Here is a 113,478-nt window from a genome sequence, read left to right as displayed (position 1 = left end):
TCAAGAATTTCGCCGCCAGCGCCTCGGGTGGGCAGTACGGCATCTTCGCGCAGGCGGGCACCAGCGGCGACATCACCGTGTCCGGCTTCTCCGGCACGGCGACGGGCGGCACCGGTGCGGGCGTGTTCGCCCGCACGCTGGGCGGCAGCGTGACGGCGGACAATTTCAGCGGCAAGGCCTCGGGCGGGCAGTACGGCGCCTTCTTCAATGCCACCGGGGGCGATCTCTCCATCCAGAACTTCTCCGGCACGGCGAAATCCACTGCGGCGGGCGGGTTCGGCCTCTATGGCGAGGCCACCGGCACCATCACCCTCACCACGTCAGGCAGCGCTTCCATCGAGGGCACGGCGGACGGCGTGTTCCTGAAGCAGATGGGCGGCAAGGTCTCCGTGAACCTCGGCGGCACCACCGAGGTGAAGGGCTCCAGCGTCGGCCTGCGCGTGTCGTCGGATGCGGCGAGCACCGGCGATATCGTGGTTGAAACCAAAACCGGCACCTCCGTGTCGGGCGCGGTGGGCGGCATCCGCATCGACAAGACCGGCACATCAGGCAATGTGGAGGTGACGACCGCCGGCACCGTCACCAGCAGCGGCGGCGCGGCCATCGCCGCCGTCTCCTCGGTGGAGGGGACGACGCAGACCAAGATCGGCGTCACCGGCGCCGTGACGGGCAATGTCGGCGGCATCGTCGCCGACGCCACCAGCACCAAGGGCAACGCCACCACGATCATCACCACCGACGCCACCGTGAAGGGCGGCACCGGCACGGCGGTGAAGGGGTTCGCGACCTCGGAGAAGGGCGACGCCCTGAGCAGCTTCACCCTGCGCGGCGCCATCACCGACAGCGCCAGCGGCGCCGACGCTTCGGCCACCGCGGCCGGCACGGCGACCACCGAGGTGAAGGTGGAGAATGCCATCACCGTCTCCGGCTTCGGCGTGCGCGCCGTCTCCACCGGCGCCAGCGGTTCCGCGACCGTGACGACGAGCGCGAACGGCGCCATCACCTCCGGCGCGCAGGGCATCGACGCCAGCGCCACCGGCACCGGCATGAGCGTCACCGTCACCACGGACGGCATCGTGAAGGCGGGCGGCGCCGGCATCCTCGCCGCGCTCACCGGCGACAATGGAACGGTCAACGTCACCACCAACGCCAAGGTCACGGCGGGCGCCACCGGCATCGATGCCGGCCTCTCGGGCGCCGGGGGCACGGTGACGGTCAAGAACACGGCGGAGATCGAGGCGACGGGCTCCGGCATCCTCGCCCTCAACACCGGCGGCGCCACCACGGTCACGGTGGCCGGGAAGATCACCGCGGGTGGCAGCTACGGCGTCGGCGCGACCTCCGGCGGGACGGGCGCGGCCCGGGTCGACGTGGGCGCGGACATCAGCAGCGCCGGCACCGGCGTCGTCGCGCAGACCGCCGGCACCGGCGCCGTGACGGTGACCCTGGCGGACGGCATCCGCGTGCTCTCCGGCGGCACGGGCGTCCAGACGCTGGCGGGCGGCGGCGGTGCTGCTACCGTCACCCTCGGCACCGGCGCGCGCATCTATGGCGACACGGGGCAGGTCGGCACCGGCAACGGCATCCGTGCCGACGGGACGGGCACGGTCGCGGTGGGTATCGGCGCCTTCAGCGTGGTGTCCGGCTCGGGCGCCTCCGCGGACGAGGCGGTGATCCGCGTGTCGAGCGGCACCGGTACCACCATCGACATCGGCAACGGGTCGCTCGTCAGCTCCTGGGCTTACGCGGCCAATGACGACCTCGCCACCGCCGCGGGCCGCATGGCGATCCGTGCGGATGCAGGCTCCACCACCGTCACCAACAAGGGCACCGTGATCGGCCGGGTGAGCTTCTCCGACGGCAACGACACCTTCAACAACCTCAGCTCCAACACCTGGGTCACGGTGGGCGTCAACAGCTTCGGCGGCGGCACCGACCAGGTGAACAACACCGGCCTCACCGTCACCGCCCTCAACGGCGCGCAGGGCGAGACCACCACGTTCACGGGCCTCGAAACCTTCGTCAACGGCAGCACCGTCTCGACCGACGCCGGCCTCCTCACCATGATCGACGAGAAGCCGGGCCAGACCGCCTATAACGGCACCCGCGACGTGACCTATGTGAGCGGCGTGTTCGTGGGGCAGGGCAACAGCCGCCTCGGCATAGATGCCTATCTCGGAGGCCCCGGCTCCACCGCCGACAAGCTGGTGGTGGGCGGCCTCGACGCCAACGGCAACCTTCTCCCCGCCGGCACGGTGGCGACGCAGGGCCAGACCGCCATCGTCATCAACGACGTGAGCGGCAGCGCCGGCGGCTACAATCCCAAGGGCATGATGGTGGTGGAGGTGGTGAACCCCAATGCCGTCTCCTACGGCAAGTACGGCACCCAGGAGGCGAGCTTCGTCATCTCCTCCGAGTCGGCCGGCTACGATCCGCGCTTCGGCGGCGTCATCGACAAGGGCGTGTTCTTCTACGACCTCGTGACCCGCGGCAACGACACCTATCTCGTCGGCGTGCCCGACCGGGAGGCCTATGAGCTGCCGCGCCTCGTCACCGGCGCGCAGAGCATCTGGTACGAGACCAGCGGCGGCTGGCTGGACCGGCAGGCCGACCTGCGCACCTATCTCGACGGCGGCACCGGCGCCACCGTCGGCCGGACCCCCAACGCCGGCCAGCAGAGCGTCACGCCCGGTGTCTGGGCGAAGGCGGTCGGCAGCTGGGGCCTGCGCAATTCCACCACCACCGCCACGGTGCCGGGCGCCGCCTACACCTACGACATGGGCTACTCGCAGGACACCTACGGCTTCATCGCCGGCGCCGACTTCGGCAAGACGAACCTGTCCGCGTCCGGCAGGGATGCGGTGATGTTCGGCGTGATGGGCGGCTACGTCACCTCCCAGCTCGGCTTCGATGCCTCGCCGACCTCCGCCAGCTATTCCGGCGGCACGGTGGGCGCCTATGCCACCTACCTCAACCGCAACTGGTTCGTGGACGGCCTGTTCAAGGCCGACATCCTCTCCATGGACTACACCGCGCCGACCCTCGGCGGGGCCGCGGCCTACGGCCAGAGCGCGCGGGCGACCAGCCTCGGCTTCACCCTCGACACCGGATACCGGGCGAAGCTCGGCGCCACCGGCTTCTTCGAGCCCATCGCCACGCTGAGCTACGTCTCCACCCGCATCAACAACGTGTTCCTGGTGCAGGGCACGTCGGCCGACTTCGGCAGCAACGACAGCCTGAGGGTGGGCATCGGCGCCCGCGTGGGCGGGCCGGTCTACGACAATTCCTCCCTGCGGATCGAGGCCAACCTGAATGCCCGGCTCTGGTACGAATTCCTCGGGGACAATGCGGTGACCATCTACAATCCCGGCCTGCCGCTCACCGTCGCCGACGACTTCAACGGTGCCTTCGGCGAGATCGGCGGTGGCTTCAACGTGTTCGCCAAGAGCAGCGGCTGGAACGGCTTCACCACCGCCAGCCTCAAGTTCGGCGACGGCTATGCGGCGGCCAACGCCCGCGGCGGCGTGCGCTACCAGTGGTAGCGTGCCGCCCCGCCCGGAGGGCCGGCTGAATGAACCGATGGCGCAGCCTGGGCTCCCGCGCCTGATCTGAAGGGATACGTCATGCGCGCTGCCGGAGCCGTCCTGGTGCTGGGGTGTCTGCTTGTGCCGGTCGCGTCGGCGCAGGCCGATGACTGCCAGAGCGTGGCGGACGCCTATGATCGCCTCAGCAAGGCCCCGGCCTACCGGCAGGCGACCTCGCTGGGCGGCACGCTGCTCATGGAATCCGTGATCGTCGGCGACGACATGTACGTCAAGCACGGCGCCAAATGGACGAAGCTGCCGCTTGGACCCGGCGGGCGCGTGCAGATGCAGAAGAGCGTTATCCCCGGCGCATCCAGCCTGAAGGACTGCCGGCGCGTGGGCGCGGAGACGTTCCAGGGCAGGAACGCGGTGGTCTATGACTACACGCCCCCGCCCATGCCCGGGGCCGGCGCGCTGGATCCTCAGCGGGTCTGGATCGCGGTAGACAGCGGCCTGCCGATCCGCATGACCTCCCAGCAGCAGAAGACGGAAGTCGTCATCAGCTTCGACAACGTGGTCGCGCCCACCCCCTGAGCCCATCCGTCCGGTCGCTTCCGCGCGCCCTCACCTGTGGGGCGGAGGGGTGGCGTACCTCCTTGAGTTCACAGATTTTTCAGGGTCGAGCGAAAACCGGCGCTTCGCCCGGCGGGCCGCCGGCTGTAGAGTGGGGCCAGACGCAGGCTGGCATTGAAAGACGATCGACGATGACACGCAGGATGTACATCGCGACCGTCACGATCGCCTACGCGATCGGTGCCACCCTGTGGATCTACCTGTCCGACCGCTTCATCGAGAGCGTCGGGGGCTCCATCGGCTTCGGCGTCTTCTCCACCCTCAAGGGTCTGGTGTTCGTCGCGGTGACGACCGCCCTGCTTTATCTGGCGCTGCACACTGCGGCCCAGGGGACGGGCGGGGCGCGGCCGATCCTCACCCTCCGGGGCTGGGTGCTGTTCCTGATCCTCGCCTTCGTCACGCTCCCGGCGGGGCTCATCAGCTACGCGGTCTTCCGGTCGGCCTCTGACAGGCTGCTGCAAGAGCGGACGGGGCAGCTCGAATTCATGACCGAGGTCGTCGCGCGCTCCATCGACGCGGAAGTGGCGCGGCGCATGCTGGCGGTGCCGCCGCAGGCGCCGCAGGCCTCGACCGCAGACATCGTCGCCCACGGCGGCGGAGGCTTCAGGCGTCTCGCGGCGTTCCTTGGCGTGATGGGCGATAGCGGCCGGGTGCTCATCGTCACGAGGACCGCGACCGGAAACGCCGGTCCGGGCGAATGGCGCATCGTTGGAGAGGGGGCGTCCCTGCCGGGGTCCCTTGCGGAACTCGCCCAGAACGGAATGGCGGGCCGCGTCGCGAGGATTCTGGAGCCGCAAGGCGATTCCTCCTTGCTGGCTGCCGCGGCGGTGATCCCGGCCGCGGATGCTGTACTCATCGCCAGCGTCGCCACGGCCGACGTGGTGGACGACGTGCGCGGCGTCGCCTTCCTCTCCGCCATCACGGCCGCGGCCTGTCTGCTGGTGGCCGGCATTCTCGCCATCCTGATGGTGCAGCGCCAGCAATTGCGCGCCGCCATCGCGGAGGCGGACCAGAAGGCCGCGCTGCATGCGGCGGAGGAACGTTTCCGGGCGACCTTCGAGCAGGCCGCCGAGGGCATTGCCCATCTCGACCTCGATGGGCGCTTCCTGCGGGTCAATGAAACCCTCTGCGCCCTCCTGGGCTATGGCCGGGAGGATCTGCTCGGGCGCAGCTATGCCGACGTGCGGCCGAACCTCCGCGCCGGAGCGAGCGGCAATACCGGCCGCGCGGACGTCGCATCGCTGCCCTCGGGAACGGTGGTCGAGCCGCGCGGCGACCAGCCCCACCTCACCCAAGCGGGCGAGGAGATCTGGCTGTCCTGCGTCCAGTCCATCGCCCGCGACAGCCCGGAGGGCGCCGGATACATCATCCTCATGGCCTCCGACGCAACGGCCCGCCGCGCGACCGAGCATCGCCTGACGTTGGCCCAGGCGGTGTTCACCAACACCCAGGAAGGGCTGGTGGTGACGGACCTTTCCGGACGCATCACCGCGGTCAATCCGGCCTTCGTCGCCATCACCGGCCACGAGGAGGCCGAGGTGCTCGGCCAGAACATGCGGTTCCTGAATTCCGGGCGGCACGATCGGCTGTTCTACCAGCTCCTGTGGACCGCCCTGAAGGACAGCGGCGTCTGGCGCGGCGAGATCTGGAACCGCCACAAGGACGGCACGCTCTATCTGCAGCAGACGGTCATCAGCACGGTCTACGGCCGCACCGGCGCGCCGGAAAGCTATGTGGGCGCCTTCAACGACATCACCCAGGCGCGCCGTTCCGAGATCGAGGTGGATCGCCTGACGCGCTACGATCCGCTCACGGGCCTGCCCAACCGCACCCTGACCTACTCGCTCATCGAGCACGAGCTGACCCGCGAGGGCACACGCTGCGCCGTGCTCTACGTCGATATCGAACATCTCAAGACCATCAACGACAGCCTCGGCTTTGCCGCCGGGGACAGGGTGCTGCGCACGGCCGCCCAGCGCATCCGCAGGACGGTGCCGGAAGACGCCACCATCGGCCGCTACGGCGCCGACGAATTCGTCGTGGTGATCGACGGGAGCGAGGGGCCGAAGGAGGCGGTGAGCCTCGCCGTGCGCCTCATCGAGGCGCTGGCCGAGCCGTTCGCAGCGGAGGGCGTCGCCGATCTCTTCGTCAATGCCAGCATCGGCATCAGCCTCTTCCCCGAGGACGCGGGCGACGCCACCACCCTGCTCCAGCATGCCCATGCCGCCCTCTACCAGGCCAAGAGCCGGGGCGGGCGGACCTACGCCTTCTATACCGACGCCCTGACCCGCGACGCGCGGGCGCGCGTGCAACTGGTGGCCAATCTCCGCCGGGCGCTGGCGGAGCACGAATTCACCGTCCACTACCAGCCCATCGTCCGGCTCGAGGACCAGGTCATCGTCGGCGCCGAGGCGCTGGTGCGGTGGATCACCCCCGAGGGGGAGATGATCGGCCCCGACCGCTTCATCCCCGTCGCCGAGGAGACCGGCCTCATCGTCCCCCTGGGCGACTTCGTGCTGGCGACCGCCTGCACCCAGATGGCGGCCTGGCGCAAGGCCGGGCTGCCATGCGGATTCGTCGCGGTGAATATCTCCGCCGGGCAGCTCGCCGCGACCGACATCTGCGCCCGGACCGAGGCGGCGCTGGCCGCCGCCGGGGTGCCGGCTGACAGCATCGAATTCGAAATCACCGAAAGCATGCTTTTCGGTGCCGATACCGGTGCTGAATCGAAGCTGAACCGCATCGCGGAACTGGGTGTCAGGATCGCCATCGACGATTTCGGCACCGGCTATTCCTCCCTCGCCTACCTCAAGCGCTTCCCCATCTCCCGCCTGAAGATCGACCAGAGTTTCGTGCGCGATCTCCCCGCGTCCGTGGTGGATGGCGAGCTGGTGCGTGCCATGATCGCCATGGCCCGGGCGCTGGATATCGAGATCCTCGCGGAGGGGGTGGAGGAGGCGGGGCAGATGGCCTTCCTCGCCTCCCACGGCTGCACCTTCGGGCAGGGCTATTTCTGGAGCCGCCCGCTGCCGCCGGAGCGGTTCGAGGCCTTGTTTTCCAACACTTTCGGGGCCGCGGGCGCTCGGTCCGCATCGCGCTGACCGAGCGCCTTCGGGGCGCTCCCCGCCTTCGTGCGCGAGGGTCACGGCTGTCCGTTTGTCTGTCTCGAATATTGTCGTACAATCAGTTTACATTCTGCGTGGCGGGTGCCACACTCCCCCGGTACGAAGAACCAAGGCGGCCCGCCAGACGGCCGCGCAGGGAGCCCCGGGAATGGCCGTTCGCGTCGAGGAACAAGGCAATGGCGTCGTCGTCCTGACACTGGTGGGACAGGGCGAGCCGAACCATCTGGATACAGAGGCCCTTCTGGGCCTCGCCGAAACGGCCAAAAGCCTTGCGAATCAATCGAGTATGCGGGCCTTGGTGGTGCGGGGGCAGGGCACCAACTTCTGCGGCGGCCGGGTCGGCAAGAAGGGCCTGACCCGGGCATCCGAGGTTGCGGACGACCTCAACGCCATCCTCAAGGTGAACGCCGCCTTCGCCGCCCTGCCGGTGCCGACAATCCTTGCGGTGGAAGGCCTTGCGCTCGGCTGGGGCTTCGGCATGTCGGCCCAGGCGGACTATGTGGTCGCGGCCGAAAATGCCCGCTTTGCCCTGCCGGAAATGTCCCACGGCATGCCGCCGCTGATCGTGCTGTCCTACCTGTTCCGCTTCGTCTCCTACAAGAGGGGCTTCGAGCTGTCCCTCTCCAGCCGGGAAATTTCCGCTGCCGACGCAGAGGCTTACGGCATCGTCACGTCCGTGGTGCCACCCGGCTCCGCGTTCGCCGAAGCGCTGCGGGTCGCCGATTTCATCGCCGCCCAGGACCCCAAGTCCATCACACTGCTGCGCAAGTTCGGCCGTGAGGCCGCCGGGCTCTCCGATCCGCAGCGCAGCGAATACGCAGTCTCGCTCATGAGCGTCCTGCTCGCCGAGCGGGCGCAGAAAGCCCATGGCTGAGGCCGGAGCGGGAGGCGTCCCATGCGCGTGCTGGTGACGGGAGGGGCGGGCTTCCTCGGAAGCCACGTGGCGGCGGCGCTTTCTGCCGCCGGCCATGGCGTCGTAAGCTACGACATGGCGGCGCCGGGGCCGGAAGCCCTTGCGACGTTTGCCGCGGCGGAGGTGGGCGACGTCGTCCATGCGCTCGGTCAGACCACCGACCTCGCGCGTCTCATGGACGTGTGCCGCACCGAGCGGATCGAGGCCATCGTCCACAGCGCCGGCATCGTGGGGCTGGAGACCTCCCTCGCCCAGCCGGCGGCGACCTACCACACCAACATCACCGGCATGGTGAATGCCTGCGAAGCGGCACGGCAGCTCGGCATGGCGCGGCTCATCTATCTGTCGAGCAATGCCGCCTACCATGGCGGGGACGGCACGCCGCTGAAGGAGACTGATCCGGTCTTCTCGGTGGTGCGGGGCAATCCCGCCGGCCACTACGGCACCACCAAGATGGCCTGCGAGGCCATCGGCCTCGCCTACGCCTCCTTCCACGCACTCGACGTGCTGGCGCTGCGCGTGACAGCCATCTATGGCCTCGGCATGCGCACGCCCATGTTCATCAAGCCCATGGTGGAGGGTGCGGTGCTGGGCCGGCCCGTGCGGTTCGCGACCGGCGGGCCGATGAAACGCGATTACACCTATGTGCCGGACTGCGCGAAGGCAGTCGTGCGCGCCCTTGCGGTAGCGACGCAGCCCGAAGGTGCGCAGCGCGTCTTCAACGTGGCGGCGGGGCAGGCGACCGCGGCGGCGGAGGTGGCGCGGATCGTCCGGCAGGTGGTGCCGGGCGCCGATATCGAGATCGGCGACGCGCTGTCGCCACTGGAGGAGGTGAATGCGCGCATGCGCGCCTCCCTCGACATTTCCGCGGCGCGCGCGGTGCTCGGCTGGGCGCCGGACTTCACGCTGGAACAGGGCATCCGCGACTATGCGGAGCGCTACCGCGCCTTCATCGGCGCGGGTGGGGCTCACCCGAAGGGGCAGGCGGCATGAGCGCACAGACGGTTCCCACCTACGAGGTCTTCGCCATCCGCTACGCCACGCGGGATGCGAAGCGGGCGGACAATTTCATCGGCGGCGATCCTCACGACGCCCCCATGCCGCTCGACTATTACGTCTGGGCCATCGTCGGCGAGGCGCGCAGCTTCGTGGTGGATACGGGCTTCAATGCCGAGGTCGCGGCGCGCCGCAAGCGCGATTTCCTGCGTTGCCCGGCAGATGCGCTGAAGCTGGTGGGGCTTGATGCGGCGACGGTGCAGGATGTGATCCTCACCCACTTGCACTACGACCATGTGGGCAATTTCGATCTCTTCCCCGCCGCGACCTTCCACCTCCAGGAGGCGGAAATGCACTACGCGGTGGGACGCTACATGCGCTACCGGCGCCTGCGCCATTCCTTCGAGGTGGAGGATGTGGTGGGCATGGTCCGCGCCAACTATGCCGGTCGGGTCAGCTTTTATGACGGCGGTGCGGAACTCGCGCCGGGGGTGACGCTGCACCCCGCGCCCGGGCATTCCGCGGGGCTCCAGTTCGTGCGGGTCAACACCCGCCGCGGGCCGGTGGTGCTGGCGTCGGACGTGACCCATTTCTACGAGAACATGGACACCGAGCGCCCCTTCGTCACCGCCTTCCACGTGGGGTGCATGCTGGAAGGCTTCGACCGCCTGAAGGCCGCCGCGCCCTCGCCGGACCACATCGTCCCCGGGCACGATCCTCTGGTGATGAAGCGCTACCGGCCGCCGAAGCCGGAACTCGAAGGCATCGTCGTGCGGCTCGACGAACCGCCCGTCATCTGATTTCGTCGCCGCAGACGGCGCAGTGAATCCACCGGGACCGCCAGCCAAGGACGCCAGCCAAGGAAACCCGAAATGACCACGCCAGCCAGCCTTGCAGCCATGCACCAGGCGGCATCGCTCAAGAAGCAGGTGATCGAGGCCCTGCGCACCGCCATCCTCGAAGGGCGCTTCCAGCCGGGCGATCGCTTGGTGGAGCGCGAGATCTGCGAGATGTTCCAGGTGAGCCGGACCCTGCTGCGGGAGGCCCTGAGCCAGCTCGCGGCGGAGGGCATCCTGCAGATCATCCCCCATCGCGGGCCTATCGTCGCCATCTACACCGCCGAGGATGCGCGCTCGATCTATGAGCTGCGCGCGACGCTGGAGGAGATGGCGGGCCGCTGCTTCGCCGAGCGGGCCACGGAGGCCGAGCACAAGGCGCTGGAAAGCGCCTTCGCCGCCTTCAGGAAAGCCAGCCGCGGCAAGCCGGGCAGTGATCTCCTGCTGGTGAAGACTGCCTTCTATGCGGCGCTCACGGCCGGCGCGCACAATCCGATGCTGGAGGACATGCTGCGCATGATCCACTGGCGGGTCACCATGCTGCGCGCCCACACGCTGTCCCAGCCCGGCCGGCTTGCGAAGAGCCTCGCCGAGATCGGCGACATCATGGAGGCCATCGCCCGGCGCGATCCCGAGGCGGCCGGACAGGCCTGCCGCCGCCATGTGATGAACGCCGCCGCCATCGCCGATGCGGTGCTCACCGCCAAGGAGGCCGAGCGCGATCGGCCGGTTCGCAAGCGGGGCGCGAAGGAAACGTCCAGGGACAAGGGGGCCGCTGCTCCGCCCGCAGTCGAGCCGCGCCTCGCCCGCATGTAGTCCGCCTTCAGGCGCGGGGGCCGCGCCTCTTCTTCGAGAATACCCGCGCTCCCGCTTTGGCGGGGGATTGATGGCGCACGCCCAGCGTGGACCGCCGAGGAGCTTGCGTGATGTCCGATGCTACTGCCTTCAGCCCGCTCCCAGCAGAGACGGCCCCCGTCCTCCATCAGGTGCGCGCCGGTCGCCGTGGGGCTCCGCTGGTGGTGCTCATCCACGCCGTCGCGCTCGACCTGACCTATTGGGACCGGCAGTTCGGTGTGATCGCCGAACGCTTTGACGTGATCGCCTACGATCTCGCGGGCCACGGCTCGTCGCGGGCGCCCGGCGAGTCATTCGGGTTTAACGATACGGCCGCCGATCTCGCCCGGGTCATCGAGCGGGCCGAGGCGGGGCCGGCCTGCGTGGTGGGGCTGTCCGTGGGCGGCATGATCGCCCAGACGCTGGCGCTCGCCCGGCCGGATCTCGTGCGCGCGCTGTGCCTCATGGATACGGTCAGCACCTTTGCCGAGGCAGGACGCCAGGCCGTACGCGGGCGTGCCGCGCAGGTGCGGGCGGGCGGCATGGAAGCGATCGTCGCGCCGACGCTGGAGCGCTGGTTCACCGCCGGCTTCGCCGCGCGGCGGCCCGATGTGCTCGACCGGGTCGCGAAGACCTTGCGCGCGGCCGATCCCGACGTTCACGCCGCCATGTGGGACATGATCTCGACTCTCGACGTGGCGCCGCGTCTCGGCGAGATCGCGAAGCCGACGCTGGTGATGGTGGGGGAGAAGGACCCGACGACGCCCGTCGCGGCATCCGAGGTCATCGCGCGCGGCATCCCCGGCGCGCGGCTGGAGATCATCCCCGACGCCTCGCACATGGCGCCGCTGGAAGCTCCGGATGAGGTGAACCGGCACCTTCTCGCCTTCCTCGACGCTCTCTGACATCCGCGGCAGGAGGAGACGCTCGTGCCCATTGGTTTCATCGGCCTCGGCGCCATGGGGGCTCCGCTGGCGACGCGCCTCCTCGAAGCGGGCCGGGAACTGGTCATCCATACGCGCCGGCGCGAGGCTGCGGCACACTTCGAGGCGCTGGGCGCGCTCTGGGTGCCGACGCCCCGCGATGTCGCCGCGAGAACCCGCGAGATCTTCACCATGCTCCCCGGCCCGGCCGAGGTCGAGGCGGTGGTGTTCGACGCCGACGGCCTTGCTGAGGGGCTTTCGGCCGGCGCGACGATCATCGACATGACCACCAGCGCGCCGGCAGCGGTGCGCACGCTCGGCGACCGCCTCGCGGCCCTCGGCGTCGACCTGCTGGATGCCCCGGTGAGCGGCGGACCCAAGGGCGCGCGTACGCGTCGGCTGGCCATCTGGGTGAGTGGCAGCGCTGGCGCGTTCGAGGCCAGCCGGCCGCTTCTCGATCTGCTCGGTGACCGGGTGATGTTCCTCGGCCCCCTCGGGGCTGCGACCACGGCGAAGCTGGTCCACAACAGCGCAAACTACGGCATCCAGATGGTTCTGGCAGAGGTCTTTACCATTGGCGTCAAGGCCGGTGTGGACCCCGCCACCCTTTTCGCTGCGATCCGGGAGGGATCGCTCGGGCGGCAGAATGCAGTGGACCGCCTCGCCGACCAGTTCCTGCCGGCGGCGTTTGATGACGTGTCCTTCGCCCTCGATCTTGCGTTCAAGGACGTGTCGCTGGCCGCGGCGCTGGCACAGGAGGTCGGCGTTCCCGCGCGGTTCACCGAGATGACGCTGGCCGAGATGACGGAGGCCCGCAACCGCGGCTGGGGGCAAAGGGATTCCCGCGTCGCCATGCTGGTGCAGGAAGAGCGCGCCGGCGTCGCGATCAAGGTCGATCGCGCCACGCTGGACGGGATTCTCAACAGGGGAAAATAGAGGCGATTTCCAGCCGGATGGCCGGGTGACGGAAAGTCAGCCGGAGGTGGTTGACATCCCGCGTGTTGGCCATATTGTCATACAATAAGTCAGAACAAGAGGGGGCGCAGAGCGTCCCTCACGCGACGCCGCCAAGCACATGTCGCATCGCCGGGAGGAAACAATGTCCATCGTCAGAAGCATCATCGCCGCCGGATGGATGGGCCTCGCCCTTCTGCCGGTCGCTGCCGGGGCCGCGGGCCTTGAGAAGCCGAAGATCTCGATCGCGGTCGGCGGCTCCATCAGCCAGATGAATAAGATCGCGTATTTCGTCGCGCTGAATAAGAAATACTTCGAGGACGAAGGCCTGACGGTGGATTCCACGGCTTTCAGCTCTGGCACCGCGGCCCTGCAGGCCGTGGTCGCCGGCGGAGCCGACATCGGCGAAGGGGCTTACGAACACATGCTTCGGCTGCAGGCGAAGGGCCAGGACCTCACCTGCCTCACCGTCTTCGGGCGCTATCCGGGCAACGTGCTCGCCGTCCGTGCCTCGAACGCTGGCAGCATCAAGGGCGTCAAGGATCTCAAGGGCAAGAAGATCGGCATCTCGGCGCCGGGCGCCTCCACCCAGAATTTCGTCGCCCAGCTGCTGGAGCGGGCTGGCGTCAACTGGAAGGATGCGAGCTTCATCTCGATCGGCACCGGCCCGAGCGCGGTCGCCGCCATCCGCTCCGGCACCGAGCTTGATGCCATCGTCAATCTGGATCCCGCCATTACTTCGCTCACGGACGCGAAGGAAGTGGTGGTGCTCGTGGACAGCCGGAACGCGGAAGGATCGCAGATCGCCTTCGGCGGCCCCTACCTCGCCGACTGTCTCTACGCGCGCACGGACTTCATCAAGGCCAATCCGAATACGTCGCAGGCCGTGTCCAATGCCCTGGTGCGCGCCATGCAGTGGCTGAAGACCGCAAGCATCGACGACATCATCGCCTCTGTGCCCGCCGAGTATTACAAGGCCGATGAGGCGCTCTACCGCAAATCGCTGGAGCAGAACCTTTCCGCCTTCCAGTGGGACGGCATCGTGACGCCCGAGGCGGCCAAGAACGTGCTTGCCACCATCTCGGTGATGGAGCCGGCGCTGAAATCGGCCAGCCTCGACATCCCGCGCACCTATGACAACAGCCTCGTGGAACGTGCGCTGAAGAAATACGGCCCGGCCGCGAAGCACTGACGTGTCGCCGAGTGGCCGATGCCGGCCCCTCGGTCCCGCGCCCCCCAGTTCCCGCGCCCTCAGGGAGACGTTTCATGACCCTCGGCCTTCAACCGGAAGCCGGCCCCCTCCGCATGCCCGCGCCCTTCGGTGACCTCTCCGCTCACGCCGGGCCGCCGCCGGCCCTTCTGTTCGACCACGTCTCGGTCCGCTTCGGCGCCTATACGGCGGTGAACGACGCGAGCCTCCACGTCGGGGATGGCGAGTTCGTCTCCATCGTCGGCCCCACCGGCTGCGGCAAGTCCACCCTGCTGAATGTGGCAGCCGGTTTGCTCGAGCCCTCCGAGGGCGACATCTGCGTCTATGGCCGATCGCTGGAGGGCATTAATGCGGATGCCGGCTATCTCTTCCAGGCGGACGCGCTGATGCCGTGGCGCACCGCGCTGTCCAACGTCATCACCGGCCTCGAATATGCGGGGACGGAGCGCAAGGCGGCTGAGAAGCTGGGCAATGAATGGCTTGCCCGCGTCGGGCTTTCCGGACATGGCGAGCGCTTTCCGCACGAAATGTCCGGCGGCATGCGCAAGCGTGTCGCGCTGGCGCAGACGCTCATTCGCGATCCCAAGATCGTGCTGATGGATGAACCGTTCAGCGCCCTGGACGTGCAGACCCGCGTGCTGATGGAGAACGAGCTGCTCCAGCTCTGGACCACCTATCGCAAGTCGGTGCTGTTCATCACCCATGACCTGGAAGAGGCGATCTCCCTGTCGGATCGGGTCATCATTCTCTCCGCCGGCCCCTCCACGCACCCCATCGCCGAGTTCCGCATCGACCTGCCGCGGCCGCGCGACGTCGCGGAGATCCGCATGACGCCGCGCTTCGTCGAGCTTTACCACCAGATCTGGGACGCCATGAAGGAAGAGGTCCTGAAAGCCTATGAGCGAAATCAGCGCAAACTTGCGGACTGACGCCGTGATCGCCGATCCCAGCGCCTCTGGCCGCACTGCCCCCGGCCGCCCCGCAGCCCGCCCGCAACGGCGGCCCCGCCGCCGACCGATGCCGGGCCCCATCGTCCTCACCGCGCTCCAGGCGGCGCTGTTCGCTGCCCTCATCATCGCCTGGTATGTGCTGGTGCGGGCCAAGGCCCTGCCGGTCTTCTTCTTCGGCGATCCGGTTCTGGTGTTCCAGCAGATCGTCAGCTGGTTCGTGACGGGCGAGATCTTCGTCCATCTCGCCACCACGCTGATCGAAACGCTGCTCGCCTTCCTGCTCGGCGTGGCGTCGGGCATCGGCATCGGCCTATGGCTCGGCCTCTCGCCGCTCACAGCAGCCCTGTTCGATCCCTACATCAAGGCGCTCAACGCCATGCCGCGGGTCATCCTCGGCCCGATCTTCATCGTCTGGTTCGGCCTCGGCATTGGCTCAAAGGTCGCGCTGGGCGTGACGCTGGTGTTCTTCGTGGTCTTCTTCAACGTCTTCCAGGGCGTGCGGGAAGTGAACCCGGTCATTCTCGCCAATTCACGGATGCTGGGCGCGAACCGGCGCCAGCTCCTCACCACGGTCTATATCCCCTCGGCCCTGAGCTGGGTGTTCTCCAGCCTGCACATGTCCGTGGGCATGGCCTTCGTCGGCGCGGTGGTGGGTGAATATCTCGGCTCGGCCCGGGGTGTCGGCTACCTGATCCTCCAGGCGGAGGCGACCTTCGACGTGAATGCCGTGTTCGCCGGCATCATCGTGCTCACCGTCTTCGCGCTGGTGCTCGACCTTGCCGTGACCCTCGTCGAGAAGCGCCTCATCGTCGGCAAGCCGAAATCCTGATCCTCGCCCGCCCTTCACGTCACGCAAATTCATTCAGGAACAGTCAGATGACCGAAACGACCGAAACCGCCAGCCTGCTGCACAAGGGCATGGAGATCCGCAAGGCCGTGCTGGGCGCCGCCCATGTGGAGCGCTCCATGGCCAATGTGGACGAGTTTGCCCGCCCTCTGCAGGAACTGGTCACCGAATATTGCTGGGGCGCGATCTGGGGCCGGCCGGGGCTGGAACGCAGGACGCGCAGCATGCTCAATATCGTCATGCTGTCGGCCCTGAACCGTCCGCACGAACTCAAGCTCCATGTGCGCGGCGCCCTGACCAACGGCGTCACCCGCGATGAAATCCGCGAGGTGGTGCTGCAGATCGCCATCTATTGCGGCGTCCCGGTGGCGCTGGAGACCTCGCGTATCGCGCAGGAGGTGTTCCGCGAGGTGGATGCCGCCGCGGCTGGCTGAGGATCGCGGCCGCAATCGCTAGTCCGGCGGGGAGGAGCCGACAGGCGCCGCCTTCCCGCCGGGGCGGTGGAGAAGGGTCAGCGACAGGAAGGCGCCGACCCAAGAGCCTATCGCCGCGAAGACCACATAGACCCAGTTCTCCGTGTAGCTGATGACGGCGAACGAGGAGAGCATGTACCAGACACTCGACCAGTTGGCCGCCGAGAGGCGCCGGCGCGCCACTACGGCCGAAGTGAAGGCCACGTAGCAGGCATCAGTGGCGGCCGTGGCGATGAACACCCCCAGCGCGATCAGCGGGTCGAGGGCAGAGAAGGCGCCGAGGATATGCTGCATGGGCGGCCCGTGATGACAGGGGTGTCGGGGCCGCCATCATGGCGCAGCTTGAAGGCCGGCGACAGCGGCGCCAGCCTCGCTCACGCCGACCAGATGCCACTGCTTGAGGCCTGCCGCACATAGTTGACGAGGTAGTCCGTGAACACGCGGATCTTCGCCGGCAGGCGCTCCCTATTCTGATAGGCGATGTTCATGGTCAGCATGGGCAATTGCCAATCCTGCATCACCGCCACGAGCCGCCCCGAGGCGAGATCCTCCTGCACGATGTAAAGCGGCTGGATGAGGATGCCGAGCCCCGATAGCGCCGCCTGCCGGATCACCTGCCCGTCATTACAGTCCAGCGCGCCGGTGATGCGCACGGTGCGCTCCGCGTCGCCCTTGGTGAGGCGGAGCGAGAAGGGGTCCTGCGCGAGATTGTAGACTAGCATGTCGTGCCGCGTGAGGTCGGCCGGCTCGCGCGGGCGGCCGTGCTCCTCCAGATAGGCCGGCGATGCGGCAAGCACCCGCCGCATGCGCCCGAGCCGGCGCACGATGATGTTGGTGTCCGGCTCGTGCAGGCGGGTGCGGATGGCGACGTCGATGCCCGCCTCGATGAAGTCGAGATAGCGGTTGGCCACCGCGATATGCACGTTGAGCTTGGGATAGAGCTTGCGGAACTCCGGCAGCATGGGCGCAAGATAGATGGTGGCGAAGGAGAGCGAGCTCGTCACCCTGAGCAGCCCCTGCGGCGCGAGGGTGTGCTCGTTCACCGCCTCTTCGGCCTCCGCCAGCTCCGTGAGCAGCGTGCCGCTGCGTTGGTAGAATTCCTGTCCCGCCTCGGTCAGCCAGAGGCGGCGGGTGTTGCGCTCCACGAGACGGGCTGAAAGACGCTCCTCCAGCGCGGCGAGATGCCGGCTCGCCGCGGCATTGGACATGCCCAGCGCCTCCGCCGCGCGCGAGAGGCTGCGCAGCTCGGCGGTCTTCACGAACACCTCGATCTGGGTCAGGCGATCCATATTTCCATTTCGCGCAAAAGACCGTTCCGGAAAATCCCGTTTATTTCCGCTGCGCGCAAGTCAAAACTCACATCCAACGAAAGACCAATAGGTCGAGGAAAACGCCAATGATGGGACCCATCCGCCACATCGTGATGTGGCGCGTGAGCGGAGAGACGCGCGAGGAGCGCGCCGCCGCCCGGCAGAAGGTCAAGGACGCATTCGAGGGCCTGCGCGGCCGCGTCGCCGGCATGACCCGCGTCGAGATCGGCCTCGACATCTCCGATGTGGATTATGCCTGCGACGTGGTGCTGGTGTCCGAATTCGCCACTGCCGCCGATCTCGCCGCCTACGCCTCCCATCCGGAGCATCTGCGCGTGCGCCAGGAACTGGCGGACCTGCGCATCGCCCGCTTCCAGGTGGACTATGTGGCCGAGGATGCCGCCTTCGGCGCCATCGAGGCCCGTGCGCCCGCCGCCGCTTCCGTGGCGCGTCCGCGCGGCGCGCTTCTCGCCGGCGAGTGAGCCCCAAGGCGCGCCTGTGCGCGTCCCAGACGGATCTGAACCATGATCGAGACCTTCACCTACGAGGCCCTGCCCATCCGCGTCCGTTTCGGCCGCGGCACCATCGCCGAGGTCGGCGCCGAGGTGGCGCGGCTCGGCGCGCGGCGGGCGCTGGTGCTCACCACACCGCAGCAGGCGGGCGAGGGCGCGCGCATCGGCAAGCTCATCGGTGAAGCCTGCGCGGGTGTCTTTCCCGGCGCCACCATGCACACGCCGGTAGAGGTGACGGACAAGGCCCTCGCCGCGCTGAAGGCCGCCGATGCGGATTGCGTCGTGGCACTGGGCGGCGGCTCCACCACCGGCCTCGGCAAGGCGCTGGCCCTGCGCACGGGCGTGCCGCAGCTGGTCATCCCCACCACCTATGCCGGCTCGGAGATGACGCCCATCCTCGGCGAGACGCAGGAGGGCCGCAAGACCACCATCCGCTCGCTGGACGTGCTGCCGGAAGCCGTCATCTACGACGTGGATCTCACGCTCACCCTGCCGCCCGGCCTCTCCGCCACCTCCGGCGTCAACGCCATCGCCCATGCGGTGGAGGCGCTCTATGCGCGGGACCGCAACCCGGTGATCTCGCTGATGGCGGAGGACGGCATCCGCACGCTCTCCTCGGCGCTGCCCATCCTCATCCACGAGCCGGCGAACATCGAGGCCCGCACCATGGCGCTCTACGGCGCGTGGCTCTGCGGCTGCTGCCTCGGCGCGGTGGGCATGGCGCTGCACCACAAGCTCTGCCACACGCTCGGCGGCACCTTCAACCTGCCGCATGCGGAGACGCACACCATCGTTCTTCCCCACGCGGTGGCCTACAACGCCCCCGCAGCGCCAGAGGCCATGGCCGCCATCACCCGCGCGCTGGGCGCGCCGGATGCGGCGCAGGGGCTGTTCGATCTGGTGCGGGCGCTGGGCGTGCCGCGCGCGTTGTCGGACATCGGCATGCCGGCGGACGGCATCGAGACCGCCGCCGATCTTGCCGTGGAAAACCCCTACTGGAACCCGCGTCCGGTGACCCGCGACGGCATCCGCGACCTCATCGCCCGCGCCTATTCCGGCGAGCGGCCAGTGGCGGCGGCGCCGGCGGAGGAGGCGGCCTGATGGGCGCGCGCACCCTCATCTCCGGCGCCACCATCCTCTCGATGGAGCCCGCTGTCGGCGACCTGCCGAAGGGCGACATCCTGATCGAGGACGGCCGCATCGCCACCATCGCCCCCGCCGTCGAGGCGGCAGATGCGGAGCGGGTGGATGGGGCAGGGCGCATCTGCGTGCCCGGCTTCGTGAACGCCCATATGCACACCTGGCAGACGGGGCTCCGAAGCCTCGCCGCTGACTGGACGCTGCTGGAATATTTCCGCTGGGTGCATGCGGGCCTTGCCACCCGCTTCCGCCCCGACGACATCGGCATCGCGACGCTGGTGGGCGCGCTCGGGCAGATCGATGCCGGCACCACCACGCTGGTGGACTGGTGCCACAACAACCCGACGCCGGACCACACCGACGCGGCGGTGGAGGCGCTTCAGGACAGCGGCATCCGCGCCGCCTTCTTCCATGGCTCCCCCAAGCCGGACCCGAAGCCCGGCGAGCCGCATTTCTCCGAGGTGCCGCATCCGCGCGCCGAGATCGAGCGGCTCATGCGCGGCCCGTTCGCCCGCACGGACGGCCTGCTGACGCTGGGCCTCGCCATCCTTGGCCCGCATTATTCCACCATGGAGGTCGCCCGCGCCGACTTCCGCCTCGCCCGCGAGTTCGGCCTCGTCGCCTCCATGCACCAGGGCGGCGGCGCGGCGAAGACGCCGGGCGGCTGGGAGACGCTGATTGCCGAGGGGTTGGTCGGCCCCGGCATCAACGTCGTCCACGGAAACGATCTCTCCGACGAACTGTTCTCCCGCCTCGTGGACCTCGGCGCCTCCTTCTCGGTGACGCCGGAAAACGAGATGACGCAGGGCCACGGCTTCCCCGTCACCGGCCGCCTGCTGAAGCGCGGCGCGGCGCCGTCCCTTGGCGTGGACCTTGAAAGCGTGCTGGCCGGCGACATGATGGGCGTCGCGCGCATTGCCCTCGGCATGCAGCGGGTGCTGGACAATACGGACAGCCGCCGCGACACGGGCAGCATCCCGCCCACCTCCACCGTTCGCGTGCGGCAGGCGCTGGAATGGATCACCATCGAGGGCGCGCGCATGCTGGGGCTCAATGCCCGCATCGGCTCCCTCGCGCCCGGCAAGCAGGCCGATCTCGTGCTCATCGACGCCCGCGCGCTGCATCTCCAGCCTGTGCATGATCCCGTCGCCACCGTGGTGATGCAGGCGGGGCGCGGCGACGTGGAGGCGGTGATGATCGCCGGCCGTTTCATGAAGAAGAACAGGACGCTGCTCGCCACCGGTCTCGATGAGAAGCTCGCCCGGCTCACCGCCTCGGGCGCGCGCGTCGTCGATGAGCTGGGCCTCGGCAAGAAGGCGGCGTGAGGAGAGGATGATGGCTGATACTTTGACCCTCGGATGGATCGGGCTCGGCAAGATGGGCCTGCCCATCTCCACCCGCCTCGCCGGCGCGGGCCGCGACATCGCCGGCTTCGACCGCGATCAGGAGCGCATCGCCGAGGCCGCCGCCGGGGGTGTCACACCCGCCGCGACGCTGGAAGATGCGGCCGGTCGCGACATCGTCTTCACCTCGCTGCCGGACGACAAGGCGCTGCGTGCCGTGGCGCTCGACGGGCCGCTGCTCTCCGCCATGCGCAAGGGGGCGATCCTGGTGGAGACCTCCACCGTCAGCCCCGGCATCTCCGCAGAGCTGGGCGCCGCCGCCGAGCGTGCGGGCATCCACTATCTACGCGCGCCGGTCTCCGGCAACGCCGCCATCGCGCACACCGGCAACCTCACCTGCTTCGTCTCCGGCCCGCGCGCGGCGTTCGACACGTTCGAGCCGGTGGCCAAGGATTTCACCCGCGCCCAGAAGTATCTCGGCACGCAGGAAGAGGCGCGCTACGCCAAGCTCTCTGTGAACCTCATGATCGCCGTCTCGGCGGCCATGATGGGCGAGAGCATCGTGCTGGCGCGCAAGGGGAACCTCGCTTGGCAGGATATCCTGGACGTGCTCACCAACAGCGCGGTCGGTTCGCCCATGGTGCACTACAAGGCCAAGAGCCTTGAGACGCGCGACTTCAATTCCACGTTCTCCTGCCGGCAGATGGCCAAGGACCTCGACCTCATCGTCGGGGCCGGCCACGCCGCCGAGATGGCCATGCCCCTCGCCACGCTCACGCGGGAGATCTACGGCGCGCTCATCGGGCGCGGCGACGGGGAGGCGGACTTCATTGCACCGGTCCGCCTCGCCGAATGGCTCGCCGGACTGGGCGAGCCGGATCTCGACAAGAATGACGGGAGGCTCGCATGAGAAACTTCGACCAGTTTTCCATCACCGAGGCGGTGCTGGAGCGCGTCGCCAACGCGCCTGATGCCCGCATCCGCGAGATCAGCGCGGCGCTCGTTCGCCACCTGCACAATTTCGTCCGCGAGGTGCGCCCCACCCAGGCGGAATGGGAGAAGGGCATCGCCTTCCTCACCGACACCGGCCACATGTGCACCGGCACGCGGCAGGAATTCATCCTGCTGTCCGACACGCTCGGCGTCTCCATGCTGGTGGATGCCATCAACCATGACCACCAGACGGCGGTCACCGAGAGCACCGTGCTCGGCCCCTTCTATGTGGAGGGCCCGCCGGAAGTGGCGAACGGCACCGACATTTCCGGGCATCTCGAAGGAGAGCCCATGTTCGTCTCCGGCTCGGTCGCGACCCTCGATGGTGCGCCGCTGGTGAACGCCATCGTCGATGTCTGGCATTCGGACGTGGACGGCTATTACGACGTGCAGCACGAGGAGAACGGCCTCGTCGCCCGCGCCCGCCTGCGCACCGACGATCAGGGCCGCTTCGCGTTCTGGTCCATCAAGCCCGCCGCCTATCCCATCCCGCACGACGGTCCGGTGGGCAAGATGCTGGAGGCGCAGGGGCGCCATCCCTGGCGTCCGGCCCATGTGCACTTCATGATCGAGGCGCCCGGCCACGAGAAGCTCGTGACCCATGTGTTCGTCGCCGGCGACAGCTATCTCGACAGCGACTCGGTGTTCGGCGTGAAGGACTCGCTTATCCGCGACTTCATCCCCCATGCTCCGGGCACCGCGCCGGACGGCCGGGTGATGGACGCGCCGTGGTGTGCGCTGACCTACGATTTCAAGCTCAACCCCGTATCCGCCGCGGCTTCGCAGGCGGCGTAACGGGACGGACGCGCAGCAAGCCCGGCCAACGGGACGCGCGAAGGGAGGAACGCATGTCTGCCCATATGCCCATCGCGGCGCATCCCATGGATGGCCTGCTGGCGCGCCTCGCCGGGATCGTCGGTGATCGGGCCACCCGCGCGCCCGGCGTGCTCGCCGACCATGGCCGCAGCGAGGCCTATCACGCGGCGACCCCGCCGGACGTGGTGGTTTATCCGGAGAGCACGGCCGAGGTGCAGGCCATCGTGCGCCTGTGCCGCGAGGCGAAGGTGCCGGTCGTCGCCTTCGGCGCGGGCACCTCGCTGGAGGGCAATGCGGCGGCGCTCCACGGCGGCGTGTGCCTCGACATGGGGCGGATGAACCAGGTGCTGAAGGTGAATGCGGAGGACATGGACGTCACCGTCCAGCCCGGCATCACCCGCAAGCAGCTCAACGCCCAGCTGCGCGACACCGGCCTGTTCTTCCCCATCGATCCCGGCGCCGACGCCTCCATCGGCGGCATGACCTCGACCCGCGCCTCGGGCACAATGGCGGTGCGCTACGGCACCATGAAGGACAATGTGCTGGCGCTGGAGGTGGTGCTGGCGGACGGCCGCGTGATCCGCACCGCGCAACGGGCCCGCAAGTCCGCCGCCGGCTATGATCTCACCCGCCTGTTCGTGGGCGCCGAGGGCACTCTTGGCGTCATCACTGAGGTGACGCTGAAGCTGCATCCCCAGCCGGAGGCCATCTCCTCCGCCGTCTGCGCCTTCCCGGATCTGAAGTCCGCCGTGGACACGGCCATCGCCGTCATCCAGTCCGGCGTGCCGGTGGCGCGGGTGGAACTGCTCGACGTGGTGATGATGCGCGGCATGAATTTGCACGCGAAGCTCGGCCTGCCCGAGGTGCCGCATCTGTTCTTCGAGTTCCATGGCTCCAAGGCCTACGTGGCCGAGCAGGCGGAGACCACCGAGGGGCTGGCGGCGGAATTCGGCGGCCAGGGGTTCCAGTGGGCGACGACCCCGGAAGAGCGCAGCCGGCTCTGGCACGCCCGTGACAACACGCTTTACGCCGGCCTCGCGCTGCGCCCCGGCGCGAAGGCGATGATCACCGACGTGTGCGTGCCCATCTCCCGCCTCGCCGAATGCCTGGTGGAGACGGCGGCGGATCTGGAACAGACCGGCCTCACGGCCCCCGTGGTCGGTCATGTTGGCGACGGCAATTTCCACCTGCTGGTGTTGATCGATCCCGCCAGCGGCGAGGAGCTGGCCCGCGCCAAAGCCTTCTGCGACCGCCTCGCCCGCCGCGCCATCGCGCTGGAAGGCACCTGCACCGGCGAGCACGGCATCGGCGTCGGCAAGATGGACTTCCTGTCCCTGGAGCTCGGCGACGCGGTGGACGTGATGCGCCTCGTGAAGGGTGCCCTCGACCCTGACGGCATCCTCAATCCCGGCAAGATCTTCCGGCCCCGCGACACACAGCAAGGAGACGCACCATGAGGGCGGTCATGGCAACGACGCCTCGCCTGGAACTGGCCGCGCCCCCGGCCGCGCCTGCGACCCCCATTCTGGAGCTGAAGGGCATTTCCAAGACCTTTCCGGGCGTGAAGGCGCTGGACGACGTGTCCTTCGCCGTCTGGCCGGGCGAGGTCCACATGCTGCTCGGCGAGAACGGCGCCGGCAAGTCCTCGCTCATGAAGGTGCTGTGCGGCGCCTATCAGGCGGATGCGGGCGAATACTTCCACAATGGCGAGAAGGTGGAGATCCGCTCGCCGGCCGACGCGCGGCGCTTCGGCATCGCGGTCATCTTCCAGGAATTCTCCCTCGTCCCCTATCTGGACGTGGCGCAGAACATCTTCCTCGGCCGCGAATTCCCCTCGCGCATTCCCGGCCTTATGGACCGGCGCCGCCTCTATCGCGAGGCGCAGAAGGTGCTGGACCTGATTGGCCTCGATGTGGACCCGCGCACCAAGGTCCACCAGCTCGGCGTCGCCCAGCAGCAGATGGTCGAGATCGGCAAGGCGCTGTCGCAGGATGCCCGCATCCTCGTCATGGACGAGCCGACCGCCGCGCTCTCCGACCGGGAGACCGAGCGTCTGTTCGAGGTGATGCGCCAGCTGCAGGCGAAGGGCGTGGCCCTTGTCTACATCTCCCACCGCATGGCCGAGGTGTTCGCCCTCGGCGACCGCATCACCGTGCTGCGCGACGGCAAGCTGGTGGGCCGCGCGCTGCCCGGCGAGACCTCGCCGGACGAACTGGTGCGGATGATGGTCGGCCGCAACGTGGACATGTCCTATCCCCGCCGCTTCGCCACCGAGCCCGGCGAGGTGGTGCTGGAGACCAAGGGCCTGTCCTCCACCAACGGCATCCGCGACATCGACCTGAAGGTGCGGGCGGGCGAGATCGTCGGCCTGTGCGGCCTCGTCGGCTCCGGCCGCACGGAGGTGGCGCGCGCCATCTTCGGCGCCGATCCGGTGACGGCGGGCGAGGTGCGCATCTTCGGCAAGCCGCGCACCGGCGGTCCGGATGCCGCGGCCTTCGCCGGAGTCGGCCTCATTCCGGAGAGCCGCAAGGCGGAGGGCCTCGCCCTCATCCGCACGGTCAGCGACAATCTCGCCGTGGCGGGCCTGCCGAAGCTGTTCCCCAGCAACATGTTCTCGCCCGGCAAGGCGCGGCGCTCGGCGCAGGAGCTGATCCAGCGCCTGCGCATCGCCACCCCCTCGCCGAACCAGAGCGTTGCCGTCCTCTCCGGCGGCAACCAGCAGAAGGTGGTGATCGGCAAGTGGCTCGCCGCCGGCACGCGCCTGTTCATCTTCGACGAGCCCACGCGCGGCATCGACGTGGGCGCCAAATCCGAGATCTTCGCCCTCATCGACCAATTGGTCGCCGAAGGGGCGGCGGTGCTCATGATCTCCTCCGAGCAGGCGGAGATCGTCCATGTCTGCGACCGCGCCTACGTCATGCGCGGCAAGCGCATCGTCGGCGAGCTTGGCCGCGCCGACCTCTCCGAAGAGAACATCGTCCGAATGGGGATGCACGATGAGTGATCACGCCCTTTCCTCTTCCACCCCCGCGCGGGCGCGCATCCCGGCCGTACCCGGCGTCGCCGTGGCGCTCGTCGGCCTCGGCGTGCTGTTCGCGGTGGCGAGCCCCGGCTTCCTCACCGCCGGCAACATCTCCAACATCCTGGTGCAGTCGGTGATCCTGCTGCTCCTCGCGCTGCCCATGACGCTCATCATCATGACGGAGGGGCTGGACCTCTCCATGGGTGCGGTGCTCACCCTCGCCTCGCTGGTGCTAGCGCTGATCGTGGTGGCGACGCAATCGCTGCTGCTCGGGCTCGCCGGAGCGCTTGGTGTGGGCCTTGCCTTCGGCCTCGCCAATGGCTGGCTGGTGTCGGTGCTGGGCATCCCGCCCTTCGTCGCGACGCTGGGCACGCTCGGCGCGGCGCAGGGGCTCGCGCTGATCGTGTCCGACGGGCAGAGCGTGGTGGGCATCCCGCGCTTCGTGCGGCAGGTCTATTCCGGCGATGTGGCGGGCATCCCGAACCCCATCCTCATCGGCGCGGGCTTCTACGCCCTGTTCCATGTGCTGCTCTATCACACCCGCTTCGGCACCTACATCTGCGCGCTCGGCGGCAATCGCGAGGCGCTGACGCTGGCGGGCGTGAAGTGGCGGCGGCTGCTCATCTCCGTCTACATGCTCGGCGGGGCCATGGCCGGCGTCGCGGCGCTGCTGATGACGGCGCGTATGAATGCGGGCCATCCCACCGCCGCCATCGGCATGGAGTTCGACGCCATCGCCGCCGTGGCGCTCGGCGGCACCTCCTTCGAGCGCGGCAACGGCTGGATCTTCGGCACCCTCATGGGCGTGCTCACGGTGGGCGTTCTGCGCAACGGGCTGAACCTCATGGCCGTGCCCTCCTCGGTGCAGGTGGCCTGCATCGGCGTCCTCGTCATCTTCGCCCTCTTCCTCGACGGCATGCGGAGCAAGAAGTCATGAGCCTCGCCGGCGACATCTCCGCGGGCACGCCCCGCATCCATCTGTCCAAGGACATGCAGCAGCTCATCTACCGGCTGCTGGCGGCGGGCCTCCTGTGCGTGGCGCTGAGCGTCGCGACGGATGCCTTCTTCACCACCAACAACATCCTCAACGTGCTGCGGCAGGCGAGCCTGCTGTTCTTCCTGGCCTCGGGGCTGACGCTGGTGATCCTCACCGGGGGCCTGGATCTCTCGGTTGGCGCGAACATCGGGCTGTCCGCCTGCCTCGCCGCCACCGTCATCAAGGCCACCGGCTCGCCGGTGCTGGGGACGCTCACGGGCCTCGCCAGCGGCTGCGTCATCGGCATCTGCAACGGGCTGATGGTGGCAAAGCTGCGCATCCCCTCCTTCATCGCCACCTACGGCATGCTGTGGGTGCTGCACGGCCTGACCTATTACTACATGGCCGGCGAGACCATCCATGGCTTCCCGCCCGGCTTCCGGCAGATCGGCTCGGGCTATTTCCTCGGCATCCCGATCCCGGTCTATCTGATGATCGGCTTCCTCGTCGCCGGCGCCGTCTTCGCCCAGCGCACCGTGTGGGGGCAGCAGATCTACGCCATCGGCGCGAACCCGGTGGCGGCGCGGCTGTCCGGCATCCCCGTCGATCGCCGCCTGATCCTCGTCTACGCCTTCTCCGGCGCCATGGCGGGCGTCGCCTCCATCGTCTTCCTCGCCCGGCTGAACTCGGCCGAGGGCGACATCGGCGAGGCGATGACGCTGCCGGCCATCGCGGCGGTGCTCATCGGCGGTGCCTCGCTCTTCGGCGGGGTGGGCAGCGTGTTCGGCACCTTCGTCGGTGCGCTCATCCTGACGCTGGTGCTGAACGGCATGAACCTGCTCGCGGTCAACGCAAGCTGGCAGCCTCTGGTGACGGGCGTGATCGTTGTCTTCGCGGTGTGGCTCGACATGATCGGCCGCAAGCGGTCCTGAAGCGTAATTGAAGTAACAAACCCAAATATCAAGAATCGGAGGAAGACCCCATGAAGAAGCTCAAGTTCATCGCCGCTGCGCTGCCGGTGGCGCTCCTGTCCACCGGCGCGCTCGCCGCGGACGAGACCATCGCCGTCTTCACCAAGAACCAGACCAACCCCTACTTCCAGACGGTGCGTGTCGGCGCCGAGGCGGCGGCGAAGTCCATGGGCGCCAAGGTGGTGCACTACATTCCCACCAAGCCGGACTCGATCCCCGAGCAGCTCAGCCAGATTGAGGACGTGATCGTCAAGAAGCCCAGCGCCATCGTCTTCGTGCCGGTGGACTACAAGGCCATGGTGCCGGGCGTGGAGCAGATCAACGACGCGAAGATTCCGGTGGTGAACGTCACCGACCGCTCGGCCGGCGGCAAGTTCCTCGCCTTCGTCGGCGCCGACGACTACAGCCTCGGCCTGGAAACCGGCCGCTATCTGCTGAAGGAGATGGGCGGCAAGGGCAATGTGGTGATCCTGGAAGGTGTGAAGGGCTCGCTCACCAACATCGACCGGGTGCGCGGCTTCAATGACGCCATCAAGGAAAACAAGGACGTGAAGCTGCTGGCGAGCCAGCCCGCCAATTACCAGCGCCTGCAGGGCCTGCAGGTGATGGAGAACCTCATGCAGTCGCATCCGCAGATCGACGGCGTGTTGGCCGCCAACGACGCCATGGCTATCGGCGCCATTGAGGCGCTGGACGGCGCCAACCGCAAGGCCAAGGTCATCGGCATCAACGGCACCAAGGAGGCAATCGACGCCATCAAGGCCGGCAAGCTGCTCGCCTCGGGCGATTACAACGGCTTCGTGCAGGGCTGCATCGGCACCATGGTGGCCATCCGCGCGCTGCGCAATGAGGCCATCGTGAACGAGGTGGTGCTGAAGCCCACCGTGGTGAATGCCTCCAACTACCAGCCCTACGACGTGCCGCTGGAAGCCCGGGCCTGCCCGAGCTGGTCGGACGCCGCCGCCATGGCCACCAAGGCGCCCACCAAGACGAACTGATTTCGATCCACTGACGCCGGTCTGCACAGCCGGCGTGCTATCAACCCGACGGGGCGACACCGGCTTATGCCGCGTGCCGCCCCGGTCGCGAAGGAGCCCCTCTGATGCTGTTCGCCATCCATGGCGTCGATCGCCCCGGCGCGCTCGACACCCGCCTCGCCCATTACGAGGCGCACAAGGCCTTCCTGTCCGACACCTCCGCGTTCGGGGTGCACATCGTCATGTCCGGCCCGCTGGTGGCGGATGATGGAACCACGATGATCGGCAGCCTCTTCCTCATCGAGGCGCCGGATCGCGCCGCCGCCGAGGCTTTCAACGCCGCCGACCCTTTCAAGAAGGCAGACATCTGGGAGCGCGTGACCATCACCGGCTTCCTCCGCCGCCAGGGTTGACGGTTCAACGGTTGAATACCGATCCGATTTGAAGGAGACGACACATGTCCAGCGATGCCCGCCCGATCCGGGTGGTGGGAATTTCCGGCAGCCTGCGCAAGGGCTCCTACAACACCATGGCCCTCAAGGCGGCCATGGAGCTTGCCCCCGAGGGCATGACCATCGAGGCGGCCGAAATCGGCGACCTGCCGCACTACAATGACGACGTGCGCCTCGTCGGCTATCCGCCGGAGGTGGAGCGCTTCCGTGCCCAGCTCGCCGCCGCCGATGCCATCCTGTTCGTGACGCCGGAGTACAATTACTCCATCCCCGGCGTGCTGAAGAACGCCATCGACTGGGCCTCGCGCCCGCCGAGCCAGCCGTTCGACAACAAGCCCGTCGCCATCATGGGCGCCAGCATGGGGGTGCTTGGCACCGCGCGGGCGCAGTATCAGCTGCGGCAGATGCTGGTGTTCCTGAACGCCTTCCCGCTCAACAAGCCGGAAGTGATGATCGGCGCTGCGCAGGCCAAGTTCGACGCCTCGGGCGCCCTGACCGACGAGGCGACCGCGGACTTCATCCGCCAGCTCCTCACCGCGCTCGCCACCTGGACCGAGCGCCTGCGTTGAGCGGCTGCTGATCTGCTCCTCAAACGGCAGCGGCGAGAGGCATGGCCCCTCGCCGCTGCTTTTTTTGTGGCTACCGACAAGGGGCGATCACACCCGCTCCAGCGCCACCGCGATGCCCTGGCCGACGCCGATGCACATGGTGCTCAGCGAACGCCTGCCGCCGGTGAGCGACAGCTCCAGCGCCGCCGTGCCGGTGATGCGCGCGCCGGACATGCCGAGGGGATGGCCGAGGGCGATGGCGCCGCCGTTGGGGTTCACCCGCGCGTCGTCGTCCGCGATGCCGAGGTCGCGCAGGGTGGCGAGGCCCTGGGAAGCGAAGGCCTCGTTCAGCTCGATGACGTCGAAATCGGCCGCGGTGAGGCCGAGCCGCGCCATCAGCTTCTTGGAGGCCGGCGCCGGGCCGATGCCCATGATGCGCGGCGGCACGCCGGCCGCCGCCCCGCCCAGCACGCGGGCAATGGGGGTGAGGCCATACTTCGCCGCCGTCTCAGCATCGGCGAGGATCAGCGCTGCGGCGCCGTCATTGACGCCCGAGGCGTTGCCGGCGGTCACCGTGCCGCCCTTTCGGAACGGGGTGGGGAGCTTCGCCAGCGCCTCGATGGTGGTGGCGCGGGGATGCTCGTCGCGCTCCACGATCACCGGCTCGCCCTTGCGCTGGGGGATGGAGACGGGAACGATCTCCCGTGCCAGCCGCCCGTTCGCCTGCGCTGCCGCCGCCTTGGCCTGCGAGCGCAGCGCGAAGGCGTCCTGATCGGCGCGGTTGATGGCGAAGTCCTCGGCCACGTTCTCGCCGGTCTCGGGCATGGAATCCACGCCGTACTGCGCCTTCATCAGCGGGTTCACGAAGCGCCAGCCGATGGTGGTGTCGTGGATCTCTGCATGACGGGAGAAGGCGGTGTCCGCCTTGGGCATCACGAACGGGGCGCGGGACATGGATTCCACGCCACCGGCGATCATCAGCGAGGCCTCGCCCGCCTTGATGGCGCGAGCGGCGGCGATGATGGCATCCATGCCCGAGCCGCACAGCCGGTTGATGGTGGTGCCCGGAACGCCCACCGGCAGGCCGGCCAGCAGCAGCGACATGCGCGCGACGTTGCGATTGTCCTCGCCCGCCTGATTGGCGCAGCCGAAGATCACGTCGTCCACGGCGGCGAAATCGACGCCGGGATTACGTGCCATCAGCGCCTTCAGGGGCACGGCGCCGAGATCGTCCGCCCGCACAGAGGCGAGCGTGCCGCCGAAGCGGCCGATGGGCGTGCGGACATAATCGCAGATGAAGACGTCCTTCATTGCGGGCTCCTACAGCTCTGGAACGACGAGATCGGCCACCGGGCCGGCGATGACCAGCTCCGCGCCGGTGAGCGACTGGAGCTTCTCCAGCGTGATGGTGGGCAGCTTCTCGCGCAGCACGAAGCGGCCGCCCTCGATGTCCACCACGGCGAGGCTGGTATAGACCCGCGTGACGCAGCCGACCCCGGTGAGGGGCAGCGTGCAGCGGTCCAGCAGCTTGGGCTCGCCGGACTTGGTGACGTGCTCAGTGATGACCGCGACGCGCTTGGCGCCATGTACGAGGTCCATGGCCCCGCCCACCGCCGGCACGCCCTTGGCGCCGACACTCCAATTGGCGAGGTCGCCGTTCTGCGCCACCTGGTAGGCGCCAAGGATGGCCACGTCGAGATGCCCGCCGCGCACCATGGCGAAGCTGTCCGCATGGTGGAAGAAGGCCGAGCCGGGCTTGAGCGTCACCGCCTTCTTGCCGGCATTGATGAGGTCCCAGTCCTCCTCGCCCGTGGGCGGCTCCTGGCCGAAGTCCAGGATGCCGTTCTCCGTGTGGTAGATCACCTCGCGGCCGGCGGGCTGATAGCGCGCGACCATCTCGGGAAAGCCGATGCCGAGGTTCACATAGGCGCCGTCGGCGATGTCCTGCGCCGCGCGCCAGGCGATCTGGGCGTTGGAGAGCTTGGTGTCGTCGCTGGCGGTCATGGATAGGTTGCTCCGGCGCGGTTCAGCAGCTCTTCCTGGGCGGGGTTGGTCACTTCCACCACGCGCGAGACGAAGATGCCGGGGGTGACGACGTGCTCGGGATCGATGGTGCCGGGCGGCACCAGCTGCGAAACCTGCACGATGGCGTGCCGCGCGGCCGAGCACATCAGCGGGCCGAAATTGCGGGCCGCCTTGTTGTAGGTGAGGTTCCCGAGGCGATCGCCGAGATGCGCCTTCACCAGCGCGAAATCGGCCTTCAGCCAGCGCTCCTGCACGTAGGAGCGGCCATCGAACTCGGCAGTGGGTTTTCCGTTGGCGAGTTCGGTGCCGTAGGAAGTGGGCGTGTAGAAGGCCGGGATGCCGGCACCGCCCGCGCGGATGCGCTCGGCGAGCGTGCCCTGCGGCACCAGCTCCAGCGCGATCTCCCCGGCGAGATACTTCTGCGTGAAGACGCGCGGATCGGCCGAGCGGGGGAAGGAGCAGATGAGCTTGCCCACCATCTCCACCTCGATCATGGCGGCGAGGCCGACATGGCCGTTTCCAGCATTGTTGTTGACCACCGTGAGGTTGCGCGGTGAACCGGTCTTCACGAAGCGGTCGATGAGGGCGTGGATCAGCTCGATGGGCGCGCCGGAGCCGCCGAAGCCTCCGATCATCACCGTGGCGTTGTCGCCGATATCGGCCACCGCCTCCGCGGGTGTGGCGATCGTCTTGTCCATGGACATCCCTGTTGCGCCTGGGGCGGCGCGCCTTTCGATATCCGACGAATAAAAAACGGCAGCCTCGACTTCAATCCGGTTTGTGCGATATAGGATATTTGTTGACATATCGCACAAGTCGAGAGGCGCCGTGACCGGCATTTCCCAGCGCGACACCATGGGCGGCCTCGCCAAGGGTCTTGCGGTGATCGAGACCTTCACCGCCGAACGACCGCGCCAGTCCATCGCCGAAGTGTCCGTCGCGAGCGGGCTCGACCGGGCGACGGCGCGGCGCTGCCTGCTCACGCTCGCCCACCTCGGCTACGCGGACTATGACGGGAAGTTCTTCACCCTGACGCCCCGCGTGCTCAGGCTCGGCACCGCGTGCCTTGCGGCCATGCCGCTCCCCCAGATGGTGCAGCCCTGGCTCGACCGGCTTTCGGAAGAGTTGGGGGAAAGCTCCTCCGTCTCCATCCTTGATGAGGACGAGATCGTCTATGTGGCGCGTGCGGCGCAGCGCAAGGTGATGTCCATCGCCCTCAACCCCGGCTCGCGCCTGCCGGCTTATTGCACCTCCATGGGCCGCGTGCTTCTCGCCGCCTTGCCGGAGGCGGAGGCCATGCGCCGCCTGCGCCTGCGGCCGTTGGCGTCGCGCACGCCGTTGACTCTGACCGATCCCGAGACGGTAATGGGGGCCGTGCGCGACGCGCGGGAGCGCGGATATGCGGTGATCGATCAGGAGGTGGAACTCGGCCTGTGCTCCATCGCGGTGCCGCTCCTCACAGCGCGGGGCACTACCGTGGCGGCACTCAACCTCGGCCTGTCCGCGCTCGCCGGCGATGCCGACACGCTGGCGGCCCGCTATCTGGCGGCGCTCGTTCGCGTGCAGGGCGAAATCCGCAAGATCCTGCGCTAGCGAGAGCGGACACCCTGGGATGAATCAAGGCGCAGCGCAGCAGCCCGCACGATGCTAGGATGCTGCGAGCACGCGGGACGCCATGAAAAGAGACACCTTTCACGCGCAGGATGGCGCAAGCCTCGCCTTCTCTGACGTCGGCACGGGCCGACCGCTGCTGGCGCTCGCCGGCTTCACCCGCAACAGCCGCGATTTCGACTATCTCGGCCGGCATCTGCACGATGTGCGGCTGATCCGGCTCGACAGCCGGGGGCGCGGGGACTCGGCTTGGACAGGGGCGGATACCTACACGGCGCTCCAGGAGAGCGACGACGCACTGGCGCTGCTGGATCATCTTCATATCGATCGCGCCGCCATCATTGGCTCCTCGCGGGGCGGCATCCTCGCCATGCTGATGGCCATGAAGGCGCCGGCGCGCGTGGCCGGCGTGTGCCTGAACGACGTCGGCCCGGTGATGGAGCGGGCGGGCCTGGAGCGCATCGGCGCCTATATCGGCGTCGAGCCCGCCGTGACCACGCTGGAGGAAATCGCCGACCGCATGCCGCAGGCTATGCCCGGCTTCCACCACGTGCCCGAATTACGCTGGGAGGAGGAGACGATCCGGCGCTACGTCCAGACGGCGGACGGCGTGGGCCTGCCCTATGATCCCGATCTGCGCCTGTCGTTCCAGAAAGCCCTGGCGGCACCGGCGACGGATGCCTGGCCGCTCTTCGACGCCTGTGCGGGCGTGCCGCTGGCCCTGATCCGTGGCGCCAATTCGGATGTGCTGAGCGCGGGTGCCGCGGCGGCGATGGCGGCCCGGCGGCCGGACATGATCTATGCGGAAGTAGCCGATCGCGGCCACACGCCGTTCCTCGACGAGCCGGAGGCACTGGCGGCGATCCATGAATGGCTCGACCGCTGCGCCTTCACCGTTGAAGAGGCGTCGCCCAAGGATGGGGACGTGGGCGAAGCGAAGCGGAAGCAGGCCGGACGAGGGTGACGGCCCCGGCAAGAGCCGTCCTCTGTCGCATCCTCAAATATGTTCCATCGGCGCTGGCCGCTTTACCCAGTCTACGCGAAGCGATGCGCGCAGTCTCCAGTAGGGATTCATAAGCGAGCCGGCTCAATTATTTTGATCGGGGACAGACACCGTATTGAAGCAATGCTCATCTAAGAAGTGGGTTGCAGTCATTAGTGTTCGGAACGCGTGATGCGGCCGGAATAGACTGTCGTTCCACGGGAGAGCGCGGTGAATATTGCGGACAGCAAGGCGGGTGATCGCAATCCGTTCTTCGCGGCTGTAACCGACGGCAACGCATGGACAGCCCGGCAGCGCGCCCTCGCACTCACCGCTCAGCTCTCGGAGTGGTCGACCCTGGGCGAATTGACGTCGAAGGCGGCCGGCCGCCATTTCAACAGTATTTCGGCCACCCACGGCGAGCGCCTGCGCAGCACCTTCAATGCCCTGACCGGGCTCGTCGCCGAGGTGACGAAGCCTCGCACCTCGCCCCTGGCGCTGCTCGGCGAATTCCGCGAATACGCCACCGACCGTGCCCAGCGCACGATCCTGATGGCGGATTGCCTGCGCGAGCGGGGCGATACCTTTTTCGCGCATGAGGCGGCAGGTTGCCCGCCGGTGCTGATCTACGACTACGAGATCGCCTTGGACGGCCGCCAGCTTCCGCGCCCCTGCAACTACATGCTGCTGAAGATCACTCCACCGCCGGGGGTCGAAGTATTCGACGCCAAGCGCCCGTACGTCATCATCGATCCGCGCGCCGGCCATGGCGCCGGCATCGGCGGCTTCAAGGCGGACAGCCAAGTGGGCGTGGCGCTGAAGGCGGGGCATCCCGTCTACTTCACCGCCTTCTGGCGCAATCCCGAGCCGGGCCAGACGCTGGCCCACGTGGCGCGTGCCGAGGCGTCGTTCGTCCGCTATGTCCAGGAGAAGCACCCGGACGCGCCCAAGCCGGTCGTGATCGGCAATTGCCAGGGCGGCTGGGCGACGCTGGTGCTCGGCGCCTCCAACCCCGACATCACAGGTCCGCTGGTGCTCAATGGTGCCCCGGTGGAAACCTGGTCCGGCGACGTCGGTTCCAACCCCATGCGCTACAATGCCGGCCTGCTCGGCGGGCAGGTCCAGCCCATGTTCTGGTCCGACTATGGCGACGGTGTTTTCGACGGCGCCTGGCTGGTGCTGAACTTCGAAATGCTGAACCCGGGCCGCACCTGGTTCCGTAAATACTACGACGTGTTCGAGAAGGTCGACACCGAGCGCGGCCGGTTCCTCGAATTCGAGAAGTGGTGGAGCGGTTTCTTCCTGCTCAACGAGCCGGAGATCGTGTGGATCGTGCGGGAGCTGTTCGTCGGCAACAAGCTCGCCCGCAACGAGGCCCGCCTCGAGCATGGTCGCGTTCTGGACGTCAAGCAGATCCGCTCACCCATTATCGTGTTCGCGAGCCATGGCGACAACATCACGCCGGTCAAGCAGGCCGTGAACTGGATCATGGACGCTTACGCCGATGAGACCGAGATCAAGATCCGCGGCCAGCGCATCGTCTACATGATCCATGATTCCATCGGGCATCTCGGAATCTTCGTCTCCTCCTCCATCGCCAAGCGCGAGCATCAGGAGGTGGCCTCCACCCTGAAGACCATCGAGGCGCTGGCCCCCGGCCTCTATGAGATGCACATCGAGGACGAGACCCAGGACGGCACCGGAAAGCACTTCACCGTGTCCTTCTCGGAGCGTCGCCTCTCCGACCTGCCCGGCTATGGCGATGGCCGCCAGGACGAAGTGCCCTTCGGGGCCGTCGAGCGCCTGTCCGAGCTTCAGGGCGAGCTTTACGACATCCTCGTGCGCCCGTGGGTGCAGGCCTGCGTAACGAAGGCGAGCGCGGAACTGGGGCGGCAGCTTCATCCGCTGCGGGTGCAGCGGGCCCTGCTCTCGTCCCGCAATCCCTTCCTTGCCGGGCTGCCGGGCGCGGCCCTGGCGACGGCGCAGAGCCGCCAGCCGGCGGCGGAGGACAATCCGTTCGTCCTCGCGGAGAGGCTCGTCGCCGATGCCATCGAGCAGAGCTTCGACATCATCCGCGATGTGCGCGACGCCTGGTATGAAACGCTTTTCTTCAGCATCTATGCCACGCCGCAGATGCGCTGGTTCGGCCGCAACTTCAATTTCGAGCGGACCCACAAGTCCAAGGAAGAGCTGATCGGCCTTCCGGAAGTGCAGTCGGCGCTGTTGCACGTCTCTTCGGGCGGCTTCGTGGAGGCGGTCATCCGCATGCTGATCCTCCTGGCGGATGCGCGCGGCGCCGTGCGGCGCGACCGGCTGGAGCGGTCGGCCCGCGTGCTCACCAAGGACGAGCCGTTCCGCTCGCTGAAGACCGCGCAGCGTGCGCAGATCATCCACGAGCAGAGCCTGATCGTGGAGTATGCCGGCTCCGCGGCCATCGAGACCCTGCCGGACCTGCTGCGCACGCCGGAGGAGCGGCGCCGGGCCGCCGACGTGGTGCAGTTCGTGCCTGGCCTGCTTTCGGACATGGAGCCGCGCACCCTTGCGATGCTCCAGCGCTTCCGCGAGGTGCTCGGCCTGCCGCCGGCGACGATGGATGTGCTCAGCGACCCGCTCGGCACCCTGACGGAGGCGGCGCAGTAGCGCCGCCAAGGGCGGGATAGGTGGGAACGCGGCCTGGGCGGGACGTCAGCCGATCCGCATCTCGGGCACGTCGTCCTCGATGATGAGGCGCGCCGACGTCTGGGCGATAATGTCCTCAACGCGCACGTCGGGGCCGCGCTCGCGCAGCAACAGGCCCTCGTGCGTCGGTTGGATCACCGCCAGCTCGGTGACGATGAGGCTGACGCGGCGCATGGCGGTGAGGGGCAAGGTGCATAATTGGCCCGAAGGGTGGCGAGCCAAGCCTCTGCTTCCGTATGGGCTTTGATGAAGCGACCTTCAGCGAGACGGACCGACTTGGTCCGAAGGGAGACGAGAATCTCCTGCTTCCCGGCTGCCTTCTTCAACGAGGGTTGGACGACCCTCCGATACCGAAAAACACCGTGGCGAGTCCGCTGCAGATAGGGGAGTCGCTGAATCCATTTCCCCATAAACGTACCCCCGAGTGTGTATCACCGTGGGTAAGTCATTGACGGATATTGGAAATTGGCGCTCCCAAGGGGACTCGAACCCCTGTTTTCGCCGTGAGAGGGAGAAATCATGGGCATTGGCGGACTAAGGTGGATCATGCTGGATCGTTGAATCGCAGTATGTTAATCCGTATCCGTTCGCGGGAATCCGCTGACGTTCGTCTCCACTTGCTCCCCAAAATCTTCCCATTCTTCCCATGGCCCGCACCGTCCGAGATACAGCCCTCGAAACCCGCACCGCCCGAGCACGCCTTGCCGTCCGGGGGGAGCCCTATTGGAAGCAGCTCGATGGCGGACTCGCCCTCGGCTATCGGCGGAAGAAGAGTGGCGGCAGCTGGCTGGCCCGGCGATGGGACGGCGAGCGCAAGCGCTACACGGAGCATGCGCTCGGCTCAACGGACGACGTGCAGGATGCGGATGGCGCCGCACACCTGTCCTTCAGCCAAGCGCAGGCGTCGGCTCGCGGCTGGTTCCAGGAAGAGGAGCGCCGTGCGCTGGGGCTCTCCGCCAGCGCGGGCCCCTACACCGTGGGCGACGCCTGCGACGACTACATGGCCCATTATGTGGGGAAAGGCGGCCGGTCGGAATATGCCACCCGCCGGGTCATCGAGATCCACATCCGTCCATCGCTCGGCGGTGTGGAACTGGCGAAGCTCACCACGCGCCGCATCCGGGATTGGCATCGGGGCATCGCCACCGCACCCAAGATGGTCCGCACCAAGAGCACCGCCAAGGAACGGGCCACACGGGCGGTGGATCACGACGATACGGATGCCGTCCGTTCGCGACGCGCCACCGCCAATCGCATCCTCACGGTGTTGAAGGCGGCCCTGAACCACGCTTGGCACGAACGGCACATCAGCAGTGACGAAGCGTGGCGCGCAGTGAAGCCCTTCGCTGCGGTGGATGCGCCGGTGATCCGCTATTTGAAGCCCGCCGAATGCACGCGGCTGGTGAACGCCTGTGCGGAGCCACTTCGTTCGTTGGTGCGCGGCGCACTGCTGACCGGTGCGCGGTACAGCGAACTGGCTCGCCTGAAGGTGGTAGACATTGATCTTGATGCTCGCACGGTCGCGGTGCGGGAGGCGAAAGGGGGCAAGCCCCGTCACATCGTCCTGACCGACGAAGCCACGGCGCTGTTCCGCAGCCTGACCCATGGCAAGGACGGCAGCGCGCTGGTTTTCGCGCGCGATGACGGCGGCCCCTGGAAGCCGGCGCAGCAGACCCGGCCGCTGGCGGAGGCCTGCGCTGCGGCGAAGATCGTGCCGGCCATCGGATTCCATGTGCTCCGCCACACCCACGCCAGCACTTTGGCCATGGCCGGGGTGCCCATGGGCGTGATCGCCGCGCAACTCGGGCATGCGGACACGCGCATCACCGAGAAGCACTACGCCCACCTCGCGCCGTCCTATGTGGCCGACACTATCCGAGCCGCCTTTCCGAAGCTGGGCATCGTGCCGGAGAGCAATGTGAAGGAGTTGGCAGCGAAGAAGGGGTGACGCTTGGTGGCCGGAACCAAGGACCAACTCTCTTCGTCACTCGCCCGGCTCTGCGCGAACTTGCTCCAGAATGCCGATCGCATCGAATCCAATGGCATCGGCGAGCGCCAGGTACTCGATGACGTCGATGCGCCGTTCGTTGCGTTCGATGTCTGCGATGTACGACTGCGGCCGACCGAGCTTTGCCGCGACCGTCGCCTGTGACAGCCCGGCCGCCTTGCGCGCCTCGATCATGAGTTCGCGCAGTCGGGCGTAACGGGGCTGACGAAGGTCGCGCGGCAATTCCGGCATCCGCATGGGGGAGCGGACGCCGAAATAATCGGCTTTTCAGATAATCTAGATTTCAGATAAAATCTCGCATTGCCGGGCTCATGCTTCGCCAATAGGTTGCATTATTGGGTGGTGCCCTGCTCCTGTGGCGGTCACCGGATAATTGCGGGCTTACGTCATGCGTTTCGACAAGGTGCGGGCGTCGCTTGAACTCGCATTGGATCTGGCCGCTTCATCCACCGGCCTCAGTCTGGAAGAGATCAGCGCTCGGCACGCCGTATCCCGAAGCACGGCGGAGCGCATGCGCAATCTCGTCGCCGATATTTTCGGGCCGCTGGAGCGCATGCACGACGGCAAGATCGTCCGCTTCCGGCTTCCCAATCTCCCCAAGGGGGTTAAGTTCATCGCCACGCCCACGGCCGAGGAACTGGCGGAGTTGCGGAATCTCGCCCAGGCCATGCAGGCGCGGGATCCCGCGCGGGCGAGCCTGTTGGACAGCCTCTCCCGGAAGATCAGCGCCGGCCTGCGCGCGGCGGACCGCCGTCGCCTTGAGGCGGACGTCGAACTGCATCTGGAAACCGAGGTCTGGGCTCATACACCGGGGCCGGCGCAGCTCTGCAAGCCCGAGGTCCTCAAGGCCATCCGACATGCCATCCTGGCCGCCCGGTTGCTCGAAGTCCGGTATCGGAAGGTCGGGGACGAAACATCGCGGAGCTATAGGGCCATCCCCTATGGGCTGATCTTCGGGCGGTCCCATTATCTGGTGGTGGGCTTTCCCGATAACGACCAGCCCCACCAGCTCCGGCTGGACCGCATCGACGCGGTCGCTGAATTGGAGGAACGGGCGAGCCGCCCCGAGGGCTTCAGCCTGCGCGCCTATGCGGAACGCTCATTCGGCTTCTTTCAGGAAGAGCCGGAGCCCATCGAACTGGTGTTTGACCCGTCGATTGCGCCGGAGTTCAGGGACCAGTCCCTGCATCCCGATCAGCGGATGGAAATGCTGGCGGACGGTAGCCTGCGCGTCACCTTCGAGGCAGGAGGTTTCACCGAGCTCGCACAATTCCTGACCCCTTACGTGAATATGGTGAAGGTGATGAAGCCGGAGCGGCTGAGGGGGCTGATGGGCGCGGCGACAATCGAGCCGGGCCAACCCTGACCCGGTCCGGTTTCTGATCCAGCTGAGTTCACGATCAAGGGGAGCGCGTCATGCGCCGTATGGTCATTCTGATGGGGCTACTGGCCTCGGTAGTGCTCGCGAGCGCCGCGTTCATTTTGTGGCCGAGCACGGGCTATGCCCTGAACCGGCAGCTGGAGCCGATCCAGCCGGGGCTCTATTCATCGGGGCAGGACGGTGGCTGCGATGATGCGGACAGCAAGGACAGGATGCTCATCACCAAGTCCGAGATTCATCTCTACGAGACCCACTGTCGCATCCGCCGCATCTCGGCGCAGGGCTATTTCTACGAGATCGACACCGATTGCGAAGCCGAGGGAGAGCGGGGGAGCATCAAGTTCGAGATTGCCCCGCTTTATCTCGGCACTGTCGCCGTCCAACTGAGAAAGGGCGGCCTGATGTCGGCGACCGGCGAGCCCGTCCTCTACCGCCTGTGCGCCGTGCCGCAGCACAGCCCGAAGGCCGACAACTACCGCTGAAGCAAGGAGGCCAGACCATGACGGCACATGTGACCGAGCCCGCCCAAGCCCCGGATGAGGTGCGGGAGAACGGGGCTGAGCCTTCAGCGGCGTGCGTGGGCATCTTCTGGTTCGTCATGCGTGGCGGCCGGCCGGAACTCGCCTCCTGCAAAACGCCGTGGCAGGAGGCGGAGGACTACGGAGACTTCAAGACCGAGCCGATGGCCCACTACGAGTTCTGGCCGACGCTTCAGCGCAAGCTCAAGGTGATCGGAGAATACGAGGACTGGCCGCGCGGGCGCGTCGTCTACAATGTGAAGGACGACCGTTTTACGGTCTATATCGACCGACAGCTTGCCGGAGTCCCCTTCAAGGCCCATCTGCTGGCCCACTTCGCCCTGCCTGCGGACAAGACCACGTTCGCCTTCGACGCCCATTACAGCGGCGCGAAGTTCACGGTGAAGGGGCAGCCCTGAAGCCCGCCCGCACCGGCTCATCTCACAGTTCCGGCCGGTTGAACGCTCTCCATCACTTTGGAAAGAGAGCGCTTTCACCGGCCGGTTCTGTCAACAGACGGCCTTGCGTGAGGGCCATGGGGTATAGCTCGAAGCGCGGAGTGGCGCCATGGAGCGATGAAGAGCAGTTCGGGAGGGTATTTCTGTAAACGCAGGGAATTTACGGGGTTAGCTTCGCAGTCTTAAGCGCATACCCTTCGCGCTGCCTCGGGCGATGCACCGATTTTGTCCTAGAATTTTGCTAAAGCGCTCCAATAATGGAGATAAATTTTCTCTTTTTTGTGATTCAGTATAGCCGAATATCACCAAACGCACCTCGGGGTTAATATGAACTATCGGTCCATCTCCTTTCGCCACTCGCTGAACGAGAGGTGGGGTGCGGCGAATTCCATTGCTCATTTCTGAAATATCTACAATGTTTTTGGCAATTAAAGAGTAAGACTTGACCAGATGCTCATTGTTGTCTCGGATAAATTTCTCATACGCGCGGATTTGGGCAATCACGCCACTGTCTTCATCGTCAGATAATTCTGGATTGCCAAAATACTTAGCCTCCCAGAATGCAAGATTGACCCCGTCTTTGCCTTCTTCGAAGGTCGCAAAGTCTATACGAGGCACCCGTACTGAGTCCGCGCCTTGTCGAAATGCGATCTCCACGTCGACAAGATTGGGGTTGGCTTCGGCGATCTCCTGTACTCCGCGCTTCTCGCGACCGGAATAGCGCTTGGCCGCTCGCTTCAATTTTTCAAGCGTTTCACCGGGAACATACTGGCGGATAAGCAATACATCGGGATCAAATTGAAATTTTCCGGAGGCGGCATCCAGTGAAATCTGATTCTTTGCATCCGGGTTGACTATATACTTCGGATGAGTAGATGCTGATACTTTTCCACTTTTGGTTATATTTATCATTAAAATTGACTGCCCACGCCAGTATGCATTCAAATAGTTGTCTCTGATACCGATGACGACACTTTTGTCATTGAGTACGTCTCGCCACCAGCCGGGTCCTGCGGCCAGATCCTTAAGGGCTCGCATCCTATCCATGTCGATGCCACGCTTGAACCCAGCCATTCAGACCTCCCACCATTCGCCGTCGTGCCGCACGAAGACGTTCTCGAACAGGGACGGGAACCGGTCCGCCTCAAAGGTGTGGATCGGCACCAAGACCCGCGGCGCGATGGCGCCCGCGAGCCGCTTCAGATCGGGGATGGAGGCGTGGCCCGAGGTATGGATGACCTCGAAGCCGACGCCGTGCGCCTTCAGCTTTGCGAGGAGCGCGGCGGTCTTCTCATCCTTCAGATAGCCGGCCCATTGCGACCAGATGGCATGGGCACCCGAGAGGCAGTCGGCTTTGAGCAGATCGTCGAGCAGGCTGCTGCGGAACAGCAGCACGTAACGCTCAGGATGCGCAGCAAGGTCTTCCGGATAAAGGCGACCGCTCTTGTGCCGCTCGATCAGGTCGAAGCGCTCGGCTTTCTTCACCTTCACCCGCTGGTGCCACGGGGTGAACAAGGCCACCTCCGGCCAGGATGTCTGGGGAATGCTCTCTCTGCCCGTCGCGTGCAGCATTTCGGCTGAATAGAGATCGACCACCAGCGTGCGCCCGCAGCGCTTCGCCGCGCGGAAGATGGAGACCACCCGGTCGATGTTCTGGGCCGAGGCGGCCGCCAGCACCATGCCGGGCGTGCGACGGATGACGTCCGTCAGCGCGGCCTCGATCTCGGTCTCGGTGGGAAAGCGCGCATCTTCATCCAGCCGTCCGAGGCTCGATCCCTCCATCAGCATCACGTCGATGCCCAGGGGTGGCCGGCTCAGCAGCCGCTCGAACAGGGCGCCCTTGCGGCCGTGGCTGCGGATGTCGCCCGAATAGAAGAGGCGCCGCCCGCCCGCCTCGACTGTCAGCGCATAGGCGTCGAACGCTGAGTGGTCGACCAGATGCGGCGTGATTGTGAACGGGCCAATACACAGCGGCTGACCATCCGCGAGGTGTCCGGCCGCCGCGATGGCCGGCAGGTCGCGAATGAAGAAAGCAGAAGCATTCAGAATACGTTCGGTGGCCGAGCCCAGGAAGATAGGCAACCCTGCATGAGCCCGCCCGAGCAATCCCCAATGGTCGCGATGACCATGGGAGATCACGACGCCGAGCAGCGACGGGTCCGGCTCCGAGAAACCGGGTAGAGGTGGAAGCACGGCTTCATCATTGGCATCGCCATCCAGAGGCAGGCCGCAGTCGAGCAGCAGACGTTGCCCCTGGGCTTCCAGCTCGATCACGGAGCCGCCGATCTGCTTCGTCCCGCGATGGATACGCGCCCGCATGCTTCCCCCCCATCCACCGGACACGAACCTCGGCGAATTGCCGCCGTCCGCTCCAGACAGATCGCGGTCGAGCGCTACCACGCCGCTACGTCAAATCCGGATGCAGGAGGCGACGGGCGCCAAGCGGAGCCGTGGACAGCGATCTTGTCGATGTTCGTCCGGCCCTTGCCGAGCGGGCGTGGGATGGCGAATGCGAGCACCCCGCACTCAGCCCTGGCGGACGCGCTGTGTTCGCAGCGCCTATCCAGGACCCTACGAGCTGATTGTCTGGATGCCGTTATCGGGTGACGGCCAATGCTGCCGCAGCTCCAGCCCGCCCCGACGGCCTGCTTTAGCCCGAAGGTGAAGGCTCCGCGTAGATGTTCCGCCCCGTTGCTTCGAAGCCCTGCAAAAAAATGGCGACCGCGATGAGTCATTCGCGAGGCCGCCTCTATATCGCCGGAGCCAACATCAAATGGAGGCTGAATATGGCAGAAGAAAACGGGCATGGTGCCCTCTCAATTCTGCAGTTTTGTAAGTGGGCCGGGATCGGCCGGTCACTCGCCTACAAGGAAATTGAATCTGGACAGCTGAAGATCAAGAAGGTCGGCCGCCGCTCTCTGGTCACCATGGACGCAGCCCGGGACTGGCTTCACGCACTGCCTGGCGGAGCTGGGTGATGGAGGAGCGTAACCGAGCCGCGGCCTGCTCCGGACAACCGCCGCACGAGGAGCAGCCAGACATGCCAACGGAGACTTCGCCATACGAGGTGGAAACCTACCAGCAGTTTTTCCGTGAAATCTTCGATACGGAAGAGTTTTCGGAGATGTTATTCATCTTCAACATTCCTTTCCGCATGGATGAGGATCAGACCTACTTCAAGGTGCGCGACCTGACTTTCTATCCCGGAAAGGGCTTGATTGTCCGTGACGATCAAGTGCTTGAACAGAAAGGGATTGACGGCATGCTCGAGCTGCTCGGCCACAGCCGCGATGAAATCCCACCGGGTGCGGATCTTTCTGGGCTGCAGCCCTTCGGGCAGGGGGCCAAGAAGGATTGATGTTCTAAAAGTGCCGGCCGGACAGGGCCCCGTCTCCCGAAGCCAAGGGAGACGGGGCCTTTTTTATTCAATATCGGCGCAGCCCTTGGGTCTCGCAATTAGAACGAATGCCGCATTGGTATCCCTTGGGCCCTAAAGACTATTCCCGCTCTCAACGCGCCCGAGCTTGTCTGGGCCACACCCGAAACGCGACGCAGGTCGTCGGTGTTCAGACTGCACCTCGCGCACAATATCGCGATACCCCCCCCTTCGATCACCGATCGATCCACCCACCATCCACCCACCACCCACCCACCAACATCTCCATGACCACCAGCACTCCCTCTAGCCCCCAGCACCAATGCCCCCCTGGGCCCAATGCTGAGCAGGAGCGGGCTAAAGGAGAAAACCATGCCCAAGACCACCATCCAAACTGATGCCCCACTCCCCGATGACCCACCCAAAATGGTGCAGGCCATCGACCGCCTCAACAGCCTCGGGATCATGTTCGAGCGCAAGACCCTGTACCAGCTCAAGATTGACCAGTGGAATTTCTACCCCGGCCGGGGGACCATCGTTCGTGATGGCGGCTTGCCCGAGCAGGACAGGGGCCTGGAGGCCCTCCTGAGCCGTCTGTTTCCTTCCCATTCGGTAGGGGTCGGCTCAAAAAATCGCGCACAGCCAAAATGCGCCATTTAACTCATTGTTTTCAAACAATTCTTTGGCGCGCGCCTCTGTTGCTCGGGAAATGGAGCACTCCATTATCCAACGCCGGAAAATGGAGTGCTCCCAGACGTGTGCTCACCCCTCAGTCGTCGCTCAGTTGGACGATAACTTCCCCCCTATCCACTCGGCCCCTCTCAAACTCCCAGTCGCTATAGCGGTTTGGCTCGCCAACGTTGGTAATAGAATGCTTTGGCGTGTAGCTCTCGTCCCTGCGGGCCTTATGTCCGAGTGATCGCGCGATCCGGACACGTTGAAGCTCAACGTATCCGGTTTCCCGTCGCCAAACGCCAGCGAGCGAATTGGCGTCTGGCTTTCCGAGTTGCTTATCGTGCTTCGTCAGCGATGGATCTAACCCCTTCACGCAATACTTGAACCATTGCCACTGGCTCTTGGCGCTGCTTTGCTTGTGGAGCCTGATGTGAAACAGTCGACCTGTATTCGTGCCCCGCACGATTTCTAGCTCGATGTTCTTAATCCAGCGCCGGAAGGCAGCTTGGAGGCTGTCCGGAACATGAAGCCCGATATGATTGTGATAGTCAATCTTACGGTCGTTCTCAAAAACAGCATAATAGTAAGCTGGATGACGTCTCTGGACCATGAATTTACGAAATCGGTCCATAAGCACGTTGTAAGCCAGATTCACGTCTGCAGGCGATGAAATGCCGGCCAACTTCCAGGAAATAGTCAGCTCTATATTAAGAATTACACCCTTATAGTTTGCGAAGCAGATCGCATCATACAGGTCAAATACCTGATGGCGCCGAATGTAGCGGCTACCTTCGCGCGATCGGGCAGGGGGCTCGTTGGCTTCGGCGAACTGGGCCACAGGCATCAACGGAATGGCCGGCTGTTCACACAACCATTGCCAGTCGAAGCCAGGCGGCAGAGTTATCGTCCTGACGGACAGAAGGGAGCGGGGAAGATAGGTCGTCATCAAGCGCCTCAGAGGTAACTAGAGAAGGCGCCGGAAAAAGCCGGCCTCTAATATAGCGTTTTGGGTCCCCAAACACGTTGAATTGGAGGTGTGTTAAATCGCCGCACTCTCGCGGGAATTTATGTCACCGGAAGTGAAGATGGTGACAAAATGGGCGATGTATCAGATAGTTATGGGCAAGTTAACGCGACCTTGCCCGTGGTTCCTAGGGATATTTTACGTCGGTTTCATGTGGACGAGCCTGGCGACACACGATTTGCATGCTGCGCGCGCTTGCTCCAGTCGACTTGGCGTGAAATGTGCGGAATGAAGCCGGGGCTGCATCGATCCCGGAGTGGCAGTCAACGTGTTCTCGGAAGTCGTCTCAGAGAAGTGGATGCCAAGCAGGGCCGTAATTTCCTGACGCCGGAGATCGCCCGGATTGCGCGCCGTGCCGTAGCCTATCGAGAATATGGCGCCCTCATCGATGAGCAGCGTCTGTGGGAAAATCTCCTGTCGAGCCAGCCGCTCGCCTTCAACCTGTTCGCACTGTGCCAGGTGGACGAGGAACGCCGCCATCGGCTCTTCGAGCGCCTCTTCCCCGGCTTCTTCGCGAAGGTGGAGAAGCTGGCCTTCGAGCACTCGCCGGGGCGTGGTGACCCGCGCTATCTCGGTGACTACACCGCCTTCGACCTCTTCGTGAACGGTACCGGCCCGGACGGTCGGCCCGCCTTCATCGCCATCGAGGTCAAGTATTCCGAGGATATGCGACAGCCGGGACGGAGCGGGTCTGCCCGGTATCGGGAACTTACCCGTGCCTGCGCCCTTCATCTCGATCCCGAGGCGCCGAGCCTTTTGACCGGTCACCTCGCCCAGCTCACCGCCGAGCATCTTCTGGCTGCTCTGATCCGGGAGCAGTGGGGGCAGGGTGCCTATGGCCTGTTCGTCACGATCGCCCCTGCCGCCAACCGGGAGGCCTGGTATGCCGTGGAGCTTTACCGCTCCATGCTCGACCGTCGGCCTGACGGGGTACCCTTCATGGCGCTGGCCCTGGAGGATGTGATCGCGGCCGTTGGCGAAGCGGGTGACCCCGACCTCTCCGCTCGCCTGCATGCGCGGTACACGGACTTCTCGCCGGTTCATCGACTGATCGACGACTGGGAGCCCTTCACCGAGGCCTGATTGGGCTGACGCAGGTCAGCTCTGCTGAGCGCGGAAGCGGACCTGCCTTGACGTCCCGCGTTCGTTCATACATTTGTACATACGGAAGGAGCCATCGCCATGGTCGCACTCAAGCTTGGAAGGATCGGCAATTCGGTCGGCGCCGTGCTGCCCAAGGAGGTGCTGGCCCGTCTCAAGGTGGAGCAGGGCGACACGCTCTATCTGACCGAGACGCCGGATGGCTATCACCTCACGCCCTACGAACCGGAGTTCGAGGCGCAGATGGAGGAAGCCCGCAAGATCATGAAGAAGCGGCGTAACGTGCTGCGTGAGCTGGCAAAGTGAGCGAGCCCGACGGCCGACAGGAACCGCGCTGGGTGACAAAGGCCGTGGTGCTCGCCGTTCATGACGCCCAGCTCGCGGAGCACGGCGGCGGCAGGGGTGTGCGCGACGAGGGGTTGCTGGAAGCGGCCCTCGATCGTCCGAAGAACCGCTACCACTACATGCGGCAGGACGAAGCTGGCCAAGAGCGGCTTTCCGCTTCCGACGTGTCGGCCTTGGCTGCTGCCTACGCCTACGGCATCGCCAAGAACCATCCCTTCGTGGACGGCAACAAGCGGACCTCCTTTGTGGTGTGCGAGCTGTTTCTCGCCCTCAACGGCTACGAACTGACCATGGACGACGCCACAGCAGTGAAGACATGGTTGGCGCTGGCGGCGAGTGAGTTGACCGAAGACGAACTCGCAAGAAAAATAGAGGCCGCGCTGAGCGTGGTATGAAGTCCTGTTCATGTGAAAATGAGGCTTCTGCGCTGAACAGGTGCCCTGTGTTTTGAGGCAGACGATATTTCTATATGAGTTGAGCCGACGCGCTTCTGCCCGGCAGTGTCTCATGCTTGGCCTGGGCCCCTCTGCCTCAAGACCAATAACAGTCCTCTCTCTTCCTTTCTATCCTCGTCCAGCGAATATCATCGTTGGGTCTTCTCTCGACCTGCTCCATAACACCACCCAGGCCGGGGTGAGGCGCTCTTCTCACGCGAGAGCGCCTCATGTTCCCGCACGTTTCCTCAGCCCACCCGCGTCCGCTGTTTGCCCGGCACCGCCGTCTTATCCATGCCCCGTCCGAAGCAATCATCGGAGCGTGGTGCGATCCGGCTCTCTTCGCCTCGCTCCACACGACCGAGCCCCTCATGGGCGTCACGTTCAGCATCGATGCCGCGGCCACGCACCACGCCAGCATCACGCTCGGTACCCCCCACGACGATACCCAAGAGCGCCTGCCCCTCTGCATCAGCTATCAACCTGCGGGCTCGGGCCGCGAACAGTATGTCGCCGCTCCTATCGACGACCCGCATGCAATGCGTCTCTTCCTGACGCTGCCACCGACCCTTCATCTCTTGGCAAGGGCCGATAACGGGGCCACCATTCCGACGACCCGTTGCAGCCTGTCGGCCGGCGCCATGGAGATCCTCGACGGCAACGAGAAGCAGGGCGTGACGCTGGTGAAGGCATAGCAGTTCATTTCGGATAGATAGCAGGCGCGACGGGTCTATTTCGCCAGACCTTGGTCTCTCAAGCGCCCGAGAGCATCGAGGGCATGGCGGGCTTGCAGGTCAGATGGAATTCGACGCGGCATGGATGCGCAGACTTCGAGGATCTGCATGTCCTTAGGCGTGAGACGTTTCCGTTCGCGCCCCCAAGCCAAGACCTCTTTCCAGAACTCGGTGCCCAAAGTCACCACCTCTGATTGGGCATTGATGCCCTCGGTTATTGCCTTCTTTGCCTTCTCGTCGCGCTTTGCCGCCTTGGCGGTATCCACGAGGGTCAGGCAGGTCTCGAAGTCATCGTCATAGTTCAGCGTTCGACCTTTCGTCCCGTTCCAGCAGGCCTGCTGCTTCGCCCATTCCGACATGTTGCGGACACCGGCTGGAGGGTGGGTGATGACGTCGTGTGCCTCCGCGGCTGCTAGAAGTAGCGCTCGCTGGAGGGCATCGGGAACAGACTGCCGCCGCCAGATCGCGTCAAGATCGAGGACCTGCTTCTCGCCATTGGCATCGTGGAACACCTTGGCCATAGCGTAGGTGACGATATTGGCGCGATAGCCACCCTCGTACCACGGCTGCTTTGGAACCTCGGTCTCGAGCCAGCGAAACACAATCGCCTTTGAGATTAGCCGCTTATACCAGAGCTCGTCATACCGGACGTCGCTCCTTGACCATGCTTCGCCGATGTCCTTAGCGAACGCCGCGAAGTTCTTCTGCGCGCCACGCGAAACGATGTGCGGTTGGCCAACTGCCGAAAACTCGAACTTGGAGAGATCGGTCTTGCTGAAGATCTGCGCTTTCGGGAATTCAAGATCGAACTTCTTTAGCTGGGCTGGTGTCAGCCTGGCGCGGGCATTGATGAACTGCCCGCGCGAACGCTCGTAGAACCATTTCGTGTCGTGGCGTTCGCCAGCACGCGCCGGGAAGAGGACGTTGCGCGAGAACTGCTCCACACGGATGTGGAAAGGGTGGTTCGAGAAAAAATCGGCAGCGTTCACCTTGTTCTGAGTGTTTGCGTACTCCGATATCTTTGGCACGATGTCCTCGGACCTGTCAGGAGGAACGACGGTCAATTTCATCTGTACGAAGACTTTCGAGAGCTGTTCCTTTGCGGACTTTAGACCGGCGTGGATTGACCCGGTTGTCTGGGCGCCGTTAACGATCTGCAGGTTGCTGATCGCGGAAATGGCAAGACCTTCATCCGTCCGCATGCATAACACGGCATCAGCGGTGGCGGACAACCCGTTGTTGTAAGGAAAGAAAAGCTCAGGTTCCTCCTTGACGGTCTTCTGGATGCCCTTGTTGGTCTTGGCCCTCGCCTGAAGGAAAGACCGGACATTGGCTTCGAGAAGCCGGGCGCCCCATTTGTCATAGATCGCAGCCAATTGCCCCCCAGGAACTATCAGCAGGTAGCTTTCGAGGGCAGCACCAGATTGCGACGCCTTGAGTGCCGGAAGGGGCGCCCCGAAATCCTTGGCAAAGTCGATGACCATGTCCTCGCGGGCATGTCCCGAGCGGTCGAACCTCTCGAAACGTGTCAGATCCCAGACCGACCACGTAATCGGCACCTCGCCGATGTCCGCCAATTTCACCGTATCGTCGCGGCCGATGTACTGCCGGTTGGAAATGAGGATCAATTTGACCTTCGTGACCTGCGACCAGGTCGTGATGATCAAGTCCGAGACCTGAAAGGCGGGGTTGGCCTCGTTCAGCGATTCCCGAAACTCCTCGGTCTTCGCCTTCTTCAGAAAACGGATCAGTGGGTTAAGGATCGGGGGCACATCTCCCTTGCCAAAGGTCTGGACGGTGCCGTTGTCTGCAAAGTCGCAGATGATCAGCCCCAGCACACCGTCGCTATCGCGCGGGTCACCCGCATAGCCGTCAATTCGCACTCTCTGAGCACCTTCACCGCTTTGGTAATATGCGCGATCAGCGACCTCCAGCTCCCCGGCCTCGGTCAACCGCTCGGTCATCCGGTCGAAGAATGCCTCCACTGGGAAGACGCCGCTGGCGTCTGCTTCGCGCCGGATATCGGCCATCAGGTTCTGGTGATACTCGTTGAGTTCACTCATGGGTGTTCTGCTTCGTTCAACTTTTCCCGCACCGCGCCCCAATCCGTCCGGAATGGGGCGCAGGCAGAAAGTGCGAGGGCATAGGAAACCGAGGACAGTCCGAGTGGCACGGGTGCGGCAATCCGCGGGAAGTCCTTGGTCACCGCATAGAAGTCAGGGGACGACACGATCCAGCGCCAGGTCGAATAGTCGTGAAGGATGTCAAATCCGGCGTCGGCCAGGTGCAGATCCCAGTCCATGATTGCCGAAGGTTCGGTCTGTTCCAGAAGCTCGGTGACTTCCGACACATACTCGGGCAGAGTGCGCCCGTGCGGCGGCTGCACCTTGTCGACGGCCAGCACCGCCAGCCAAAGGCGCCGATCCGGCACATCAGCCAGCTGGAATTCGTTCGTGATCTTCGCGAAGGGCTGCGAGGCCCCGCGCCTTGCCTTGACCTCGATGCAGTCGGCCTTCAGTTCGAAATCTTTCGGTGCGCCGGAAGGACCCGTCCAGGCAGTCAACGTCGTTTTGGCACCAAGCGTCGGTATCAAGAGCTTCAGTACCTCGATCTCACCGATCAGACCCTTCTGGGTTTCTTCCGACAAGACCTCGAGCTTTCCCCCACGCAGCAGATAGTGCCAGCGGAAAGTGCGGCCGATGGCGCGTTCGAGAGCCTCGGCCTCCGTCTCGGCAAGCTCGCCAGCCGCCATCACATCGCGGCAGAGGGTCTCAAACAGTTCGAGTTGCGCGCTGTCCTTGAGCCGGATGTACAGGATCGGTCCACCGGGCAAAGTCTGGAACCGTATTTCGAGGTTACGGAGCTTTGGCAGGTCCGGGGTCGGTTTCGGCAGGTCGGCCAGTTGAAGCACGAACGCGACATCGACGCGCGGCATGACCGCCCAGAACCAGTTCCAACGTGCCGACGCCAAAACCCGACGCGTGTCCACCTTCCCGGCCTCGAGGCCGGACCACGGCGTGTCAGTCGGTATCACCGAGCGCCTCCTCCTCGATCTCTTCCTCGCCGAACATCTCGCGCATACGGATGGTGTTGACGATGTATTCCACGGTGCCGCCCTGAACCTCGGATGGAGGGAAGCAGATGCTCCATGCTACGACCAGATCTGGCGATTTCGCCTTCAGCTCTTCGGGAACCACAGGTTCGACGAACCGGAGGATGATCAACGGGCGGCGCCCCTTGACCTCGCAGAAAATGCGGGGCGGAAGGGTTTCCGGAACGGGCTTTCCGTCCCGAACCCGCTCTTCGCGAAAGGCATTGATGGCCGCGTCGATCTGTTCCTTGGTCAGCCCGACACGCTCGTCGCCGGGCGACCCGACACGTCTGCTGGTGCCACTGATTGCGAGTACACCCTGGCGCAGATCCGGCTCACCGACCGATCGGCCGAAAGCCCGCATGTCGATCCGGGACAGGTCGGCGGATGTCGCGTCTGCCTTTTGTGCGCTGGCGAAGAGGACGTCCCATTCCCTGAGCTCGGTGTCAGCGCGCGCGTCAATGTAATCCGACATCAGCCTCGGATCGGTGAGCGGATCAGAGGCATCTGCATGGAAGGCACGCAGGAAATCGCGGATCAGATCGACCGAGACGCCACTAAAGAGGGTTCCGCGGGAAGGGTGTTGCGGCGGCAGACCACTGGCCTTGACTGCTGCCGCCAACACCTCCCCGGCCTGTCGGTTGCGGTCCAGCTGTTCGCGGTCTGTGCGGATGCGTGTTGTTTCGACCAGCTTGCCTGCGAGGCCGACCTTCATCGGGAACTCGCGCCCGGTGCCCATCTTGTTCCGCGCCGTCACGATCAGCGATTCCGGATGGCTGCGGACGGCCAGACCGAACTGCTCGGGCGTGGCCTTGGCCAGTTCCATGCGCTTCAGCTGGGTCTGCAGGTCGTCCATTGCCTCATGAATATGGGCATACCAGCCAACACCATCGGCGAGTATCCAGATCCGGCACAGATCCTCGTAGCCGGGCCGGTAGCCGAACCACCGGCCCATCTGCATCAGGGTGTCATACATCATGGAGTTCCGCAGGAAGTAGCTGATGGTCAGCCCTTCCAGCGTCAGCCCGCGCGAGAGGGAGAATCCGCCGACGGCAATCACCGTCACGCCATGTTCACCGGCCTGGTCATAGTCGAGTGGCTGCGACCGCTTTGATGCGTTGACCTCGACAACACGCGCGGCGACCAGAACCTCATGCAGGCGAGCCTGGATGGTGGGCCAGTCCGCGCCCTCTGCCTCGGCAAATTCGGACTCCCATACCGCATGCAGGGCCGCAACCTCGGGGTTGTGCAGCGCCGCCTTGCCCTTGGCCCCATCGACCGCGACCGCGGCCCGCATCCTGTCGACTACATCGGCCACGCGGGAACGCAACCGCCCTTGTACATCTGTAAAGCGCGACGCGTTGATCAGCATCGAGGCATGCGCTGACTGCTGGCCCCGGGCATTCCGGATCGCCCGCGCGACGATGAATGCGCGCACGGCACGGATGAGGCTTTCCGGCAGCACATCGACCGGACAGTCGATCTTATGCCTCATCGGAAGGATGTCCTCGTTGTCGTCGATCAGCCGGACATGCCGTTCGCGGGCATCGAGGAAAACCTTCTGCGCACCGAAATAATTAGACGGCGCGTCGAGCCCAATGATGAAATGCCGCGGGAACAGATCCTGCTTCAGCGTCTCATCGTCGGTATCCGGATCGATGAAGATGTTGGCGAAGGGCGTGGCAGTGTAGCCGACGTAGCAACTACGGTGGAACAGCGAGAGCAGCTCGCGAATCTGGCCGTTGATGCGGGTCACTTCATCACGGGCATAGGCCGTGTTGATCGAGGCATTGTCGGCCTCGTCGTCGATAAGCAGCATGGGCTGGCTGACCATCTGCGTGCCCTGGTGAACCGAATGTTCCTTCAGCCATTCCAGAAGGTTTTTCAACGTGCTGGAGTTCTTCTTGATCACCAGAACTACAGGCACGTTGTATTGCCCGATCTGGCTGGTGTTCGTGGTGGCCGTAGCCTTGTTGAAGTCGCGCAGCGTGTTGGTAAGGGAGACCGGAAACTCGCGCTGATCGAACTGGCCGACACCGATGATCTTCTGGCGTTGCGCCCTGTTGGCATGGGCCAGCCGCCCAGTGTCCCGGCCGATGAAGCCCTCGTCGATGCGGGCTTGGGTCTGGTTGCGCAGGTTGTTGTGGATGCCCGCAATCACGACGATCAGGCGATAGCCCGCATCCGCCGCCTTGCAAATCAGCCCCGTGTAGTTGGCGGTCTTGCCGCTTTGCACATGGCCCACGACCATGCCACGGCGGCTCCAGCGGCTCAGATTGCGCGGATCCCCCAGACGATCCAGCACACGATCCGTCACCTCGTCCGTCGCGTCGATCACCGATTTCGGGAGTCCTTTCAGGTTCAGGAGCTTGCGGTACCTGCCCCAGTAGAAGTCCCCGATCTCGCCGTTGATGCGTGCATCATGCAGCCAGGGGCGGAAGTCCTCAGCATCGACGATGGCGCCGACGCCCATGCTGATGCCGTATTTCTCCTCGATCAGGCGTGCGAGTTCCTCTGCGTCATCATCTTCGACCTGACCCTTGAACATCGGCATGACACGCAGCTGGGCGATGATCTCCCGGATCGACTGGGCCGTATGGGGGCCGGTCTGCGACGCCATGTACATGGACGTCATGCCCTCGAGGCTGCTCAGGATCTGCTTCACTTGTCTTCCTTCGTCTCGATCGTCGCCGCAATAATGCGATCCGTATCTTCCCAGGCCGATCTGAACGGATCAACATCCTTCATCAGCGACTTGATTTCCTGGATGCTCTTGCGCGCGCCCAAGAGGACGTGGAGGGTTGCCTTCACGGCTTGGGTAAGCGTGTCTTCGTCCACCCGATCCGGGACGATCTGCTCGGCCGTGCCTGCCATGTCGGCATGCAACGTTTCGATGGGCAAAGACGCCCCGACCAGAGCAATGCAGTTGACGAAGCCGCGTCTGAGGTCCGGCGGCAGGCTTTCGGCGAAATCGGCAAACGCGGGATGTTCGATGTTTGGGCGGTAGCGTATCTGCCCGTCTGCTTGAATCCGGTGCCAAATGGGAAGACGTTCATGATCGACGAGCTTCTGGCCCAGCTTGCTGTAGGTGCGCTTCGAACCGGCGAGGATGCGCTCGATGACCCTTTTCAGACGATCGCGCACGACTGCTGGAAGCTGTGCCGAGGATTTCTTGACGTCGATCTTCCAGTCCGCGTCCATGCTGTTGGGAATGTCGACCCTGACACGGGACAGCTTTGTCAGTTCCGATTGGCGACACAGACCGAACCAGGTGCCGTGCAGGATCAGGCGCTTGCCGCGATAGAGATAGAAGCCCTGCGATTTCAGATGACCTTCCGGCCCGCCGATGTCCTCCCAGTCCGTCTTGGACATCTGCTTGTGATGGGGAATAGTGAAGCTTTGTATCTCCACATCGCCTCTGAGCAGCGTCAGTTTTTCTTCCGGGTCTGAAATCGTGGCGGGGTTCTTTCGAGCGAACGGATCAAGGGGTCGAAGTAGCCGAGCGTTCAGGAGAATTCGCAACGGCTTGGCATCCTCCATGAACCGATGAAACACGAGGCGCAGGTGTCTCTCTGTTTCCGCGATCCTCTGGTTGATGACTTCCGCGCGCTTGGCGGCATTGTGGGAGTAGCCGTCGGTAAGTCGGTCGAGCTTCTGCCAGAGGACGAGTGTGCCTTTCTCCCCCAACGTGTCGATGCTCGGGATGAGGTCGAAATGATCGGGCAATTGCACTGCCCATTCGTTTCGCTCGGCCACATCATCCAGATCCCAAATAGCTGCACTGGTTCGCCCTGAACGACGAGACACGACCGTGAGCCGACGGCACTGGGAGAAACTGGCGCTCTTGAGGCCGAGACCAAACCGACCGAGGTCCGGTTCATCACGCGTGGCCAGCGGATTCCTACTCCCGGGTCGCATTGCGGCGATCAGTTCTTCCTCGGACATCCCCTCGCCATCGTCAATGATCGCAATGTAGGGCTCATCGGAATAGGTCTCGGTTACGATATGGATCCGATGTGCGCCCCCAGTAATTGAATTGTCGATGATGTCCGAAATGGCCGTTTCGAGCGAATAGCCGATGTCCCTTAGCCCCTCGATCAATGCTGTGGCGTGAGGAGTAGCATCTGCACGTCTTGAAACAACAATTTCTTGCATGCGAACCCATGGCTGAATCAGCGAGTTCTACTCTAGCGCGAACGGGGCGTCGTTACAAGCGAAGTGAAGTAACTCAGACTTTTGGGGTGTCAGGATTTGTCACGGACGCATGAATTAACGCTGCGATCTGACGCGCCAGAAGTGGCGGCACTGCGTTGCCGACCTGGACGTATTGTTGTGTCCGATTGCCTAGAAAAAGGTAGTCGTCCGGAAAGGTCTGCAGCCTGGCTGCCTCGCGCACCGTCAGGCTCCGGCACTGTAACGGGTCCGGATGGATGAAATAGTGCCCGTCCTTGGAAATGTGGCTCGTCACCGTCGTTGATGCCTCATCCGCCAGTTGAACCCGGAAGCGGTCGTTGAAGGCACCGCTGTGCCAGTTGCGGTGGTCGGGGCTGAGTGCGAGCGGGAAGTCGGCGGCCTTCGGGCTGTAACCATGTACGTTACCGAAGACCGCGGCGAAGAGATAGCGGCCGAGATCAGACGCCATGTGACCGCGGGTCTCGTGCTGGGCGATCGCGAGCAGTCCCGGCCGTTCCAGCCATTGCAGCAACTCGTCGTTCGACGTTGCATAGCAGTCAGGAAGCCACGAGGCAGCACGAACTTCTGGGGCGGCCTCCTGCATGCGCCGTGAGACAGAACGGAATGCTTCGCGAAGCGCGCGGTCATCCTTCCCCTTGCAGATGCCGGCCAGCAGATTTGCCGCATCGATGACCTCACGACGCCACAACACGGCGTCGTCGAGCCCTCTGCTGATGCCGCTCCGGAGGGAGGGCATGTTCCCTATGGCATCGTTGACCGTCCTAGCCTCCGATGAGACGGCGATCTCTGCATCTGCCGCCCTTGCTGCAAGATCGGACCGGATGCCGATAATGATCACCCTGTGGCGTCGTTGCGGAACGCCGAATGCCTCGGAGCGTACGATGAAGTCGGAAGGCTGTGTTGCTTCCTGCAAACTGGCCTTGCCGCCTTGGACCCGGATGGCGCGCAATTCGTAATGATGGTCTCGCCCCGTACCGAGAGAGGACAGGTCTGCCATCAGCATCTCGAAGACCAGCCGACTCTCGACCGTCGAGGACAGCATCCCCTTGACGTTTTCCATCACGAAGGCGGCTGGGCGAAGCGTGTCCAGCACCCGGATGTATTCGCGGAAAAGGTAGTGTCGTGCGTCTTTCTCGGGAACATAGCCGACTTTGCCCTTCGACCGAGCTCGCCCGACCAAGGAATAGGCCTGGCAGGGGGGGCCGCCGATCAGGATCGTATCGTCGTATCCGGCCTTCAGGTTCTCGATGGCGCGGTCGATTTCGGACGCGGCGACATCTGTTCCAAGTTCAAACGCACGGGCTTCGTCGACGGCACGTTTCCACGCCTGAGCGTCGACGACTGACCAGTCTGGTTCGGCCTTAAGCCCTGCATGAAAACTGATGAACTGATCAGGCAAGGTGCCGTGATGCGCCATGTATTCACGCAAAAACGCACGAAGCGTCAGGGTCCGATGGGCCGATGCCTCCTTCTCGACCGAAATGCCGATCCGGAACGGCGCATGGCCGTCCTCGATGAGGGAAGCGAACCCCTCGCCAAGTCCGCCCGGGCCGGCGAACAGATCGACAATGACGAAAGTGGAAGGCAAATCAGACTCCTGACGAATTCCATTCAGCCTGTGTATACTAGGTTCAGGAACGAAAACCAGGACGGATGTGACCGATATCGTGGACCAGCAGACCCGTTCCCGGATGATGTCGGGGATCAGGGGAAAGAACACTAAGCCCGAGCTGGCTCTCAGGCGGGCATTGCACGCGCGCGGTTTCCGCTTCCGGCTTCATTCCGGCAAGGTTCACGGTCGACCGGACCTTTTCCTTCCGAAGCACCGCGCCGCGGTGTTCGTGCACGGCTGTTTCTGGCACCGACACGAGGGTTGCCGCTACGCGACAGTACCGGCAACCCGGTCAGAGTTCTGGAGGACGAAGTTCGATGCGAACGTCGCTCGAGACAACGCCGTTCGCACAAGACTCCTCGAAGGCGGCTGGCGCGTCGCGACGGTATGGGAGTGCGCCTTACGGAAGCCTGAGAGGTTGAACAACGTTGTCAGAATATTCGAAGAATGGCTGCTAGGGACCGAAGGCCAGATCGAGATCGGCGCCACAGCCTGACCTTGCTCTCAAGGAAAGAAGGCAGTCTGCCTGCTCCAATCAGTTTCAGGTACTCCTCCGGCAATTCAGAGCCACCCTACGCCACCAATGATCAATTCTTCACCATTGCCGAAACAAACTCCGCGGCCATGGTTTTTTGTCTAACAGCTTGAAATACATAGCGTCCGGCTGTATCGCGCGAGCTTCAGTCCACAGGTCGGGAGAGAAACGGGTCATTCGGAGAATGCAACCCGGAGTTCGCGGGCAGCGCGGTGCAGAGGCCGAACCTGCAAAGCCTTTGGAACGTTGCGCATTCTTCTGCTGCGCCGCACGCCGAGAGACGCTCTATCTGCAGGGAATGGCGGACCGGGCGGGATTCGAACAAATGCGCCGGGACCATCTGTCGCCCTTCGACTGCGCCATGACCATGTCGGCTTTTTGGAGAGTCCGCCACGCAGCTTCTATGTCCGATATGGGGCGCAAAGCGGACGTCGCTGCGGGGCAGTCGAGGGGCAGCTATGGGTCAACCCCAGCCAGAAGGAAGCGCTAAGCTCCGCGCAGTCTCCTGCTCGCTGATCGGATGCCAAGCCGGCTACTTTCGGCTCAGTTGTATGTGGGGTCCATAGCATCGCAGAGAGGTGTCCTCCAGCTGAGGCCCAGAGCGCGCGACGTTCACCCCGCCCCCACCGACTCGCCAAATCCCGCCAAAATCCGCCTGCGTCCGCCGACGCATACTCCCCAAATTCTTCCCAGAAACACAAAAGCCCCGCAGCGGGCGGGGCTAAGCCATTGAAAAGATTGGCGCTCCCAAGGGGACTCGAACCCCTGTTTTCGCCGTGAGAGGGCGACGTCCTAGACCGCTAGACGATGGGAGCATCTCGCGAGGAGGAGGGCTCTATAGCGGCGAATGCGGGGGACTTCAAGCCTTCTCCGGCGTGGGACGGTGCCCGAAGATGGCGCTGCCGATCCGCACGTGGGTGGCGCCCTGGCGGATGGCGGCGGAAAAGTCGGCGCTCATGCCCATGGAAAGGCCCGAAATGCCGTTGCGGGCAGCGATTTCGGCGAGGAGGGCGAAGTGCGGGTCGGGCACGTCCTCGGCGGGCGGAATACACATCAGTCCGGCGATCTCAAGCCTGTGGATATCCCGGCATTGAGCAATGAAGGCATCGGCGTCTTCCGGCAGCACGCCCGCCTTCTGCGGCTCGGCACCGGTGTTGATCTGCACGAACAGCCGCGGCCGACGGTCCTGGCGCGACATTTCCTCGGCCAATGCGGCGGCGATCTTCGGGCGGTCGACGGTATGGATCACGTCGAACAGGGCGACCGCTTCCCGCGCCTTGTTGGACTGGAGCGGGCCGATGAGGTGGAGTTCCGCATCGGGGTAATCCTGCTTCAGGTGGGGCCATTTGTCCCGCGCCTCCTGAACCCGGTTCTCGCCGAACACCCTCTGGCCGGCGTCGAGCACCGGCCGGATGTCTTCCGCCGGAAAGGTCTTGGACACGGCGACCAGCGTCACCTGATCGGTCGGACGGCCGCATTCCGCGCAGCTCTCGGCGATCTCGCGGCGCACCGCCGCAAGCCGGACTGCGCTTTCCGGCGCCCTTCCGCCGTCGTTCATGTTCCTGCTCCCGCCGTTGCGCCGGCCCTTGTGCCCGCAGACGAGGACATGAACCGATCTCCCCTTCCAATCAAGAAGCGGGTAGAAGGAGACGGCGGCTCGGCTCAAGTTCCCGAGCGGCAGGGGGGCGGGCCGGCATGGTCGAGCGTATCGGGGGAGACGGCGGCGCCGCGCCCGGGCGGCGTTCGAGCCTGCGTCTGCGCGTGCTGTTCCTGGTCTGCCTCGTTGCCGTACCCCTGTCGGTCGAGCGGATGCTTGCCCTGATGGCCGAGCGCCAGGATCAGGTCGCCGCGCTCGAGGAGGACGTGCGAGGCTTCGCCCGCAGTGCCAAGCTGGCGCAGCTTGAAGGCATCGCCCGGGCGCTGACCACACTGGAAGTCGTATCCCGCACGGCCGAGCGGCTGATGGAGGACCCGACCGCCTGCAACCGCTACGTCTCGCGGCTCGCGGACGAGGTTGCCGGCATCCAGGGCGTCTTCGTCGCCGATGCGGCGGGCATCGTCCGTTGCGCCCACGCCCCCCTCGCGCTCGGCGTGAACATCGCCGAGCGGGACTATTTCCAGGAGGCCATCGCCTCGGAGGGGTCAATGATGACCGGGATGTTCGTCTCGCGGGTCAGCGGGCGCAATTCGGTCTTTCTGATGCGGGCGGAGCGCGGGCCCGGCGGCGCGGTGCGTGCCGTGACCGGCGTTGTGCTCGACCTCCAATGGCTGTCGCGGATCGCGGCCGGAAGCGCCGTGGAACTGGGCGTGGTGGTCGATCTCATCGGCATCAACGGTACCGTGCTGGTGCGCTACCCAACCATGCCGGACATCGTCGAGCACAGCTTTCCCGATCACCCCCTGACGCGCGCGGTGAGAGGGGAAGCCGCTGGCATCGTCAGGGTGCCCGGCTACGACGGCAAGGAGCGGATCTTCGCGTTCGAAAGCTTCGGGCCCCTGCCCATCAGCATCGCCGTGGGTATCGAGACGTCGAAGGCGGTGGGGCCGATCGACAGCAAGGTCCGCTCGACGGCGCTGGCGTATTTCGTCGCGCTGGCCTGTTTCCTGCTGCTTGCCTGGGTTGCGGAGGAGCGGATCGTGATCGCGCCCATCGCCCGCCTCACGCGGGCTGTCGCGGCGGTGGGGCGCGGCGAGGCGGACCATGTGAAGGACATGGGCGTCGCGGAATTTGCCCCCCTGGTCAACGCCTTCAACGAGATGGCGCGGCGCCTGTCCCAGCGCAACAACGAACTGCGGACCATGAACGGGCGCCTCGCCTCGCTGGCGCGGACGGATGGACTCACCGGCCTCGCCAACCGCCGCACCTTCGACGTGCAGTTCTCGCAGGATTGGGTGCGGGCGCGCGGCGAGGGGATGCCGCTGACGCTGGTGATGCTGGACGTGGACCACTTCAAGGCTTTCAACGATACCCGCGGCCACCTCCAGGGGGATGAGGCGCTGCGGGCGGTATCGCGGATGCTGTCGGCGGCGGCGGCCGGCACCTCGCATCTCGTGGCGCGCTATGGCGGCGAGGAGTTCGTCGTGCTCATGTCGGGCGCCGACGTTGTCGCCGGCGTCTCCTTCGCGGAGGACGTGCGGCGTCTCCTCGCCGAAATCGCCATCGAGCATCCCGCCGCCCCGCGGCGGCGGGTGACGGCCAGCTTCGGCGTCGCCTCGGTGGTGCCGACGGCGGAGGGGAGCCCGGACGCTCTAATCGCCGCCGCAGATGCAGCGCTCTACGAGGCGAAACGCGCCGGCCGCGACCGGGTGATCGCCCACGGTTGATGCGCGGATGGCCGATGCGGGAGCCTTCAGCCCGGCCGGCGGATGGTCCTGAGGTCGAGGCCCGCGGCCTTGATGCGCTCCAGCGCGCCGGCCAGGGGCTCCCGGGCCACCGCCATGTGGAAGGCGTTGGCATGCAGCAGCGTTTCCGCGTCCTCAGCGATACCCACGTGCCCCGGCCAGAACAGGAGGTCGCCGCGTTTGACGGGCGCATCGAGCGGAATCGCCGTGCCGATGGCCTTTTCCTGCATGTCGCTGTCGCGCGGAGCCCGGACACCGGTGGCGGCTAGCGCGGTCTGCACCAGGCCCGAGCAGTCGATGCCGAGGCTGGAGCGGCCACCCCACAGATAGGGCACGCCGAGGAAGCGGGCGGCCACCGTGACGAAATCGCCCTCGCGCTCGTCCGCGGGCACGACATGGACGGCCGGCAGGCAGCCGTCCGTCGTCAGGGCGAAGCCGCCCGAGATGGAGCGCACCACCACGCGGCTACCGAACACCAGCGCGTCGCGGGGCGGCAGCTTGATGTCCGGCCCGGGAAACAGGAAGGTCCTGAGCGCCGACACCTTGTGGGCGGGCGCCGAACCCTCGGGCGCGAGGGCTTCGGCGGGCATGTAGCCCACGTAATTGTCCGCCTCCAGCTGCACCCAGGCCCAGCCTTCGGCGTCTTCCTCGAACAGGCGCACCCGTTCGCCGAACAGAGCCTCGGTCTCCAGCGGAGCGTCGCTCGCCGGCCGGCGGCGCACGGGGGCGACGGGCACGGCCACCCGCCGCATCTCGCCTTCCACGAAGCGGGGCACATCCACCAGCCCTTTGAGGCTTGAGGCGGCGAGGTCGGCGCGGGCGGGGGTCAGCCGGGCGTCGAGGCCCGGAGGCAAGGAGAAGGCCATGGCTCAGCCCCTCTCCTCAGCCGAACCGCTCGGCGATGAGCGCGTCAAGCGCCCGGATGGTCTGCGCCTCGCCGCCCTCGGGACGGCCCGGCCGGCTGCTGGGGTTCCAGGCGAAAAGGTCGAGGTGGAGATGGGACCGGGCCTGCTCGACGAACTTGGCGAGGAACAAGGCGGCGGTGATGGCGCCGGCGAAACCGCCGGACGAGACGTTGTTGATGTCCGCCACCTTCGAATCGAGCATCCCCGCATAGGGCGCCCACAGGGGCAGGCGCCACAGCGGGTCAGCCTCCACCATGGCGTGCCGGGAAAGGTCGGCGGCGAAGTCCTCGTCATCGGTGAAGGCAGCCGGAAGCTGCGGGCCGAGGGCGACGCGGGCAGCACCGGTGAGGGTGGCGAAGTCGATCACGAGGTCGGGCGCCTCCTCGTCGGCGAGGGCGAGGGCGTCGGCCAGAACGAGACGGCCCTCGGCGTCGGTATTGCCGATCTCCACCGAGATGCCCTTGCGGCTCCGCAGCACGTCGCCGGGGCGGAAGGCGACGCCGGAGACGGAATTCTCCACCGCCGGGATCAGCACGCGAAGGTTCACCTTCGCGCCGCGCGACAGCAGCATGTGGGCAAGGCCCAGCGCGTTGGCGGCGCCGCCCATATCCTTCTTCATCAGCAGCATGGCCGAGGAGGGCTTCAGATCGAGCCCGCCGGTGTCGAAGCAGACGCCCTTGCCCACCAGCGTCACCTTCGGGTGGCTGGGATCGCCGGCGCGGATCTCGATGAGGCGTGGGGCGCGGGCGGCGGCAAGGCCCACTGCGTGGATCAAAGGGAAATTCTGCGCCAGCAACGCGTCGCCGACGATGGAGCGGAAGCGCGCGCCGTGGCGGGCGGCAAGGCTGCGGGCCGCATCCTCCAGCTCGGCCGGGCCGAGGTCATTGGCCGGGGTGTTGACGAGATCGCGGGTGAGGGCCACCGCCTCCACCGTGCGGCGGAGCTGGGCGGCGTCCACCCCCTCCGGCACCACGAGCTGAACCTTGGGGGCCTTGGCGCTGCGATAGGCCGAGAATCGGTAGGTGCCGAGCGCGAAGGCGAGGGCGGCGAGGCGGGGGCTCGGCACCTCTCCTTCCAGCCGCCACGTGCCTTCAGGCAGCAGGCCGGGCAGGGCGCCGGTGGCGAAGGCGTCGGACTTCGGGGCGGGGGCGATGCCGAACAGGGCGCCGGCCAGCCCGCCATCGGCGTTCGGGAGCAGCAGCAGCTTGCCGGCGGCGGCGGAGAAGCCGGCCGCTTCCGCGAAGCGGCGCGCGGTCTCGGGAATGGGAGCTGTGGCGAAGGTGTCCTTGGTGACGCACCAGACGGGCAGGCTGACGGCGGACGACGGGGCAAAGCAGTCGATCATCAACGGAACTCCTCGCGCCGCGCCGGGGGGACAGGCAATGGTTCCGCCATGCGGCGCCGCGCAGACGGCGCATGGTGGTCCGCCCCGCGGTCGCCTGCAAGAGACCCGGCCCTGCGCAAGCGGATGTCAGGGATGCAGCAGGCTGGACAGGGGATGGATGATGAGGCCAGCGCCCGCGAGCGCCACGCCATAGGGCAGGCTGGTGCGGTGCCGCTCGGGCAGTTCGGCGCCGGCCGCACCCGCAAGGCGATGGCGCGCCGCGGCGGCGATGCCGAGCAGGGCGCCAATGGTCCCGGTGGCGAGCACGAACAGGGGCAGGTGCAGCGGATCCACCCACAGCACGATGGCGCCGGCCAGCTTGGCGTCGCCCGCGCCGATGATGTCCTCGGCGAACAGGGAGAACCCCAGCGCCGTCACGGCGCCGGCGGCGGCGAGCCGGAAGAGCAGGTCGGGAACGGGGATGAGCACAGTGACGGCGGCGAAGGCCGCGATCAGGCAGATCACCACGGCATTGGGGATGATCCGGCGGGCGAGGTCCGCGCCGATCGACGCGCACAGCAATGCCGGATAGAGGCCGAGCAGCAGAAGCTCGGCGATCCTGATGTGGCCCATCCCCATCGTGCGGTCAGTTCCCGGCGGCGGCCGAGGAGGCCTGAAGCCGGGCGAAGGTGGAGGCGATCTGCACCAGCACCGTGACGATGGCGATGGAGAGGCCGGCGGCGATGAGGCCGTATTCGAGGGCGGTGGAGCCGTCCTCTTCCTTGATGAAGCGCGAGAACAGAAGCTTCATGGCTCAGATCCGGTCAGTTGCGGCGCGTGTGCGCCGCAAAGTGCGCCGCGACGAGGATGCCGCGGCTTGGATGCCGCGACGGGGATGCCGGGGCTGAGCCGACGCTAGGGCCGGCCCCTTGCGGGGAAGTAAAAAACGGCGGCCGGGAAGGCCCGCGGCGCGTGCTGGCTGCGCGAAAGGTTAACGGTTCCGCTCGCGCGCCTTTGACGCCGGGTGGCAGACCGCCCTTTGACGGCGGCGCCCGAGGCCGGCACTCTCGCCTCATGAGCTTCTCCCCGTCCCCCGATCCCGTCCCCGGCGATGCCGCAAGCTGCGCGGCCGTCGAGACCGTCATCGTCCCGCGCGCCCACGACATCGGCGGCATGGAGGTGGCTCGTGTGCTGCCCTCCGTGCAGGGCCAGATGATCGGCCCCTTCATCTTCTTCGACCGGATGGGGCCGGTGCGGTTCTCGGCCGCGCAGGCGCAGGATGTGCGCCCGCATCCGCATATCGGGCTCGCCACCGTGACCTATTTGTTCGAAGGCAGCATGATTCACCGCGACAGCCTCGGCTCCGAACGGGTGATCGAGCCGGGCGCGGTGAATTTGATGACCGCCGGCCGCGGCATCGTCCATTCCGAGCGGCACGACGCCGCGGTCAAGGCGCGCGGCGGGCCGTTGTTCGGCATCCAGAGCTGGATCGCGCTGCCGAAGGCGCTGGAGGAAACCACCCCGGACTTTCTCCATGCAGACAGCGAGGCGCTGCCGGTGGTGGCGGACGGCGGGGTCAAGGCGCGGGTGATTCTCGGCAGCGCCTTCGGCGCGACCTCGCCTGTCGCGCTTGCTTCGCCCGCGACCTATGTGGAAATCCAACTGGCGGCTGGCGCGCATGCGCCTGTTGATCCCACCCATGAGGACCGCGCCTTGTTCACGCTGGAGGGCGAGGTGGAGGTGGACGGCACCGCATTTCCGCCCGGCCAGATGCTGGTGATCCGGCGCGGCGTTGCCACCTCCGTGCGGGCGCGGACCCCCGCGCGGCTGATGCTGGTGGGCGGCGAGCCTCTGGAGGGGCCGCGCTACATCTGGTGGAATTTCGTGTCCTCGAGCCTTGACCGGCTGGATGCGGCCAAGGCGGCGTGGCGGGAGGGGCGGTTCGACCTGATCCCCATGGATCACGACGAATTCATCCCGGCCCCGGACGACGGTGCCGGCCGGCCGCGCCCCCAGAGCCCACGGGGCTGAAGGGGCACGGACCAAGCCGCGCGTCGGATCGCTCACCCGTTGCCGGGCTGCACCAGTGCCGGAGGATCGCTGGCCGGGAAGGTTTCCTCCAGCGCTTCATCGAGCTTCCTTGAAGCCTGCTTCTTTGCGCTGGCGCTCTCGTCCCGTGCGTCCGCCGCCGGATCGCCCTCGGGCTTCGGCGCGCGGGTGAGGGAGGGCGGGTCGCTGGCGGGGAAGGAGTCTTCCAAAGCTTCGTCAAGTTCGTCGGAGAGTTGCTCCTTTTGCTGTCGAGCCTCGTCTCTGGGCTCGCCGTCGGCTTTCGGCGCGCGGGTCACGGCCGGTGGATCGCTGGCGGGGAAGGAATCCTCCAGCGCCTCGTCGAGCCGTTCGTCGAGCGGTGCGGTGCGGGGGGCGTTGGTGGAGGCAGTGGGATTCATGGCAGCGGTCTCCTCTGCGCAATCAACGAGCGGCCGGGCCGGCCCGTTCCCCTAGCGTCGGCCCCTTTAAGCCCGTGGCTCCTTCTCACGCGTCGAGCGGCGCTTCCTGCCGCACCAGTCGGGTGGTGACACGCGCGAGCCCGGCGGCGATCTCCCGCCGCACGCCCGGCCGCGTGTCCGGGCCCGCCTCGAGCCGCCGCGCGAGGGCCTCCATGAGAAAGACGTCGAGCAGCGGCCGCCCCCTGCCGCCATCGGGCGCGCCTTCCATGTAGGCGGCGAGCACGGCGCGTTCGGCGCGGGCGCGGAAGGCCGAAAGCAAATCAGCCCTCAGTTCCGGCGCATCGCGGGCGACGCCGGCCTCTCCGGCGGAAACGCGCGCGAGGGTCTGTTCCAGCGACGCGAGCAGTTCGGCCACATCGCGCCATGCGCTCTCCCGCCCGCCCTGCGCGCCGGTGATGACCGCATCGCTGCCCGACACCAGCAGGTGATCGAGATCGAAGCGGCCGTGGATCCGGATCACCGGAAGAGAGGTGCCGCCAAGGGCGTCGGCGATGCGTGCCTGCATCATGGCTCCGAGCCCTTCGCCATCGATGCCGGCGAGCGCATCCGGTGTCCTGCGCAGGGCGTCCAAGGCCTGGTGGAGCCAGCCTTCGATCTCATCCGCGCCGGCAACCCCCGGCGCGAAGGCCGGATCGCCGGACGGGCCCGATAGGGCGACATGGAGTTCGGCAAGATGCCGGGCGCTGCTCCGCAGCAGCCGGAGCACGCCGGCGACCTCTTCCTCGAAATGCGGGTGGCCGCCGTCCGGCAGCGCGGCGGCATCGAGGGCACGCTGCACCTGCGCCATGGTCCAGCCGGCGGCATTGCCCTGGTTGCGCACGAACCCATAGGCGAGCGCCACCTGCGCCGAACCGCCTTCCGGCCGGGTGCGGGTAACAGCACCGATCAGCGGCGGCACGTGCGGGAAGTCGAGGGCGGTAAGGTGGCGCGCCATCTCCATCTCGCCGGTGCGGCCGAACTCCATGTGGCGGAAGAGCTTGACCGCGACCCTGTCGGTGACGACGAGGCTCGCGGCTGGCTCATCCGCGTCGGCGAGTTCGCACAGCGCCCCGCGTTCCACGTCGAGCCCGGCGAGCCGGTCGGTGGGGGAGAAGACGAGCGCCCCGCCATCGGGCAGAGGCACGGGCTCGGCCTGCCGCAGCGCGCGCAGCACGCCGGCGGGCAGCCCGTCCAGTACCATGGCATCGGTGAGGAAGCCGACGCGCCGGCCCTGCCGCACGCGGGTCAGGGCCAGTTGCTCGGCAATGGCGGGGGGATGCTGGTCCTCCCACGCCACACAGAAGGACATGAGGAAGCGTTCGGTGCGCCCGGCGAGATCGGCCTCGATCTCCGCCATGGCCACCTCCCGCTCGGTGCCCGGCAGGCGCATCACCCAGCCGATGCGCACCGCGCCGATGTCCCTGGCCGTGCCGGGAAACCAGCGCCGCCGCGCCAGATATTGCGGCAGCGCCTCGGTCTCGATGACCGCGCGATGGGCGTCGGAGAGGGCGCCCATCAGCCCATCCCGCACCACGAGGGTCGCGAACTCCGGCAGCATTTCCGGCGCCGGATCGCGCCACGCGGGTTCTGCCGCCGTGGTGGAGAGGCGGAAGGCGTAGAAGCCGTAGGGCGGTAGGGTGAGCACGAGTGGCGCACGGTCCAGCGCCGGCAGGCTGGTGCCGCTGACGAGGTCCACTGGCACGCGCCGCTCGAACTCGGCGAGGTCCAGCTCCACACCCTGCAAGGTGTGGGCGAGGTTGGCGACGCACAGCACCGCTTCGTCCTCATATTCGCGCAGATAGGCGAGGATGCGCCGGTTGCGCGGGAACACCATGCGGAAGGTGCCGCGCCCGAAGGCCAGATGCTCCTTGCGCACGGCGAGGAACCGGCGCGTCCAGTTCAGCATGGAATGCGCATCGCGCGACTGCGCTTCCACATTCACCGCCGGGAAACCGTAGAGCGGATCCTGGATCACCGGCAGCACCAGCTTTTCCGGATCAGCCCTGGAGAAGCCGCCGTTGCGGTCCGGCGACCATTGCATGGGCGTGCGCACGCCGTCACGGTCGCCCAGGTGGATGTTGTCGCCCATGCCGATCTCGTCGCCGTAGTAGATGACGGGCGTTCCCGGGAGGGTGAGCAGCAGCGAGTTCATCAGCTCGACGCGCCGGCGGTCCCGCTCCAGCAGGGGGGCGAGGCGGCGGCGGATGCCGAGGTTGATGCGGGCGCGGCGGTCGGAGGCGTAGATGCTCCACAGATAGTCCCGCTCCGCGTCGGTGACGGTCTCCAGCGTCAGCTCGTCGTGGTTGCGCAGGAAGATGGCCCACTGGCACGTCGGCGGGATGGCCGGCGTCTGGCGCAGGATGTCGGTGACCGGGAAGCGGTCCTCCTTGGCGATGGCCATGTACATGCGCGGCATTAGCGGGAAGTGGAACGCCATGTGGCATTCGTCGGCGTTCGGGCCGAAATATTGCTGGGTGTCCTCCGGCCAGAGATTGGCCTCGGCGAGCAGCATCCGGCCGGTGTAGTGCGCGTCGAGATGGGCGCGGATCTTCTTCAGGATGGCGTGGGTTTCCGGCAGATTGGCGCAGTCGGTGCCCTCGCGCTCCACCAGATAGGGGACGGCATCGAGCCTGAGCCCATCCACGCCCATGTCCAGCCAGAAGCGCATGACGGAGAGGACGCGCTCAAGCACCTCGGGATTGTCGAAATTGAGGTCCGGCTGGTGGGCGTAGAAGCGGTGCCAGTAGAACTGGCCCGCCACCTCGTCCCAGCTCCAGTTGGATTTCTCCACGTCGCAGAACACGATGGGCACGCCGGGATAGCCCTTGTCGTCATCCGCCCAGACATAGAGGTTGCGCTCCGGGCTGCCCTTCGGCGCGCGCCGCGCGGCCTGGAACCAGGGATGCTGGTCGGACGTGTGGTTGATCACCAGCTCGGTGATGACGCGCAGCCCGCGGGCATGGGCCTCGGCGATGAAGCGCCGCGCCTCGTCCATGGTGCCGTAGTCCGGCGACACGCCTTCATAGAGCGCGATATCGTATCCGTCGTCCCGCCGCGGCGAAGGATAGAAGGGCAGGAGCCAGACGGCGGTGGCGCCGAGTTCGGCGATATAGTCGAGCTTGGAGATCAGCCCGCGGAAGTCGCCGATGCCGTCGTCATTGGCGTCGAAGAACGACTTCACATGCAGCTGATAGATGATGGCGTCCTTGTACCACAGAGGATTGTCGCCGGCGGTGACGGGCTCAGGCATGGCCGAGGCTCCCGGTTCCGGAGGACTTTGCGCCGCGCGGGGCGGCGGGGGCGGACGAGATCGGGGCGGGGCAGAAAGGCACGGTGCTCCCTTGAACCGTCGTGGAAGGGCGGGCGGCGCGGCCCGGCCGATACGTCGCCGCTCCGGCGGACGCGCCGGGCGAGCGGCCACGCTTGCCTAACGCGGCTGGAGCGTGGCGGTTCCGGTCTGTCAGGGAGAGTTCAGGGGAGAATTGGGGCAGCCGGACGGCATGCGGGGGAATGCCGTCCGGCCGGCGCGTCAGTTTGCCGTGGCAATATCGGCGCAGGCCCATTTGCTGCGAAGGGCGCGCGCCCGGCATCCCGAAAATGAAGGATGGCATCTGAATTTATTTTTCCGGCGCGCTGGAACCATACGCGCCGATTCACGTTTCTCCGGTCGTGGGGGCTCAGAGGAGCCTGCCGCCGTTCCGGTCATGCGTCGCGCGTTTGCCGCTCTCCCCAATATGCGGGAGGCGCGGAACGCCGTTGGCCGGCAGAACCTGACGCGAAGCCCCAGCTGCCCCACAGCCGACACGGAGGACCGCCCATGTTCGATGCCGCCCGCCACCCGCTCAAAATCTGCGTCGATGGCTCCTGCATCGTCCTGCGCTCGCTGGACGATGCCATCGGCTTCGTGCGCTCCCATCCCGTGGGAGAGCATGCCGAGATGCTGCTGGATCAGATGGAGGCCGCCCGCTTGCCCGAGCTTCAGCGCCGGGCCTGGGTGGCGTTCGAGACCTTCGCCGACGCCATGCGCCTTTCGCCCGACGCCCAGCGCCGGATGATGTGATCAAGGAGAGCTCTCTCGCGGCTGCACGTCCTGCGGCTGCGAGAGAGCCCGTGTCTACGTAGCTCAGAACCGCTCCGGCACGCGGTGGCGGGCATAGTCCGCCTCCACGTAATCTGGATCCTTCTGGCGCTTGGGCAGCTTGACCTTCTCGCGCGGCACGTCCTCGTAGGGGATGCGCGAGAGCAGGTGGGAGATGATGTTGAGGCGCGCGCGCTTCTTGTCGTCGGAGAAGGCCACGAACCACGGCGCCCACATGGTGTCGGACGCCTCGAACATGGCATCGCGGGCGCGGGAATAATCGTACCAGCGCGCGTAGGATTCCAGATCCATCGGCGAGAGCTTCCAGATCTTGCGCGGGTCGTCGATCCGACTCTCCATCCGCCGAGTCTGTTCCTCCGGCGACACTTCGAGCCAGTATTTCAGAAGGATCACGCCGGACTCGACGATGGTCTGTTCCACGTAGGGCACGCTTTCCAGAAACTTCTTGGCCTGCTCCTCCGTGCAGAAGCCCATCACCCGGTCGACACCCGCCCGATTATACCAGGAGCGGTCGAAGATGATGATCTCGCCGCCCGCCGGCAGGTGCGTGACGTAGCGCTGGATGAACAACTGCGATTTCTCGCGATCCGTGGGCGGCGGCAGCGCCACCACGCGGAAGATGCGCGGGCTCACCCGCTCCAGGATGGCCTTGATGACGCCGCCCTTTCCGGCGCCGTCGCGGCCCTCGAAGACGATGCAAATCTTGGCCCCGGTATGCTTCACCCAGAGCTGAAGCTTCACCAGCTCGGCATGCAGGTGCTTCAGCTCCGCCTCGTATTCCTTGCGCGAGAGCGGGGCGGGAGGGCCGCCGCCGTCCGCAGCTGAGGGGACGGCGGGAATTATCTTTATCTTGTGCTTTTTGTTGTGCTTTTTCTTGTGCGCCATTGTGGCGTCCTCCCGTGAAGCCGCGCCGTCGGGACCGGGCTGGTCAGGCCCAGCTCAGGAAGAAGCCCACGTCGCCGGGCATGCCGTTCGGCCAGTCGACGATCATCGCCTTGAGCTTGTAGTGGCCCTGCCGGAGGTAGTCGCGCCACAGTTCGTAGGCCTGACGCGGGCGGCCGGTGAGGGTGTCGGGCCAGCCCTCCTCAGCATTGTTGATGGCGCGACCCTTGTCGGTGCACAGCACGTTGGGGAAGCGCATGACCATGATCTCGGTCTGGCCGCTCTGGGCTGCAACGCGCATCTGCGTCTGCAGGCTCTCGGCGATCTCGTGCAGCGTCTCGGGCGTGAGATCGAGCGGCTGGGACAGTGTTTTGATGAGTTCCGCGCGGGCCTTGTCAGCCCGGTCCATGGCGGAGAACTCCTTGGACAGCTTGGCCTTCTCTATCTCCTGCATGTACGAGCGCAGATCATCCGCGCTCATGAAGCTCTCATCTCCCAGCGTGGTATTATGCTGCGCTGCCTCGGACATGGGTCGTCTCCGTTGGGAACTGCCGTCTTCGTGCAGTTTCCCCATGAGCCAATCGGCGTCGTTGTCCGATATCAACTCTTTCCAGCAGCGCTCGCGTTCACAGCTTGCGGAGCGCGGGCGGTGGCGGGCTTCGCAAACAAAAAGGCCGGCGCCGGAGAGCTGGCGCCGGCCTCTCGTCTCGACCCGGAGGTCGATACCGGAGGATGCGAGAAAAGGATGCGACTCAGAGGGTCGAGAAGACGGAAGCCGGGATGCGGAAGAAGCCGCGGCCGTTGGCAAAGGTCCGATAGTAGGACGAGGCATTCGCATAAAGGTGGTCGAACCACGCCTTGCCGGTGCGGCCCTCGGGCAGCCGGTCGATGGTGAAGATATCCGCGTTGGGCGCGAAGCGGACGTGGATCAGCACGTCGTCGGTGGCGGAAGCTTCGACGGCCGCCGCGATGGGCTGGGCAAGGGCGTTCATCACATGGTCTCCTCTGGAAGGGATCAAGAAAATCTCTGCAGGTACCTTCCCGAAGGTCTGTCCTGAAACGCCGGACATGCCCCGCTGCCGCTGCCGGAGGACCCGCCGGGCTGCCTGTCGCAGCCCGGCCGGACCCCGGAAAGCCCCCGCAATTCCGAAACGCTAAGCGGGGGTCGGCGCCCATTCCTTGATCGCGATCAAATTTTGGGCGCTGGTACTGAAAGACCGAATGCCGCAGCAGGTTTCAGGCGGTTCGCGCGCGGCTGACGACGGTGCGAATTGCGAAGGAAGACTGGATCCGTGCCACCCCGGGCAGCCGCGAGAGCACTTCCTTGTGCAGGCGCTCGTAATCGCCCGCGTTCTTCACCTCGATCTTCAGCAGATAGTCCGCCAGGCCCGTCATCAGGTGGCAGTCGGTGATCTCCGGGCAGCGGCAGACCGCCGTCTCGAAGCGGTTCAGGAATTCCTCGGTCTGGCGGTCGAGGGTGATCTGGGTGAAAACCACCAGCCGATCCTCCGGCGCGCCTTCGTGGATGATGGCCACATAGCCGCGGATCACGCCGCTGCGTTCCAGAAGACGGACCCGCCGGAGGCAGGCGGAGGGTGACAGGCCCACTTTCGCGGCCAGGTCTGCGTTGGAGATGCGGCCGTCGCTGCGGAGAATGCGGACGATGTGGGAGTCGAACTCGTCAAGCGGGGTCATTGGCAGATCCTGCGGCGCTTTCGCAGAAGCTATCAATTATTCGGCCATGAAGGGCACGAAATTTGCTCCTTCGGCGGCAACTGCGCCGCCATTCGGCGTAGGATCATCACCAATGAAGCCGGGCCGTGCCAGCGAAGCCTCGGGGCCGGCGTGGGGTGCAGGCCATGCGCATTCTGATTCTCGGCAGCGGCGTCGTCGGAACGACCTCCGCTTACTATCTCTCCAAGGCCGGCCACGAGGTGGTCGTGCTGGACCGCCAGCCGGCGGCCGGCATGGAGACCTCGTTCGCCAATGCGGGGCAGGTCTCTCCGGGCTATTCGTCGCCCTGGGCCGGGCCGGGCATTCCGGTCAAGGCCATCAAGTGGCTGCTCATGCACCATCGCCCGCTGGTGGTGTGGCCGAGCCTTGATCCCAAGCTGCATTTCTGGTTGGCCCGCATGCTGGCCAACTGCACCGAGGCCGCCTACCGCCGCAACAAGGCGCGCATGGTGCGTCTCGCCGAATTCAGCCGGGACGCGCTGGACGACCTGCGCAAGGAAACCGGCATCACCTATGACGAGCGGACCCTCGGCACGCTCCAGCTGTTCCGCACCCAGAAGCAGCTCGACCATGTGCACACGGACACCGAGGTGCTCGATGCCCACGGTGTCGCCTACGATCTGCTCGACCCCTCCGGCTGCATCCGGGCGGAGCCGGCGCTGGCGCGCGTCCGCGGCAAGTTCGTGGGCGGGCTTCGGCTGCCGGGGGACGAGACGGGCGACGCCCATCTCTTCACCCAGCGCCTCGCCGAAATCTGCGCGCGTCAGGGCGTGGTGTTCCGCCATGGCGTCACCATCGATGCGCTGCGGCAGGAGGGCGGGCGCATCACGGGTGTCGCGCTCGCCGGGGGAGAGGTGCTGACCGCCGATGCCTATGTGGCCGCCATGGGCAGCTACACGCCGGCCTTGCTCGCGCCGCTGGGCATTCGCCTGCCGGTCTATCCGGTGAAGGGCTATTCCCTGACCCTCCCCATCGTGGACGCGAACGCGGCGCCGCGCTCGACCGTGATGGACGAGACCTACAAGGTGGCCATCACCCGCCTCGGCGATCGCATCCGCGTGGGCGGGACGGCGGAACTCGCCGGCTTCAACCTCATGCTGCGCGAGCCACGCCGGGCGACGCTCGCCTATTCGGTGGGCGATCTCTTCCCGGCCGGCGGCGACATCGAGAAGGCGACCTTCTGGACCGGCCTGCGCCCCATGACGCCGGACGGCACGCCCATCGTCGGCGCCACGCGCTTCGCCAATCTCTACACCAACACCGGCCACGGCACGCTGGGCTGGACCATGGCCTGCGGCTCGGGCCGCGTGCTCGCCGACATCATCGGCGGCCGCGCGCCGGAGATCGACACGTCCGACCTCTCCGTCGCCCGCTACGCCGAGGCCGCCTGAGGCCGGCTGAGACCTTGCGCCGCCGCCGCGCCTGCGCCAAACCAGCGCGCGGAGGCGGGCATGCGTTTCATTCACACGTCTGACTGGCAATTGGGCAAGCCCTTCGGCCGCGTGCCGGAAGAGGCGCGCACGGTTCTGAAAGAGGCGCGGCTCGACGCCATCGACGGCCTGGCAGCGGCGGCGCGGGCCCATGGCGCGCCGCTGGTGCTGGTGGCGGGCGACGTGTTCGACAGCCCTGAGCCGGGGGATCGGGTCTACCGGCAGGCGCTCAACCGCATGAAGGCGCAGGCCGACGTGCGTTTCCTGCTGCTGCCTGGGAACCACGACCCGCTGCGCGACGATGGCCTCTGGGGCCGGCTTGCCGCCGACACACCGGCCAATGTTACGGCGCTCACCGAGGCGCGGCCCCTCGACCTCGGCGACGGCTCGGGTGAGGCGGCCGTGCTGCTGCCAGCCCCGCTCTCCCACAAGCGCAGCGTCGCCGACCCGACCCACTGGTTCGATCAGGCGGAGACGCCCCCGGGTGCCTTGCGCATCGGCCTCGCCCACGGCTCGGTGCAGACCTTCGGCGGCGATGCCGATCCCAATCTCGTCGCCGTCGACCGCGCCCGCCGCGCGGGCCTCGCCTATCTGGCGCTGGGCGACTGGCATGGCCGCATCCGGATCGACGAGCGCACCTATTACAGCGGAACGCCCGAGCCGGACGATTTCGGCCGCGAGGTGACGGGCGTCGCGTTGCTGGTGGATGTCTCCGGAAGCGCCCCGCCGCAGGTGACGGGCCTGCCCATCGGTCGCCACCGCTGGCTGGAGGAGGGCTGGTCCCTCTCCGGCGCGGATGATCTCGACGCCCGCATCTCTGGCCTCGCACCCGGCGTGGCGCGGCAGGATCTGGTCTGCCGGCTCAAGCTATCCGGCCTTGTCACGCTGGCCGAGCGCGTGGCGGTGCGGCGCCGGCTGGAGGACGAGCTGGCCCACGAAATGCGATGGCTGGACGTCATCGCCGACGATCTCGTGACCCGGCCTACCGACACCGACCTTTCAGAGATCGACGCCCAGGGCGAGCTGCACACCGCCGCCGTGCGCCTTCGGGCGATGATGGGCGAGGGCGGGGCCGAGGGGCGCCTCGCCGCCCAGGCGCTCGAGCGTCTCTATGTGGAGCAGATGCGCGCGCAGCGGGCGGGGGAAGCGTGATGCGGGTTCGTCGTCTCCGGATCGAGAATTTCCGCAAGTTCCGCGCCCCCGTGGTGGTGGACGGCTTCACCGACGGACTGAACCTCGTCTGCGAGCCCAACGAGACCGGCAAGTCCACGGTGCTGGATGCCCTGCGCGCCGCCCTGTTCGAGCGGCACAGCGCCAAGAGCGACCGCATCCGCTCCTTTCGCCCGCAGGGCGACGAGGTGGCGCCGAGCGTGGAGCTCGCCTTCGACGTGAACGGTGAGGAATGGCGCCTCACCAAGCGCTTCCTGCTCTCGCCCTCCGTGACGCTGGAGGGGCCGGAAGGGCGGTTTGCCTCCGATGCGGCGGAGGAAAAGCTGCAGGGCCTCCTCGGCTTCGCCCGCGCTGGCAATCGCGGCGCCGACGACGACAGCCGCGGTGCGCTTGGCCTGCTCTGGGTGGAGCAGGGCCAGTCCTTCCTCCTCGGCAGCCCCGGCGAGACTGCCCGCCGTACGCTGGAGGAGGCTCTGGCCGGCGAGATCGGCGCCGTCACCGGTGGCCGCCGGGCCAAGGCGGTGGTGGCGCAGGTGGAGAAGGCGCTTGCGGATTTCTACACCGCCACCGGCCGCGCGACCGGCAAGCTCAAGCAGGCGGAGGCCGCCGAGGCCCTGGCCCGCGCCGCCGCCTCCGAGCGCGCGCGGGAGCTTGAGCAGTTCGAGGGGGTGCTGGGGCAGCTGGAGTCCAAGCGCAACGAGCGCCGCCGCCTCATCCGCGACATTGAGGATCCGCAGACCGACGCCGATCTGAAGACGCTCGAGGAAGACATCGCCCGCGCCCGCGCCGCCGGCCAGGCGCTGGAGATCGCCACCCTCGCCGTGCGCGAGCAATCCGCCCGCCGCAGCGCGCTGGAGACGCGCCGGGCGGGGCGTGAGAAGCTTTCGGTGGATCTTCAGGCGGCCGAAACGAAAGTGGCGACGGCCGCCGAAGCCGTGAGCGCCCATGCGGAGGTGATCGGTCGGGCCCGCTCGGCGGAGAAGGCCGCTGCTCTGGCGCTGGATGCCGCCCGAACCGCCCTGCGCGAAGCCGAGACGCGGCGCGACCAGTCCGTCGCAGAGCGGGCCGCCGCCGAGCGCCGCCATGCGCTGGCATCCGCTTTCGCCCGGCTCGACCGCGCCGAGGCGCATGCGGCGAACATCCGCGCGCGGGAGACCCGCATCGCGGCCTCGCGCATGGATGCCGCCGCCATGGATCGCCTGCGGCAGCTGGAGGACGCCGAGAGCGCAGCCCGTGCGCAGGCGGAGGCTGGCGCCGCCACCCTGACCGTGACCCTGGAGCCCGGTGCGCCGCAGATTCTCCTGGATGGTGCGCCGCTCACCGAGGGGGCCATCCGCCTGAGCCGGCCGCGCACGCTTGCCATTCCCGGCGTCGGCACCCTCGCCTTCGCCCCGCCGCCCTCGGGCGAGCCCGCGCTGGCGCGGCTGCGGGCGGCACGGCGCGATCTCGCCGATTTCCTCGCAGGCATGGGCCACGACACCCCGCAGGCGGCCCGCGCGGCAGGCCGCGCGCGGGCCATCGACGAGGCCGAGCTTCTGGGCCTCAAGACGCGCCTCAAGGCCGAATGCCCGGCCGATGCCGCCCTCGGCATTCCCGCCGGCCTCGATCCCCTGCGCGGCGCGCTCGCGGGCGTGGAGCGTCCGGCACCGGAAGCCAAGGATGCAGGCGTCGCCGTTGCCGACGTGGAAGCGCCCTATCGCGCCGCCCGTGGCGCCGAGGCCGAGGCCGCCGCCCGCCGTGAAGCCGCATTGGAGAGCCTGAAGGCGAGCGAACTGAAGGACGTCGCCTTCGCCGCGGCGCTGGAGCGGGCCGAGGCGGAGCGGGCCCGGCTCGCCGCCGACCTTGCGGCCGAACGCGCGGCGCTGGCCGACGCCGATCTTGAAGCCGCTCTCGCGGACGCCCGCGCCGCCGAGGCCCGGGCTCTGGTGGATTGCGACACTGCCCGGCGCGCCGCCGAGGGGCTGGACGCGGACAGCTTCATCCGCCGCCGCGATACCCTGCGCAAGAAGCGTGACACGCTGCAATCCCAGCTGCCGGAGCTGGCCGGGGCGGTGGCGCGGCTGGAGGAGCAGGCGCGCACGCTGGGCGGGGAAGGCCCGGCCAGCCGCAAGGCCGCCGCCGACGAGGAGGCCGAGGCGGCCGCCGCCGCGCTCGCCCGCCTCAGGAGCGAGGCGGACACGCTGGCGCTGCTGCTCAAGGTGCTGAAGGAAGCGCAGCAGGATGCGGCGCGGCGCTATCTGGCCCCCGTCACCCGGCGTATCGAGCCTTATGTGCGGCGGCTCCTGCCCGCCGCGAGCCTCTCCTTCGGCGAAGATCTGAAGCCCCAGCTCCTCACCCGCGCCGGTCGCGAAGAGGCGGCCGAAATGCTGAGCAAGGGCACGCAGGAACAGATCGCCATTCTCACCCGCCTCGCCTTCGCCGACCTGCTCATCGACAAGGGCCAACCCGCCTCGCTGGTGCTGGACGACGCATTGGTGTTCGCCGACGACGACCGTTTCGACACCATGATGGAAATCCTCTCCGAGGCCTCCGGCCGCATGCAGGTGCTGGTGCTGAGCTGCCGCGCCTCGGCCTACCGGGCCATGGCGGCGACGCGGCTCTCCATCCGCCCGGCGTGACGCTCCCCCGTCCGTCGCGGCCGATATAGGATGCGCATCGGGAAGGGCTGGGCGATGGGCGAGAACCTCAGGGCAGGCGAGGGGCCCGGCGCGGTGCTGCCGGGTATCGTGCGAGGGCACCGGTGACCGGGGCCGGCGCGGACGTGCGCCCTTGGCTGGCGCAGGAGCTTCATATCGGCGCCATCGCGCGGGCGCTGGTGGTGATCGGGCCGCTGGTGATGGCCTATCTCCTCACCCGTGAGCCAGCGCTGGTCAATCTGTGCCTGCTTACCGTCTCGCTGCTGATCCCGGCGCTGAAGCTGCGGCTCAGCCCGGCGGCGGTGATCGTGCAGTATCTTGTGATCGTCGCCACCTTCACGGTGCTGTTCCTGGCGGCGCCGATCCCCCCGCTGTTCGTGGTTCTGGCGGCTGTCACCGGCTTCATGGCGGCAGCGGTGACGCGCTTCGGCACGCTGATGCGGACGCTGGGCAACTGGGTGTTCATTCCCGCCGTCTATCTGGCGCTGGACATCCGCGAGGGGGCGCTGGGCGAAGCGGCGCTGTGGCAGGCGGGCGTGCTGCTGGGCCTTTCACCGGTGGGGCTCGCCCTCGTCTGCGCGGTACAGGCCATCGACGGCCGGCGGCGGGCGCTCGACCGCTCGGAGATCTTCGGCCCACCCTCCGGCGACTGGCTTGTGCCGGCGGTGGCGACGGCGGCCGCCGTGTTCGCGGCGGCGGTGCTGGTGGAGATGTTCGACATCCGCGAGGGCCAGTGGCTGATCTGGTCGGCGGCGAGCGTGGTGGTGGGCGATCTCTCCGCCTCCACCGGCAAGCTGAAGCTGCGCGCCATGGGGGCGCTGGTGGGCGCACCGCTGGGGCTGCTCATCGGATGGACCCTGCCGGTGAGCGAGGTGGGCTATTCCTTCTGCGTCCTCGGCGCCATGCTCACGCTGATCGCCTTCTCGCGCTACGTGATCGGCTTCGGGGCGCGCTGCTTCTTCATCGCCCTCGCCGCGGCGTTCGCGGGGACGGGCAGCGGCATCGCCGCCGAGCGGGTTGAGAATGTGCTCATCGGCGGCGCCTTCGGCCTTGTGGCCGTGGCCCTTGCCGAAATCGCGCGGCCGCCGCGCCGCTCGCGTCCGGAGCGGCCAGCGGCGCCTTGAGAGCGCTCAGGCCACCACGTCGACGGGATCGAGCACGAAGGGGGTGCGCTCGGCGAGGTCGTTGATGTGCGCGAAGTAATTCTCGAAATGCGGCGTCTCGCGGTGGGCGGTGACGGCTGCCGCGTCCACATAAAGTTCGTCGATGACGAAGCGGGTGGGCTCGGACTGGTCGCGCCAGAAATCCCAGCGCAGGTTGCCGGGCTCGGCGCGGGTGGCGCGCGCCATGCCCGTGAGCAGGTCCTGTAGCGCCTCGGCCTTGCCGGGGCGGGCGGCGAGGAGGACCACGATCTTGACCGGTGCGCTCATCCTGGGGGTTCCTTCAGGGGGAAGAGGCCGGCAATGGGCCTTCTTCCCGCCTGAAGGTCAAGTGGCGGGGCTGTCCTACTCGGCCGCTTCGTCGAGGTGCGGCACCGGGGCGAGGCGCACCGGGGCGGCGGGCTTTTCGCGCTTGCGCGTGAGCCAGCGCTGCAGCCGGACCATGTAGAGGTAGACTACCGGCGTCGTGTAGAGCGTGAGCACCTGGCTCACCATGAGCCCGCCCACGATGGCGAAGCCCAGCGGGCGGCGCAGCTCCGAGCCGGTGCCCGACCCCAGCATCAGCGGCAGGGCGCCGAGCAGGGCCGCCATGGTGGTCATCATGATGGGCCGGAAGCGGATGAGGCACGCCTCGTAGATGGATTCCTCCGGCGACTTGCCCTCGCGCTCCCGCACCAGCGCGAAGTCGATCATCATGATCGCGTTCTTCTTCACGATGCCGATGAGCAGAAGGATGCCGATGAGCGCGATGACCGAGAGATCATAGCCCGCCACATAGAGCACCAGGAGTGCCCCGACGCCCGCCGATGGCAGGCTGGAGAGGATGGTGAGCGGGTGAATGAAGCTCTCATAGAGCACGCCGAGGATGATGTAGACGGCGACGATGGCCGCGAGGATCAGATAGGGCTGCGTCCTGAGCGAGTTCTGGAACGCCTGCGCGGTGCCCTGGAAGGTGCCGACCAGGGTCTGCGGCATCCCTGCGTCCTGCTCCGCCTGCTTGATGGCATCGACTGCCTGCCCGAGCGCGACCCCCGGAGCCAGGTTGAAGGAGAGCGTCACCGCCGGGAACTGGCCCTGATGGGAGATGGAGAGATAGGCGGTCTTGGAATTGTCCACCTTCACGAAGGCGGAGAGGGGGATCTCCTCGCCGGTGCGCGGCGAGCGAACATAGACCTTGTCCAGCGCGCCGGGGTCGGTCTGGAGCTTGGGATCGACCTCCAGAATGACGTGGTACTGCGAGAGCTGGGTGAAGTATTGCGCCACCTGCCTCTGGCCGAAAGCATCGTAAAGCGTGTCGTCGATCACCTGCGGCAGGATGCCGAAGCGCGCCGCGGTGTCGCGGTCGATGGTGAGGGAGACGGTGGGCGCGTTGGTCTGCTGGTCGGTGGCGACGTCGGTCAGCTCCGGTAGGGCCTTGAGCTTGGCCAGCATGCGCGGGCCCCAGGCGTTCAGCTCGTCGAGGTTGGCGTCCTGCAGGGTGTATTGATACTGGGTGCGGGAGGGCCGGCCGCCCACGTTGATGTCCTGCGAAGCCTGCAGGAACAAAGCGATGCCCTCCACCTTGGCGAGCTGGGGCCGCAGACGGTGGATGATCTCGTCGGCGGTCGCGTCGCGCTCGCTTCTCGGCTTCAGGGTGATCCAGACGCGGCCGGTGTTGATGGTCTGCGAGCCGCCGGTGGCGCCCACCGAGCCGGAAACGTGCTCGATGGCGGGATCGCGCGCGACGATGTCGAGCAGTGTCATCTGCTTCTGTGTCATCGCCGAGAAGGAGATGTCCTGCGCCGCCTCGGAGAAGCCCTGGATGAAGCCGGTGTCCTGCTGGGGGAAGAAGCCCTTGGGGATGGCCACGTAGAGCCATCCGGTGGCGGCGACGGTGGCAAGAAGGCTCATCAGGGTGAGAAACTGGTGGTTGAGCACCCATTTGAGGCCGGTGTCGTAGACCTTGAGCATGCCGTCGAAGAAGGCTTCCGCCGCCATGTAGGCGCGCCCGTGCTTCACCCCGTGCTCGTTCTTGAGGAACAGGGAGCACATCATGGGCGTCAGCGTCAGCGACACCACCACGGATACGAGAATGGTGATGGTGACGGTGACGGCGAACTCGCGCAGCAACCGCCCGACGATGCCGCCCATGAGCAGCACGGGGATGAACACCGCCACCAGCGACAGGCTGATGGAGATGATGGTGAAGCCGATCTCCCCCGCACCCTTCAGCGCCGCCTCGAACGGGGGCATGCCCTCCTCGATGTAGCGATAGATGTTCTCCAGCATCACGATGGCGTCGTCGACCACGAAGCCGACCGCGATGGTGAGAGCCATGAGGGAGAGATTGTCGAGGCTGTAGCCCACCACATACATCACCGCGAAGGTGCCGATGAGCGCCATGGGCACGGTGACGCTCGGGATGATGGTGGCCCACAGACTCCGCAGGAAGGCGAAGATCACCGCCACCACCAGCGCGATGGTGATGAGCATGGTGAGCTGCACATCGTCCACCGAGGCGCGGATGGTCTCGGTGCGGTCGCCGATGATCTTCACGGTGATGCCGGGCGGCAGGGAGGCTTCCAGCCGGGGGATCGCCGCCTTCACCCGGTCCACCGCGTCGATCACGTTGGCGCCGGGCTGCTTGAACACGATGAGCTGGATGCCGCGCTTGCCATTCTGCCAGGAGGCGAGGCGGGCATTCTCCGGTCCGTCCACCGCGCGGCCGATGTCGCGGATGCGCACCGGAGCGCCATTCTTGTAGGCGACCACCACCTCGTTCCAGGGCAAGGCGGTGAGCAACTGGTCGTCGGCATAGATGGTGAAGCCCTGCGCCGGCCCGTCGAAGCTGCCCTTGGGCTGGTCCACGGTGGCGGCGGCGAGCACCGCGCGCACGTCTTCGAGACTCATGCCCAGCGCCGCGATCTTGGCGGGGTCCACCTGCACCCGCACCGCCGGCTTCTGCTCGCCGGTGATGGCCACCTGCGCGATGCCGGGGATCTGGCTCATCTGCTGGGCGAGGATGGTGTCGGCCGCGTCGTCGAGCTTGGTGAGGGGGTGGAGGTCCGACTGGACGGACAGGATGAGGATCGGTGCGTCCGCCGGATTGACCTTTCGGAAGGTCGGCGGGCTCGGCAGGTTCTTCGGCAGCTGGCCGGACGCGGCGTTGATGGCCGACTGCACGTCCTGCGCGGCCGCATCGATGCTGCGGCCGAGATCGAACTGGATGGTGATCGAGGCGACGCCCAGCGCGCTGGTGGAGGTCATCTGCGTCACGCCGGCGATCTGGCTGAACTGCCGTTCCAGCGGCGTCGCGACGGACGAGGCCATGGTCTCGGGGCTGGCGCCCGGCAGGCTGGCGGAGACCTGGATGGTGGGGAAGTCCACCTGCGGCAGCGGCGCCACGGGCAGCAGCGGATAGGCGACGAGGCCGACCAGCAGAAGCGCCGCCATCAGCAGCGTGGTGGCGATGGGCCGCCGGATGAAAGGTGCGGAGACGCTCATGCGGGGGCTCCCACCGACACGCTCTTCGCGGGCGTCGCGCCCGGAGCCGGCCGCACAGTCACGCGGGCGCCGGGGATGAACTTGTACTGCCCGTCGATCACCACCTGGTCGCCCGCCGCCAGCCCCGCGGCGATGGAGGCGGTGCCGGCGCTGATCCCGCCGGTGGTGACGGCGCGCTTCTCCACCGTGTCGTCCGGCTTCACCACATAGACATAGAAGCCGTCCGGCCCGCGCTGGATGGCCTGTGAAGGGATCGTGACGACGTTGTGGTGGGTGTCGAGCAGCACCTTCACGTTCACGAAGGCGCCGGGCCAGAGCTTGAGGTCGTCGTTCGGGAACGTGGCCTTGATGCGCAGCGTGCCGGTGTCGGAGCTGATCTGGTTGTCGATGAGCACCACGCTGCCTTCGCCCACCTTGGTCACGCCGTCGCGGCGGAAGGCGAGGGCGGTGACGGGGCCGCGCGCCAGCGCCGCCTGCATGTCGTCCAGCCGGTCCTGCGGCAGGGTGAACACCACGGCAACCGGCTTCAGCTGGGTGATGACCACCAGCCCGCCCGCGTCGTTGGCGTGGACGATGTTGCCCTCGTCCACCAGCCGCACCCCGGTGCGGCCGGAGATGGGGGCGCGAATGGTGGTGTAGTCGAGCTGGATCTGGGCGTTGTCGATGGCGGCCTGATCGCCCTCGATCTGCGCCTGATACTGGGCAACCAGCGCGCTCTGGGTATCGAGCTGCTGCTGGGAGGCTGCCTGCTTGGGCACCAGCACCTTGTAGCGCTCCTGATCCGCCTTGGCGTTGGCCAGCAGTGCCTCGTCCTTGGCCCGCGCCGCCTTGGCCTGGGCGAGGGCGGCGGCAAAGGGGCGCTGGTCGATCTGGGCGAGGATGTCGCCCGCCTTCACGTCCTGGCCTTCCTTGAACGCCACCTTGGTCAGCTCGCCGTCGACCCGCACCTTCACCGTGATGGTGTTGGAGGCCTGAACGGTGCCAATGCCTTCGCCGTAGACGGGCACGTCCTCCATCTTCACCGCTGTCGCGACGACCGGAATGGGTGGGGGGGGCGCCTTGGGCTTGGGGGGCTGCGCGGCGGCGCCGATCAGGCCCTGCTGCCAGGCGACCGCGCCGGCGATGACAATGAGCGAGGAGATGACCCAGGGAAAGACACGCATCAGGCCGTCCTGCGGCAATAGACGATGCCCCTTCAACACGGGCATCGCCGAAACCCTGCGCGCGCTGCAGCAAAGCTCACGTCTCTGTGATGAGCGAGCCGGCAGCGCAGGGTTTGCCGGTGCGGGGTGTTGAATACGCAACGTCAGGGCAACAGCGCGCCGGCTGCGGGGCCGCCGTTACGGATCAACCGGCGTCGCAGGACTTGAAGGGAGTTCGCATCATGGTGCCATGTTGCGGGCGGAACGGGCCGGGACACAGGCGGGCAGTTGGACGCGCATGCGCGAGCCGAGCGACGAGGATCTCATGTCGGCCATCGCCGCCGGCGATGAAGCCGCGTTCCGCGCGCTCTGCCAGCGCTATGCGGTGCGGGCCGTCGCCTTCGCCCGCCGCTTCGTGGGCAACGGCAGCGATGCGGAGGACATTGCCCAGGAGGCTTTGCTCAGGGTCTGGCGCGCGGCGCCCCGCTGGCGGCCGGATGCCGCCTTCGGTACCTGGTTCTACCGCATCGTCATCAACCTGTGCCTCAATGCCCGCCGCCGCCTGCCGTTGCTCGGCCTCGATTCCGCCGGCGAGCGGGCCGATCCCGCGCCGGATGCGCTTGCCGGCCTTGAGCGGCAGGAGGAGGATCGGGCCGTGCTGGCTGCAGTGGCCGCGTTGCCCGAGCGCCAGCGCGTCGCCGTTCTGCTTACTTATTGGGAGGGGTTCTCCAACGCGCACGCAGCGGAGATTCTCGGCACTTCGGTTTCCGGCGTGGAGACATTGCTCGTCCGCGCCCGGCGCAGCCTTCGGGTGAGCCTCGGTGCCTTGCAAAAAGAAGGACAGGGCGATGACACGTGAGGATTTCGAGCGTTTCCTGATCCGCCACGGCACGGATGTCGCGCTGTGGCCGCAGGCCCCCCGCATCGCCGCCGAGGCGCTGCTTGCAAAGGATGCGGCGGCGCGGGCGCTGCTCGCGGAGGAGATCGCACTGGAGCTGCGCCTTAGCGGTGCGGCGCGCCTCACGACCGAGGCGGATACGAGGCCGGCGCACCGTGTGACGCGCGCGCTTTCCAATGCGCCGCTGCCGCGCCAGTCGCGTCGCCACCCGGTGCTGTGGCTGCCGGATTGGCTCATCGCACTAGATCTGAGGCCGGCGTGGCCGAGCATCGCGGCGCTCGCCGGCATGGCCCTGCTCGGTTTCATGGTGGGATCGAGCGACACGCTGGTTGGCATCGGCTCCGGCGCGCGGCCGGGCGCGACGACCGACGTCAGCGCGGTGGTGTTCGAGCCGGGACCGATCGGCGAGGGCGTGCTGTGAGCGCCGGGTCGAGCCCCAACCTCAGCTCCATGTCCGGCTTCTCGGGCCTCGCCTCCGCGCCGCGGCGCCTGCTGATCGCCTCCCTCGCGCTCAACCTTTTTTTCGTGGGCGTTGCTCTGGCGTTGGCGATGCGCGGGCCGCACAAGCCCGCCGTCTTCGTGCCGCCGGCCAGTGTGGAGGACCGCAGCCCGCGCGTGCGCATCGACCGGCTCGCGGCGACCCTGCCCATGACCGACGCCCGGCTGCTGCTCACCCGTTTCGGCGCCGTAAACGGCAGGCTGGTTGATGCCGAAGCGGCTTCGCGCGCGGCGCAGGAGCGCGCCCGCGCCGCCTTCGTCGCCATGCCTTTCGATCCGGAGGCGGCGCGTGCGGCGCTTTCCGGCCTGCGGGATGCCCGCCGCGAGGTCTGGTCCATCGTCCACGGGGTCATCATCGATGCGGCGGTGCAGATGTCCCCCGAAGGGCGTGCCCGCATCGCCGCCTGGGTGCCTCCGGTTCAGCCAGACGAGGCGGCGCGGTAGGTTCGGTCAAGAGCCATGGCCAGCGCCGGAGGCTAGCCGAAAACATTGAGTTGGCTATGTTTTCGGTCGGCCCGGGCGCTTGGAGGCGTCGCGACCAATCGTCCCTTGGCGCTTGCCCTGCAACAGACTAGACCAGCTCTAATCTGCAGCTCTTTAAACGCCGCCGCAGCTTGCTGCGTAGCGGTCCGTCGCTCCTCCCGGCAGGTCTCGCCATGAAGCCTCTGCACCGCGAAAACCATCTGATCGAGCGCATCGGCTGGCTGCGCGCCGCTGTCCTTGGCGCCAATGACGGCATCATCTCGACCGCAAGCCTCATGGTGGGCGTTGCTGCGGCCTCGACGAATTCGTCGGAAATCCTCGTCGCGGGCGTTGCAAGCCTCGTCGCTGGTGCCATGTCCATGGCGGCGGGCGAATACGTCTCGGTGAGTTCGCAGGCCGATACCGAGAATGCCGACCTCCAGAAGGAACGGCGGGAACTCGCGGAAGACCCCGAGAGCGAGCTGAACGAGCTGACCCAGATCTACGTGCGGCGCGGCGTGGAGCCGGCGCTGGCGCGTCAGGTGGCCGAGCAGATGACGGCGAAGGATGCCTTCACCGCCCATGCGCGTGATGAGCTGGGGCTGGCCGAGCATGTGGTCGCCCGCCCCATCCAGGCCGCGTCCACGTCGGCCGTGACGTTCGCGCTGGGCGCGGCGATCCCGCTCGTCATCTCGCTGCTGGCGCCGACCGCCCTAATTGCGCCGATCGTCTCGGGCGGGTCGCTGGTCTGCCTCGCGGTGCTGGGCGCCCTGGGCGCGCGGGCGGGCGGCGCGGATATCTGGAAGCCGACCATCCGCGTGACCTTCTGGGGCGCCATCGCCATGGCGGCGACGGCGGCCATCGGCACGCTGGTCGGCCACGCGGTCTGACGGCAAGCACACAACGCAGAAGCCGCTGCCGGGCCTTTGCGCCCGCCAGCGGTCTGAACCTGTGTAGCCTCGGGGCGCAGGCTACGGGGAGAGTTCCTCCAGCACCCGGCCCTTCGTCTCGATGGCGAAGAACATGGTGACTAGCGCGCCGACGACGAGGATGCCGGCGAAGGCCGCGAACACGTACTGGATGCCCGCTGCGCCCATGATGGTGCCCACCACGATGGGACCAGCCGAGGAGCCGAGCCGCAGCCAGGCGCTGCCGAGGCCGGTGCCGATGGCCCGAAGGCGCGTCGGGTACAGCTCCGCCGAATAGAGGTAGAGCGAGAAGGTGATGGTCTGCACGATCGCATAGGCGAGGCCGGCGAGGATCAGAACCTCCGTCGGGGAGGTCGCCCCCATCCACGCCAGCGCCAGCAGCGGGATCGGCGCCGCGAGGAAGGCGAAGGTGTACCAGCGCTTGCGGCCCACCTTGTCGATCAGCAGCGCGCAGGCCACCGAGGCCACCACGCCGGCCACCGAGGTCAGGAGGCCGTAGAGCAGCGCCGTCTCCAGCGGCAGGTTGAAGGTCTGCCTGTAGAGGGTGGGCAGCCAGGCGATCATGCCGTTGGCCACAAGGTAGGAGCAGAACCACATGGACCAGATGGTCAGCGTGCGCCGGCGATAGATGCCGGAGAACAATTCGCGCACGCCCGAGCGCTCCACCGGCTTGATGGCCACCGGCTGCGGCTCTGCCAGCACATGGCCCTGGGCGATGGCGCTGCGCTCCAGCCCCGACACGATCCTGTCGGCCTCGGCATAGCGGCCCTTGGCGGCCAGCCAGCGCGGCGATTCCTTCATGAAGAAGCGCAGCGGGATCAGGATGGCGGCGGGCACGAGCCCGACGAGGAACATGGCCTGCCAGCCATACACCGGCACCAGCGCGCGGGCGATGAGGCCGGCCCCGACGAGGCCGAACAGGAACATCACCTCGTAAAGCAGGAAGAAGCGGCCGCGCCCCTTCGAGCCGATGTATTCGTTGATGTAGGCGCTCGCCACGGGCACCTCGCCGCCGGTGCCGATGCCCTGGATGAAGCGGAACGCCATCATGGACGCCGCGCCCCAGGCGAACAGGCAGGCGATGTCCATGCTGACGAACAAGAGGATGGTGAACAGCAGCACGGAGAGGCGGCCGATGCGCTCGGCGAGCCAGCCGAAGAACACCGCGCCGATGAGCTGCCCGAGGTAGCCCATGGAGAGGATCATGCCCGTCTGCTCGGGCTTCAGACCCCACTCGCGCACCAGCACCGGCATGGCATAGGCAATGGCGATGACGGTGTAGCCATCGAAGAAGGTGGCGGCACCAATGATGTTACGGGTCCAGAACACGCGTCGGGTGATCGGGAGCCGCTCAAGGCGGGCGCTGATGTCGGCTTGCCGCTCGGCATCGCTGCGCAAGTCGGATGTTCCGCCGGCAGCCAGGTGCGGCGGCGTCTGCATGAGCATTGGGGTTTCCTCCAGGGATGATCTTGATTTTTCTTTTTGCCGGAGGCCAGAGGCGCACCCGGAGATAAGGCGCGCCGGCCCGGAGCCGGCACGCGCTTCTCACCCGAAAGGGGCGCGGAGGCGGCCGAGGCCGCCTCCGAAAGTGTCAGAGATCAGGCCGCGAGGGCGTCGGCGACCACGGTGAGACCCGAGGCCTTCACCGCCGCGCGGATCTCGGCATCGGCCGCCTCGCCGAGGGGCTTCAGGGGCTCGCGGATGTTCACGTTGTCGATCAGGCCACGGGCGCGCAGCGCATGCTTGAGGGCGACGGTGCCCTCCATGTGCGAGCCGCGGTGATAGACGGCGCGGGTCACGGGCAGGAGCTGCTCGTGATACTTGCGGGCGAGGGTGTAGTCCTGCGCCTTGCCGGCCTTGAGGTATTCGATGAGCAGCTCGGGCGCCATGTTGCCATAGCCGACCAGCAGGCCGTCCACGTCGAACATGGTGGGCAGCAGCCACTCGTCGTGGCAGGACATGATGGCGAGGTTCGGGAACGCCTTCTTGAGCGCCGGGATCTCGTTGTACCAGCGCTTCATGTCGCGCACGCCGTTCTTGGTGGCGGTCACGCCCGGGATGGCGGCGATCTCGAGCTGGGTGTCGAGGTCGTAATTGGCCTTGGTCACGGCCGGGTACTGAAACAGGATGCACTCGAGGCCGGACTGGGCGATGGCCTTGTAGCGGTCCTGCGGGGCGCCCTTCTGGTAGCCGAAGCGCAGCCAGCCATGGTTGGGGTACACGAGCGCGCCGCTCGCGCCGGCGTCGAACTTCTTCTTCGCCTCGATCTCGGCGACCTTGGTGCCTTCACCGGTGATGCCGGCGATGACGGGGAGGGGGGTCGCGTCCTTGTAGACGCGGATCAGCTCGATCTGCTCCTCGAAGGTCAGGAAGGTGCCCTCGCCGGCATGGCCGAGGATGACGAGGCTCTTCACACCCGGGATGGCGGCCAGCCACTTGGCCAGGCGGGCATTGCCGTCGAAGTCGACGTCGCCGTTGTCCTTGAAGAGGGTGACGGGGGCGGGGTTCAGGCCCTTCCAGTCGATAGCCATGGTTCCAGTTCCTTCCTTGGGATCGTCAGATCAGAAAATCCGGTCCCGCTTCCTCCGACCCGCAGCTTTTGTTGGATCGTTAGCGGGAACGTTCCCATAATTGCGCTTGTGCCCGTCTCCTGTCAATCGCTAACGTGATGCCGACGCGAACGTGATCACTGGCCGCAGATCGAAGGACACAAGCCGTTGACCGATGACGAACCGCACGAGCGGCACGGGCGCGTGACCATCCTCGATGTCGCGGCCGCGGCGGGTGTCTCGAAATCCACCGTGTCGCGCATCCTCGACGAGCGCCTGCCGCGCTCGGAGAACGCGACCGCCCGGCGCGTCCGGCAGGTGGCGGAAAGCCTCGGCTACGTGCGCGATGTTTCCGCCGCGAGCCTCAGGCGCGGCCAGACCAACACCATCGGCGTCATCGTTCCGCGGCTCACCGATACCGTGATGGCCATGCTCTACGAGGCGCTGGCGCGGGCCTGCGCCCGCACCGGGCAGTTCGCCATCGTCGCTACCACCGACGACGAGCCGCGCGCCGACCGCAAGGCGGCGCAGACGCTGCTCCAGCGGGGCGTCGATGGCCTCGTCCTCTCCACGGCGCGGGAAGGCGACGACTTCGCCCAGGAACTCGCCGACCGGGGCGTCCCCTATGTGCTCGCGCTGCGCAGCGACGGGCGCAGCCTCGCCTCGGTGGGCGACGACCGCCTCGGGGGGTATCTCGCCACGCGGCACCTGATCGATCTCGGTCACCGGCGCATCGGCCTCATCGCGGGCCCCGCCTATGCCTCCAGCAGCCGGGGGCGTCTGGAGGGATACCGGCAGGCGATCACCGAGGCCCGCATGGCGGAGGACCCAGCGCTCGTCGTCGAATCCACCTTCGGCATCGATTCGGGAGCGGACGCGGCCGAGCGGCTGATGAGCGCGGCCGAGCCACCTACCGCGCTCTTCGCGGTGAACGACAATACCGCCATCGGCGCCCTCTCGACGCTCGCCCGGCTCGGCCTCTCGGTGCCCGGTGACGTTTCGATCGTGGGCTATAACGACATTCCCATCGTCAGCCGCCTGCCGACGCCGCTCACCTCCGTGCGCGTGCCGTTCGACCAGATCGCCGCGGATGCCCTGGACTTGCTGACGCGAGGCGCATCGACGCGCGCCGATCGCCTCCGCATCGCCGCACCCACGCTCATTCCCCGCCAGTCAACGGCGGCCCCCGCCCAGACCCGCGCCAGCGGCTCCCGCCGCCGCGGCCCCGATGGCCGGCCGTCCGTGCGATAGGGAGCCAATCGCGGCCGACAGCAAAAGCCTGTCCGCAGTCTTGGTTGCGGCCTCGGTCCAGTTCTCGTATTTTCCCGTCAAGCCTTGCTCACCAGCTCGGAAAAATATGTCCTGGGAAGGATATCCGATGACGGACCCGGCGCCTTTTCTGTCCCGGCTCAAAGAGTGGAGCTGTCGGGTGAGGGGCCCGCGGTGAACGCGGGGGTGCAAGCCAACATCGATGCGTCGAACGCACATGCGGCGTTGGCGTTTGAGCCACCCTGTCTGGTGACCAAGCACATTCGGAGCGAGTTTCCGTCCCGCTTCGGTGCCTTTTCCATGCTGCATGCAGCGGGACATGCGTGCTGGGTGGAAGTGGGCCGATACTGCTCGATCGCGCCGGGCGTCACGCTGGGCGCCAATGAGCACGATATCGCCCGGCTTTCGACCAGTTCGAGTTTCGAAAATCCGACGCTTTATGGTTGGGATCGTTTTGTATCCGGCACAGATGCTCCCGAGCGGCACTGGTTTGCCAACAGCGTCAAGCCCGTGAAGATCGGCCATGACGTCTGGATCGGTCAGGATGCCTTCGTCCGCTCGGGGGTTACCATCGGCAACGGCGCGGTGATCGGGGCGCTCTCATGCATCACGCGCGACGTTCCGGCCTATGCCATCGTCGCAGGCAATCCGGCGCAGATTGTGCGCTATCGGTTCGATCCGGAAACGATCGTCCGCCTCGAGCGTCTGCGGTGGTGGCGTTTCTCGCTGACGGATCTCGTGCGGTTCGATATTGCCAATTTGCCGGGCTGCCTCGATGCCTTGGAGAGGGCCGTAGAACTCGGAACGATCGAGCCCTACGAACCCGAGTGGATTCCGGCCGCCGAGTTGGCCTGAACCGCTCCGGATCTGCCAGCGCCATTCCGCAGCGGCACATATCGCCAGCGCGATTTACCCGGCATCATCGGGGCATGGTCGAATCCCCTGTCCCGCCACGTCCATCCCGCCGTCGCAATCCGCTCGTCGCCGTTCTGCGCCTCGCGTTCCGGCTGGTGGTGGGCATCGTCATCCTGCTCGACGAGCTGGTCCGTCCGCTCTACCGCCCGCTGCTCGACTGGCTCTCCGCGCTGAAGCTGGTGCAGAGGTTCGAGGCGTGGGTGGGCGGGTTGCCGGCCTATGCGGTGCTCGTGCTCATTGCGGTGCCCTACGGCGTGGTGGAGCCGGTGAAGTTCCTGGCGCTCATCCACATCGCGAACGGACACGTGCGTACCGGCACGTTCCTGTTCCTGCTGGCGCATCTCGTGAGTTTCGTTCTCATCGAGCGCATTTTCACCGCCGGCAAGACGCAGCTGATGACGGTGCGCTGGATGGCCTATGTCATCGAAACAGCGGCCTCGGTGCACCGCTCGGTGTCCGAATGGTTGAGGCTCGCCGAGCTGAAGCGCCGCGCGCGGGCGCTGTGGCGCTGGGCCCGGCTGCGCCTGCGCTAGACAGGCGTGCGTCCGCAGCCATGATGGCCGCTGGAGCGAGGACGCCGGTTTTTTCACAGGAGCCCCGATGACGAGCGACGCGATTTCCTTCGCCCTGCTGGAGAAGGCCTACGCCGCCATCGACGCGGCCAATGGTGCCGATCCCGCCCGCGTGGAGCTGGACGGCCGGAGCGTGCCGGCGGCGGTGCTTTACGGGCAGCGCATGACGCAGGCGCTCGCCCGCTTCAGGCCCGATGCCTCCGATGCGCTGAAAATCGCCGCCCGGGGCCAGCATATCGAGCGCTTCACCGTCCCGAGGGAGACCTATCCGGCCGGCAAGGCCGGCTATTTCCGCTGGCGCACGGAGCTGAAGAACATCCATGAGCGGCGCATCGTTGAGATCCTGCGCGGCCTCGGTTTCGACGCCGCATTCGCAGAGCGCGTCGGCAAGATCGTCCGCAAGGACCGGCTGAAACAGGACCCGGACATGCAGGTGCTGGAGGACGTGGCGGTGCTCGTCTTCCTCACCCACGAGCTCGATGCCTTCCTCCTGAAGCACCGGCCGGAGCCGGAGAAGGTGGCCGGCATCCTCGCCAAGACATGGGGCAAGATGTCCGAGGAGGGCCACGCCGCGGCCCTCGCCCTGAACCTGCCGCAGGAGGTGGTGGACCTGCTCCATCAAGGCCTCGCCGCGCGGGCGAACGCGGAAGACTGAGCGCCTGCGCGCGCGTATTGCTTGCCGCACGGCTGCCGGCCGCGGGCTGAGCGCCTTCATCGCAGTGTGGCCGCTTGGTGCGTGTGGTATCTCCCTCTGCCGCAAGGCAGGGGCCCGCCACCGGCCGCGCGAACGAGGGGAGGGACGCATCGCAACGGATCGCAAGCGCCTCTCCGCTTTCCTGTCGGGCTTTCGTGGCACGGCGCGGGCGGACCTCGGCCGATCCCTCGCGGCATCGGCGGTGACCGGCCTCCTCATTATCGCGCAGGCCTACCTCGTCGCTCGCATCATCGATGCGGTGTTGTTCCGCCACGAGGCACTCTCGTCTCACGCGCTTGATCTCGCCCTCCTCGTCGGTGCCATCCTGATGCGCTTCGGCGCGGTGTGGGCGAGCGAGCATTTCGGCTTCGCCGCTGCCGCGAAGGTGATGCGCGCCTTGCGCGCCCGGCTCCTCGACCGGGTGGAGGCCATCGGCCCGGTGGGCCTCGCCGAGGCCCGCACCGGCGAAGTGGTGGCGGCGCTGGCGGAGGGCGTGCGGGCTGTCGAGCCCTATTATTCGCGCTACATCCCGGCCTCGGTGCTGGCAGTCATGCTGCCTGTCGCGGTACTGGTGGCGGTATTCCCGTTCGATTGGGTTTCCGGGCTCATCCTGCTCGCGACGGCGCCGTTCATCCCCGTCTTCATGATCCTCATCGGCAAGGGCACGGAGGCGCTGAACCAGAAGCAGTGGCGCCGGCTTGCCCGCATGTCCGGGCACCTGCTCGATGCGGTGCAGGGGCTTGCCACGCTGAAGGCGTTCAACGCTGCCGGCCGCATGGTGGAGGAGGTGGCCGCCGTCGCCGACGACTACCGGCGCGACACCATGGCGGTGCTGCGCGTCGCCTTCCTGTCCTCTGCGGTGCTGGAATTCTTCGCCACCGTGTCCATCGCCCTCATCGCCATCTTCATCGGCTTCCGGCTGCTGTGGGGCGAGATGGCGTTCTTTCCCGGCCTGTTCGTGCTGCTGCTGGCGCCGGAATTCTATGCGCCGCTGCGCGCCATGGGCACCGCCTATCACGCCCGCATGGAGGCCATCGGCGCTGCCGAGCGCCTCGTGGCGCTGGAGGAGATGCCGGCCCTGGCCGAAGGCGGCGGCTCGGTGCCGCTGCCGACCCCCGAGGCCATCTCCATCCGCTTCGAGAATGTATCCCTCGCCTTCCCGGATGGGCGCGTCGCCCTCGATGAGGTGAGCTTCGAGGTCCGCGCCGGGGAGACGGTGGCGCTGGTTGGGCCTTCGGGGGCCGGCAAGTCCTCCATCCTCAATCTCGTGCTCGGCTTCGTGCGCCCCACCGCCGGCCGGGTGCTGGTGAACGGTGTGCCGCTGGCGGAGCTGGACCTTGCCGATGTGCGGCGCCGCATCGCCTACGTGCCCCAGCGCCCGCGCCTGTTCGCCGGCACGCTCGCCGCCAACATCGCCCCTGGCGATGTGACGCCGGTGCCCGCCCGGCTGGCCCGCGCAGTGGCCGACGCCGGCCTTGCCGATGTGGTGGCGGGCCTGCCCGATGGTCTCGCGGCCCAGGTGGGCGAGGGGGGCGCCGGCCTTTCGGGTGGACAGGCGCACCGCCTCGCGGTCGCCCGCGCCTTCTACCGCGCCGCCCCGCTGGTCGTCCTGGACGAGCCCACGGCCCATCTCGACCGGGAGAGCGAAGCCGGCGTGCAGGCCGCCCTGTCCCGTCTTCTTGCCGGGCGTACCGGCCTCGTGGCCGCCCACCGCATGGCGAGCGTCGCCGATGCGGACCGCCTGATCGTTCTCGCGCGTGGACGGATCGTCGCCGAGGGCACGCCCGAGCAACTGCTGCGCGCTGGCGGGCGCGCTGGCGACCTCGTTCCCAATCTGGCGCCCGGTGACGCTGAGGCGGCGCGATGAAGGACGCGATGCGCCTCCTGCGCCTGATGGCGCCCCATGCCGGCTGGATGGGGTTGGCCGTGCTGATCTCGGCACTGGCGACCCTCGCCCATATCGCTTTAATGGCCACCTCCGGCTGGTTCATCGCTGCCATGGCGCTGGCCGGCGCGGCGGGAGCGAGCGTGAACTATTTCACGCCCTCCGCCATGATCCGGGCCTATGCGGTCGTGCGCACCGTTGGGCGCTATGGCGAGCGGATCGTCGGCCACGAGGCGACGCTGAAGTTCGTCGCGGCGCTGCGGCCGTGGTTCTTCGCGCGCCTCATTCCGCTCGCCCCGGCTGCTCTGGAGGACCAGCGCTCGGGCGACCTCCTCGCCCGGCTGAAGGGCGATATCGACCGGCTGGAATTCGCCTTCCTGCGCATCCTTTCGCCGGTGATCGCCGGCGTGCTGGTGCTGGCGGGGGGGCTCGCCTTCCTCGCGCTCCATGACGCGCGGATGGCGGCGGGGATCGGCCTTGCCGCCCTCCTTGCCGGGCTCGCCCTGCCGCTTCTCGTTCATCGGCTCGGGGCGAAGGCGGCGCGGGAGGTGACGGCCGGCACGGCGCAGCTCAACGCGCTGCTGGTGGACCATCTGGAAGGGCGGGCGGAACTCGACATCTACGATCCGGATCGCCGCCATCGCGCCGCGCTGGATGAGACCAGCGACACCCTCATTGCCAGGGAACACCGGCTCGCCGGCATCCTCGGCTTTGCAGGCGCGGGCGTCGGGCTGTTCGCGCAGCTGTCTCTCGTGCTGGTGCTGCTCATCGGCGCACCACGCGTGCTGGCGGGCACGCTGCCGGGGGCCGACCTGCCCATGCTGGCGCTGCTCGCCCTCTCCCTGTTCGAGGCGGTGGCGCCGCTGCCGCTCGCCTTCCAGACCCTGCCGGCGACGCTCGCATCGGCCCGCCGCATCTTCGACCTCATCGACCGCGCGCCGCCGGTGGAGGAGCCGCCCGCGCCGAAGCCGGTGCCGGAGGCCGGCACGCTGGCGTTCGCCCATGCGGGGCTGACCTATCCCGGCGCGTCCGGTCCCGCCCTCGCCGACATCGATCTTTCGCTCGCGTCCGGTCGGCGGATCGGCGTCGTGGGGTCCAGCGGCTCTGGCAAGTCGAGCCTCGTCGCGCTGGCGCTCCGGTTCCGCGCGCCCGCGCTGGGGGGGGTGACGCTCGCCGGATCGAGCCTCGCCGCATTCAACTCCGACGAACTGAGGCGCCGCATGGCCGTGCTGGCGCAGCACGATCACCTGTTCACGGCAACCATCCGGGAGAACCTGCTCATCGCCGACCCCGGCGCGCCGCAGGAGAAGCTGGAAGCGGCGCTGGCGCGGGCCGGCGTCCTGGCTTTCGTTGCGGCGCAGCCGGACGGGCTGGACACATTCCTTGGCGCCAACGGCGCGAAGGTCTCCGGTGGCGAGGCCCGTCGCCTCGGGCTGGCGCGCGCCTTGCTCAAGGACGCGCCCATTCTGATCCTCGACGAGCCGACCGAAGGGCTAGACGGCGAGACCGAGCGCCGCGTGCTGGACGGACTTCTCGGCGCCCCGCGCGATCAGGCGCTCCTGTTCATCACCCACCGGCGCGCGGGGCTGGAGGCGATGGACGAGATCATCGTGATGGATGGTGGCCGCATCGTCGCGCACGGAACGCCGGACGAGATGCTGGCCATCATCGGTCCCGGAACGATTTCGGGCGGCGTCCCGGAGGACACCGCCCGATCAGCTGGCTCCGGTCAGGGCTTGGAGCAAGCACAACTATGATCATCTTGAGTTGCACAACCGCATAGAGCCAGTTCGTTTCGGCTCCTTCGATCCAGCGGCGTTACGCGCATACCGGGCCTAGAGGCCCAGATAGGCAGCCCGCACCTTCGGGTCATCGAGCAAAGCGGCGCCGGTGCCTTCCATGGCGATATGGCCGGTCTCCAGAACATAGCCGCGGTCGGCGATGGCGAGGGCCGCCGAGGCGTTCTGCTCCACCAGCAGGGTGGTGATGCCCTCGGCGCGCAATGACGTGACCGCGGCGAGGATCTGGTCCACCAGCAAAGGCGCGAGGCCCAGGGATGGCTCGTCCAGCAAGAGCAGCTTTGGCCCCGCCATGAGCGCGCGGCCGATGGCGAGCATCTGCTGCTGGCCGCCGGACAGGCTCATGGCCGGCGTCCGGCGCCGCTCGGCTAGCACAGGGAACAGGCCGTAGACGTGATCGAGCCGTGCCTGTCGCTTCGCATCCTGCCGGCGGTAGGCGCCGAGCTTCAGATTGTCCTCGATGCTCAGGGGGCCGAAGACCTGCCGCCCCTCCGGCGATTGCGAGATGCCGCGCACCACCCGCAGGTGCGGCTCCATGCGCTCGATGGCCTCGCCCTCGAAGACGATGCGCCCGCCGCGCACCGGCTGCACGCCCGAGATGGCGCGCAGGAGCGTGGTCTTGCCGGCGCCGTTGGAGCCGACGAGGGCGACGATCTCGCCGGCCTTCACCTCCAGCGACACCTCGCGCAGGGCCATGATGCGGCCGTAGGAGGAGGAGAGCGCTTCAACCGTGAGCACGATCCGCCTCCCGCGATCCGATATCCCCAAGGTAAGCGGCGATGACCTCCGGGTTCTCGCGCACGGCGCGCGGCGGCCCCTCCGCCAGCGGGCGACCCTGGGCGAGCACCAGCACGCGATCGGAAATCTTCATCACCAGCTTCATGTCGTGCTCGATCAGCACCACCGCGACGCCGCTTTTCGCGATCTCGGCGATGAGGTGGTCGATGGCTTCCGTCTCCACCGCGTTGCAGCCGGCGGCCGGCTCGTCCAGCAGCAGGATCTTCGGATCGGCGGCAAGGGCGCGGGCGATCTCCAGGCGCTTCAATGCACCGTAGGGGAGGGCGCCGGCGGGTGCGTCGGCGAGGTCAGCGAGGCCTACCCGATCGAGCAGCGCCAGCGCCTTTTCGCGGGTGACGCGATTCTGCCGGAAGACGGAGGGCAGGCCCAGCATGTCGGCGAGGAAGGAGGTGCGCTCGGAGAGGGCGCAGCCCACCATCACGTTCTCCACCGCCGTCATGCGGAAGAAGATCTGCAGGTTCTGGAAGGTCCGCGCCATGCCGCGGCTGACGCGCCGGTGGGGCGGGACGGCGGTGATGTCCGCGCCATCGAGCCGCACGCTGCCGCGCGACGGGCGGTAGATGCCGGTGACGAGGTTGAACAGGGTGGTCTTGCCCGCCCCGTTTGGCCCGATGATGGAGAAGACCTCGCCGGCGCCGACCTTGAAGCTCACTTCGTCCACGGCCCTGAGGCCGCCGAAGGAGATGCCGATGCCGCTGACGTCGAGAAGGGGCGTCTTGCTGGTCACGGCAGGCGCTCCTCGATCAGCGCGCGCAGCGAGGGCACGATGCCCTGGGGCAGGAAGATCATGAACACCATGATGAGCAGGCCCAGCACCGCCTGCTCGTATTCCTGGAAGGCGGTGAGGGTCTGCGGCAGCACCACCAGGAAGGCGGCGCCGAGCACGGTGCCGAACACCGAGCCGAGCCCGCCGATGATGACCATGGCCACCAGCTCCACCGAGTGGGAGAAGCTCGCGGCCTCCGGCGTGATGAGGCCGTTCATGGCCGCCAGCAGCCCGCCCGCCACCGCCGCGTAGACCGCGGCCACCACGAAGGCGGCGAGCTTCTTGGCGGAAACGTCGATGCCCGCGCCAGCCGCCGCCACCTCGCTGTCGTGCAGCGCGCGCAGCGCCCGGCCGGTGGGGCTTGCGGCGATGTTGAGGGCGATGAGCGCGCCGATGAGAAGGGCACCGGCCGAGACCCAGTACCAGTTCAGAGCGCCCGTCACCCGCCAGCCGAACAAGGTGATGCGTGCCACGGACATGCCGTCCGGCCCGCCGGTCAGTTCGGTCTCGCTGTGGAGGATGAGGGCGATGATGACGCCGAAGCCGAGCGTCGCGATGGCGAGGTAGTAGCCCTTCAGCTTCAGGATCGGCCGGCCCACCAGCCAGGCGGTGAGGCCGGAGAGCGCCGCCCCGAGCAGCAGGCACAGCAGAGGATCGAGCCCAAGCCGTGCCGGCCCGATGGCCACCGCATAGGCGCCGATGCCGAGGAAGCCGGCGTGGCCGAGGCTCACCTGTCCCGCATAGCCCATGAGGATGGTCAGACCGAGGGCGGCGAGGGAGAAGATCCACACCAGTGCGGCGACGCGCAGGTGGAAGGAGGTTGGGGCGATCATCGGCACCACCGCCATGATGAGCGCGAGGGCGATGAGCGGGGTGAGGCGCGAGCGCAGGATGGCCTTCATCACACGCGCTCCACGGTGCGGCTGCCGAACAGGCCGCGCGGCATGAACAGGAGCACGATCAGGATCATCAGGAACGCCACCGCGTCCTTGTAGGTGGAGGAGAGGTAGCCGGCCGCGAAGGTCTCGATGAGGCCGATGAGGAGGCCGCCGACCACCGCGCCCACCGGATTGCCCATGCCGCCCAGCATCGCCGCCGCGAAGCCCTTGAGAGTGAAGAGGGTGCCGATGTCGTAGCGGGTGAGCGTGATGGGCGTCGCCACCACGCCGGCGAGCGCGCCCATGGCCGCCGAGAGCCCGAAGGCGAGGGCGAGCACGAGGGCGACGTTGATGCCCACCAGCTTCGCCGCCAGCCGGTTGGCGGCGGTGGCAAGCACCGCCTTGCCCACCAAAGTGTGCTCCAGGAACAGATAGAGCGCGACCACGAGGGCGAGCGCGGTGCCCATCACCCACAGGCTCTGAGGCAGGATGGTCGCGCCGGCCACCGGGATGGGCGTGTCGCCCGAGAAGGCGGGCAGCGAGTGGAACTGCTTGTCGAAGATGATCTGCGACACGCCCTTGATGAAGATGGACGCGCCGATGGTGATCATGATGAGCGTCACCGGCGAGGCGCCGCGGGCGGGCTCGATGGCCAGCCGGTGCAGCAGCAGGCCGACCAGCACGGCCGCGACCACCGCGATCAGCGCCGCGACAGGCAGCGCGAGGCCCGCCGCCATGAGGAAGACGGTGCCCATACCGCCGATCATGACGAAATCGCCCTGGGCGAAGTTGATCACGTCGGAGGCGTTGTAGATCAGCGTGAAGCCGAGGGCGATGAGCGCGTAGATGGCGCCCACCGTCAGCCCCGAAAAGGCGAGCTGGAGAAATTCGGACATGTCCTCACGCCGTCTGTGTGGCGGCGCCGCAGGGGCGCCGCCGCGGTGGAGATCGGGTGTGCGAAGCGATCAGCGGGCGGGGGCTTCGATCGCCCAGTCGCCGTTGCGGATCACCAGCATGCGGAACGAGTCCGTGCCGAGGCCGAGATGGTCGGCGGGGGCGAAGGTGTAGATGCCGGTGACGCCCACATAGCCCTTGGTGGCTTCCAGCGCGTCGCGGATCTTCTTCGGATCCGCGGACTTGGCGCTCGCGATGGCCCGGGCGACGAGCTGGATGCCGTCGTAGCCGTAGCCGCCGAAGGTGGACACGGGCTGACCGGTGGCCTTCTCGTAGGAGGTCTTGTACTCCGCCACCACCGGCTTCTGCGGGTCGTTGTCGGCCAGCTTGTCGCCGATCAGGATGGCCGGCGCGGGCAGGCGCACGCCCTCGGCGGCGGGGCCGGCCAGCTCGATGAAGCTCTTAGAGGCGACGCCGTGGCTCTGGTAGAGCGGCAGCTTGATGCCGAGCTGGGCGTAGTTGCGCGTCACGATGGCCGGGCCCTGGCCGAAGCCGGGGTTGAGCACGGCGTCGACGCCGGCCGTGTTCTTGATCTTGTTGAGCTGGGGCGTCATGTCGGAATCGGTGGCGCCGTAGCTCTCATCGGCGACGATGGTGATGCCGTAATGGCCGATCACCTTGAGGCACTGGTTGCGCATGGACTTGCCGAAGCCGTCCGTGCCAGAGATCATGCCGATCTTGGTGATGCCGCGCGCCTTCATGTCCTCGAAGATCTTCTGGCAGGCGGTCTTGTCGGTGTGCGGCGTCTTGAAGACGAAGGGGCGCACCGGCTCGATGATCTCGATGCCGCCGGCGAGCGAGACGAATGGGATGCCGGCTTCCTCGAACACCGGGATCATGGCCATGGTGGCGCCGGTGGAGGTGCCGCCGACCATGGCGACCACCTTGTCGTCTTCCACGAGGCGGGTGGCGAAGGTGCGCGCCTTGTTGGCGTCGCCGCCGTCGTCATAGAGCACCAGCTCGACGGGCCGGCCGAGGAGGCCGCCCTTCTTGTTCAGCTCGTCCACATAGAGCTTGAGTGTCTTGGCTTCGGGATCGCCGAGGAAGGCGGCCGGGCCGGTGGCGGAAACCACGGAGCCGATCTTGATGGGATCGGCGGCAAAGGCAGGGCTGGTGAGCGCCGGGCCGGCGACCGCGGTCGCGAACATGATGGCAGCCGCGCGCAGCATCGGCCGCAGGCGTGCGGGCGTATCCATGAAGCGTTCCTCCTAAAGGTCCATTTCGGGCCGAGGAGCGGGTTGTCCCGCCTCCATTCGCCGGCCATTCAACCGGCGAGATCCGAACCATATAATTAACCGGCCGGATGGTCAATTGATCGCGTGCGGCTTCGTTGCACCCTTGCCGTGGGCGCTCTCGCGCGGGATGATTGATCGACCGGGCGGACAATATTTGGTATCTGAACCCCATTCCCAGTGATGGTGGACGATTGCAGCAGGCCCTGTCGGGCGGCGATCGAGATGGACAGGCAAGATGGCTCGCACGCGTGCTCAGGATTACGAGGCCAAACGGGAGGCCATCCTCCACAAGTCGGCGGAGCTGTTTGCGCAATTCGGCTATTCCGGCACCTCGATCACCATGATCGCCGACGCGTGCGGGGCCTCGAAGGCGCTGCTCTACCATTACTATCCGGACAAGGAGGCGGTGCTCTTCGACATCCTGTCGACGCATCTGGAGCAGCTCATCGCGGGCGCCGAGAAGGCGATCGCCGAAGCGCCGGAGGGCGGCCGCATCTACGCCATGTCCGCCTCGCTGCTCGATGCCTACAAGGATGCCGACGCCGAGCATCAGGTGCAGATCGCGAACCTGAAGCTGCTCAACAGCGACCGCCAGGACGCGTTGCGCGCGCTGGAGCGCAAGCTTGTGACGCTGCTCGCCGATGCCATCGCGGAGGAGGTGCCGTCCGTCGGGCGCGGGCCGATGTTGAAGCCAGTCACCATGTCGGCCTTCGGCATGCTCAACTGGCAGTACCTCTGGTTTCGCGACGGCCGGGGGTTGACGCGGGCCGACTATGCGCGCCTCGTCACCGGCCTCATCAAGGCAGGAGCGGAGGAGGCGCTGCGCGGCATGGCCGCGCCCGAGGTCAAGACCGCCGATGCCCGGCCGCCCGAAGGCAAGCCCGCGCAGCTCCGTTCGGCCCGGCGCCGCCGCACGGCGCCCGCCGCCGCCGAGGCGCCGCGCGCGGCCAAGGCGCGGCGACCGGCGGAATAGGATCGCGGCCGAAAACCCTTTAAGGAACGGCCATGTCGCGCCGCGCCCTCGACCTCATCCTCGATCATGTCCGTGCCGAACCCTCGCGCACCTGGTCCATCATCGTCACCATCTATGGCGATGCCATCGTGCCGCGCGGCGGCTCGGTGTGGCTCGGCACGCTGCTCGCCTTCTTTCGCGGGCTGGACGTGGCGGACGGGGTGGTGCGCACGGCCATGTCGCGTCTTGCGGCAGATGGCTGGCTGACGCGGACGCGGGTGGGCCGCAACAGCTTCTATCGCCTCGCCGACAAGGGCCGGGAGACATTCGCCCGCGCCACCGAGCACATCTACCGCCATCGACCGCCCGCGTGGCACGGCCACTTCGACATGTTGCTCATCGAGACCGGCGCCCGCGAAGGGGCGCGGGCGGCGCTGGAGGCGGCGGGATTCGGCATGCCGCTGCCCGGCGTGTTCGTGGCCCCCGCGGGCACAGGCGTGCCGGAGGAGGCGGCCTCCGCACTCCGGCTCGATGTCTCCGGCAGCGCGGAGGAGCAGAGGGCGCTGGCCGCCCGCGCGTGGCCGCTGGAGCAGACAGCGGAGGCCTATCGGCGGTTCATCGCCACCTTCGAGCCGCTGGCGGCGGAACTTCAGGCCGGCGCCGCGCTGACCGACCTCGAAGCGATGGTCGCGCGCGTGCTCCTCATCCACGATTACCGCCGGATCGTGCTGCGCGACCCCATCCTGCCCTCCGCCATTCTGCCGGAGGACTGGCCCGGCCTTGCCGCCCGTGCCGTGTGCGCCGACATCTATGGCCGGCTGGTGGATGCCTCCGAGCGCTGGCTCGACGAGAACGCCGTGGGCGAGGACGGGTCGCCGCTGCCGGCGGATCCAAAAATCGCCAATCGGTTCAAGGTGTAAGCCGATGATCGCGGGCACAGCGGTTTCGCCCGCCTGGATATGTTACGAAAATAACTTGAAATACGATTTTTTGTAATATATAAAGGTTCTCAAGATGCCGGACTGTGGGCAGCACCCTGCCACAGAGAGCCGGTGGCAGCGGCCGGAACGCCCTTTTGTCCGCCGCGAAGCCGCATGAGACGGCCGATCAAACAGGTCTTACGGGGAGGACACAGCATGTACGCACAGCTCGTGAAGTCCGAGGGCATGAAGTCCGCCGCCGAGCTTTCGCCGGAGGAGCGCGCCTTCCAGGAGCGCATCGACCGCGGAGAGAAGATCGAGCCGAAGGAGTGGATGCCCGAGGGCTATCGCAAGACGCTGATCCGTCAGGTCGGCCAGCACGCCCATTCCGAGATCGTCGGCCAGCTGCCCGAGGGCAACTGGATCACCCGCGCCCCCACGCTGGAGCGCAAGGCAATCCTGCTCGCCAAAGTGCAGGATGAGGCTGGCCATGGCCTCTACCTCTATTGCGCCGCCGAGACTTTGGGCGTCAGCCGCGACCAGTTGCTGGCCAAGCTGCACGACGGCAGCATGAAGTATTCGTCCATCTTCAACTATCCCACCCTCAACTGGGCCGACATCGGCGCAGTGGGCTGGCTGGTGGATGGCGCCGCCATCATGAACCAGGTTCAGCTGCAGAAGACCTCCTACGGCCCCTACAGCCGCGCGATGATCCGCATCTGCAAGGAGGAGAGCTTCCACCAGCGCCAGGGCTACGACATCATGATGAAGATGGCGCAGGGCACGGCCGAGCAGAAGGCCATGGCGCAGGATGCCCTCGACCGCTTCTGGTATCCCGCTCTCATGATGTTCGGTCCCTCCGACAAGGATTCGGTGCATTCCGCCCAGTCCATGGCGTGGAAGATCAAGATCAACACCAATGACGAGCTTCGCCAGAAGTTCGTCGATCAGACGGTGCCGCAGGCGGAATATCTCGGCCTCAAGATCCCCGATCCGAACCTGAAGTGGAACGAGGAGAAGAAGGGCTACGACTTCTCCGAACCGGACTGGTCGGAATTCTTCGAGGTGATCGCCGGCAACGGCCCCTGCAACAAGGAACGGCTCGGCGCCCGCGTGAAGGCCTGGGAAGACGGCGCATGGTTCCGCGACGGCCTCCTCGCCCATGCCGAGAAGGCCGAGGCGCGCCGCGCCGCCGCCCGCGTCGCCGCGGAATAGCCGCGGCCAAGACAGCCGCTCCTAAGTCATCGCCGGTCAGGGCGAACCATAACAACAGCACATCGTCCGGACGGCAGTGCCGTCCGGCCCGGAACGGGAGGAACAACCATGTCCAGCGAATGGCCCTTGTGGGAAGTCTTCATCCGCGGCCAGCACGGCCTCAACCATCGCCATGTGGGCAGCCTGCACGCGCCTGACGCCGAGCTTGCCATCAAGAATGCGCGCGACGTCTATACCCGCCGCAATGAGGGCGTCTCCATCTGGGTGGTGAAGTCGGTGGACATCACCGCCTCCAGCCCCTCGGACAAGGGACCGCTGTTCGAGCCGTCCAACTCCAAGGTCTACCGTCACCCGACCTTCTTCCAGATTCCCGAAGAAGTGGGGCACATGTGATGGCCAGCGCCGAGATCGCGGTCGATCGCGCCGCTCTGTTCGAATTCCTCACCCGGATGGGGGACAACACCCTCATCCTCGGCCATCGCGTGTCCGAGTGGTGCGGCCACGCCCCGGTGCTGGAAGAGGACATCGCCCTCGCCAACACCGCGCTGGACCTCATCGGCCAGACCCAGCTCTGGCTCGGCCTCGCCGGCGAGGTGGAAGGCAAGGGTCGCAATGCGGACGCGCTTGCCTTCCTGCGCGACGCGGCTGCCTTCCGCAATTGCCTGCTGGTGGAGCGCCCCAACGGCGACTTCGGCCAGACGCTGATGCGGCAATTCCTGTTCGATGCGTGGCACCACGTGATGCTGACGGCGCTGACCAAATCCGCCGATCCGCGCGTCGCCGAGATCGCCGCCAAGGCGGTGAAGGAGGCGGCCTATCACCTGGAGCGCTCTAGCGACCTCGTGATCCGCCTCGGCGACGGAGCGGACGAGAGCCACAAGCGCATGCAGCGCGCCCTCGATGACCTGTGGTCCTATGTGGGCGAACTCTTCATTGCCGACGATGCGGATCGCGCCGTGGCGGAGGCGGGCATTGCACCCGATCCGGCGAGCCTCAAGCCGGAGTGGGAGGCCATCGTCTCCGAGGTGCTCCGTGAGGCAACTTTGAAGGCGCCCACCTCGGCCTATGTCCACAAGGGCGGCCGGCGCGGGGTCCACACCGAGCATCTCGGCTATATCCTCGCCGACATGCAGTTCCTGCAGCGTGCCTATCCCGGCGCGACCTGGTAGGGGGCGAAAATGGCGACCGCCACCCTGCCGTCCCTTGACGAGGTCTGGCACTGGCTGTCGCAGGTGCCGGACCCGGAAATCCCGGTGCTCTCGCTGATCGATCTCGGCATCGTCCGCGACGTGACGTGGGACGATGACACCCTGGTTGTCACCGTCACGCCCACCTATTCCGGCTGCCCGGCGACGGGCATCATCAATCTCGACATCGAGCGCGAACTGAACGCGCGCGGGGTCGCCAAGGTGCGGCTGGAGCGCCGGCTGTCGCCGCCCTGGACCACCGACTGGATGAGTGCCGAGGGCCGCGAGAAGCTGCGGGCCTACGGCATCGCGCCGCCGGTGGATGACACCGCCGCCGACGGCCGCTCGCTCGCGCTCGCGCGCCGGCTCGCCTCCGGCTCCAACCTCACGGTCGCATGCCCGCGCTGCGGCTCGGCGCAGACGGAGAAGGTGAGCCAGTTCGGCTCCACCGCCTGCAAAGCCAGCTATCGCTGCCGCGCGTGCCTGGAGCCGTTCGACTACTTCAAGTGCATCTGAGAATTAAGAAATCCCGAGGAGCGCCGCATGGCACGGTTTCATTCCCTGGAGGTCGTCGACGTGCGGCGCGAGACGCGCGATGCCGTCGTCGTCACCCTCAAGCCCCGCCCCGAGGACGCCGAGGCGTTCGACTTCACGCAGGGCCAGTACCTTACCTTCCGCCGCGACTTTGACGGCGAGGAGCTGCGCCGCAGCTATTCCATCTGCGCCGGCAAGGATGAGGGCTGCCTGAAGGTGGGCATCAAGAAGGTGGAGGGCGGCGCCTTCTCCACCTGGGCCAACGAGAACCTGTCCCCCGGCGACACGCTCGAAGCCATGCCGCCCATGGGCAAGTTCTTCGTGCCGCTGGCCCCGGAGCTGGACCGCCATTATCTCGGCTTCGCCGGGGGCTCGGGCATCACGCCGCTGCTCTCCATCATCAAGACGGTGCTGGCGCGCGAGCCGAAGTCCCGCTTCACCCTCGTCTATGCCAACCGGCAGATCAGCTCAATCATGTTCCGCGAGGAGCTGGGGGACCTGAAGAACCTCTATCTCGGCCGCCTCTCGGTGCTGCATGTGCTGGAGAGCGAGGCGCAGGAGATCGACCTGTTCACCGGCCGCGTCGACGCCGAGAAGATGGAAGGTCTCTTCAAGCACTGGATCGACGCGAAGTCGGTGGATACCGCTTTCATCTGCGGTCCCGAGCCCATGATGCTGGCGATTGCCGCCGCGCTGCGCGAGCACGGGCTCTCCGACGCGCAGATCAAGTTCGAGCTGTTCGCCTCCGGCCAGCCCGGCCGGGCGAAGGCCAAGGCGGTGTCGGCCAATGTCGCCGCTAATGGTGCGGGTACGACGGCCACAGTGACGCTGGATGGCGCCACCCGCACCTTCCACATGCCGCGCGAGGGCCAGAGCCTGCTCGACGCGGCGCTCGCCGCCAATCTCGATGCGCCCTACGCCTGCAAGGCCGGCGTGTGCTCCACCTGCCGCGCCAAGGTGGTGGAAGGCGAGGTGGAAATGGCGGTCAACCATGCGCTGGAGGATTACGAGGTGCGCGCCGGCTACGTGCTCACCTGCCAGTGCTTCCCGCTCACCGAAAAACTCGTCGTCACCTACGACGAGTGAGGGGAAACCATGTCCGACGTGATCGCCATCGACGATTATCTGGCCCAGGGCGGGGTGCTCTCCTCGCCCGACAACGTACCGCCGCGCTATCGCGGCGAGCTGTTGCGGCTGATGTCCTCCTTCGTGGACAGCCAGCTCGCGGGCTCGGCGGGCTTCGCCGCCTCCATCAATTTCGCGCCAGGCATCAAGGCGCGGATCGCGGCGAGCCGCATCACGCTGGAGAAGGCGGATCATGCTGAGCGCGTGCTCGGCCTGATGGGCGCCTTCGGCACTGACACCGATCGCTACGAGGCGCAACACGACTGGGCGGCGCGGATCGATCGCGAGGCCGACCTCGGCACCGCGCGGCACGGCGCCGACATGCGCCTCTCCGTCTTTCACTATCCCATCACGGGATGGACCGACGCGGTGGCGATGAACGTGCTCATGGGCCTCGCCACCGGCGTGCAGCTCGCCGAGCTGTCCCGGGTGTCCTACGCGCCGCTCGCCGAAGTGTTCCGCGAGATCGCCCCGCGCGAGGCGCGCCATGCCGAGCTGGGGCTTGAAGGGCTGGAGCGCATCGCCGCGACCGAGGTCGGGCGGATTGGGGCGCGGGCGAGCCTTGCCTACTGGCGTCCCCGCGTCACCGCCACGTTCGGCGTCGCCGGCTCCGCCCGCTACGACACGCTGCGCCGCCTCGGCCTGCGCCACACGCCCAACGAGGTGTTGCTTGCGCAATGGGAGCGGATCGCCGCCGACCGCCTCGCGCCCCTCGGCCTCGACTGAGATCGACAGCAGACAAGAAAAAGGCCCGGCATCGCGCCGGGCCTTTTTTGTTGGGCAGGGGAGGGCGGTTCGCCCTCCGCGTCACTCCTTGGGCCGGCGGTCCACGATGCGCTTGGCCTTGCCGGTGGCGGTGCGCTCGATGCCGCCCGGCTCGTGCAGGGAGATGCGCGTGGTGATGCCGATGGTGTCCTTGATGCGCTTGAGGATGCGCTTGCCGGTGGCGTCCACGTCCACCTCGCCATAGACCTCCTCGCGAATCTCGGCATGCACGGTCATCTCGTCCATGCGCCCATCGCGGGTCAGCTCGATCTGGTAGTGGCCGGAGCAGGCCTCCACCGCCAGCAGGATCTCCTCGATCTGCGTCGGGAAGACGTTGACGCCCCGCAGGATGATCATGTCGTCCGAGCGGCCCGTCACCTTCTCCATGCGCCGCATGCCCGGCCGCGCCGTGCCCGGCAGCAGGCGGGTTAGGTCGCGGGTGCGGTAGCGGATGATGGGAAAGGCTTCCTTGGTCAGCGAGGTGAACACCAGTTCGCCCTTCGAACCATCGGGCAGCACCTCGCCGGTGAGCGGGTCGATCACCTCCGGATAGAAATGATCCTCCCAGATGTGCAGCCCGTCCTTGGTCTCCACGCATTCCTGCGCCACGCCGGGGCCGATGACCTCGGAGAGGCCGTAGATGTCGGTGGCGTCGAGGTTGAAGTCGCGCTCGATCTCCTGGCGCATGGCGTTGGTCCACGGCTCGGCGCCGAAGATGCCGTACTTGAGCGAGGTCTCGCGCGGATCAAGCCCGGCCTTGGCGAAGCCGTCCATGAGGGCGAGCATGTAGCTCGGCGTCACCATGATGGCGTCGGGCTTGAAATCGTGGATGAGCTGGACCTGCCGCTCGGTCATGCCGCCGGACATGGGCACCACGGTGCAGCCCAGCCGCTCGACGCCGTAATGGGCACCGAGGCCGCCGGTGAACAGGCCGTAGCCGTAGGCCACATGCACCATCATGCCCGGTCGCACGCCGGCGGCGCGGATGGAGCGGGCCATCACGTCGGCCCACATGTCGATGTCGGCCTTGGTGTAGCCCACCACGATGGGCTTGCCGGTGGTGCCGGAAGAACCGTGGACGCGCACCAGCTTCTCCTTCGGCACCGCGAACAGGCCGAAGGGGTAGTGGTCGCGCAGGTCCGTCTTCACCGTGAAGGGGAATTTGGCGAGGTCCGAGAGGTCGCGCAGGTCGGAGGGATGCACGCCCGCCTTGTCGAACGCCTGACGGTAGAACGGCACGTTCTCGTAGGCGTGGCGCAGCGACCAGGCGAGGCGCTCGCGCTGCAGGGACATGATCTCGTCGCGCGAGGCGCGCTCGGCGGCATCGAGGCCACCTTCGATGGAACGGCCCGGGGACAGTGCCGGCAGAGCCATGGTGGTCGTCTCCTCCAGATGGATCTTCTGCGAGATCAGGATTTCTTGCTTGCGGGAGCGTCCGTGCTCCCGGCGTCCGTCTGCGTGATGCGCCCGCCGATGGTGCGGGAGTGGCCGCGGAACTGGGCGATCACCACATCGTCCTGCGAAACCTCGACATCGTAAATGCCCGAGCGCCCGCTGCGGCTCACCTCGCGTGCCCGCGCCAAGAGCCGCTTGCCCCGCGTCCCGGGGCGCAGATAGGTCACCGAGCAATGCTGGGCGACTGTGCGCTCGTCATAGGTGTTGCAGGCGAAAGCGAAGGCGCTGTCGGCCAAGGCGAAGATGAAGCCGCCATGACCCATGCCGAAGCCATTGCACATGCGCTCGGTGAGCGTCATGGCGAGGGTGGCGGTGCCCGGGCCCACGCTGACGATCTCCATGCCGAGCCCCTGGCTCGCATTGTCGGTCGCCCACATGGCGTCGGCAGAGCGGCGGGCGATCTCCTCCGGAGAGAGCGGCGCCACGGTCTCGGCGGCGGTCACGAGCGGCGCCCCGTGAAGTTCGGGGTGCGCTTCTCCATGAAGGCCTTCACGCCCTCGCGATAGTCCGGCGTGCGGCCGGCCTCGCGCTGCAGGTCACGCTCGAGATCGAGCTGGTCGTTGAGGCTGTTGCCGCCGGAGGCGTTGAGCGCCGCCTTGGTGAGGGCGAGGCCCTGCGTCGGCTGGGTGGCGAGGCGGGCGGTGAGCGCGCGGGCCTCGTCCATGAGCGCCGCGTCGTCGATCACCTTCCAGATGAGGCCCCAGTCGGCCGCGGTCTCTGCGGCGAGTGGCTCGGCCAGCAGCATCAGCGCCCGGGCCCGCGCGTCGCCGATGAGGCGCGGCAGGAAATAGGTGCCGCCCGAATCTGGCACGAGGCCGATCTTCGAGAACGCCTGGATGAACTTGGCGGAGCGCGCCGCCAGAACGATATCGCAGGCGAAGGCGATGTTGGCCCCGGCCCCGGCGGCCACGCCATTCACCGCGCACACCACCGGCTTGCGCAGCCCGCGGATGCGGCGGATGAGCGGATTGTAGAAGGCCTCGATGGTGGCGCCGAGGTCCAGCGGGCCTTCCGCGTTGGCGCGGTCGGAGAGATCCTGCCCGGCGCAGAAGCCACGGCCGGCGCCGGTGAGCAGCACCGCGCGGCAATCGTCCTCGGCGGCGGCATCGAGCGCTTCCGCGAGCGCGCCATGCAGCGCTTCGTTGAAGGAATTGAGGCGGTCGGGTCGGTTGAGCGTCAGCTCCGTCCAGCCGCCATGGTCCGTGACGGTGAGCACGGCTTCATTCACATGCGCCTCCACTTGGTCCTCCCACTTCGGGCTCTTGCGGAGCCTCTTGAATTAACCGGACGATCGGTTAATCATTAGCGCAAGGGATGGGCTTGTCAACATCATCGCATAGCGTCCCGGCATAGGGAGAGGACCATGGCTGACCTGTTCGCGGCCCACGCCGCGCTGCTCGAATCCGCCGTTGCCGCAGCGCGCGGGCGGGGCTTCTGGGCAGCCTTCCCGGAAAATCCCAAGGCCTATCCCGAAGGCGGTGCGGCCGAGGCCAAGGCGGCGTTCGCGGCCCTGGAGAACCAGCCGTTCGAGCTTGCCGCGGGCGACGACGCGCCCCTGATCGGCGCTGAGGTCTCGCCCTTCGGTCCCGCTCTAGGCATCACCTATCGCGCCCGCGCCGTGGACGACTTGATCGCCCGCGCGGAGAAGGCCGGCGCCACTTGGGTCGCCGCTTCCGTTGCCCAGCGCACGGGCATCGCGTTGGAAATTCTCGTGCGCCTGAACAAGGCCAGCTTCCTCATCGCGGAAACCGTGGAGCACACCACCGGGCAGGCCGGCTCCATGGCCTTCCAGGCCGGTGGCCCGCACGCGCAGGATCGCGGGCTGGAGGCGGTTGCCTACGCCTATGAGGAGATGTCCCGCGTCCCCGGCGCGGTGCTGTGGGAGAAGCCCATGGGCCGCTCCGCCATCCGCCTCGACAAGGATTTCCACGTGGTGCCCCGCGGCATCGGCCTCGTCATCGGCTGCGCCACCTTCCCCACCTGGAACAGCTATCCGGCGCTGTTCGCCGATCTCGTCACCGGCAATGCGGTGATCGTGAAGCCGCACCCCGCCGCCATCTTGCCGCTGGCCCTCACGGTGCGCATCGCCCGCGAGGTGCTCAGCGAAGAAGGCTTCGATCCGGACGTGATCCAGCTCGCTCCCGACACGGCAGAGGCGCCTATCGCCAAGGAACTGGCGACCCATCCTGCCGTGGGCATCGTGGACTTCACCGGCTCCTCCCAGTTCGGCGGCTGGCTGCGGGAGAACGTGAAGGACAAGCTGGTGTTCACCGAGGAGGCGGGCGTGAACACCATCGTCGTCGCGTCCACTTCCGCGTTCGGCCCCATGTGCCAGAACATCGCCTTCTCCCTTTCGCTCTACAGCGGCCAGATGTGCACCGCGCCGCAGGTCATCTTCGTGCCGGCCAGCGGCATCGAGACGGAGGCGGGGCACAAGAGCTTCGATGAGGTGGCCGTCGGCATCGCCTCCGCCATCGACGCGCTTCTGTCCGAGCCCGTCCGCGCCGCTGCGGTTCTGGGCGCCATCCAGAATCCGGCGACGCTCGCCCGCATCGCGGAGGCGCGCGCCCTCGGCCGCATCGTGCGTGACAGCGCGGCGCTGCAGGTGGAAGGCGCGCGGACTGCGACGCCGCTGCTGCTGGCGGTGGATGCCGCCGATGAGGCGGCCTATCTCCAAGAGCGGTTCGGCCCCATCGCCTTTGTCGTCGCTGTGGCCGATGCGGCCGATGGGGTGGCCCGCGCCGCACGTGCGGCGCGCGAAAAGGGCGCCATCACCGCCGCCCTCTATTCCACCGATGAGGCCGAGATCGCCCGCGCCGTGCCGGCCTATGCCCGCGCCGGCGTGCCGCTCTCGGTGAATCTCACGGGCGGCATCTATGTGAACCAGAGCGCAGCCTTCAGCGACTACCACGTCTCCGGCGCCAACCCCGCCGGCAATGCCTGCCTCACCGATGCGGCCTTCGTGGCCGGGCGCTTCCGCGTCGTGTGCGTGCGCCGTCCGGCCGCCGCCTGAGCCCCTTTTCTTCGGAGATCATCATGGCTGACGCCTTCATCTGCGATTTCGCGCGCACCCCCATCGGCCGCTATGCCGGCGCCCTCAAGGACGTACGGGCGGACGACCTCGCCGCCCATCCCATCCGCGTACTGAAGGAGCGCAATCCCGGCGTGGACTGGGAGGCGGTGGACGATGTGATCCTCGGCTGTGCCAACCAGGCCGGCGAGGACAATCGCGACGTGGCCCGCATGGCCGCGCTGCTTGCCGGCCTGCCGGTGAGCGCGCCGGGCACCACCGTGAACCGCCTGTGCGGCTCAGGCCTCGATGCGGTGGGCATCGGCGCCCGTGCCATCATGACCGGGGATGCGGACCTCATCATCGCCGGTGGCGTGGAGAGCATGACCCGCGCCCCCTTCGTGCAGGGCAAGGCCACGGAAGCCTTCTCGCGGCAGGCGGAAATCTACGACACCACCATCGGCTGGCGCTTCATCAACCCGCTGATGAAGGCCCAGTACGGCGTCGATTCCATGCCGGAGACCGGCGAGAACGTCGCTGCCGACTTCGGCATCTCGCGGGCCGATCAGGATCTGTTCGCGTACCGCTCCCAGCAGCGGGCGAAGGCGGCGCAGGAGGCGGGCTTCTTCGCCCGTGAGATCGCGCCCATCGAGGTGAAGGGCAAGAAGACCTCGGTGCTGGTGGATCGTGACGAGCACCCGCGCAGCGACACCACGCTGGAGCAGCTGGCGGCGTTGAAGACGCCCTTCCGCAAGGATGGCGGCTCGGTGACGGCGGGCAATGCCTCGGGCGTCAATGACGGCGCCGGTGCCCTCATCCTCGCCTCGGAAGCAGCTGCGAAAAAGTATGGCCTCACGCCCCGCGCCCGGGTGGTCTCCGTCGTGCAGGCGGGCGTGCCGCCGCGCATCATGGGCATCGGGCCGGCGCCGGCGACGCAGAAGCTGCTGGCGAAGAATGGGCTTTCGCTCTCCGACATCGACCTGATCGAACTCAATGAAGCCTTCGCCTCGCAGGCGCTGGCAGTGCTGCGCCAGCTCGGCTTGCCGGATGACGCGGAGCATGTGAACCCGCACGGCGGCGCTATCGCATTGGGCCACCCGCTCGGCATGTCCGGCGCGCGCCTCGCTATGACGGCGGTGAGCGCGCTGGAGCTGCGCGGCGGCAGGCGCGCGGTCGCCACCATGTGCATCGGCGTCGGCCAGGGCATCGCCGCCCTCATCGAGCGGGTCTGATCGGTGGGTGCGATGGCTTCTCCCGTGACGATCACCCGCCACGGTGCGGTCGCGGTGGTTCACATCGACCACGCGCCGGTGAATGCGCTGTCTCGTGGCGTGCGGCAGGGGCTGCTGGATGCGGTGCG

The 113,478-nt window shown here is 67.0% G+C and carries 106 protein-coding genes, 1 tRNA gene and 2 pseudogenes (1 of these 109 only partly in view); 67 read left to right on the top strand and 42 right to left on the bottom strand.

The genetic code is table 11. The features are described 5' to 3' along the window. The 13 genes from ACT535_RS16090 to ACT535_RS16030 all read left to right on the top strand — a co-directional run. On the top strand, positions 1-3,542 hold the 3' portion of the coding sequence (locus ACT535_RS16090; RefSeq protein ID WP_476365184.1) for a beta strand repeat-containing protein. Its footprint begins 1,435 nt before the window's first position; only the last 3,542 of its 4,977 coding nucleotides appear in the window; its start codon lies beyond the left edge, outside the window; the stop codon is at positions 3,540-3,542. 81 nt (positions 3,543-3,623) lie between these two features. Then, complete coding sequence (locus ACT535_RS16085) at positions 3,624-4,118, top strand: LolA-like protein (RefSeq protein ID WP_476365183.1); 495 nt, start codon at positions 3,624-3,626, stop codon at positions 4,116-4,118. Between the two features lie 182 nt (positions 4,119-4,300). Next, positions 4,301-7,258 carry a putative bifunctional diguanylate cyclase/phosphodiesterase gene (locus tag ACT535_RS16080; RefSeq protein ID WP_476365182.1) on the top strand — a complete coding sequence of 986 codons (2,958 nt, stop codon included), beginning with the start codon at positions 4,301-4,303 and terminating at the stop codon, positions 7,256-7,258. Positions 7,259-7,430: 172 nt separating this feature from the next. Beyond that, positions 7,431-8,156 carry an enoyl-CoA hydratase/isomerase family protein gene (locus ACT535_RS16075; RefSeq protein ID WP_476365181.1) on the top strand — a complete coding sequence of 242 codons (726 nt, stop codon included), beginning with the start codon at positions 7,431-7,433 and terminating at the stop codon, positions 8,154-8,156. A 21-nt stretch (positions 8,157-8,177) separates the two neighbouring features. Next, the gene (locus ACT535_RS16070; RefSeq protein ID WP_168459569.1) at positions 8,178-9,188 is read left to right on the top strand and encodes an NAD-dependent epimerase/dehydratase family protein; all 1,011 of its coding nucleotides are present in this window, start codon (positions 8,178-8,180) and stop codon (positions 9,186-9,188) included. Further along, the gene (locus tag ACT535_RS16065) at positions 9,185-9,991 is read left to right on the top strand and encodes an N-acyl homoserine lactonase family protein (protein WP_168459570.1); all 807 of its coding nucleotides are present in this window, start codon (positions 9,185-9,187) and stop codon (positions 9,989-9,991) included. Before ACT535_RS16070 ends, ACT535_RS16065 begins: the two co-directional genes overlap by 4 nt. Before the next feature lie 72 nt (positions 9,992-10,063). Continuing rightward, positions 10,064-10,843, top strand: coding sequence for a GntR family transcriptional regulator (locus tag ACT535_RS16060; protein WP_210254541.1), 780 nt, complete (start codon positions 10,064-10,066; stop codon positions 10,841-10,843). Between the two features lie 110 nt (positions 10,844-10,953). After that, the gene (locus tag ACT535_RS16055) at positions 10,954-11,766 is read left to right on the top strand and encodes an alpha/beta fold hydrolase (protein ID WP_476365180.1); all 813 of its coding nucleotides are present in this window, start codon (positions 10,954-10,956) and stop codon (positions 11,764-11,766) included. A 24-nt stretch (positions 11,767-11,790) separates the two neighbouring features. After that, positions 11,791-12,720 (top strand): NAD(P)-dependent oxidoreductase, encoded by a 930-nt coding sequence (locus ACT535_RS16050; RefSeq protein ID WP_476365179.1) that lies wholly within the window; start codon positions 11,791-11,793, stop codon positions 12,718-12,720. 163 nt (positions 12,721-12,883) lie between these two features. Then, positions 12,884-13,930, top strand: a complete 1,047-nt coding sequence (locus ACT535_RS16045) for an ABC transporter substrate-binding protein (protein ID WP_476365178.1) — start codon at positions 12,884-12,886, stop codon at positions 13,928-13,930. Between the two features lie 113 nt (positions 13,931-14,043). Then, positions 14,044-14,877, top strand: a complete 834-nt coding sequence (locus ACT535_RS16040; RefSeq protein WP_476365447.1) for an ABC transporter ATP-binding protein — start codon at positions 14,044-14,046, stop codon at positions 14,875-14,877. 88 nt (positions 14,878-14,965) lie between these two features. Beyond that, on the top strand, positions 14,966-15,727 hold the full coding sequence (locus ACT535_RS16035) for an ABC transporter permease (RefSeq protein WP_168459574.1): 762 nt from the start codon (positions 14,966-14,968) through the stop codon (positions 15,725-15,727). Positions 15,728-15,774: 47 nt separating this feature from the next. After that, positions 15,775-16,179: a carboxymuconolactone decarboxylase family protein gene (locus tag ACT535_RS16030; RefSeq protein WP_476365177.1), complete on the top strand. Its 405-nt coding sequence runs from the start codon at positions 15,775-15,777 to the stop codon at positions 16,177-16,179. 18 nt (positions 16,180-16,197) lie between these two features. Here ACT535_RS16030 and ACT535_RS16025 read toward each other — a convergent pair whose 3' ends face one another. Together ACT535_RS16025 and ACT535_RS16020 are read right to left on the bottom strand one after the other, a co-directional pair. Next, entirely contained in the window at positions 16,198-16,512 is a 315-nt protein-coding gene (locus ACT535_RS16025) for a hypothetical protein (protein WP_476365176.1), read from the bottom strand. A gap of 80 nt (positions 16,513-16,592) precedes the next feature. Next, positions 16,593-17,507: a LysR family transcriptional regulator gene (locus ACT535_RS16020; protein WP_168459577.1), complete on the bottom strand. Its 915-nt coding sequence runs from the start codon at positions 17,505-17,507 to the stop codon at positions 16,593-16,595. A 107-nt stretch (positions 17,508-17,614) separates the two neighbouring features. Between ACT535_RS16020 and ACT535_RS16015 the strand changes: the two are divergent. From ACT535_RS16015 to ACT535_RS15960, 12 genes and pseudogenes are all read left to right on the top strand, one after another. Beyond that, a pseudogene (locus tag ACT535_RS16015) lies at positions 17,615-17,914 on the top strand (Dabb family protein); the annotation flags it as partial. Between the two features lie 138 nt (positions 17,915-18,052). Continuing rightward, positions 18,053-19,141: a maleylacetate reductase gene (locus ACT535_RS16010; RefSeq protein ID WP_476365175.1), complete on the top strand. Its 1,089-nt coding sequence runs from the start codon at positions 18,053-18,055 to the stop codon at positions 19,139-19,141. Next, the gene (locus ACT535_RS16005; protein ID WP_476365174.1) at positions 19,141-20,505 is read left to right on the top strand and encodes an amidohydrolase family protein; all 1,365 of its coding nucleotides are present in this window, start codon (positions 19,141-19,143) and stop codon (positions 20,503-20,505) included. The genes ACT535_RS16010 and ACT535_RS16005 overlap by 1 nt, the downstream gene beginning before the upstream one ends. A gap of 10 nt (positions 20,506-20,515) precedes the next feature. Continuing rightward, positions 20,516-21,433 (top strand): NAD(P)-dependent oxidoreductase, encoded by a 918-nt coding sequence (locus ACT535_RS16000; RefSeq protein WP_476365173.1) that lies wholly within the window; start codon positions 20,516-20,518, stop codon positions 21,431-21,433. Beyond that, the gene (locus ACT535_RS15995; RefSeq protein ID WP_476365172.1) at positions 21,430-22,311 is read left to right on the top strand and encodes an intradiol ring-cleavage dioxygenase; all 882 of its coding nucleotides are present in this window, start codon (positions 21,430-21,432) and stop codon (positions 22,309-22,311) included. The genes ACT535_RS16000 and ACT535_RS15995 overlap by 4 nt, the downstream gene beginning before the upstream one ends. 53 nt (positions 22,312-22,364) lie before the next feature. Then, positions 22,365-23,789 carry an FAD-linked oxidase C-terminal domain-containing protein gene (locus ACT535_RS15990; RefSeq protein WP_476365171.1) on the top strand — a complete coding sequence of 475 codons (1,425 nt, stop codon included), beginning with the start codon at positions 22,365-22,367 and terminating at the stop codon, positions 23,787-23,789. A gap of 8 nt (positions 23,790-23,797) precedes the next feature. Beyond that, the gene (locus tag ACT535_RS15985) at positions 23,798-25,336 is read left to right on the top strand and encodes a sugar ABC transporter ATP-binding protein (RefSeq protein ID WP_476365170.1); all 1,539 of its coding nucleotides are present in this window, start codon (positions 23,798-23,800) and stop codon (positions 25,334-25,336) included. Next, positions 25,329-26,291, top strand: coding sequence for an ABC transporter permease (locus ACT535_RS15980; RefSeq protein ID WP_476365169.1), 963 nt, complete (start codon positions 25,329-25,331; stop codon positions 26,289-26,291). The genes ACT535_RS15985 and ACT535_RS15980 overlap by 8 nt, the downstream gene beginning before the upstream one ends. Continuing rightward, complete coding sequence (locus tag ACT535_RS15975; RefSeq protein WP_168459586.1) at positions 26,288-27,262, top strand: ABC transporter permease; 975 nt, start codon at positions 26,288-26,290, stop codon at positions 27,260-27,262. Before ACT535_RS15980 ends, ACT535_RS15975 begins: the two co-directional genes overlap by 4 nt. Positions 27,263-27,312: 50 nt before the next feature. Further along, positions 27,313-28,299: a sugar ABC transporter substrate-binding protein gene (locus ACT535_RS15970; RefSeq protein WP_476365168.1), complete on the top strand. Its 987-nt coding sequence runs from the start codon at positions 27,313-27,315 to the stop codon at positions 28,297-28,299. Positions 28,300-28,403: 104 nt separating this feature from the next. Next, positions 28,404-28,691, top strand: a complete 288-nt coding sequence (locus tag ACT535_RS15965; RefSeq protein ID WP_476365167.1) for a YciI family protein — start codon at positions 28,404-28,406, stop codon at positions 28,689-28,691. Positions 28,692-28,735: 44 nt separating this feature from the next. Beyond that, complete coding sequence (locus ACT535_RS15960) at positions 28,736-29,299, top strand: NADPH-dependent FMN reductase (protein ID WP_476365166.1); 564 nt, start codon at positions 28,736-28,738, stop codon at positions 29,297-29,299. Positions 29,300-29,386: 87 nt separating this feature from the next. On the opposite strand, the gene pcaF (ACT535_RS15955) is transcribed toward ACT535_RS15960, so the two are convergent. Genes pcaF (ACT535_RS15955) through ACT535_RS15945 form a run of 3 tightly spaced genes read right to left on the bottom strand, consistent with a single transcriptional unit; the run spans position 29,387 to position 32,001 of the window. Next, entirely contained in the window at positions 29,387-30,589 is a 1,203-nt protein-coding gene (gene pcaF, locus ACT535_RS15955) for a 3-oxoadipyl-CoA thiolase (RefSeq protein ID WP_476365165.1), read from the bottom strand. 9 nt (positions 30,590-30,598) lie between these two features. Beyond that, entirely contained in the window at positions 30,599-31,282 is a 684-nt protein-coding gene (locus ACT535_RS15950) for a 3-oxoacid CoA-transferase subunit B (RefSeq protein WP_476365164.1), read from the bottom strand. Beyond that, positions 31,279-32,001, bottom strand: coding sequence for a 3-oxoacid CoA-transferase subunit A (locus ACT535_RS15945; protein WP_476365163.1), 723 nt, complete (start codon positions 31,999-32,001; stop codon positions 31,279-31,281). The genes ACT535_RS15950 and ACT535_RS15945 overlap by 4 nt, the downstream gene beginning before the upstream one ends. Before the next feature lie 157 nt (positions 32,002-32,158). Here ACT535_RS15945 and ACT535_RS15940 point away from each other — a divergent pair, with 157 nt between their 5' ends. From ACT535_RS15940 to ACT535_RS15930, 3 genes are all read left to right on the top strand, one after another. Then, positions 32,159-32,896, top strand: a complete 738-nt coding sequence (locus ACT535_RS15940; protein ID WP_476365446.1) for an IclR family transcriptional regulator domain-containing protein — start codon at positions 32,159-32,161, stop codon at positions 32,894-32,896. A gap of 82 nt (positions 32,897-32,978) precedes the next feature. Beyond that, on the top strand, positions 32,979-33,878 hold the full coding sequence (locus ACT535_RS15935; protein ID WP_476365162.1) for an alpha/beta fold hydrolase: 900 nt from the start codon (positions 32,979-32,981) through the stop codon (positions 33,876-33,878). A gap of 249 nt (positions 33,879-34,127) precedes the next feature. After that, on the top strand, positions 34,128-36,536 hold the full coding sequence (locus ACT535_RS15930) for a DUF3141 domain-containing protein (RefSeq protein WP_476365161.1): 2,409 nt from the start codon (positions 34,128-34,130) through the stop codon (positions 36,534-36,536). Positions 36,537-36,581: 45 nt separating this feature from the next. Here ACT535_RS15930 and ACT535_RS15925 read toward each other — a convergent pair whose 3' ends face one another. Both ACT535_RS15925 and ACT535_RS15920 read right to left on the bottom strand, forming a co-directional pair. Further along, positions 36,582-36,797: a hypothetical protein gene (locus ACT535_RS15925; protein WP_476365461.1), complete on the bottom strand. Its 216-nt coding sequence runs from the start codon at positions 36,795-36,797 to the stop codon at positions 36,582-36,584. Beyond that, on the bottom strand, positions 36,710-36,985 hold the full coding sequence (locus ACT535_RS15920; protein WP_476365160.1) for a DUF6538 domain-containing protein: 276 nt from the start codon (positions 36,983-36,985) through the stop codon (positions 36,710-36,712). The genes ACT535_RS15925 and ACT535_RS15920 overlap by 88 nt, the downstream gene beginning before the upstream one ends. A gap of 236 nt (positions 36,986-37,221) precedes the next feature. Between ACT535_RS15920 and ACT535_RS15915 the strand changes: the two genes are divergently transcribed. Continuing rightward, the gene (locus ACT535_RS15915) at positions 37,222-38,523 is read left to right on the top strand and encodes a tyrosine-type recombinase/integrase (protein WP_476365159.1); all 1,302 of its coding nucleotides are present in this window, start codon (positions 37,222-37,224) and stop codon (positions 38,521-38,523) included. A gap of 36 nt (positions 38,524-38,559) precedes the next feature. Here the strand turns inward: ACT535_RS15915 and ACT535_RS15910 are convergent, their stop codons facing one another. Beyond that, positions 38,560-38,820: a helix-turn-helix domain-containing protein gene (locus tag ACT535_RS15910; RefSeq protein ID WP_476365158.1), complete on the bottom strand. Its 261-nt coding sequence runs from the start codon at positions 38,818-38,820 to the stop codon at positions 38,560-38,562. Positions 38,821-38,971: 151 nt separating this feature from the next. Between ACT535_RS15910 and ACT535_RS15905 the strand changes: the two genes are divergently transcribed. The 3 genes from ACT535_RS15905 to ACT535_RS15895 are packed head-to-tail and all read left to right on the top strand — an operon-like array spanning position 38,972 to position 40,901. After that, on the top strand, positions 38,972-39,949 hold the full coding sequence (locus ACT535_RS15905) for a helix-turn-helix transcriptional regulator (protein ID WP_476365157.1): 978 nt from the start codon (positions 38,972-38,974) through the stop codon (positions 39,947-39,949). 50 nt (positions 39,950-39,999) lie between these two features. Then, a complete protein-coding gene (locus tag ACT535_RS15900; RefSeq protein WP_476365156.1) occupies positions 40,000-40,446 on the top strand; it encodes a hypothetical protein in 447 nt (148 codons plus the stop codon). Positions 40,447-40,463: 17 nt separating this feature from the next. Further along, complete coding sequence (locus tag ACT535_RS15895) at positions 40,464-40,901, top strand: hypothetical protein (RefSeq protein WP_476365155.1); 438 nt, start codon at positions 40,464-40,466, stop codon at positions 40,899-40,901. Positions 40,902-41,108: 207 nt separating this feature from the next. Here ACT535_RS15895 and ACT535_RS15890 read toward each other — a convergent pair whose 3' ends face one another. After that, positions 41,109-42,014 carry a hypothetical protein gene (locus ACT535_RS15890; RefSeq protein ID WP_476365154.1) on the bottom strand — a complete coding sequence of 302 codons (906 nt, stop codon included), beginning with the start codon at positions 42,012-42,014 and terminating at the stop codon, positions 41,109-41,111. After that, the gene (locus ACT535_RS15885) at positions 42,015-43,259 is read right to left on the bottom strand and encodes an MBL fold metallo-hydrolase (protein WP_476365153.1); all 1,245 of its coding nucleotides are present in this window, start codon (positions 43,257-43,259) and stop codon (positions 42,015-42,017) included. Between the two features lie 359 nt (positions 43,260-43,618). Between ACT535_RS15885 and ACT535_RS15880 the strand changes: the two genes are divergently transcribed. From ACT535_RS15880 to ACT535_RS15870, 3 genes are all read left to right on the top strand, one after another. After that, entirely contained in the window at positions 43,619-43,918 is a 300-nt protein-coding gene (locus tag ACT535_RS15880; protein WP_476365152.1) for a hypothetical protein, read from the top strand. Next, a complete protein-coding gene (locus ACT535_RS15875) occupies positions 43,918-44,298 on the top strand; it encodes a hypothetical protein (protein WP_476365151.1) in 381 nt (126 codons plus the stop codon). The genes ACT535_RS15880 and ACT535_RS15875 overlap by 1 nt, the downstream gene beginning before the upstream one ends. A 390-nt stretch (positions 44,299-44,688) precedes the next feature. Beyond that, the gene (locus tag ACT535_RS15870) at positions 44,689-44,976 is read left to right on the top strand and encodes a hypothetical protein (RefSeq protein ID WP_476365150.1); all 288 of its coding nucleotides are present in this window, start codon (positions 44,689-44,691) and stop codon (positions 44,974-44,976) included. Between the two features lie 109 nt (positions 44,977-45,085). Here the strand turns inward: ACT535_RS15870 and ACT535_RS15865 are convergent, their stop codons facing one another. Next, positions 45,086-45,937 (bottom strand): hypothetical protein, encoded by an 852-nt coding sequence (locus ACT535_RS15865; protein WP_476365149.1) that lies wholly within the window; start codon positions 45,935-45,937, stop codon positions 45,086-45,088. Positions 45,938-46,087: 150 nt separating this feature from the next. On the opposite strand from ACT535_RS15865, the gene ACT535_RS15860 reads away from it, so the two are divergent. From ACT535_RS15860 to ACT535_RS15845, 4 genes are all read left to right on the top strand, one after another. After that, a complete protein-coding gene (locus tag ACT535_RS15860; protein ID WP_476365148.1) occupies positions 46,088-47,098 on the top strand; it encodes a PGN_0703 family putative restriction endonuclease in 1,011 nt (336 codons plus the stop codon). A 99-nt stretch (positions 47,099-47,197) separates the two neighbouring features. Next, positions 47,198-47,422 (top strand): AbrB/MazE/SpoVT family DNA-binding domain-containing protein, encoded by a 225-nt coding sequence (locus ACT535_RS15855; RefSeq protein WP_229646284.1) that lies wholly within the window; start codon positions 47,198-47,200, stop codon positions 47,420-47,422. Beyond that, the gene (locus ACT535_RS15850; protein ID WP_476365147.1) at positions 47,419-47,856 is read left to right on the top strand and encodes a type II toxin-antitoxin system death-on-curing family toxin; all 438 of its coding nucleotides are present in this window, start codon (positions 47,419-47,421) and stop codon (positions 47,854-47,856) included. The genes ACT535_RS15855 and ACT535_RS15850 overlap by 4 nt, the downstream gene beginning before the upstream one ends. 269 nt (positions 47,857-48,125) lie before the next feature. Further along, complete coding sequence (locus ACT535_RS15845; protein ID WP_476365146.1) at positions 48,126-48,590, top strand: hypothetical protein; 465 nt, start codon at positions 48,126-48,128, stop codon at positions 48,588-48,590. 35 nt (positions 48,591-48,625) lie between these two features. Here ACT535_RS15845 and ACT535_RS15840 read toward each other — a convergent pair whose 3' ends face one another. From ACT535_RS15840 to ACT535_RS15820, 5 genes are all read right to left on the bottom strand, one after another. Further along, positions 48,626-50,692 (bottom strand): AIPR family protein, encoded by a 2,067-nt coding sequence (locus ACT535_RS15840; RefSeq protein WP_476365145.1) that lies wholly within the window; start codon positions 50,690-50,692, stop codon positions 48,626-48,628. Continuing rightward, positions 50,689-51,663: a PD-(D/E)XK motif protein gene (locus ACT535_RS15835; protein ID WP_476365144.1), complete on the bottom strand. Its 975-nt coding sequence runs from the start codon at positions 51,661-51,663 to the stop codon at positions 50,689-50,691. The genes ACT535_RS15840 and ACT535_RS15835 overlap by 4 nt, the downstream gene beginning before the upstream one ends. After that, positions 51,650-54,385: a Z1 domain-containing protein gene (locus ACT535_RS15830; RefSeq protein ID WP_476365143.1), complete on the bottom strand. Its 2,736-nt coding sequence runs from the start codon at positions 54,383-54,385 to the stop codon at positions 51,650-51,652. The genes ACT535_RS15835 and ACT535_RS15830 overlap by 14 nt, the downstream gene beginning before the upstream one ends. After that, entirely contained in the window at positions 54,382-55,875 is a 1,494-nt protein-coding gene (locus ACT535_RS15825) for an ATP-binding protein (RefSeq protein WP_476365142.1), read from the bottom strand. The genes ACT535_RS15830 and ACT535_RS15825 overlap by 4 nt, the downstream gene beginning before the upstream one ends. 73 nt (positions 55,876-55,948) lie before the next feature. Further along, entirely contained in the window at positions 55,949-57,502 is a 1,554-nt protein-coding gene (locus tag ACT535_RS15820; protein WP_476365141.1) for a DNA cytosine methyltransferase, read from the bottom strand. A gap of 67 nt (positions 57,503-57,569) precedes the next feature. Here ACT535_RS15820 and ACT535_RS15815 point away from each other — a divergent pair, with 67 nt between their 5' ends. Next, positions 57,570-58,022: a very short patch repair endonuclease gene (locus tag ACT535_RS15815; RefSeq protein WP_476365140.1), complete on the top strand. Its 453-nt coding sequence runs from the start codon at positions 57,570-57,572 to the stop codon at positions 58,020-58,022. A gap of 778 nt (positions 58,023-58,800) precedes the next feature. Here the strand turns inward: ACT535_RS15815 and ACT535_RS15810 are convergent. Next, positions 58,801-58,876, bottom strand: a tRNA-Glu gene (locus ACT535_RS15810). 44 nt (positions 58,877-58,920) lie between these two features. Further along, positions 58,921-59,619: a YggS family pyridoxal phosphate-dependent enzyme gene (locus ACT535_RS15805; protein ID WP_476365139.1), complete on the bottom strand. Its 699-nt coding sequence runs from the start codon at positions 59,617-59,619 to the stop codon at positions 58,921-58,923. Positions 59,620-59,756: 137 nt separating this feature from the next. Between ACT535_RS15805 and ACT535_RS15800 the strand changes: the two genes are divergently transcribed. Beyond that, entirely contained in the window at positions 59,757-61,385 is a 1,629-nt protein-coding gene (locus ACT535_RS15800) for a sensor domain-containing diguanylate cyclase (protein ID WP_476365138.1), read from the top strand. Positions 61,386-61,411: 26 nt separating this feature from the next. Here ACT535_RS15800 and ACT535_RS15795 read toward each other — a convergent pair whose 3' ends face one another. From ACT535_RS15795 to ACT535_RS15780, 4 genes are all read right to left on the bottom strand, one after another. Continuing rightward, on the bottom strand, positions 61,412-62,269 hold the full coding sequence (locus ACT535_RS15795) for a C40 family peptidase (protein WP_476365137.1): 858 nt from the start codon (positions 62,267-62,269) through the stop codon (positions 61,412-61,414). Between the two features lie 16 nt (positions 62,270-62,285). Then, positions 62,286-63,653 (bottom strand): leucyl aminopeptidase family protein, encoded by a 1,368-nt coding sequence (locus tag ACT535_RS15790; protein ID WP_476365136.1) that lies wholly within the window; start codon positions 63,651-63,653, stop codon positions 62,286-62,288. Positions 63,654-63,779: 126 nt separating this feature from the next. Further along, positions 63,780-64,265: an A24 family peptidase gene (locus tag ACT535_RS15785; RefSeq protein ID WP_476365135.1), complete on the bottom strand. Its 486-nt coding sequence runs from the start codon at positions 64,263-64,265 to the stop codon at positions 63,780-63,782. A gap of 13 nt (positions 64,266-64,278) precedes the next feature. Beyond that, the gene (locus ACT535_RS15780; protein ID WP_081762738.1) at positions 64,279-64,443 is read right to left on the bottom strand and encodes a Flp family type IVb pilin; all 165 of its coding nucleotides are present in this window, start codon (positions 64,441-64,443) and stop codon (positions 64,279-64,281) included. A gap of 263 nt (positions 64,444-64,706) precedes the next feature. On the opposite strand from ACT535_RS15780, the gene ACT535_RS15775 reads away from it, so the two are divergent. Then, a complete protein-coding gene (locus tag ACT535_RS15775) occupies positions 64,707-65,663 on the top strand; it encodes a pirin family protein (RefSeq protein ID WP_476365134.1) in 957 nt (318 codons plus the stop codon). A 32-nt stretch (positions 65,664-65,695) separates the two neighbouring features. On the opposite strand, the gene ACT535_RS15770 is transcribed toward ACT535_RS15775, so the two are convergent. Beyond that, entirely contained in the window at positions 65,696-66,079 is a 384-nt protein-coding gene (locus ACT535_RS15770; RefSeq protein ID WP_476365133.1) for a hypothetical protein, read from the bottom strand. A gap of 85 nt (positions 66,080-66,164) precedes the next feature. Continuing rightward, a complete protein-coding gene (gene treS / locus ACT535_RS15765; RefSeq protein ID WP_476365132.1) occupies positions 66,165-69,368 on the bottom strand; it encodes a maltose alpha-D-glucosyltransferase in 3,204 nt (1,067 codons plus the stop codon). A gap of 567 nt (positions 69,369-69,935) precedes the next feature. On the opposite strand from treS, the gene ACT535_RS15760 reads away from it, so the two are divergent. After that, entirely contained in the window at positions 69,936-70,178 is a 243-nt protein-coding gene (locus ACT535_RS15760) for a hypothetical protein (RefSeq protein ID WP_168459603.1), read from the top strand. 63 nt (positions 70,179-70,241) lie between these two features. Here ACT535_RS15760 and ppk2 read toward each other — a convergent pair whose 3' ends face one another. From ppk2 to ACT535_RS15740, 4 genes are all read right to left on the bottom strand, one after another. Further along, positions 70,242-71,102, bottom strand: coding sequence for a polyphosphate kinase 2 (ppk2, locus tag ACT535_RS15755; RefSeq protein WP_168459604.1), 861 nt, complete (start codon positions 71,100-71,102; stop codon positions 70,242-70,244). A 43-nt stretch (positions 71,103-71,145) separates the two neighbouring features. Continuing rightward, entirely contained in the window at positions 71,146-71,628 is a 483-nt protein-coding gene (locus ACT535_RS15750) for a hypothetical protein (protein WP_168459605.1), read from the bottom strand. Positions 71,629-71,851: 223 nt separating this feature from the next. Then, entirely contained in the window at positions 71,852-72,091 is a 240-nt protein-coding gene (locus ACT535_RS15745) for a hypothetical protein (RefSeq protein WP_168459606.1), read from the bottom strand. A 244-nt stretch (positions 72,092-72,335) separates the two neighbouring features. Then, positions 72,336-72,794 (bottom strand): Lrp/AsnC family transcriptional regulator, encoded by a 459-nt coding sequence (locus ACT535_RS15740; protein ID WP_168459607.1) that lies wholly within the window; start codon positions 72,792-72,794, stop codon positions 72,336-72,338. A gap of 164 nt (positions 72,795-72,958) precedes the next feature. Between ACT535_RS15740 and ACT535_RS15735 the strand changes: the two genes are divergently transcribed. The 4 genes from ACT535_RS15735 to ACT535_RS15720 all read left to right on the top strand — a co-directional run bounded on the left by ACT535_RS15735 (position 72,959) and on the right by ACT535_RS15720 (position 79,193). Further along, a complete protein-coding gene (locus ACT535_RS15735; protein WP_476365131.1) occupies positions 72,959-74,224 on the top strand; it encodes a D-amino acid dehydrogenase in 1,266 nt (421 codons plus the stop codon). A gap of 60 nt (positions 74,225-74,284) precedes the next feature. Next, positions 74,285-75,415, top strand: a complete 1,131-nt coding sequence (locus tag ACT535_RS15730; RefSeq protein WP_476365130.1) for a metallophosphoesterase family protein — start codon at positions 74,285-74,287, stop codon at positions 75,413-75,415. Continuing rightward, positions 75,415-78,051, top strand: coding sequence for an AAA family ATPase (locus tag ACT535_RS15725; RefSeq protein ID WP_476365129.1), 2,637 nt, complete (start codon positions 75,415-75,417; stop codon positions 78,049-78,051). The genes ACT535_RS15730 and ACT535_RS15725 overlap by 1 nt, the downstream gene beginning before the upstream one ends. A 122-nt stretch (positions 78,052-78,173) precedes the next feature. Further along, on the top strand, positions 78,174-79,193 hold the full coding sequence (locus ACT535_RS15720) for an FUSC family protein (protein ID WP_476365128.1): 1,020 nt from the start codon (positions 78,174-78,176) through the stop codon (positions 79,191-79,193). Positions 79,194-79,199: 6 nt separating this feature from the next. Here the strand turns inward: ACT535_RS15720 and ACT535_RS15715 are convergent, their stop codons facing one another. The 3 genes from ACT535_RS15715 to ACT535_RS15705 form a co-directional block, all read right to left on the bottom strand. Next, positions 79,200-79,499 (bottom strand): putative quinol monooxygenase, encoded by a 300-nt coding sequence (locus tag ACT535_RS15715; RefSeq protein ID WP_168459612.1) that lies wholly within the window; start codon positions 79,497-79,499, stop codon positions 79,200-79,202. A 75-nt stretch (positions 79,500-79,574) separates the two neighbouring features. Then, positions 79,575-82,712 carry a multidrug efflux RND transporter permease subunit gene (locus tag ACT535_RS15710; RefSeq protein WP_476365127.1) on the bottom strand — a complete coding sequence of 1,046 codons (3,138 nt, stop codon included), beginning with the start codon at positions 82,710-82,712 and terminating at the stop codon, positions 79,575-79,577. After that, positions 82,709-83,875, bottom strand: a complete 1,167-nt coding sequence (locus ACT535_RS15705) for an efflux RND transporter periplasmic adaptor subunit (protein ID WP_476365126.1) — start codon at positions 83,873-83,875, stop codon at positions 82,709-82,711. Before ACT535_RS15705 ends, ACT535_RS15710 begins: the two co-directional genes overlap by 4 nt. Before the next feature lie 277 nt (positions 83,876-84,152). Here ACT535_RS15705 and ACT535_RS15700 point away from each other — a divergent pair, with 277 nt between their 5' ends. From ACT535_RS15700 to ACT535_RS15685, 4 genes are all read left to right on the top strand, one after another. Beyond that, a complete protein-coding gene (locus ACT535_RS15700) occupies positions 84,153-84,713 on the top strand; it encodes a sigma-70 family RNA polymerase sigma factor (protein ID WP_168459615.1) in 561 nt (186 codons plus the stop codon). Then, on the top strand, positions 84,703-85,173 hold the full coding sequence (locus ACT535_RS15695) for a hypothetical protein (RefSeq protein WP_476365125.1): 471 nt from the start codon (positions 84,703-84,705) through the stop codon (positions 85,171-85,173). Before ACT535_RS15700 ends, ACT535_RS15695 begins: the two co-directional genes overlap by 11 nt. Then, complete coding sequence (locus tag ACT535_RS15690) at positions 85,170-85,694, top strand: periplasmic heavy metal sensor (RefSeq protein ID WP_476365124.1); 525 nt, start codon at positions 85,170-85,172, stop codon at positions 85,692-85,694. Before ACT535_RS15695 ends, ACT535_RS15690 begins: the two co-directional genes overlap by 4 nt. A gap of 212 nt (positions 85,695-85,906) precedes the next feature. Next, positions 85,907-86,602, top strand: a complete 696-nt coding sequence (locus ACT535_RS15685; RefSeq protein ID WP_168459618.1) for a VIT1/CCC1 transporter family protein — start codon at positions 85,907-85,909, stop codon at positions 86,600-86,602. An 81-nt stretch (positions 86,603-86,683) separates the two neighbouring features. On the opposite strand, the gene ACT535_RS15680 is transcribed toward ACT535_RS15685, so the two are convergent. Then, positions 86,684-88,081, bottom strand: coding sequence for an MFS transporter (locus ACT535_RS15680; RefSeq protein WP_476365445.1), 1,398 nt, complete (start codon positions 88,079-88,081; stop codon positions 86,684-86,686). A 158-nt stretch (positions 88,082-88,239) separates the two neighbouring features. After that, a complete protein-coding gene (locus ACT535_RS15675; protein WP_168459619.1) occupies positions 88,240-89,172 on the bottom strand; it encodes a dihydrodipicolinate synthase family protein in 933 nt (310 codons plus the stop codon). Between the two features lie 186 nt (positions 89,173-89,358). Between ACT535_RS15675 and ACT535_RS15670 the strand changes: the two genes are divergently transcribed. The 6 genes from ACT535_RS15670 to cydC all read left to right on the top strand — a co-directional run bounded on the left by ACT535_RS15670 (position 89,359) and on the right by cydC (position 96,282). Next, positions 89,359-90,441, top strand: a complete 1,083-nt coding sequence (locus ACT535_RS15670) for a LacI family DNA-binding transcriptional regulator (protein WP_476365123.1) — start codon at positions 89,359-89,361, stop codon at positions 90,439-90,441. Positions 90,442-90,633: 192 nt separating this feature from the next. After that, on the top strand, positions 90,634-91,314 hold the full coding sequence (locus ACT535_RS15665) for a CatB-related O-acetyltransferase (protein WP_476365122.1): 681 nt from the start codon (positions 90,634-90,636) through the stop codon (positions 91,312-91,314). Between the two features lie 74 nt (positions 91,315-91,388). Next, positions 91,389-91,907, top strand: a complete 519-nt coding sequence (locus tag ACT535_RS15660; RefSeq protein ID WP_168459621.1) for a hypothetical protein — start codon at positions 91,389-91,391, stop codon at positions 91,905-91,907. A gap of 67 nt (positions 91,908-91,974) precedes the next feature. Further along, positions 91,975-92,601 carry a DUF4202 domain-containing protein gene (locus tag ACT535_RS15655; RefSeq protein ID WP_476365121.1) on the top strand — a complete coding sequence of 209 codons (627 nt, stop codon included), beginning with the start codon at positions 91,975-91,977 and terminating at the stop codon, positions 92,599-92,601. A gap of 148 nt (positions 92,602-92,749) precedes the next feature. Then, on the top strand, positions 92,750-94,507 hold the full coding sequence (gene cydD / locus ACT535_RS15650) for a thiol reductant ABC exporter subunit CydD (protein WP_476365444.1): 1,758 nt from the start codon (positions 92,750-92,752) through the stop codon (positions 94,505-94,507). Then, complete coding sequence (gene cydC / locus ACT535_RS15645; protein ID WP_476365120.1) at positions 94,504-96,282, top strand: thiol reductant ABC exporter subunit CydC; 1,779 nt, start codon at positions 94,504-94,506, stop codon at positions 96,280-96,282. The genes cydD and cydC overlap by 4 nt, the downstream gene beginning before the upstream one ends. A 78-nt stretch (positions 96,283-96,360) precedes the next feature. Here the strand turns inward: cydC and ACT535_RS15640 are convergent, their stop codons facing one another. The 6 genes and pseudogenes from ACT535_RS15640 to ACT535_RS15615 all read right to left on the bottom strand — a co-directional run bounded on the left by ACT535_RS15640 (position 96,361) and on the right by ACT535_RS15615 (position 100,916). Continuing rightward, entirely contained in the window at positions 96,361-97,062 is a 702-nt protein-coding gene (locus ACT535_RS15640) for an ABC transporter ATP-binding protein (RefSeq protein ID WP_476365119.1), read from the bottom strand. Continuing rightward, positions 97,049-97,126 (bottom strand): hypothetical protein, encoded by a 78-nt coding sequence (locus ACT535_RS15635; protein ID WP_476365443.1) that lies wholly within the window; start codon positions 97,124-97,126, stop codon positions 97,049-97,051. The genes ACT535_RS15640 and ACT535_RS15635 overlap by 14 nt, the downstream gene beginning before the upstream one ends. Positions 97,127-97,312: 186 nt before the next feature. Then, positions 97,313-97,774: pseudogene (locus ACT535_RS15630) on the bottom strand (ABC transporter ATP-binding protein); the annotation flags it as partial. A gap of 71 nt (positions 97,775-97,845) precedes the next feature. Further along, positions 97,846-98,790, bottom strand: coding sequence for a branched-chain amino acid ABC transporter permease (locus ACT535_RS15625; RefSeq protein ID WP_476365118.1), 945 nt, complete (start codon positions 98,788-98,790; stop codon positions 97,846-97,848). After that, positions 98,790-99,662 (bottom strand): branched-chain amino acid ABC transporter permease, encoded by an 873-nt coding sequence (locus ACT535_RS15620; RefSeq protein ID WP_476365117.1) that lies wholly within the window; start codon positions 99,660-99,662, stop codon positions 98,790-98,792. Before ACT535_RS15620 ends, ACT535_RS15625 begins: the two co-directional genes overlap by 1 nt. Before the next feature lie 69 nt (positions 99,663-99,731). Further along, positions 99,732-100,916 carry an ABC transporter substrate-binding protein gene (locus tag ACT535_RS15615; RefSeq protein ID WP_476365116.1) on the bottom strand — a complete coding sequence of 395 codons (1,185 nt, stop codon included), beginning with the start codon at positions 100,914-100,916 and terminating at the stop codon, positions 99,732-99,734. 274 nt (positions 100,917-101,190) lie between these two features. On the opposite strand from ACT535_RS15615, the gene ACT535_RS15610 reads away from it, so the two are divergent. The 8 genes from ACT535_RS15610 (at position 101,191) to ACT535_RS15575 (ending at position 107,614) form a co-directional block, all read left to right on the top strand. Beyond that, complete coding sequence (locus ACT535_RS15610; RefSeq protein WP_476365115.1) at positions 101,191-101,928, top strand: TetR/AcrR family transcriptional regulator; 738 nt, start codon at positions 101,191-101,193, stop codon at positions 101,926-101,928. Between the two features lie 32 nt (positions 101,929-101,960). After that, positions 101,961-102,827, top strand: coding sequence for a phenylacetic acid degradation operon negative regulatory protein PaaX (gene paaX, locus ACT535_RS15605; RefSeq protein WP_476365114.1), 867 nt, complete (start codon positions 101,961-101,963; stop codon positions 102,825-102,827). 216 nt (positions 102,828-103,043) lie between these two features. Beyond that, entirely contained in the window at positions 103,044-104,042 is a 999-nt protein-coding gene (paaA, locus tag ACT535_RS15600; protein ID WP_024280577.1) for a 1,2-phenylacetyl-CoA epoxidase subunit PaaA, read from the top strand. A gap of 108 nt (positions 104,043-104,150) precedes the next feature. Beyond that, positions 104,151-104,435, top strand: coding sequence for a 1,2-phenylacetyl-CoA epoxidase subunit PaaB (gene paaB, locus ACT535_RS15595; RefSeq protein ID WP_024280576.1), 285 nt, complete (start codon positions 104,151-104,153; stop codon positions 104,433-104,435). Next, positions 104,435-105,211 carry a 1,2-phenylacetyl-CoA epoxidase subunit PaaC gene (paaC, locus tag ACT535_RS15590; protein ID WP_476365113.1) on the top strand — a complete coding sequence of 259 codons (777 nt, stop codon included), beginning with the start codon at positions 104,435-104,437 and terminating at the stop codon, positions 105,209-105,211. Before paaB ends, paaC begins: the two co-directional genes overlap by 1 nt. Positions 105,212-105,220: 9 nt before the next feature. Further along, the gene (gene paaD / locus ACT535_RS15585; RefSeq protein WP_476365112.1) at positions 105,221-105,745 is read left to right on the top strand and encodes a 1,2-phenylacetyl-CoA epoxidase subunit PaaD; all 525 of its coding nucleotides are present in this window, start codon (positions 105,221-105,223) and stop codon (positions 105,743-105,745) included. A 27-nt stretch (positions 105,746-105,772) separates the two neighbouring features. After that, a complete protein-coding gene (gene paaE / locus ACT535_RS15580; RefSeq protein WP_476365111.1) occupies positions 105,773-106,849 on the top strand; it encodes a 1,2-phenylacetyl-CoA epoxidase subunit PaaE in 1,077 nt (358 codons plus the stop codon). Positions 106,850-106,858: 9 nt separating this feature from the next. Next, positions 106,859-107,614: a Phenylacetic acid catabolic protein gene (locus tag ACT535_RS15575; RefSeq protein ID WP_476365110.1), complete on the top strand. Its 756-nt coding sequence runs from the start codon at positions 106,859-106,861 to the stop codon at positions 107,612-107,614. 81 nt (positions 107,615-107,695) lie between these two features. On the opposite strand, the gene paaK is transcribed toward ACT535_RS15575, so the two are convergent. From paaK to paaG, 3 genes are read right to left on the bottom strand one after another with little or no spacing between them, the layout of a single operon-like run. Beyond that, positions 107,696-109,027 carry a phenylacetate--CoA ligase PaaK gene (paaK, locus tag ACT535_RS15570; protein ID WP_168459635.1) on the bottom strand — a complete coding sequence of 444 codons (1,332 nt, stop codon included), beginning with the start codon at positions 109,025-109,027 and terminating at the stop codon, positions 107,696-107,698. Between the two features lie 35 nt (positions 109,028-109,062). After that, entirely contained in the window at positions 109,063-109,551 is a 489-nt protein-coding gene (paaI, locus tag ACT535_RS15565) for a hydroxyphenylacetyl-CoA thioesterase PaaI (RefSeq protein WP_476365109.1), read from the bottom strand. Continuing rightward, complete coding sequence (gene paaG, locus ACT535_RS15560; protein WP_476365108.1) at positions 109,548-110,336, bottom strand: 2-(1,2-epoxy-1,2-dihydrophenyl)acetyl-CoA isomerase PaaG; 789 nt, start codon at positions 110,334-110,336, stop codon at positions 109,548-109,550. Before paaG ends, paaI begins: the two co-directional genes overlap by 4 nt. Positions 110,337-110,471: 135 nt before the next feature. Here paaG and paaN point away from each other — a divergent pair, with 135 nt between their 5' ends. Both paaN and pcaF (ACT535_RS15550) read left to right on the top strand, forming a co-directional pair. Further along, positions 110,472-112,121: a phenylacetic acid degradation protein PaaN gene (gene paaN, locus ACT535_RS15555; protein WP_476365107.1), complete on the top strand. Its 1,650-nt coding sequence runs from the start codon at positions 110,472-110,474 to the stop codon at positions 112,119-112,121. 23 nt (positions 112,122-112,144) lie between these two features. Then, entirely contained in the window at positions 112,145-113,350 is a 1,206-nt protein-coding gene (gene pcaF / locus ACT535_RS15550) for a 3-oxoadipyl-CoA thiolase (RefSeq protein ID WP_476365106.1), read from the top strand. The last annotated feature ends 128 nt before the right edge of the window (positions 113,351-113,478 follow it).

This window comes from Xanthobacter sp. DMC12 (assembly GCF_056314105.1).
Note: the sequence above shows the minus strand (reverse complement) of the source record. Positions and strands in the feature narration are given on the sequence as shown.

Coding starts and splice junctions, on each gene's coding strand:
- ACT535_RS15695 (WP_476365125.1), top strand. CDS start 84,703: ATGACACGTGAGGATTTCGAGCGTTTCCTGATCCGCCACGGCACGGAT.
- paaA (WP_024280577.1), top strand. CDS start 103,044: ATGTACGCACAGCTCGTGAAGTCCGAGGGCATGAAGTCCGCCGCCGAG.
- ACT535_RS15900 (WP_476365156.1), top strand. CDS start 40,000: ATGCGCCGTATGGTCATTCTGATGGGGCTACTGGCCTCGGTAGTGCTC.
- ACT535_RS15750 (WP_168459605.1), bottom strand. CDS start 71,628: ATGTCCGAGGCAGCGCAGCATAATACCACGCTGGGAGATGAGAGCTTC.
- ACT535_RS15905 (WP_476365157.1), top strand. CDS start 38,972: ATGCGTTTCGACAAGGTGCGGGCGTCGCTTGAACTCGCATTGGATCTG.
- ACT535_RS15615 (WP_476365116.1), bottom strand. CDS start 100,916: ATGGATACGCCCGCACGCCTGCGGCCGATGCTGCGCGCGGCTGCCATC.
- ACT535_RS15990 (WP_476365171.1), top strand. CDS start 22,365: ATGTCTGCCCATATGCCCATCGCGGCGCATCCCATGGATGGCCTGCTG.
- paaB (WP_024280576.1), top strand. CDS start 104,151: ATGTCCAGCGAATGGCCCTTGTGGGAAGTCTTCATCCGCGGCCAGCAC.
- ACT535_RS16060 (WP_210254541.1), top strand. CDS start 10,064: ATGACCACGCCAGCCAGCCTTGCAGCCATGCACCAGGCGGCATCGCTC.
- ACT535_RS15715 (WP_168459612.1), bottom strand. CDS start 79,499: ATGAGCGCACCGGTCAAGATCGTGGTCCTCCTCGCCGCCCGCCCCGGC.
- ACT535_RS15680 (WP_476365445.1), bottom strand. CDS start 88,081: ATGCAGACGCCGCCGCACCTGGCTGCCGGCGGAACATCCGACTTGCGC.
- pcaF (WP_476365106.1), top strand. CDS start 112,145: ATGGCTGACGCCTTCATCTGCGATTTCGCGCGCACCCCCATCGGCCGC.
- ACT535_RS15995 (WP_476365172.1), top strand. CDS start 21,430: ATGAGAAACTTCGACCAGTTTTCCATCACCGAGGCGGTGCTGGAGCGC.
- ACT535_RS15675 (WP_168459619.1), bottom strand. CDS start 89,172: ATGGCTATCGACTGGAAGGGCCTGAACCCCGCCCCCGTCACCCTCTTC.
- paaX (WP_476365114.1), top strand. CDS start 101,961: ATGTCGCGCCGCGCCCTCGACCTCATCCTCGATCATGTCCGTGCCGAA.
- pcaF (WP_476365165.1), bottom strand. CDS start 30,589: ATGAAGGACGTCTTCATCTGCGATTATGTCCGCACGCCCATCGGCCGC.
- cydC (WP_476365120.1), top strand. CDS start 94,504: ATGAAGGACGCGATGCGCCTCCTGCGCCTGATGGCGCCCCATGCCGGC.
- ACT535_RS16055 (WP_476365180.1), top strand. CDS start 10,954: ATGTCCGATGCTACTGCCTTCAGCCCGCTCCCAGCAGAGACGGCCCCC.
- ACT535_RS15845 (WP_476365146.1), top strand. CDS start 48,126: ATGTTCCCGCACGTTTCCTCAGCCCACCCGCGTCCGCTGTTTGCCCGG.
- ACT535_RS15730 (WP_476365130.1), top strand. CDS start 74,285: ATGCGTTTCATTCACACGTCTGACTGGCAATTGGGCAAGCCCTTCGGC.
- ACT535_RS15575 (WP_476365110.1), top strand. CDS start 106,859: ATGTCCGACGTGATCGCCATCGACGATTATCTGGCCCAGGGCGGGGTG.
- ACT535_RS15780 (WP_081762738.1), bottom strand. CDS start 64,443: ATGAAGCTTCTGTTCTCGCGCTTCATCAAGGAAGAGGACGGCTCCACC.
- ACT535_RS16030 (WP_476365177.1), top strand. CDS start 15,775: ATGACCGAAACGACCGAAACCGCCAGCCTGCTGCACAAGGGCATGGAG.
- ACT535_RS15610 (WP_476365115.1), top strand. CDS start 101,191: ATGGCTCGCACGCGTGCTCAGGATTACGAGGCCAAACGGGAGGCCATC.
- ACT535_RS15935 (WP_476365162.1), top strand. CDS start 32,979: ATGAAAAGAGACACCTTTCACGCGCAGGATGGCGCAAGCCTCGCCTTC.
- ACT535_RS15805 (WP_476365139.1), bottom strand. CDS start 59,619: ATGAACGACGGCGGAAGGGCGCCGGAAAGCGCAGTCCGGCTTGCGGCG.
- ACT535_RS15620 (WP_476365117.1), bottom strand. CDS start 99,662: ATGTCCGAATTTCTCCAGCTCGCCTTTTCGGGGCTGACGGTGGGCGCC.
- ACT535_RS16085 (WP_476365183.1), top strand. CDS start 3,624: ATGCGCGCTGCCGGAGCCGTCCTGGTGCTGGGGTGTCTGCTTGTGCCG.
- ACT535_RS15625 (WP_476365118.1), bottom strand. CDS start 98,790: ATGAAGGCCATCCTGCGCTCGCGCCTCACCCCGCTCATCGCCCTCGCG.
- ACT535_RS15945 (WP_476365163.1), bottom strand. CDS start 32,001: ATGGACAAGACGATCGCCACACCCGCGGAGGCGGTGGCCGATATCGGC.
- ACT535_RS15975 (WP_168459586.1), top strand. CDS start 26,288: ATGAGCCTCGCCGGCGACATCTCCGCGGGCACGCCCCGCATCCATCTG.
- ACT535_RS16035 (WP_168459574.1), top strand. CDS start 14,966: ATGCCGGGCCCCATCGTCCTCACCGCGCTCCAGGCGGCGCTGTTCGCT.
- paaE (WP_476365111.1), top strand. CDS start 105,773: ATGGCACGGTTTCATTCCCTGGAGGTCGTCGACGTGCGGCGCGAGACG.
- ACT535_RS16000 (WP_476365173.1), top strand. CDS start 20,516: ATGGCTGATACTTTGACCCTCGGATGGATCGGGCTCGGCAAGATGGGC.
- ACT535_RS15985 (WP_476365170.1), top strand. CDS start 23,798: ATGGCAACGACGCCTCGCCTGGAACTGGCCGCGCCCCCGGCCGCGCCT.
- ACT535_RS15770 (WP_476365133.1), bottom strand. CDS start 66,079: ATGAATCCCACTGCCTCCACCAACGCCCCCCGCACCGCACCGCTCGAC.
- ACT535_RS15860 (WP_476365148.1), top strand. CDS start 46,088: ATGGGCGATGTATCAGATAGTTATGGGCAAGTTAACGCGACCTTGCCC.
- ACT535_RS15655 (WP_476365121.1), top strand. CDS start 91,975: ATGACGAGCGACGCGATTTCCTTCGCCCTGCTGGAGAAGGCCTACGCC.
- ACT535_RS15705 (WP_476365126.1), bottom strand. CDS start 83,875: ATGCGTGTCTTTCCCTGGGTCATCTCCTCGCTCATTGTCATCGCCGGC.
- ACT535_RS16075 (WP_476365181.1), top strand. CDS start 7,431: ATGGCCGTTCGCGTCGAGGAACAAGGCAATGGCGTCGTCGTCCTGACA.
- ACT535_RS16070 (WP_168459569.1), top strand. CDS start 8,178: ATGCGCGTGCTGGTGACGGGAGGGGCGGGCTTCCTCGGAAGCCACGTG.
- paaD (WP_476365112.1), top strand. CDS start 105,221: ATGGCGACCGCCACCCTGCCGTCCCTTGACGAGGTCTGGCACTGGCTG.
- ACT535_RS15790 (WP_476365136.1), bottom strand. CDS start 63,653: ATGATCGACTGCTTTGCCCCGTCGTCCGCCGTCAGCCTGCCCGTCTGG.
- ACT535_RS15910 (WP_476365158.1), bottom strand. CDS start 38,820: ATGCGGATGCCGGAATTGCCGCGCGACCTTCGTCAGCCCCGTTACGCC.
- ACT535_RS16045 (WP_476365178.1), top strand. CDS start 12,884: ATGTCCATCGTCAGAAGCATCATCGCCGCCGGATGGATGGGCCTCGCC.
- ACT535_RS15660 (WP_168459621.1), top strand. CDS start 91,389: ATGGTCGAATCCCCTGTCCCGCCACGTCCATCCCGCCGTCGCAATCCG.
- ACT535_RS15735 (WP_476365131.1), top strand. CDS start 72,959: ATGCGCATTCTGATTCTCGGCAGCGGCGTCGTCGGAACGACCTCCGCT.
- ACT535_RS16080 (WP_476365182.1), top strand. CDS start 4,301: ATGTACATCGCGACCGTCACGATCGCCTACGCGATCGGTGCCACCCTG.
- ACT535_RS15940 (WP_476365446.1), top strand. CDS start 32,159: ATGGGCGGCCTCGCCAAGGGTCTTGCGGTGATCGAGACCTTCACCGCC.
- ACT535_RS16025 (WP_476365176.1), bottom strand. CDS start 16,512: ATGCAGCATATCCTCGGCGCCTTCTCTGCCCTCGACCCGCTGATCGCG.
- ACT535_RS15775 (WP_476365134.1), top strand. CDS start 64,707: ATGAGCTTCTCCCCGTCCCCCGATCCCGTCCCCGGCGATGCCGCAAGC.
- ACT535_RS15700 (WP_168459615.1), top strand. CDS start 84,153: ATGCGCGAGCCGAGCGACGAGGATCTCATGTCGGCCATCGCCGCCGGC.
- ACT535_RS16040 (WP_476365447.1), top strand. CDS start 14,044: ATGCCCGCGCCCTTCGGTGACCTCTCCGCTCACGCCGGGCCGCCGCCG.
- ACT535_RS15865 (WP_476365149.1), bottom strand. CDS start 45,937: ATGACGACCTATCTTCCCCGCTCCCTTCTGTCCGTCAGGACGATAACT.
- ACT535_RS15825 (WP_476365142.1), bottom strand. CDS start 55,875: ATGCAAGAAATTGTTGTTTCAAGACGTGCAGATGCTACTCCTCACGCC.
- ACT535_RS15880 (WP_476365152.1), top strand. CDS start 43,619: ATGTTCCGCCCCGTTGCTTCGAAGCCCTGCAAAAAAATGGCGACCGCG.
- ACT535_RS15870 (WP_476365150.1), top strand. CDS start 44,689: ATGCCCAAGACCACCATCCAAACTGATGCCCCACTCCCCGATGACCCA.
- ACT535_RS15970 (WP_476365168.1), top strand. CDS start 27,313: ATGAAGAAGCTCAAGTTCATCGCCGCTGCGCTGCCGGTGGCGCTCCTG.
- ACT535_RS15890 (WP_476365154.1), bottom strand. CDS start 42,014: ATGGCTGGGTTCAAGCGTGGCATCGACATGGATAGGATGCGAGCCCTT.
- ACT535_RS15760 (WP_168459603.1), top strand. CDS start 69,936: ATGTTCGATGCCGCCCGCCACCCGCTCAAAATCTGCGTCGATGGCTCC.
- ACT535_RS15785 (WP_476365135.1), bottom strand. CDS start 64,265: ATGGGCCACATCAGGATCGCCGAGCTTCTGCTGCTCGGCCTCTATCCG.
- ppk2 (WP_168459604.1), bottom strand. CDS start 71,102: ATGGCGCACAAGAAAAAGCACAACAAAAAGCACAAGATAAAGATAATT.
- ACT535_RS15980 (WP_476365169.1), top strand. CDS start 25,329: ATGAGTGATCACGCCCTTTCCTCTTCCACCCCCGCGCGGGCGCGCATC.
- ACT535_RS15965 (WP_476365167.1), top strand. CDS start 28,404: ATGCTGTTCGCCATCCATGGCGTCGATCGCCCCGGCGCGCTCGACACC.
- ACT535_RS15885 (WP_476365153.1), bottom strand. CDS start 43,259: ATGCGGGCGCGTATCCATCGCGGGACGAAGCAGATCGGCGGCTCCGTG.
- ACT535_RS15960 (WP_476365166.1), top strand. CDS start 28,736: ATGTCCAGCGATGCCCGCCCGATCCGGGTGGTGGGAATTTCCGGCAGC.
- ACT535_RS15710 (WP_476365127.1), bottom strand. CDS start 82,712: ATGAGCGTCTCCGCACCTTTCATCCGGCGGCCCATCGCCACCACGCTG.
- ACT535_RS15795 (WP_476365137.1), bottom strand. CDS start 62,269: ATGGCCTTCTCCTTGCCTCCGGGCCTCGACGCCCGGCTGACCCCCGCC.
- ACT535_RS16005 (WP_476365174.1), top strand. CDS start 19,141: ATGGGCGCGCGCACCCTCATCTCCGGCGCCACCATCCTCTCGATGGAG.
- ACT535_RS15895 (WP_476365155.1), top strand. CDS start 40,464: ATGACGGCACATGTGACCGAGCCCGCCCAAGCCCCGGATGAGGTGCGG.
- ACT535_RS15725 (WP_476365129.1), top strand. CDS start 75,415: ATGCGGGTTCGTCGTCTCCGGATCGAGAATTTCCGCAAGTTCCGCGCC.
- paaN (WP_476365107.1), top strand. CDS start 110,472: ATGGCTGACCTGTTCGCGGCCCACGCCGCGCTGCTCGAATCCGCCGTT.
- ACT535_RS15855 (WP_229646284.1), top strand. CDS start 47,198: ATGGTCGCACTCAAGCTTGGAAGGATCGGCAATTCGGTCGGCGCCGTG.
- ACT535_RS15950 (WP_476365164.1), bottom strand. CDS start 31,282: ATGACCGCCAGCGACGACACCAAGCTCTCCAACGCCCAGATCGCCTGG.
- ACT535_RS15915 (WP_476365159.1), top strand. CDS start 37,222: ATGGCCCGCACCGTCCGAGATACAGCCCTCGAAACCCGCACCGCCCGA.
- paaK (WP_168459635.1), bottom strand. CDS start 109,027: ATGGCTCTGCCGGCACTGTCCCCGGGCCGTTCCATCGAAGGTGGCCTC.
- paaC (WP_476365113.1), top strand. CDS start 104,435: ATGGCCAGCGCCGAGATCGCGGTCGATCGCGCCGCTCTGTTCGAATTC.
- ACT535_RS16010 (WP_476365175.1), top strand. CDS start 18,053: ATGATCGAGACCTTCACCTACGAGGCCCTGCCCATCCGCGTCCGTTTC.
- ACT535_RS16065 (WP_168459570.1), top strand. CDS start 9,185: ATGAGCGCACAGACGGTTCCCACCTACGAGGTCTTCGCCATCCGCTAC.
- treS (WP_476365132.1), bottom strand. CDS start 69,368: ATGCCTGAGCCCGTCACCGCCGGCGACAATCCTCTGTGGTACAAGGAC.
- ACT535_RS15920 (WP_476365160.1), bottom strand. CDS start 36,985: ATGGGGAAATGGATTCAGCGACTCCCCTATCTGCAGCGGACTCGCCAC.
- ACT535_RS16020 (WP_168459577.1), bottom strand. CDS start 17,507: ATGGATCGCCTGACCCAGATCGAGGTGTTCGTGAAGACCGCCGAGCTG.
- ACT535_RS15875 (WP_476365151.1), top strand. CDS start 43,918: ATGGAGGAGCGTAACCGAGCCGCGGCCTGCTCCGGACAACCGCCGCAC.
- ACT535_RS15740 (WP_168459607.1), bottom strand. CDS start 72,794: ATGACCCCGCTTGACGAGTTCGACTCCCACATCGTCCGCATTCTCCGC.
- ACT535_RS15800 (WP_476365138.1), top strand. CDS start 59,757: ATGGTCGAGCGTATCGGGGGAGACGGCGGCGCCGCGCCCGGGCGGCGT.
- ACT535_RS15685 (WP_168459618.1), top strand. CDS start 85,907: ATGAAGCCTCTGCACCGCGAAAACCATCTGATCGAGCGCATCGGCTGG.
- ACT535_RS15840 (WP_476365145.1), bottom strand. CDS start 50,692: ATGAGTGAACTCAACGAGTATCACCAGAACCTGATGGCCGATATCCGG.
- ACT535_RS15745 (WP_168459606.1), bottom strand. CDS start 72,091: ATGAACGCCCTTGCCCAGCCCATCGCGGCGGCCGTCGAAGCTTCCGCC.